Source organism: Enterococcus sp. AZ078 (assembly GCF_051714985.1).
Lineage (GTDB): Bacteria > Bacillota > Bacilli > Lactobacillales > Enterococcaceae > Enterococcus_B > Enterococcus_B hirae.
Genome location: NZ_JBIOSW010000001.1, coordinates 2,447,844 through 2,550,000 on the forward strand (window position 1 = coordinate 2,447,844; position 102,157 = coordinate 2,550,000).

93 protein-coding genes, 1 rRNA gene, 1 other RNA gene, 3 pseudogenes and 1 other annotated feature (1 of these 99 running past the window's edge) are annotated in these 102,157 nt (G+C 37.2%); of the genes and pseudogenes, 27 read left to right on the forward strand and 71 right to left on the reverse strand.

Translation table 11 applies throughout. The annotated features are described in order from the left end of the window. The 4 genes from IGJ18_RS11430 to IGJ18_RS11445 all read right to left on the reverse strand — a co-directional run. A protein-coding gene (locus IGJ18_RS11430) for a DUF1831 domain-containing protein (protein WP_010720816.1) crosses the window boundary here: on the reverse strand, positions 1-175 show its 5' portion. Its footprint begins 167 nt before the window's first position; the window shows 175 of its 342 coding nt (coding positions 1-175); it begins with the start codon at positions 173-175; its stop codon lies beyond the left edge, outside the window. A 75-nt stretch (positions 176-250) separates the two neighbouring features. After that, the gene (locus IGJ18_RS11435) at positions 251-1,381 is read right to left on the reverse strand and encodes a cysteine desulfurase family protein (protein ID WP_096708753.1); all 1,131 of its coding nucleotides are present in this window, start codon (positions 1,379-1,381) and stop codon (positions 251-253) included. 176 nt (positions 1,382-1,557) lie between these two features. After that, positions 1,558-2,532 carry a ribose-phosphate diphosphokinase gene (locus IGJ18_RS11440; protein ID WP_010720818.1) on the reverse strand — a complete coding sequence of 325 codons (975 nt, stop codon included), beginning with the start codon at positions 2,530-2,532 and terminating at the stop codon, positions 1,558-1,560. A gap of 81 nt (positions 2,533-2,613) precedes the next feature. Beyond that, the gene (locus IGJ18_RS11445) at positions 2,614-3,462 is read right to left on the reverse strand and encodes a hypothetical protein (protein WP_010720819.1); all 849 of its coding nucleotides are present in this window, start codon (positions 3,460-3,462) and stop codon (positions 2,614-2,616) included. 179 nt (positions 3,463-3,641) lie between these two features. On the opposite strand from IGJ18_RS11445, the gene IGJ18_RS11450 reads away from it, so the two are divergent. From IGJ18_RS11450 to IGJ18_RS11465, 4 genes are all read left to right on the forward strand, one after another. After that, positions 3,642-5,549, forward strand: coding sequence for a M13 family metallopeptidase (locus IGJ18_RS11450; protein WP_053766300.1), 1,908 nt, complete (start codon positions 3,642-3,644; stop codon positions 5,547-5,549). 841 nt (positions 5,550-6,390) lie between these two features. Next, positions 6,391-7,356, forward strand: coding sequence for a biotin synthase BioB (gene bioB, locus IGJ18_RS11455; RefSeq protein ID WP_034699881.1), 966 nt, complete (start codon positions 6,391-6,393; stop codon positions 7,354-7,356). After that, positions 7,346-8,023, forward strand: coding sequence for a dethiobiotin synthase (bioD, locus tag IGJ18_RS11460; protein WP_094940537.1), 678 nt, complete (start codon positions 7,346-7,348; stop codon positions 8,021-8,023). The genes bioB and bioD overlap by 11 nt, the downstream gene beginning before the upstream one ends. Further along, positions 8,010-8,594 (forward strand): biotin transporter BioY, encoded by a 585-nt coding sequence (locus IGJ18_RS11465; RefSeq protein WP_088775356.1) that lies wholly within the window; start codon positions 8,010-8,012, stop codon positions 8,592-8,594. Before bioD ends, IGJ18_RS11465 begins: the two co-directional genes overlap by 14 nt. Before the next feature lie 260 nt (positions 8,595-8,854). Here the strand turns inward: IGJ18_RS11465 and IGJ18_RS11470 are convergent, their stop codons facing one another. The 4 genes from IGJ18_RS11470 to IGJ18_RS11485 are packed head-to-tail and all read right to left on the reverse strand — an operon-like array spanning position 8,855 to position 10,984. Then, positions 8,855-9,403 (reverse strand): cysteine hydrolase family protein, encoded by a 549-nt coding sequence (locus IGJ18_RS11470; protein WP_081128460.1) that lies wholly within the window; start codon positions 9,401-9,403, stop codon positions 8,855-8,857. 11 nt (positions 9,404-9,414) lie between these two features. Continuing rightward, on the reverse strand, positions 9,415-10,107 hold the full coding sequence (locus tag IGJ18_RS11475) for a 5'-methylthioadenosine/adenosylhomocysteine nucleosidase (RefSeq protein WP_053766296.1): 693 nt from the start codon (positions 10,105-10,107) through the stop codon (positions 9,415-9,417). Between the two features lie 16 nt (positions 10,108-10,123). Next, positions 10,124-10,408, reverse strand: a complete 285-nt coding sequence (macP, locus tag IGJ18_RS11480) for a cell wall synthase accessory phosphoprotein MacP (protein ID WP_010720826.1) — start codon at positions 10,406-10,408, stop codon at positions 10,124-10,126. A 12-nt stretch (positions 10,409-10,420) separates the two neighbouring features. After that, positions 10,421-10,984, reverse strand: a complete 564-nt coding sequence (locus IGJ18_RS11485) for an NUDIX hydrolase (RefSeq protein ID WP_010720827.1) — start codon at positions 10,982-10,984, stop codon at positions 10,421-10,423. A 225-nt stretch (positions 10,985-11,209) separates the two neighbouring features. On the opposite strand from IGJ18_RS11485, the gene IGJ18_RS11490 reads away from it, so the two are divergent. Together IGJ18_RS11490 and IGJ18_RS11495 are read left to right on the forward strand one after the other, a co-directional pair. Next, complete coding sequence (locus IGJ18_RS11490; RefSeq protein WP_010737126.1) at positions 11,210-11,875, forward strand: 5-bromo-4-chloroindolyl phosphate hydrolysis family protein; 666 nt, start codon at positions 11,210-11,212, stop codon at positions 11,873-11,875. Positions 11,876-12,044: 169 nt separating this feature from the next. Further along, a complete protein-coding gene (locus IGJ18_RS11495) occupies positions 12,045-13,232 on the forward strand; it encodes a toxic anion resistance protein (RefSeq protein WP_010720829.1) in 1,188 nt (395 codons plus the stop codon). Positions 13,233-13,454: 222 nt separating this feature from the next. Here IGJ18_RS11495 and IGJ18_RS11500 read toward each other — a convergent pair whose 3' ends face one another. The 8 genes from IGJ18_RS11500 to IGJ18_RS11535 all read right to left on the reverse strand — a co-directional run bounded on the left by IGJ18_RS11500 (position 13,455) and on the right by IGJ18_RS11535 (position 21,463). Beyond that, entirely contained in the window at positions 13,455-14,834 is a 1,380-nt protein-coding gene (locus IGJ18_RS11500) for an APC family permease (protein WP_010720830.1), read from the reverse strand. Between the two features lie 36 nt (positions 14,835-14,870). Beyond that, positions 14,871-15,737, reverse strand: a complete 867-nt coding sequence (locus IGJ18_RS11505) for a GRP family sugar transporter (protein ID WP_010720831.1) — start codon at positions 15,735-15,737, stop codon at positions 14,871-14,873. An 88-nt stretch (positions 15,738-15,825) separates the two neighbouring features. Beyond that, positions 15,826-16,851, reverse strand: coding sequence for a two-component system sensor histidine kinase SapS (sapS, locus tag IGJ18_RS11510; RefSeq protein WP_010720832.1), 1,026 nt, complete (start codon positions 16,849-16,851; stop codon positions 15,826-15,828). A 17-nt stretch (positions 16,852-16,868) separates the two neighbouring features. Further along, a complete protein-coding gene (gene sapR / locus IGJ18_RS11515) occupies positions 16,869-17,543 on the reverse strand; it encodes a two-component system response regulator SapR (protein WP_010720833.1) in 675 nt (224 codons plus the stop codon). A 176-nt stretch (positions 17,544-17,719) separates the two neighbouring features. After that, a complete protein-coding gene (locus tag IGJ18_RS11520; protein WP_205216483.1) occupies positions 17,720-18,334 on the reverse strand; it encodes a DUF624 domain-containing protein in 615 nt (204 codons plus the stop codon). Next, positions 18,335-19,189: a carbohydrate ABC transporter permease gene (locus IGJ18_RS11525; RefSeq protein ID WP_053766292.1), complete on the reverse strand. Its 855-nt coding sequence runs from the start codon at positions 19,187-19,189 to the stop codon at positions 18,335-18,337. Further along, positions 19,186-20,097 carry a carbohydrate ABC transporter permease gene (locus IGJ18_RS11530; RefSeq protein WP_010737122.1) on the reverse strand — a complete coding sequence of 304 codons (912 nt, stop codon included), beginning with the start codon at positions 20,095-20,097 and terminating at the stop codon, positions 19,186-19,188. Before IGJ18_RS11530 ends, IGJ18_RS11525 begins: the two co-directional genes overlap by 4 nt. Positions 20,098-20,137: 40 nt before the next feature. Beyond that, on the reverse strand, positions 20,138-21,463 hold the full coding sequence (locus tag IGJ18_RS11535) for an ABC transporter substrate-binding protein (RefSeq protein WP_438843343.1): 1,326 nt from the start codon (positions 21,461-21,463) through the stop codon (positions 20,138-20,140). Positions 21,464-21,690: 227 nt separating this feature from the next. On the opposite strand from IGJ18_RS11535, the gene IGJ18_RS11540 reads away from it, so the two are divergent. Next, positions 21,691-22,521, forward strand: coding sequence for a manganese catalase family protein (locus tag IGJ18_RS11540; protein ID WP_010720838.1), 831 nt, complete (start codon positions 21,691-21,693; stop codon positions 22,519-22,521). A 282-nt stretch (positions 22,522-22,803) separates the two neighbouring features. On the opposite strand, the gene IGJ18_RS11545 is transcribed toward IGJ18_RS11540, so the two are convergent. The 5 genes from IGJ18_RS11545 to IGJ18_RS11565 all read right to left on the reverse strand — a co-directional run bounded on the left by IGJ18_RS11545 (position 22,804) and on the right by IGJ18_RS11565 (position 26,288). After that, positions 22,804-23,205 carry an organic hydroperoxide resistance protein gene (locus IGJ18_RS11545; protein WP_010720840.1) on the reverse strand — a complete coding sequence of 134 codons (402 nt, stop codon included), beginning with the start codon at positions 23,203-23,205 and terminating at the stop codon, positions 22,804-22,806. 153 nt (positions 23,206-23,358) lie between these two features. Next, complete coding sequence (locus IGJ18_RS11550) at positions 23,359-23,565, reverse strand: hypothetical protein (protein ID WP_010720841.1); 207 nt, start codon at positions 23,563-23,565, stop codon at positions 23,359-23,361. A 2-nt stretch (positions 23,566-23,567) separates the two neighbouring features. Beyond that, positions 23,568-25,103, reverse strand: a complete 1,536-nt coding sequence (locus tag IGJ18_RS11555) for a phosphomannomutase/phosphoglucomutase (RefSeq protein ID WP_178305710.1) — start codon at positions 25,101-25,103, stop codon at positions 23,568-23,570. A gap of 18 nt (positions 25,104-25,121) precedes the next feature. Beyond that, positions 25,122-25,577, reverse strand: a complete 456-nt coding sequence (locus IGJ18_RS11560; RefSeq protein WP_010737119.1) for an arginine repressor — start codon at positions 25,575-25,577, stop codon at positions 25,122-25,124. A 72-nt stretch (positions 25,578-25,649) separates the two neighbouring features. After that, a complete protein-coding gene (locus IGJ18_RS11565) occupies positions 25,650-26,288 on the reverse strand; it encodes a GyrI-like domain-containing protein (protein WP_096708744.1) in 639 nt (212 codons plus the stop codon). Positions 26,289-26,501: 213 nt separating this feature from the next. Between IGJ18_RS11565 and IGJ18_RS11570 the strand changes: the two genes are divergently transcribed. Together IGJ18_RS11570 and IGJ18_RS11575 are read left to right on the forward strand one after the other, a co-directional pair. Then, positions 26,502-27,875, forward strand: a complete 1,374-nt coding sequence (locus IGJ18_RS11570; protein WP_438843344.1) for an MFS transporter — start codon at positions 26,502-26,504, stop codon at positions 27,873-27,875. Positions 27,876-27,953: 78 nt separating this feature from the next. Beyond that, entirely contained in the window at positions 27,954-29,060 is a 1,107-nt protein-coding gene (locus IGJ18_RS11575; protein ID WP_438843345.1) for an NAD(P)/FAD-dependent oxidoreductase, read from the forward strand. 137 nt (positions 29,061-29,197) lie between these two features. Here IGJ18_RS11575 and IGJ18_RS11580 read toward each other — a convergent pair whose 3' ends face one another. From IGJ18_RS11580 to IGJ18_RS11605, 6 genes are all read right to left on the reverse strand, one after another. Next, positions 29,198-29,797 (reverse strand): LysM peptidoglycan-binding domain-containing protein, encoded by a 600-nt coding sequence (locus IGJ18_RS11580; protein WP_010737115.1) that lies wholly within the window; start codon positions 29,795-29,797, stop codon positions 29,198-29,200. Positions 29,798-30,500: 703 nt separating this feature from the next. Next, entirely contained in the window at positions 30,501-31,673 is a 1,173-nt protein-coding gene (gene queG / locus IGJ18_RS11585; RefSeq protein ID WP_438843346.1) for a tRNA epoxyqueuosine(34) reductase QueG, read from the reverse strand. 24 nt (positions 31,674-31,697) lie between these two features. Beyond that, the gene (locus tag IGJ18_RS11590) at positions 31,698-32,444 is read right to left on the reverse strand and encodes a hypothetical protein (RefSeq protein WP_010720849.1); all 747 of its coding nucleotides are present in this window, start codon (positions 32,442-32,444) and stop codon (positions 31,698-31,700) included. Between the two features lie 304 nt (positions 32,445-32,748). Next, positions 32,749-33,699 carry a metal ABC transporter substrate-binding protein gene (locus IGJ18_RS11595; RefSeq protein ID WP_053766285.1) on the reverse strand — a complete coding sequence of 317 codons (951 nt, stop codon included), beginning with the start codon at positions 33,697-33,699 and terminating at the stop codon, positions 32,749-32,751. 47 nt (positions 33,700-33,746) lie between these two features. Further along, a complete protein-coding gene (locus IGJ18_RS11600; RefSeq protein WP_438843347.1) occupies positions 33,747-34,598 on the reverse strand; it encodes an iron chelate uptake ABC transporter family permease subunit in 852 nt (283 codons plus the stop codon). After that, entirely contained in the window at positions 34,595-35,341 is a 747-nt protein-coding gene (locus IGJ18_RS11605; RefSeq protein WP_438843348.1) for a metal ABC transporter ATP-binding protein, read from the reverse strand. The genes IGJ18_RS11600 and IGJ18_RS11605 overlap by 4 nt, the downstream gene beginning before the upstream one ends. 245 nt (positions 35,342-35,586) lie before the next feature. Between IGJ18_RS11605 and IGJ18_RS11610 the strand changes: the two genes are divergently transcribed. After that, positions 35,587-36,960, forward strand: a complete 1,374-nt coding sequence (locus IGJ18_RS11610; protein WP_010737111.1) for an amino acid permease — start codon at positions 35,587-35,589, stop codon at positions 36,958-36,960. Positions 36,961-37,193: 233 nt separating this feature from the next. Here IGJ18_RS11610 and IGJ18_RS11615 read toward each other — a convergent pair whose 3' ends face one another. From IGJ18_RS11615 to IGJ18_RS11630, 4 genes are all read right to left on the reverse strand, one after another. Then, a complete protein-coding gene (locus IGJ18_RS11615; protein WP_081128444.1) occupies positions 37,194-38,093 on the reverse strand; it encodes a LysM peptidoglycan-binding domain-containing protein in 900 nt (299 codons plus the stop codon). Between the two features lie 113 nt (positions 38,094-38,206). Then, positions 38,207-38,377, reverse strand: coding sequence for a hypothetical protein (locus IGJ18_RS11620; RefSeq protein WP_164445097.1), 171 nt, complete (start codon positions 38,375-38,377; stop codon positions 38,207-38,209). A 1-nt stretch (position 38,378) separates the two neighbouring features. Beyond that, entirely contained in the window at positions 38,379-39,050 is a 672-nt protein-coding gene (locus IGJ18_RS11625) for an NAD(P)H-dependent oxidoreductase (protein WP_081128442.1), read from the reverse strand. Between the two features lie 77 nt (positions 39,051-39,127). Beyond that, positions 39,128-40,033, reverse strand: a complete 906-nt coding sequence (locus IGJ18_RS11630; RefSeq protein WP_034699918.1) for an AraC family transcriptional regulator — start codon at positions 40,031-40,033, stop codon at positions 39,128-39,130. Positions 40,034-40,227: 194 nt separating this feature from the next. On the opposite strand from IGJ18_RS11630, the gene IGJ18_RS11635 reads away from it, so the two are divergent. The 3 genes from IGJ18_RS11635 to IGJ18_RS11645 are packed head-to-tail and all read left to right on the forward strand — an operon-like array spanning position 40,228 to position 43,925. After that, positions 40,228-41,685: a glycoside-pentoside-hexuronide (GPH):cation symporter gene (locus IGJ18_RS11635; RefSeq protein ID WP_034699920.1), complete on the forward strand. Its 1,458-nt coding sequence runs from the start codon at positions 40,228-40,230 to the stop codon at positions 41,683-41,685. A gap of 15 nt (positions 41,686-41,700) precedes the next feature. Next, a complete protein-coding gene (locus tag IGJ18_RS11640) occupies positions 41,701-42,735 on the forward strand; it encodes an aldose epimerase family protein (RefSeq protein ID WP_096708738.1) in 1,035 nt (344 codons plus the stop codon). A gap of 2 nt (positions 42,736-42,737) precedes the next feature. Continuing rightward, positions 42,738-43,925, forward strand: a complete 1,188-nt coding sequence (locus IGJ18_RS11645; protein WP_096708737.1) for a galactokinase — start codon at positions 42,738-42,740, stop codon at positions 43,923-43,925. 222 nt (positions 43,926-44,147) lie between these two features. Here IGJ18_RS11645 and IGJ18_RS11650 read toward each other — a convergent pair whose 3' ends face one another. The 5 genes from IGJ18_RS11650 to spxA all read right to left on the reverse strand — a co-directional run bounded on the left by IGJ18_RS11650 (position 44,148) and on the right by spxA (position 49,626). Next, the gene (locus tag IGJ18_RS11650) at positions 44,148-44,615 is read right to left on the reverse strand and encodes a DUF4809 family protein (protein ID WP_034867740.1); all 468 of its coding nucleotides are present in this window, start codon (positions 44,613-44,615) and stop codon (positions 44,148-44,150) included. A gap of 542 nt (positions 44,616-45,157) precedes the next feature. After that, positions 45,158-46,972: an oligoendopeptidase F gene (gene pepF / locus IGJ18_RS11655; protein WP_034699929.1), complete on the reverse strand. Its 1,815-nt coding sequence runs from the start codon at positions 46,970-46,972 to the stop codon at positions 45,158-45,160. Positions 46,973-47,095: 123 nt separating this feature from the next. Then, a complete protein-coding gene (locus IGJ18_RS11660) occupies positions 47,096-48,091 on the reverse strand; it encodes a competence protein CoiA (protein ID WP_438843349.1) in 996 nt (331 codons plus the stop codon). Between the two features lie 100 nt (positions 48,092-48,191). Next, positions 48,192-48,839, reverse strand: coding sequence for an adaptor protein MecA (locus IGJ18_RS11665; protein ID WP_010720865.1), 648 nt, complete (start codon positions 48,837-48,839; stop codon positions 48,192-48,194). A gap of 388 nt (positions 48,840-49,227) precedes the next feature. Then, a complete protein-coding gene (gene spxA, locus IGJ18_RS11670) occupies positions 49,228-49,626 on the reverse strand; it encodes a transcriptional regulator SpxA (RefSeq protein WP_002296384.1) in 399 nt (132 codons plus the stop codon). Between the two features lie 778 nt (positions 49,627-50,404). Here spxA and IGJ18_RS11675 point away from each other — a divergent pair. Next, the gene (locus tag IGJ18_RS11675; protein ID WP_010720866.1) at positions 50,405-51,112 is read left to right on the forward strand and encodes an HAD family hydrolase; all 708 of its coding nucleotides are present in this window, start codon (positions 50,405-50,407) and stop codon (positions 51,110-51,112) included. Positions 51,113-51,232: 120 nt separating this feature from the next. On the opposite strand, the gene IGJ18_RS11680 is transcribed toward IGJ18_RS11675, so the two are convergent. The 4 genes from IGJ18_RS11680 to IGJ18_RS11695 all read right to left on the reverse strand — a co-directional run bounded on the left by IGJ18_RS11680 (position 51,233) and on the right by IGJ18_RS11695 (position 59,531). Beyond that, positions 51,233-54,427 (reverse strand): DEAD/DEAH box helicase, encoded by a 3,195-nt coding sequence (locus IGJ18_RS11680; RefSeq protein WP_438843350.1) that lies wholly within the window; start codon positions 54,425-54,427, stop codon positions 51,233-51,235. Positions 54,428-54,442: 15 nt separating this feature from the next. Continuing rightward, positions 54,443-57,577, reverse strand: coding sequence for an AAA family ATPase (locus tag IGJ18_RS11685; protein WP_438843351.1), 3,135 nt, complete (start codon positions 57,575-57,577; stop codon positions 54,443-54,445). Continuing rightward, entirely contained in the window at positions 57,577-58,704 is a 1,128-nt protein-coding gene (locus IGJ18_RS11690; protein WP_438843352.1) for an exonuclease SbcCD subunit D, read from the reverse strand. Before IGJ18_RS11690 ends, IGJ18_RS11685 begins: the two co-directional genes overlap by 1 nt. A gap of 200 nt (positions 58,705-58,904) precedes the next feature. After that, positions 58,905-59,531 (reverse strand): lysophospholipid acyltransferase family protein, encoded by a 627-nt coding sequence (locus IGJ18_RS11695; RefSeq protein ID WP_010720870.1) that lies wholly within the window; start codon positions 59,529-59,531, stop codon positions 58,905-58,907. 128 nt (positions 59,532-59,659) lie between these two features. Here IGJ18_RS11695 and IGJ18_RS11700 point away from each other — a divergent pair, with 128 nt between their 5' ends. The 5 genes and pseudogenes from IGJ18_RS11700 to IGJ18_RS11720 form a co-directional block, all read left to right on the forward strand. Beyond that, positions 59,660-60,394 carry a tRNA1(Val) (adenine(37)-N6)-methyltransferase gene (locus IGJ18_RS11700; protein WP_010720871.1) on the forward strand — a complete coding sequence of 245 codons (735 nt, stop codon included), beginning with the start codon at positions 59,660-59,662 and terminating at the stop codon, positions 60,392-60,394. After that, positions 60,384-60,665 (forward strand): GIY-YIG nuclease family protein, encoded by a 282-nt coding sequence (locus IGJ18_RS11705; RefSeq protein ID WP_438843462.1) that lies wholly within the window; start codon positions 60,384-60,386, stop codon positions 60,663-60,665. The genes IGJ18_RS11700 and IGJ18_RS11705 overlap by 11 nt, the downstream gene beginning before the upstream one ends. Before the next feature lie 603 nt (positions 60,666-61,268). Next, positions 61,269-61,658 carry a hypothetical protein gene (locus IGJ18_RS11710; RefSeq protein WP_096708731.1) on the forward strand — a complete coding sequence of 130 codons (390 nt, stop codon included), beginning with the start codon at positions 61,269-61,271 and terminating at the stop codon, positions 61,656-61,658. A 46-nt stretch (positions 61,659-61,704) separates the two neighbouring features. Further along, complete coding sequence (locus IGJ18_RS11715; protein ID WP_081128426.1) at positions 61,705-61,983, forward strand: hypothetical protein; 279 nt, start codon at positions 61,705-61,707, stop codon at positions 61,981-61,983. Positions 61,984-62,001: 18 nt separating this feature from the next. Then, positions 62,002-62,268, forward strand: a pseudogene (locus IGJ18_RS11720) (transposase); the annotation flags it as partial. Between the two features lie 113 nt (positions 62,269-62,381). Here IGJ18_RS11720 and IGJ18_RS11725 read toward each other — a convergent pair. The 13 genes and pseudogenes from IGJ18_RS11725 to IGJ18_RS11785 all read right to left on the reverse strand — a co-directional run bounded on the left by IGJ18_RS11725 (position 62,382) and on the right by IGJ18_RS11785 (position 79,138). Further along, positions 62,382-64,328: an acyltransferase family protein gene (locus tag IGJ18_RS11725; RefSeq protein ID WP_010720873.1), complete on the reverse strand. Its 1,947-nt coding sequence runs from the start codon at positions 64,326-64,328 to the stop codon at positions 62,382-62,384. Positions 64,329-64,770: 442 nt separating this feature from the next. Then, positions 64,771-65,646 carry a YitT family protein gene (locus IGJ18_RS11730; RefSeq protein ID WP_010720874.1) on the reverse strand — a complete coding sequence of 292 codons (876 nt, stop codon included), beginning with the start codon at positions 65,644-65,646 and terminating at the stop codon, positions 64,771-64,773. Between the two features lie 448 nt (positions 65,647-66,094). After that, complete coding sequence (gene aspS / locus IGJ18_RS11735; RefSeq protein ID WP_438843353.1) at positions 66,095-67,861, reverse strand: aspartate--tRNA ligase; 1,767 nt, start codon at positions 67,859-67,861, stop codon at positions 66,095-66,097. Positions 67,862-67,875: 14 nt separating this feature from the next. Further along, complete coding sequence (hisS, locus tag IGJ18_RS11740) at positions 67,876-69,168, reverse strand: histidine--tRNA ligase (RefSeq protein WP_010720876.1); 1,293 nt, start codon at positions 69,166-69,168, stop codon at positions 67,876-67,878. 55 nt (positions 69,169-69,223) lie between these two features. Continuing rightward, positions 69,224-69,433, reverse strand: a binding site (T-box leader). Positions 69,434-69,622: 189 nt separating this feature from the next. Then, positions 69,623-70,570, reverse strand: a complete 948-nt coding sequence (locus tag IGJ18_RS11745; protein WP_053766272.1) for an aldo/keto reductase — start codon at positions 70,568-70,570, stop codon at positions 69,623-69,625. A 549-nt stretch (positions 70,571-71,119) separates the two neighbouring features. Beyond that, on the reverse strand, positions 71,120-72,379 hold the full coding sequence (locus tag IGJ18_RS11750; protein ID WP_438843354.1) for a cytochrome P450: 1,260 nt from the start codon (positions 72,377-72,379) through the stop codon (positions 71,120-71,122). A gap of 307 nt (positions 72,380-72,686) precedes the next feature. Beyond that, positions 72,687-73,133: a D-aminoacyl-tRNA deacylase gene (gene dtd, locus IGJ18_RS11755; protein WP_034699948.1), complete on the reverse strand. Its 447-nt coding sequence runs from the start codon at positions 73,131-73,133 to the stop codon at positions 72,687-72,689. Positions 73,134-73,144: 11 nt separating this feature from the next. Next, complete coding sequence (locus IGJ18_RS11760; RefSeq protein WP_010720880.1) at positions 73,145-75,358, reverse strand: RelA/SpoT family protein; 2,214 nt, start codon at positions 75,356-75,358, stop codon at positions 73,145-73,147. Between the two features lie 206 nt (positions 75,359-75,564). After that, a complete protein-coding gene (locus IGJ18_RS11765) occupies positions 75,565-76,317 on the reverse strand; it encodes a 16S rRNA (uracil(1498)-N(3))-methyltransferase (RefSeq protein WP_438843355.1) in 753 nt (250 codons plus the stop codon). Further along, a complete protein-coding gene (prmA, locus tag IGJ18_RS11770) occupies positions 76,318-77,265 on the reverse strand; it encodes a 50S ribosomal protein L11 methyltransferase (RefSeq protein WP_010720882.1) in 948 nt (315 codons plus the stop codon). It lies immediately after the preceding gene. 12 nt (positions 77,266-77,277) lie between these two features. Next, a complete protein-coding gene (locus IGJ18_RS11775) occupies positions 77,278-77,766 on the reverse strand; it encodes a DUF3013 family protein (RefSeq protein WP_438843356.1) in 489 nt (162 codons plus the stop codon). After that, positions 77,708-78,404 (reverse strand): annotated as a pseudogene (locus IGJ18_RS11780) (DNA-3-methyladenine glycosylase). Before IGJ18_RS11780 ends, IGJ18_RS11775 begins: the two are co-directional and overlap by 59 nt. 224 nt (positions 78,405-78,628) lie before the next feature. Beyond that, on the reverse strand, positions 78,629-79,138 hold the full coding sequence (locus IGJ18_RS11785) for a DinB family protein (protein WP_010737081.1): 510 nt from the start codon (positions 79,136-79,138) through the stop codon (positions 78,629-78,631). A 265-nt stretch (positions 79,139-79,403) separates the two neighbouring features. On the opposite strand from IGJ18_RS11785, the gene IGJ18_RS11790 reads away from it, so the two are divergent. The 4 genes from IGJ18_RS11790 (at position 79,404) to IGJ18_RS11805 (ending at position 81,895) form a co-directional block, all read left to right on the forward strand. Further along, a complete protein-coding gene (locus tag IGJ18_RS11790) occupies positions 79,404-80,699 on the forward strand; it encodes a replication-associated recombination protein A (RefSeq protein WP_010720886.1) in 1,296 nt (431 codons plus the stop codon). Positions 80,700-80,760: 61 nt separating this feature from the next. Further along, positions 80,761-80,955, forward strand: a non-coding RNA gene (gene ssrS / locus IGJ18_RS11795) — 6S RNA. A 114-nt stretch (positions 80,956-81,069) separates the two neighbouring features. After that, positions 81,070-81,357 (forward strand): hypothetical protein, encoded by a 288-nt coding sequence (locus IGJ18_RS11800; protein ID WP_010720887.1) that lies wholly within the window; start codon positions 81,070-81,072, stop codon positions 81,355-81,357. Between the two features lie 70 nt (positions 81,358-81,427). Then, positions 81,428-81,895: a universal stress protein gene (locus IGJ18_RS11805; protein WP_010720888.1), complete on the forward strand. Its 468-nt coding sequence runs from the start codon at positions 81,428-81,430 to the stop codon at positions 81,893-81,895. A gap of 254 nt (positions 81,896-82,149) precedes the next feature. On the opposite strand, the gene IGJ18_RS11810 is transcribed toward IGJ18_RS11805, so the two are convergent. From IGJ18_RS11810 to comGA, 9 genes are all read right to left on the reverse strand, one after another. Further along, positions 82,150-83,334, reverse strand: coding sequence for an acetate/propionate family kinase (locus IGJ18_RS11810; protein ID WP_010737077.1), 1,185 nt, complete (start codon positions 83,332-83,334; stop codon positions 82,150-82,152). Positions 83,335-83,358: 24 nt separating this feature from the next. Further along, positions 83,359-84,366 (reverse strand): class I SAM-dependent methyltransferase, encoded by a 1,008-nt coding sequence (locus tag IGJ18_RS11815; protein WP_010720892.1) that lies wholly within the window; start codon positions 84,364-84,366, stop codon positions 83,359-83,361. A gap of 165 nt (positions 84,367-84,531) precedes the next feature. Then, positions 84,532-84,903 carry a competence type IV pilus minor pilin ComGG gene (comGG, locus tag IGJ18_RS11820; RefSeq protein ID WP_034700733.1) on the reverse strand — a complete coding sequence of 124 codons (372 nt, stop codon included), beginning with the start codon at positions 84,901-84,903 and terminating at the stop codon, positions 84,532-84,534. Beyond that, positions 84,872-85,306 (reverse strand): competence type IV pilus minor pilin ComGF, encoded by a 435-nt coding sequence (comGF, locus tag IGJ18_RS11825; RefSeq protein WP_034700735.1) that lies wholly within the window; start codon positions 85,304-85,306, stop codon positions 84,872-84,874. The genes comGG and comGF overlap by 32 nt, the downstream gene beginning before the upstream one ends. Further along, a complete protein-coding gene (locus tag IGJ18_RS11830) occupies positions 85,281-85,553 on the reverse strand; it encodes a hypothetical protein (protein WP_014834442.1) in 273 nt (90 codons plus the stop codon). Before IGJ18_RS11830 ends, comGF begins: the two co-directional genes overlap by 26 nt. Before the next feature lie 28 nt (positions 85,554-85,581). Beyond that, positions 85,582-86,046, reverse strand: coding sequence for a competence type IV pilus minor pilin ComGD (gene comGD, locus IGJ18_RS11835; RefSeq protein WP_411245124.1), 465 nt, complete (start codon positions 86,044-86,046; stop codon positions 85,582-85,584). Then, positions 86,021-86,317 carry a competence type IV pilus major pilin ComGC gene (gene comGC, locus IGJ18_RS11840; RefSeq protein ID WP_063627553.1) on the reverse strand — a complete coding sequence of 99 codons (297 nt, stop codon included), beginning with the start codon at positions 86,315-86,317 and terminating at the stop codon, positions 86,021-86,023. Before comGC ends, comGD begins: the two co-directional genes overlap by 26 nt. Next, the gene (gene comGB, locus IGJ18_RS11845; protein ID WP_010737072.1) at positions 86,314-87,363 is read right to left on the reverse strand and encodes a competence type IV pilus assembly protein ComGB; all 1,050 of its coding nucleotides are present in this window, start codon (positions 87,361-87,363) and stop codon (positions 86,314-86,316) included. Before comGB ends, comGC begins: the two co-directional genes overlap by 4 nt. Further along, on the reverse strand, positions 87,320-88,249 hold the full coding sequence (comGA, locus tag IGJ18_RS11850; protein WP_438843357.1) for a competence type IV pilus ATPase ComGA: 930 nt from the start codon (positions 88,247-88,249) through the stop codon (positions 87,320-87,322). The genes comGB and comGA overlap by 44 nt, the downstream gene beginning before the upstream one ends. Positions 88,250-88,376: 127 nt before the next feature. Here comGA and ade point away from each other — a divergent pair, with 127 nt between their 5' ends. Beyond that, on the forward strand, positions 88,377-90,110 hold the full coding sequence (gene ade / locus IGJ18_RS11855; protein WP_438843358.1) for an adenine deaminase: 1,734 nt from the start codon (positions 88,377-88,379) through the stop codon (positions 90,108-90,110). Between the two features lie 114 nt (positions 90,111-90,224). On the opposite strand, the gene trmB is transcribed toward ade, so the two are convergent. The 4 genes from trmB to IGJ18_RS11875 all read right to left on the reverse strand — a co-directional run bounded on the left by trmB (position 90,225) and on the right by IGJ18_RS11875 (position 93,920). Then, a complete protein-coding gene (gene trmB / locus IGJ18_RS11860) occupies positions 90,225-90,878 on the reverse strand; it encodes a tRNA (guanosine(46)-N7)-methyltransferase TrmB (RefSeq protein WP_010720901.1) in 654 nt (217 codons plus the stop codon). A gap of 138 nt (positions 90,879-91,016) precedes the next feature. Beyond that, positions 91,017-91,799 (reverse strand): phosphotransferase family protein, encoded by a 783-nt coding sequence (locus tag IGJ18_RS11865; protein WP_010720902.1) that lies wholly within the window; start codon positions 91,797-91,799, stop codon positions 91,017-91,019. 179 nt (positions 91,800-91,978) lie between these two features. Continuing rightward, positions 91,979-93,190: an ABC transporter permease gene (locus tag IGJ18_RS11870; protein ID WP_438843359.1), complete on the reverse strand. Its 1,212-nt coding sequence runs from the start codon at positions 93,188-93,190 to the stop codon at positions 91,979-91,981. Next, positions 93,183-93,920: an ABC transporter ATP-binding protein gene (locus IGJ18_RS11875; protein WP_438843360.1), complete on the reverse strand. Its 738-nt coding sequence runs from the start codon at positions 93,918-93,920 to the stop codon at positions 93,183-93,185. The genes IGJ18_RS11870 and IGJ18_RS11875 overlap by 8 nt, the downstream gene beginning before the upstream one ends. Positions 93,921-94,055: 135 nt before the next feature. Here IGJ18_RS11875 and IGJ18_RS11880 point away from each other — a divergent pair, with 135 nt between their 5' ends. The 3 genes from IGJ18_RS11880 (at position 94,056) to IGJ18_RS11890 (ending at position 96,008) form a co-directional block, all read left to right on the forward strand. Next, positions 94,056-94,490, forward strand: a complete 435-nt coding sequence (locus tag IGJ18_RS11880; protein WP_010720905.1) for an HIT family protein — start codon at positions 94,056-94,058, stop codon at positions 94,488-94,490. Continuing rightward, positions 94,483-94,821 (forward strand): YtxH domain-containing protein, encoded by a 339-nt coding sequence (locus IGJ18_RS11885; RefSeq protein WP_010720906.1) that lies wholly within the window; start codon positions 94,483-94,485, stop codon positions 94,819-94,821. The genes IGJ18_RS11880 and IGJ18_RS11885 overlap by 8 nt, the downstream gene beginning before the upstream one ends. Before the next feature lie 176 nt (positions 94,822-94,997). Next, positions 94,998-96,008, forward strand: a complete 1,011-nt coding sequence (locus tag IGJ18_RS11890) for a peptidylprolyl isomerase (protein WP_010737066.1) — start codon at positions 94,998-95,000, stop codon at positions 96,006-96,008. Between the two features lie 172 nt (positions 96,009-96,180). Here IGJ18_RS11890 and IGJ18_RS11895 read toward each other — a convergent pair whose 3' ends face one another. The 5 genes and pseudogenes from IGJ18_RS11895 to rrf form a co-directional block, all read right to left on the reverse strand. After that, a complete protein-coding gene (locus IGJ18_RS11895) occupies positions 96,181-96,396 on the reverse strand; it encodes a hypothetical protein (protein WP_010720908.1) in 216 nt (71 codons plus the stop codon). 151 nt (positions 96,397-96,547) lie between these two features. Beyond that, positions 96,548-97,492 carry a 3'-5' exoribonuclease YhaM family protein gene (locus IGJ18_RS11900; RefSeq protein ID WP_010720909.1) on the reverse strand — a complete coding sequence of 315 codons (945 nt, stop codon included), beginning with the start codon at positions 97,490-97,492 and terminating at the stop codon, positions 96,548-96,550. Next, positions 97,476-100,195, reverse strand: a pseudogene (locus IGJ18_RS11905) (AAA family ATPase). The gene IGJ18_RS11900 and the pseudogene IGJ18_RS11905 overlap by 17 nt, the downstream one beginning before the upstream one ends. Next, a complete protein-coding gene (locus IGJ18_RS11910; RefSeq protein ID WP_088745263.1) occupies positions 100,192-101,412 on the reverse strand; it encodes a metallophosphoesterase family protein in 1,221 nt (406 codons plus the stop codon). The pseudogene IGJ18_RS11905 and the gene IGJ18_RS11910 overlap by 4 nt, the downstream one beginning before the upstream one ends. Before the next feature lie 624 nt (positions 101,413-102,036). Next, a 5S ribosomal RNA gene (gene rrf, locus IGJ18_RS11915) occupies positions 102,037-102,152 on the reverse strand. Positions 102,153-102,157: the final 5 nt, after the last annotated feature.

Here is a 102,157-nt window from a genome sequence, read left to right on the forward strand (position 1 = left end):
TTAGTTTAAACCCTTCTTTGCTTTGTGGGGTTGCATCTAGCGGACGGATCAACTGATAGTTGCCGCCATTTGTTTCGGTAAATCCATTGTCTCTCAAAGTGTAACGTTTTGCATCTGGATGTAAACGATAACTTGTTTTTGCTCCTAAAACTGTGGCTGTTTTTTCAAATGCCATGATTTTCACCTCGGTAAATTGATTTCTACTTTTATTATAAAAGTTTCTTGCATCATTTACTAGGTTTTTTCCAACTTAGATTGATTGGATCAATACATCAAGAAAACGTTGGACTTCTTCTTTGGTATTGCCGTAACCAAAACTGATTCGTATGGATTCTTTAAGGATTGGTGTATCTTTCCCATACATTGCCTCCAGCACATGCGAAGGTTCGATATTACCAGCTGTACATGCTGACCCAGTAGATATCGCAATCCCATTAAGATCCAACTTCATCAAAAGTAAGTCATTCGCAACACCAGGTAATCGAAGGTTTAACACATGTGGTAATTTGTTGTTTAAATCACCATTGACTTGATAAGAAATTCCTTCTTTTTTCAAGGTATTCAAAATCAATTCTTGGAATCCAGCATATTTTTCACTTCGAGCTTCACGTTCTTCAGCGGTTAGAAGCTTGACCGCTTGCGCCATTCCCCAGATACCTGCGAGATTTTCAGTACCTGCTCGCCGCTTCTCTTCCTGTTCTCCACCTAAAAGTAGTGAAGGAATATTTATGCCATCTTTTTTATATAAAAATCCTACGCCTTTTGGTCCATTGATTTTATGGGCAGAGATGCTAAGTAAATCCACACCTAACTCCCTTGGATGAATCGTCTGATTCCCATAAGCTTGAACTGCATCGGTATGAAAATAAGCAGGATGTTCCCGCAACCGTTCGCCGATTTCTTTGATTGGCATCAAATTCCCGATTTCATTATTCCCAAACATGATCGAGACTAAAATCGTTTCATCACTTAATGCTTCATCAAAGTCAGTTAGTGAAATATTGCCTTTTTCATCTACTGGTAAATACGTGACTTCAAAGCCTTGTGTTTCCAGATATTTCATTGTATTCAAGACAGCAGGATGTTCGATAGCGGTAGTGATCAAATGATTCCCGTCTTTTTTTCGTGAAAAAGCCGTTTCAAGGATCGCTGTATTATCGCCTTCTGTCCCTCCACTATTAAAAATGATTTCATGATCATTGACTTTTAAACTATCAGCAATAAGTTGTCTTGCTGTTTCTAACTTTTCATGGGCAATTCGGCCGAAGCCATGGATACTCGAAGGATTCCCAAAGGTTTCTTGCATCATTGTGGTCATTTCTTGAATGACGTAGGGATGCATGGGCGTCGTCGCTGCATGATCCAAATAGATTTTTTCCAACTTCTTTCATCCCTTCCAAATAGAACTAGGCACATTCTAGCATAAAATAAGCAAGTTACCAAAGAAACAATCGCTAAACCAGGATAGTTTCCCAACTTTTAGAAAAAAATTCGTTCCACAATTCGTGCTACCACGATTGTCGAACGAATTTTATTTCATCACTTAACAAAAAATGATTAATCAAATACTTTTTCTTCTAGACGGAACAATGGACTCATTGGTGTATTTTCATGAATTCGTTTAACCGCTTCTCCCATCAGCTCTGAACAAGTAACAATCGTTAAATTGTTAGGATGACGTTCTTCTTGAGTAAATACAGAATCAGTGATGCAGATATCTTTAATCGGTGCATCATCTAAAATTTGTTTTGCAGGAACAGACAACAAGCCGTGTGAAGCACAAGCATAAACCTCTTTTGCTCCGTTTTCTTTCAAAACATTAGCAGCTCGAGCAAGCGTTGCACCAGTATTCAAGATGTCATCGACCATGATACATGTTTTTCCTTGGACATCACCAATCACATATCCACTATTTTCATCTGCATCATCGGCGTGATCCACGATCGCCAATGTACTATTCAAATATTCAGAAAGACTTCTTGCACGTTGGACACCACTATTTTTTGGTGAAACGACAACAATATCGTCACCTGTTAAACCAAGTTCTCGGTAATAGTGAGCAAACAATGGCATTGTGAATAAGTTATCTACAGGGATATCAAAGAATCCTTGGACTTGAACTGTATGCAAATCCAATGTCAGCACACGAGTTGCGCCAGCTTCTTGGATCAAATTAGCAATCAATTTAGCTGTGATCGGTTCATGTGGTTTTGCTGTACGGTCTTGTCTGGCATAACCGTAATAAGGTAACACAACATTGATTGTTTTTGCACTGGCACGTTTCATCGCATCGATCATGATCAATAATTCCATATAATAATCATTAACTGGCTGATTGGTTGATTGCACGATATAAACATGATCCCCACGAATACTTTCTTCGATATTGATCGAGATCTCTCCATCACTAAATTGTTTTACGACACTTTTTCCTAGCTCCGTTCCAAACACCTTGGCAATTTTTTCTGCCAGTGGTCGATTTCCATTCAAGCTAAAGATTTTCAATGTGTCATCCTGATACTTTTTACTCATGTTGTCCTCCCTATTGTTCTCTCTTCTTCGATAGTTTAACATATTTTTTCCAGTTTTTCTGGTAATTTCTGTAAATAATTTTTAAGGCAGCGAAACAGTTCCATTACACCAACTAGCAGGAATCAATTGATCCGTGTTGCCCCAGTTGTCATGAACTTTGTAAAAGCGTTCTCCAGAAGAGGATTGATAATATGCATATGCAGTGACCCAATGATTGCCATAGGTGCTCCCTAATACTTTCAACACCCCTAAGATCACAGGTTTTCCTTGGCGAATCCGTTTAGTCGCTCGCTGCCAAGAACCAAGCATCGTACTTCTAGCAGACACTCGATTTCCTGTATGTTTTAAAAACTTCGTGATACCATGACTGACTTGACCGGGAACCGTCGGAAGTCCTAGCGGCTGGATCGCTTGGCGTAATGCTTCACTTAGTTGCGCATGGTCTTTCGTTCCTTTTTCACGTAACGTTGGAGAGAAAAACAATTCGTTTTGAAAATCTTGGTAATAAGCAATAAGGACAGTTGCAGCATAGGTCCCACAAAGATAGCCAGACGGTGTCCGCCAATTTTTATAGTTTAAAAACCGTTGTTCAGGCAATCCCACCCAACAATCCAAAAGTTCTTGTCCGTTTTCCTTTGGCGCAATCAAAGCTTTTTCACGATTATCTGCAAGCCAACGAGAAATATTGGTGACTTCTGCTTCAGTCATCGGTACGAGTTGATAAGCTTTTCTTGCATCTGGGTAGGAGTGGCTCGCAGGACCGTATTCTATTGGTTGTTTGTTTTGATCTAGGATGACATAACTACCATCTTCAAAAATTAAAGCGTAACCCTTTTCTTCATCCTTCATCGCCAACTGTTCCACAGCGCTTAACCGTTTCTTGATACCATCTAGATTCCATTCGATTGATTGTTCAAATACAGTTTTCAAGAACGAATCACCTCCGTCTTTTTTATTATAAGTGAAATAAGGAGAAAAACAAATCAGATAGACTAGTTCTGCTGTGCCTACGGCAAGACCCCAACAAGTGCTTCTTTCCTCTTTCTATTTGTTTATTCGCTGTTTTTATATGATAATAGGAACATTAGATAAAAAGGAGCGATAACCGAATGAACAAAGAACTTATAAAGCAAGACTTTTTTGAAGCTGTGAATGAAGAATGGCTAAAAACAGCCAAGATCCCCGCTGATAAACCAGCCACTGGCGGTTTCCAGGACTTAGTTGACGGTATCGATGATCTTTTGATGACAGATATTGATCATATGCTGGCTGAACCTGATAAAGTCCAATCAGATATGATGCGTCACTTTCTTCATTTTTATCAATTAGCTAATGATTATGATCGAAGAAACCAGTTAGCTGCTAAACCGTTGCTTCCTTTAATTGAACGAATTGAAAAAATCGAATCTTTTGAAGACTTGAACCAACAATTTCCTACTTGGACATTGGATAGTTTACCTTTACCGTTTAGCTTAGATGTCGATGCGGATATGAAAAATGCACAAACAAACGCATTATTTGCCTATCCCCCTTCATTATTTCTACCTGACAAAACTTACTATACTGCAGAACATCCAAATGGTGCGCAACTATTAGGCGTTTTCTTTGATATGATGGTCCAACTCGTTGAATTAACCGGAAAAGAAAAAAGCCAAGCAGAGGCAATCGTTGAACAAGCCATCCAATTTGATCGATTGGTTGCGCCTCATGTTAAAAGTGCGGAAGAAAAAGCGGATTACAGCAAAATGTACAATCCCCGGTCATTTGACACCTTCATCCACTATACCGATAAACTGGATCTGGAAAAGTTGACAGTGGGATTGATTGGTACCACACCGGATAAAGTAATCGTGACGGATCCTGTTTATTTTGAACAGTTAGGCGAACTACTAACCACAGAACATTTTCAATTGATCAAAAGCTGGATGATCGTCCGAACGATTCGTTCGTTGAGTAGCTATCTATCAGAAGACTTTAGACAAATCAGCGGAATCTTCTCACGGACACTCTCAGGCACAGATGAAGCCATGCCACAGAAAAAAGCTGCCTATTACTTAGCTTCAGGTCAATTTGACCAAGTCGTTGGCGATTATTATGGCAAAAAATACTTTGGTGAAGCGGCCAAAAAAGATGTTGAGCATATGATCGAAAAAATGATCTCTGTCTATAAAGATCGTTTAGAAAAAAACAACTGGTTAAGCGATACTACTCGAAAAAAAGCGATCATCAAATTAGATAAACTAGGAGTTCAGGTCGGCTATCCAGACCAAATCCCTGCGTTATATACGAAGTACCACACAGTGACACAAGAAGAAGGCGGAACCTTGCTTTCCAACGCTTTAGCCTTCAGCAAAATCGAATTGAAAGAACGTTTTGGTCGCTGGAATCAACCTGTTGATCGGACGGAATGGGAAATGAGTGCTGATACAGTCAACGCCTATTACCACCCTTTCAGAAATGTCATTGTTTTTCCAGCTGCTATTTTACAAGCACCATTTTATAGTTTAGAACAATCAAGTTCAGCAAACTACGGTGGGATCGGTGCCGTCATCGCCCATGAAATCTCTCATGCCTTCGATAATAATGGTGCCTTATTCGATGAATATGGTAATTTAAATAACTGGTGGACGGAAGAAGATCTAGCGCACTTCCAAGAAAAAGCCCAAGCAATGATCGAAGAATTTGATGGCTTATCATTTGCTGATGGTACTGTTAATGGTAAGCTTACTGTTTCAGAAAATATCGCAGATGCGGGCGGTCTAAGTTGTGCTTTAGAAGCAGCAAAAACCGAAGCAGATCACTCACTAGCAGACTTTTTCGTCAGCTGGGCGACGATTTGGCGGACAAAAGCAAAAAAAGAATACCAACAATTGTTGTTACAAATCGACGTTCATGCCCCTGCTAAATTACGTGCCAATATCCAACCCCAAAACTTGATGGAATTTTATGAAACATTTGCGATCACTGAAAAAGACGCGATGTATCTTCCACCTGAAAAACGAGTGCATATCTGGTAATACAGTTAAAAAACGCTCCAATGGCAATAAGAAAATTTTTTGAAACAACCTCTCATATAAAAAAATTGACTTATTTCAAGGAGCGGTTGTTTGAACACTATTTTTCTCTTTACGAGGGACTGAGACAAAAGTTGTCTCAGTCTTTTCTAGTATCTCTAAAAACGGATAAACGGTGTTCAAGAAGCAACTCCTCAACAATAAGCCTGAATTTTTCAAAACATGAGGAGCTGTTTCAAAAAATTCTTTCTTATTGTCATCAGAGCTACCCGATGTTTTCACGACCTCTGATTCACGGTGTTCAAAGAGCTGATCTTCGGCGATAAGTCAAAAAATCTCAAAACATGGGAAGCTGTTTCGAGATTTCCATCCTTAATGCTCCTGCGATTACTCGTCGCAGTTTTTACTTGGTGAGCGCTCAGGTCAAAACACTCTTTTCACGACCTCTTGTTCACGGTGAGACAAAAGTAGCATCTTCGGAAAATTTGCCGAAATTTACCAAAAATTTGAGAAGCACCAAGTAGGTAACAATCAACATCAAAAACGAGTTTTTTTGTTTCTTGTCAATTTTCGGAAATTCCTTCTTATTTCTTGATGCTGAACACTTTTGTCTCAACCTCTCTTAATATTATCATTTACTTTTCTACCAAGCTCATTTTGACTACCCACAAACCAACTCCACTTAATAAAGAAAAATAAATCCTTCCATCTTCCTTCACTGTTCTCTACTGTTATCTACCCTTTCCGACCATAAATAGTCATAAAACTGCATCATTTCATTTACCTCTTTATTTTCGTTAACCTTTGTAATAAAATTAGTTAACGAAAGTAAAGAGGTGTTTTTATGGAAAATCTATTCGAACCTTGTGTTCCGCTAACAAAAACAACATGTCTGGAGATACTAAAAGACAAAACTAATTTATGGGGGTATTATGCACAAGCCCTTCAGCTCAAAACAAACAAGTCACAAAATATCATCCGTCTGAATACATTGCTGAATGCTAAGAGCGGCTTGTGTAGAGAAGATTGTGGTTATTGTGCGCAATCAAAAAAAAGTTCTGCAACGATTGAAACATATGGATTATTACCCAAAAAAGAAATCATTCGTAAAGCGTTGATTGCTAAAAAGAATCATTCCAGTGTGTTTTGTATTGCGTTAAGCGGAACACGCCCATCAAAAAAAGAAATCCACCTTTTAGGTGAGGCAATTCAAACGATCAAAAGCATAATGTCGATTGAGATTTGTTTATCCATTGGCTTAGTTACTGAGGAACAAATTGATTATTTAAAATCGTGTGGAGTAGATCGGTTGAATCATAATCTTAATACTAGTCGAGATAATTACCCAAACATCACAACAACCCATTCCTATGATGATCGGTTAGAAACATTAAACAAACTTCGTCAGCACAAAATGAATATTTGCTCTGGTTTTATTTGTGGCATGGGAGAAACAGATGAACAATTAGTCGATCTGGCTTTTGACTTAAAAGATCAAGAGCCTTATTCCGTTCCAGTCAATTTTTTACTTCCAATTGCTGGAACAATGTTTGAGGAACACAATGAATTAACCCCTATGAAATGTTTAAAAATCTTAACCATGCTGAGGTTACTATTCCCTACTACAGAACTTAGGGTAAGTGCCGGAAGAGAGTTTCATTTAGGAGAACTCCAACCATTTGCTTTATTGATCGTGGATTCTATTTTTTTAGGCAACTATTTGACAGAGAAAGGAGCACCTATTTCTGAAGATCAAAAAATGCTTGATCGTTTAGGTTTAGTTGTGGCTGGTGTCTGTGATGAAGAATAATTATATTATTTGCGGGATTCATACCGATTGTGGAAAATCAGTGATCAGTGTCTTACTCTATGAATATTTACGTGATCTGACAAATCAGGAACCGTTACTCGTGAAACCGATCCAAACAGGACCGTTTCCTGATACAGATTTTTATCAAGCCTGCCATATTGAGAAACAAAATATTGTTCATTTCTATTCAATGTCATTAGAAGCATCTCCACATATCGCTAGCAGAAAAGAACATCAATGGATTGATCTACTTGTCTTGAAGGAAAAAGCAAATGTTGTCTTGAAAAAAAATCGACCCACGATTTTTGAATTAGCAGGTGGTCTGCTTTCTCCCATTAATGACTCGCAAACCATGTTAGACATGATCAAACTTTTGCAATTACCGGTTATTCTCGTTGCGGATAATTATTTAGGTGCAATCAATCATACGTTGCTAACGACTAGTTTATTACAAAGCGAAAGCATTCCAATAGCAGGTCTGATTTTTAATTCAAGTAAAGCAAATAAAAAGAATGACCTAGAAGATTTAAGCCAATGGATCACAGATAAGACAGGAATCACACAAATTGGCAAATTACCCTATTTAGAGGATTTAACTCATTGGTTAAAATCGAGAACAAAAAAAAGAGAACTTAGTAAGGAGTGGCATTTAAATGTATACAAATAGGCGAGATATCACCATGATGGCGATGATGATGGCATTATTGATCATCACAGCAAAACTAGTGATTCCGTTACCACTATTCGATTATTTATCTTTACAAATTATAACGATTTATCTGATTTATCCTTTATTAGGAACAAAATACGGGCTCATTGTCACATTCAGTTATTTGATCCTAGGGCTCATTGGATTACCGATTTTCGCTAGTGGCGGAGGTATTTTTTATATTTTTAAACCTAGTTTTGGCTTTCTACTATCTTTTGCAACTTTCCCACTGATTCAAGCCGCCCTGTCAAAATTGTTCTGGCGTAAAAAATGGTTCCCATTAAAAAAAATCCTGATCATTAACTATTCAGGATTACTTTATCTCTATTTAATCGGTCTGTTGTATAAATGCTTGATTTTATTCTTTTACCTTAAAGAAACGAATGTTCTTTACAGTGTGCTAGCAGTTTCGACATTGATTGATTTAAGTTGCGATATCTTACTTGTGTTCGTAGCTAGTTTGCTTACCTATAAGTTATTGCCACTCATTCATAAGCACAAACTAGCAAACCAACTCTTTATCTCCTAATAAAAGCCGCTATTTCAGCGATTGGAAAAGAATCGAACCATCGACTTAAAATGGATACTGATTGATTGACTTAAAAAATCTTACAAAATTATGAAAGAAAATAAACCGAAGAAGAGGTTGAGACAACTTTGTCCCAGTCCCCCTTCGGTTTATTTTTCCGTATTGACTTACTCTATCGTACGACAGAATGTACAACAGAACGATCTGGTTACTTCATGAACCAGTGAGGCCCACAAATCATTAACAAGCTTATTATATATTTACTTGATCAACGTTGCCCCGAGGACTGTTTCAAAATGACGTAGTGCCCAGTCATGACCGACTGGATCAAAGCTAGCTACAGCATCTTCAAAAATAAACAGTTGATAGCCTAAATTATATGCATCAACAGCTGTGTGCAACACACAAATGTCCGTACATACGCCAGTCAAATAGAGTTCAGTGATCCCCCGCTCACGGAGCCGAATATCTAGATCTGTTCCACTAAAAGCAGAGTAATGCCGCTTATCAATCCAATAGACATTGGCTTGTTCTTGAGCTCTTTCGTAAACAGCTTGTAGCGAACCATAAAGGGCACGACCATTGGTGCCAATCACGTTATGCGGAGGAAATAGTTTATTTTCAGGATGGAAGTTATCCGATGGGTCATGCGCATCAATCGCAAACACCACAAAGTCTCCCTCTTCGATAAACTTTTTCGTGTGAGTCGTCACTGCTTGTTCAATCACTTGACCAGCTTTACCTGTCGTTAATTTCCCGTCATCTGCCACAAAATCATACGTGTAATCAATCGAGATCAATGCTTTCATTAATGGGCTCCTTATACAAGATGTTTGACAAATTCGATTACCATCTCAGCAGAACGTTTCCCTGCATCTTCAATAAACTCATCAAAGGTTTGTGTCGCTGCATGATCAGCAGTATCACTCATCGCACGAACGATCAAGAAAGGAATATTGAACTGACGAGCCGTTTGTCCAACAGCCGCTCCTTCCATTTCACAAGCCAACGCATCTGGAAAGTTTGTTAAAATCTCTTCTACTTTTTCGGAAGAATCAACAAACGTATCTCCAGTAACGATCAAGCCTTCTTTCACATTCAGATCTATCGCTTTGGCTGCTCTTGCCATCTCTGTGCGAAGATACGTACTTGCTTCATAATAAAGTGGCATCCCTGGTATTTGTCCTGGCTTATAGCCAAATCCGGTTGCATCTGCATCGAAATAAGCTACTTTATCTGAGATTACGATATCGCCTACTTGTAGCCCTTGTCCGATACCACCCGCTGAACCTGTATTGATGACCATATTTACACCATATTGTTGGATCAACAAACTAGTAGTGACTGATGCCAAAACTTTACCGATCCCTGAACGAACCACAATTACTTCATGTCTTCCTAAAGATCCTGAAATGAACAATGCTCCTGCTCGTTCCCATGACAAGGGTTCACTTAGCGTTTCTCTTAAAATTTTGATTTCTTCTTCCATTGCACCGATAATACCGATTTTCATAGCTTTTTCCTTCTTTCTAAATAAATGCGACCGCAAAAAATACGACACACAATAATAGAATAACAATAATCAAGGATTTCATCAAAAATGAATTCCACTTCGTCGTTTTTTCACGTTCACCGATTCTTGTTTTTGTGATAGGTTTGTTCCGTTTTTGTTCCTTTCGATAAAAACTAGCAATTTTCTTTTCTTCTTGCTGATAAGCAGCCTCTTCTTTTCTTTGCCGTTTTAATGACTCTTGGGCTTGCGCCTGCTGTCGTTTACGTAATTCACTTCTCGTAATCAGCGGTCCTTTGGCCATCAGCCGATCCCTCTACTTTCCTTTAATCAATAGCTCCCAATATTGGATCGCATACATGGTTTTCGCATCACAGATCAGTTGATCATCTATTGCTTGTTTAGCTTCTGCGAAAGTCAGTGCATATAATTCAAGCACCTCATCTTCATCTTGAGCCAACGGATTCTCTACTTTCTGTAAATCAATCGCATGATAAATATGCATGATCTCATTTGCAAATCCTGGTGAAAGATACATAGATGAAACATGTTTGAGCTTTCCTGCCCGATACCCAGTCTCTTCTTCCAGTTCTCTTGCAGCGGTACGTTCCGGTGTTTGGCTTTCTTCTGGATCGATTTTCCCAGCAGGGATCTCCAAAATCACTTTTTCTAATGGTTTCCGAAACTGTTTCACTAATAATAAACGATCCTGATCATCAAATGCGATAATCCCTACACCACCCGGATGAAACACTAATTCACGTTTGGCAAGTTTTCCATCTGGCAGGCGGACGTCATCTACTGCAACATCGATGATTGCTCCGTGATAGATTTCTTTTCGTTCGATCGTTTTTTCTTCAAATTGCTCATATTCAAGCATCTTTCTCCCACTTTCTTTGTAATAATACCCGCTTTTCGTTTACTTTTCAATTTTTCTAGAGTTTTCTTTTAGTTTACCATAACTAAACCTTAGAAATTCTCTAAATCTACAAAATCCTCCTTTAGTCCCATACTCTTTCTTAGGTTGAGTGTGCTAAAATAAGGGTGGAAATGAGAACAACGCTTCATTACTTAAAATGGATGGAATATATATGGAGGGCTTATTATGCGAAAATTAAATTGGCGATGGATCTTAGGTCTATTGTTGGTGTTTCTTTTGATTCGTCAAGGTCACTTTTCTTTAGTAACAGTCATTTTGATTATCGGCGCAGCTTTAGTGATTTGGGGAATCTTTGGCTCTGGCAAGAAAAAATCAGCAAAAAATGAAATGCCCGATTTATCTGATGAACTTGAATCACATTATACAAAAAGCGGGATGACACCTAGTGAGATTACTTTCTTTAGACAGACAATGAATCAAACGAAAGTCGAAATTGAACAATTGCAACAAAACATGCAACAAACAGCCAAACTAAAAGCTGTCGATCTTCGTCACGATACAGTGAAGGCGGCCAAAGCACTCTTCAAAGCATTGGTGAAAGAGCCCAACCGATTACACGAAGCAAGTCAATTTCTTTATACTCACTTACCAAACTTAGTCGATTTGACCAATAAATATATTGAGATCAATGACCATGAAATCAAAAACAAACAGACTTATGAAAAGCTCGAAGAAAGTTCACAAATCATTGATCAACTAGCACATCTGATTGCTCAAGACTATCAACAATTTGTCTCTGAAGATTTAGATGATCTAGATGTAGAAATATCAGTTGCGAAACAAAGCTTAAAACGAGAGAATCTATCTGATGATAACAATCAATCTCAATGATCGGTTAATAGAATCATAAAGGAGTGTTTTGTTTCTTAGACACTCCTTTTGCTTATCCTTTCTTTTGTTTATCCTTTATAATAGATGAATAAGATGAACAACTGTTTTTTTACAAAAATGATAACATTGAACCTATCGCATCACATTGAACCACGAGGAGGAGTTTTAAATGGATAATAAACCTAAAGAGGTAACACCTGTAAATGACACGTTAGATGATCTGTTAAATAATCCGTTCTCTACCCCAACAGATAAATTAACCCAAACACAACAGTCAGAAATCAATGCTTTGCAAGAACAACAAACCGCTGCACGCTTGATTGATAAACTACCTGCTGAACGACAAGAGCAAGCCAAAGAGCTAGCAGCTAAAATCGATGTTTCAGATGCACAGTCGGTGATCAGCTACGGTTCTGCTGCTCAAACGAAGTTAAGTGAATTTTCACAATCCATGTTAAATCATGTACAGGCACAAGATATTGGTCCTGTCGGAGATTCATTGACTGAATTGATGTATCGTCTGCAAGAAGCAAATCCTGATGAATTACGAGCTGGCGAAGGCAATATTTTTCAACGGATGTTTGGCAAAGTAAAACAATCGATCTATGAAGTGACTGCAAAATATCAAAAGATCGGTGCCCAAATCGATAAAATCTCTGTTAAGCTAGAAAAAGAAAAAGACGGGCTTTTAAAAGATAATTTGATGCTCGAACAACTCTATCAAAAAAACAAAGATTATTTTGATGCACTGAATATTTATATCGCAGCTGGCGAATTGAAGATGGAAGAACTTCAAACAACGATCATTCCTAAAGCAATGAAAAAAGCCGAAGAAACAGGCGATCAAATGGATGTTCAAATCGCAAATGATTATACTCAATTTCTAGATCGTTTAGACAAACGAACACATGATTTACGTTTGGCAAGACAGATCACTATCCAGCAAGCACCACAGATCCGTTTAATCCAAAATACTAACCAAGCGTTAGCAGAAAAAATCCAAGCATCAATCGCAACAGCGATCCCTCTATGGAAAAACCAAGTAGTGATCGCCTTGACGTTACTTCGCCAAAAAGATGCGGTAACCGCCCAACGTCAAGTTTCTGAAACAACCAATGACCTATTGAAGAAAAATTCAGAAATGTTGAAAATCTCTGCTATTGAAACAGCAAAAGAAAATGAACGTGGGATCGTTGATATTGAAACCTTACAAACAACTCAAAATGATTTGATCGAAACAATCCAAGAAACATTACGCATCCAAAAAGAAGGGAAAGAAAAACGTCGTCATGCAGAAGTCGAACTTGGTCATATGGAAGACGACTTGAAACAAAAATTACTCGATTTAACACAATAAGACTATTTTGCATGGATCATTCAAAAAAGGCTCTATACTTTTTGATGTTGGTGAAATTCGCCAACATCTTTTTTATGCTTTAAAAGGATAGAAAAGACACCCCGAAATCCTTCAAAATGAATTTGGCTAACCAATTCATCGAAGGACTCAAGATGTCTTACACTCGTCTTATCAAATTACGCTATAGGTTCTAAACCTAGGTCGTTTAGAAAGAACGAATCATCAATTTTGTTGATTCATTTTACTATGTTGGTACCCATAACCAAAGTAAATCACTAATCCAATCGCCATCACGATACCAAAGACGATCCATGTGACTGGTTGTAAACGAAGCATCAATACCAAGCATGTACCGATAGATATGATCGGTAATATCGGTACAAATGGCACTTTAAATTCACCGGCTTTTGGTTTACCAAACATTTTTCTTAGTTTAAGTAATCCTAAGCTGACTAACATCAAATAGGTCAACGCCATGATGTTTGTTAGTTCAGCGAGAATATTCAATGGGAAGAAACCAGCGAAAAATAAAGCCGCTACCCCAGCTACAAAAGTCGCCTTTCTAGGCGTCCGATGCTTTTCATCGATCTCTGTCATAAATTTAGGTAAAAGACCGTCTTTACTTACAGCAAACAATAACCGAGCTAGCGAATACATCATAGAAATCGTTACGGTCAAGAGCGTCAAAATGGCACCGACTGCAATCACAGCTCCGATTGTTCCATGACCAACGTAACGCATCGCAAAGGCAACTGGGTCACTGACCCCTAATTCAGTAAACGGAACAATCCCCGTTAAAATCAAGGTAACTACGATGTATAAAGCTGTGGCAATCAAGATCGAACCAATGATCCCTCGAGGAACGTCTTTTTGTGGCTCTTTCACTTCTTCGGCTGCCATTGCAACTGAATCAAATCCCAAGAAAGCGAAGAAGACTAGAGCTGCTCCATCTAAAACGCCTGAAAAACCAAATGGTGTAAATGGTTGCCAGTTTTCAGGTTTTACAAAGAAAATCCCTACAACGATAAATAATGCAATAATACCGAATTTCACAAAAACCATGATATTATTCAATCTTAATGCTTTTTTGGCTTCTAAAGAAACGATGTATGTCACAAATATGACAACGAACACTGCGATCAAATCGACATAGGTGCCATTGTCAGGATTATAACCACTGGTCAAGGCTTGTGGTAAATGGACTCCAAATCCTTCCAAGAACCCTTGAACATAACCAGACCAGCCGGAAGCAACCGACGAAACTGCTAATAGAAATTCGCCAATCAACAACCAACCTGTTAACCAGGCGGCAAATTCACCAAAAACAACATAAAGATACGCATACGGGCCACCAATGACTGGCACACGTGAGGCAAACTCAGCAAAGCTTAACCCCGATAAAATGACAACGATTGCAGCTAAAACGAATGAAAGTGACAGTGCTGGACCCGCATTTTGATTGGCCGCAACCCCTGTCACTACAAATATTCCTGTGCCGATAATTGCGCCAATTCCAAGCATAATTAAATCGGACGTTTTCAGATCTTTCTTCATCCCACTTGTGTGGTTGAGATTGATTTCTTTCTTACGAAACAAATCCATGGCAGTACCTCCCTATTTTAGGTTGGAAAACGGCCATTAAGCCGTTTTCATATACCCTAAAATGATACCACCTAAAATGACTAAAAGGCAACCGACAATAACGTAAACAAGTTCTTTTTTCGTTTTCTTTTCTCCCAAAATGAAAATACCACCTAAAGTTGAGATGATAATCCCCATCTGTGATAATGAAAATCCAACAGCTAAACCAAGTGATTTAACAGTTAAGAGCATGCACACGTTCCCAATTCCCCATAGCAAACCACAAATCATGTTCTTCCAAACAAATTGATCCACTTTAACTTTACGAAAGGCAAAGAAACTTGCACCTAAGATCATTCCGATACTTTGAGGTAAGATGATTGACATCGCATCCAAGTTAGCCCAGTTCACAATGATCGTATAAACACCATAACCAATCGTTGAATAGATCAATGCTCTAAACCCTTTACCAAAATCAAGCATTTTATTGTCAGTATCAACTTTTCCTTCATCATCTTGGCGAGCTGTTAAATAGGCACCGCTAACAAGAAGTGCTAAAGCTAGGATACCGTATACATAATCTTTCGTTTGTGTCCATTCATGAAAGAAAACGGCTCCCGCAATCGTATTCAAAATTAATTGAAAACCAGTCGATAAAGGCAAACCAACAGAAACGCCCATAAATTTCATTCCATGGAACTGTCCGTTTTGACCAACACTCCAAGCTAACCCAGAGAGGAATCCAATCAAGAAAATCCATGGTGTGATTGTTGGGCTAACGATGAAAAAGACAACTAATGAAAAGATAAATGCACCAATCGTCATCCCTAATGTCTGTTGATTGGCATCGCCACCAATTTTCCCGCTTACTAAACCAATACTTCCCCATGCTACCATAGGGATTAATGCTATTAAAATTTCCATAACTAATCTCCTTTTATTTCACATGATATGAAACTTATCAGCGAAAACGTTCACAACACAAGAAGTTTTTTTCGATTCTAACTATTTTCTAACGTTTCTCATTATAGAAATTTAAGATTGGGAAAAACAGGGTCATCGTTGTTCCCTCTCCTACAATTGATTCAGCAAGTAGTTGGATCCCAAGTTTTTCAGCTAAGGATTTAGCCAAATAAAGCCCTAAACCAGTAGAATGTGTTTTACTCAATCGTCCATTAGAACCTGTGAATCCTTTGTCAAAAATCCGCGACAAGTCTTCTTTAGGAATACCGATGCCCGAGTCTTTGATGGCTAAAGAGATCCCTTGTTGGTTCTTTTCGATCGAAATGATGATTTCTCGATGGTCAGGTGTATATTTAATCGCATTGCTCAAAATTTGTTTGAATATAAAAGCTACCCACTTGGCATCTGTTAAAACTCTTTGATCTTCTCCAATAATCTCATACCGAAGATTTTTTTGAATAAAGTAATTTGCCTGACTGCGAATCACTGGCTGAATGATGCTTTTTAATTCATACTCTTGGATTAAATAATCTCTCGAAAAACTATCCAACCGTGCATAATAAAGAACTTGTTCTACATATTCATCGATTTTGGCTAGTTCGTTTTCTAGTAGGGTATATTTTTGATCATCAATATCAAATTCAATCGAACGCACCAAGAGTTCAGAGGCTGCTAAAGGCACCTTGATTTCATGGACCCACGAATCAATGTAATCTTTTTGATCCTGTTGGTTACTAATCGCCTCTTGCATGACTTCTTGGTGCTCACGGATCAATTGATTGATATAATCTTCGACTAATTTTTCTTCTTCTGTATGACCGCCACTCAAATAACTTTGTAGCGGAGATATTTGTTTGAGATCGGCAAGTTTTTCCCACCAATGACGTTTGCTTAAATAACGGACAAGTAAATAAAAAAACAAAAATACGGCTTGAATAAGCGCCAGATAGCCAACCATCGTCCAGTCGACTAAAATATTAGGTGCTAACCACATGACAAAAATCGTTAGCAAGACAAAAAAGAGCCAGCCTAAGAGCAACGACCATTGATCCTTTAAGTATTTAAAGAAATTCATTATTTATTTTCATCCTTTCAGGGAACAATATAGCCCTGCCCGACTTTTGTTTCGATATATCCTTTGATCCCTGCTTGTTCGATTTTCCGACGTAAACGATTGATATTGACTGTCAATGTATTGTCATCAACAAACCGCTCATCATCCCATAATGCTCTCAATAACTTTTCTCTGCTAAGGATTTTCCCATGTTGCTTCATCAAGATAAATAGTAATCGATATTCGTTCTTACTTAAATCGATGATTTCACCGTTGATTTCCATACTCCCATTATCAACATTCAACGTGATCCCATTATGACTCATGACTTCACTCGACAGTTCCCCATAATTGTATGAACGTCGCAATAAAGCATTGATTTTGGCAATCAGCACATCAATTTGAAAAGGCTTGGTGACAAAATCATCTGCGCCCATATTCATCGCCATGATCATATCCATATTGGTATTTCGACTGGAGATGAAAATAATCGGCACTTTGGAGACTTCTCGAATTTTTTGACACCAGTAGTAGCCATCAAAGACCGGAAGATTGATATCTAATAAAACAAGTTGAGGTTCTTCTTTTTCAAAGTCTGCAAATACTTGATTAAAATCAGAGGTACCGAACGTTTCAAACTGCCACTTTTCCAGTTCTTCCATGATGAGTTGGCGGATGATTTCTTCATCTTCTACAACCATAATTTTTGCCATCTTGTTGTCCTCCTACTTCTTTCTTGCTATAACCATAACAAAGAAGGCCGAACGTGACAAGTAACCATATTTCCAACTATTTCTCTCTCCATACGACTTACATCTGAAACGATGGGTTTATTCCTCAATATTTAGTCAGGTAGTTGATTCTTTCATCGCAAATTTTTTGACTATTCTTAAACTTTTGAAGGGCTCTTTATTTCTTTCCGTCCAAAAAACAAAAAAGTTTGTAAATAAAGCAAGGAACTTCCTCCGACTAAAACCACATAAATAGGTCCCAGGAAGAATAAAAAAAGCAGTAGTAGCAGGGTTCCCCCTAAATGTAAGAGAGCGTTTTTCCATTGATAAAAAAATAAAATAAAAGCAGTAAAAAGAGGGACTTCGTTTGCTCTCTCTAGTTGGAGCAACATACGGTAGCTAACCATCACGATACTTAAAAAAAGGATACTTAACGAAGCATACATCAATATCAATCCCCATGCTCCGCCCCAGTAAAGAAAAATACGACTATCAATTAGTAAAAGCAATAAATAGAAACTGACTATGAGGTCTTGCTTACAATAGGTCAAAAAATTATGACGAAGTTCTTGCCAAAACAACGTATGGATCTTTTTCTCTTCGTTTTTGTGGTAGTGATAAATGGTAGACATAACCGTACGACTAGCACTGCCAATCGTCAACAGCGGTAAGCTAGTTAATAGCCATAAGGATTGCAAAATAAGCAATGACGGAATCCATTCAATGACTGTCAAAAAATGCTGATTGATTTTTTCACTATGAATTTTATTCATTTAGCCTTTTGACCCTCCTGTCAAATCCATTCCTTCAATAAAGTAACGTTGCGCAAAAAAGAACATCAAAATCGTTGGGATCAAAACAAGTGTGGCTCCTGCCATCAAATAATTCCATTGAGTCGTCGCCTGATTTTGGAAAACTTGCAACCCAATCTGTAAAGTATACTTCTCTTGATCTTGGATGTATAATAACGGCCCTAAAAAATCGTTCCAAGCCGCATTGAATGAATTGATCGCAATCGTGATTAACGCTGGTTTAGTCAGCGGCAGCATCAGACGGCTCCAAATATAGAAATGATTTGCTCCATCGATTTCTGCCGCTTCAATTAATTCATCATTGATGGATAAATAAAATTGACGCATCAAAAATATATTAAATGCATTGCCGAAAAATGATGGAACGATCAATGGTAAATAAGTTCCTACCCAGCCTATTTTTGAGAATAGAACATATTGGGGGATCATGGTCACAAAACCTGGAATCATCATCGTAGAAAGGACTAAAGCAAACATTAGCTTTTTTCCTGGAAAATCTAATTTCGCAAACCCATAGGCAATGAAGGAATTCGAGAGAACATTGCCAAATACCACTAAGACTGTGATCAATAAAGTATTCCTTGCATAACGCCAGAAGGGGAAAGCAGTAATGGTATCCAGATAGTTTTGCCAAACAATTTTTTCTGGAAAAAAGGTTGGAGGATAACGTACGATCTCTTCCATTGGTTTTAAAGAAGTAAATACCATCCACAATAATGGTGTGATCAATACGATCCCGATAGCAGTCATGAGGAGATAACTAACGATTTTTTTGGTTTGACGATTAACACTTGTTCTTTTGAAATATTCCATCATTTGCCATCACCTCCAGAGTAATAGACCCATCTAGGTGCCAGTTTCAAATTAATAAAAGTCAACACTAACACTATTAAAAATAGGATCATTGACATCGCCATTGCGTACCCCATGTCGAATGCGACAAAAGCTTTATTCCACATATGAAGATTATAAAATAGTAAAGAGTTAGCTGGTCCTCCTGTCCCATTTTTAGTCATCACATAAGCCTCTTGGAAAATTTGAAAAGAGCCGATCGTTGAAGTAATCACATCGTAAAAGATAATTGGTGTGATCAACGGCAACGTGATATTTTTAAATTTTCCCCATACGCCAGCACCATCGATCGCTGCTGATTCGTATAAAGAGCGTGGAACGTTTTGCAAAGTCGCTAAATAAAGCAGCATTGCTCCGCCAGAACTCCAGATCTTCATTAAAATCAAAGCTGGCTTTGTCCAGTTAGGATCAAACAACCAGGCTGGTCCAGAAATATTGAACCAACCTAGAAACGTATTGATCAACCCGGCAGAAGGTGAGAGCAGCTGCATCCATAAAATATAAACAGCAACACCAGATAGGACTGCGGGTAAATAAAACATCGTTCGGAAAATACTAATTCCTCTGATCTTTTGATTTAAAATCGTTGCTAGAAATACGCTAAACATTGTGGTTAAAGGAACATTGAATAGGACGAAATACACTGTATTGTATAATGATTTCCAAAAAAGATCATCGTGTAGAAACATCCGTCTAAAATTAGCTAATCCAATGAAATTCATTTTAGAAGTCAAATTATAATCAGTGAAACTTCCGATAACAGAAAAAAGCATGGGCCCTAACATAAAGACGACAAAGCCAATAATAAAAGGCGAGATAAATAAATAGGCCCATCTTGCCTCTTTTTTCTTTCGGATCGATAAACGCTTCATTTTCTTGCCTCCTTTTTTCTTTCAATTAGTCAACAGGTGATTAGTTATTTTGTTTTACTAAATTCTCCACCGCTTTTTGAGCATCAGCTAAACCTTCTTTTGGTGTTTTTGTTCCTAAAAGAATTTGATCGATTTGCTCATTCACTAGTGTCGTATAATCTGGTGCCGCTAATGGAACAGGTGTAATGACCGTATTTTTGAAATTCTCATCAGCCATTTGATAGATCATTCGTCCCTTGTCACTTAGCTGTTCATTCTTCACTAAGTTCTCATTGGCTGTTTTACTTGCCATGATATCAAAACTCTTTTCGCCAAATTTTTCTTGAACTTCTGGTGAAGAAAGATACTTGATAAAGTCATAAGAAGCTTCTGGATCTTTCGCCCCATAAGGTACTTCGAGTACAAAGCCGCCGCCCCATGACCAATGACCAGAACCTTTTTCTTTTTCTGGAAGCGGAATGACACCAAAATCAAAATCTTCTGGAGCATTTTCCATCAAGCTCGAATAATAATTGATATTTTGGGCACGCATTGCGACTAAACCTGAGATGAATGGATCAGAAACACCTGAGCCAAATTCTGCCTCTAATTTATTGATCGTATCTTTCCCATAATAGTCTTGCCAATCTTGGATCCACTCTAATGCTTCGACTTTATTCTTCGTATCGATTTTGATTTTGTCGTCTTGATCAAACCAGCTTGTCCCATTATCTGCATTTAATGCCCAGACATCTGCCCCTAAATTCCATAAAGGATAAAATCCAATTCGTGTGAATTCTTTTTTATCTTTTTTATCCAATTGATGGGCAGTTTTTTCTAATTCATCCCATGTAGTTGGTAAATCTTTTTCAGCGATTCCTGCTTCTTTAAATAATTTTTTATTATAAAAAATAACTTGAGTATCTGTGTTGAACGGAATCGCATAGGGATCACCTTTGTACTCCACTGTATCCCACAATTGTGGATAAAAATCTTTTGAGGTCTCTTCATCTACATATTTAGATAAGTTTGTGGCCTGTTGCGCTTCAGCTCTTTGAGCAACTGAATTGATATCTTGAACAATCACGTCTGGTGCATTCCCCGCTGTAATCGCTGACAATGATTTGGTCCAAATATCCCCCCACGGTTGGTATTTATAATTTACTTGGATCTTATCTTGTGATTGATTGTAATCGTCAATGATCTCTTCGATCACTTCTTTACGTGCTCCTGATCCCCAAAATGACCAGAAATCAATAGTTTTCTTCCCGTTACTTGTTTTTTCAGATGAACTAGCTGCGTTTGACTTTGCACTACTTGAACCACAGCCTCCCAACAAAAATAATGCTGTACTTGCCAGCACCCCAGTAACTAACAACTTTTTCATTTTATCCCTCCGTTTTTTAATAAAAAGGTTATCTTTTGTCATTTGCAACCGATAACATTTTAATATAACGATATCATTTTAATCAGAAAATAACAATTCATTAGGCGCGTCTACTCATATATCAGATTAAATCTACCACTATATTTTTTCTAAGCATTTCCTTTGTGTTTTCTCATTTTAAAGCGCAGAATGTAAATGTATTAATAAAAGATTAGGAGGAATTTTTGATGTTCAGACACCAAAAGGAACTACAGTTTGAAGCAAAACCAGATCGTCCGAATCCGTTAATCGCAAAATATTTACAAGAGCTTATCGGTGGACAATACGGAGAAATGAGTGTGGCAATGCAATACTTGTTTCAAGGTTGGAGCTGCCGAGGAGAAGAAAAATATAAAGACATGTTAATGGATATCGCAACAGAAGAACTTGGACATGTCGAAATGTTAGCAACGATGGTCGCACGATTATTAGAAGATGCGCCAGTTGAAGACCAAGAAGAAGCAATGAAAAAAGATCCTACGATCGGCGCAATCATCTCTGGTATGAATCCTCAGCATGCAATTGTCGCTGGCTTAGGACCACGCCCTGCTGATAGTGTTGGCAACCCTTGGAGTGGCGGTTATATCGTTGCAAGTGGAAACTTGTTAGCTGATTTCCGTGCCAATCTAAATGCTGAATCTCAGGGACGGTTACAAGTCGCTCGTATCTATGAAATGATCGATGACCGTGGCGTCAAAGACTTATTAGCAGTCTTGCTTGCAAGAGATAGTTATCATCAAAACTTATGGGCAAGTGCCGTGAAAGAATTAGAAGAAAATGAAGGCTCCATTCTTGTACCAAGTACGTTCAATCGTGAAAACGAACGAAAAGATATCGCCTATGACTTTTATAATTTCTCAGAAGGTGATGAAAGCAGTAAAGGCTCTTGGGCAAGTGGCGAAGCCTTAGATGGTGAAGGCGAATACCAATGGTTAGCAGAACCAAAAATTGAAGGTGATAAACCAAAATTACAACGGGTTACACCAAAAATGTATGGAACACCGCCAAGTAAAAAATAAAGCATGCAAAAGTGGTTATGTCCAACATCCTTTGGGTCCTTACCACTCAACAGAATAAAAATAAGAATGATCGACCTGCAAGCCTTTGCTATCCTACTAAAGACAGTAGAAATGCTTGCTGGTCGATCATTTTTTAGCTTCTATTGGCATTTATAAGCCAAGAATAGTTTGAGACTCGTCACCATCATTTTTAGGACCGATAGAAAATTCTACCGGTCCTGTTTTTTATAAAAAAAGTAGTTATCTAAAGGTACTTACTTCTTCCTTAGATAGAAAAATCGTTTAAACTGTCACTACCTCAACATCAATATTTCCTCTTGTCGCTTTTGAATAAGGGCAGTAATCATGGGCATCTTCCGCTAATTGCTTGGCTTGTTCCTCGCTCACATCGTCAACATGTACTTCTAAGACCACACCGATTTTATAACCACCCTCATCAAGTGTGTAAAGTGAAACCCGTGCTTTAACTGTGGAGTCTACGGACAAATTAGCTTCTTTGATCATATGTTGCAGTGCACCATTGAAACATGAGGCATAGCCCGCAGCAAATAGTTGTTCCGGATTTGTTCCTTCAGCATGGATGCCTGGAGGAGTGATCTTCATTTGCATCGAACCATTTGGTGCTGCTACTTCGCCTTCTCGTCCACCATGATTGATCATCGCTGTTTCGTATAATTTTTTCATTGTACTGCTCCTTTCGATATGACACTTCGTCTATTACCAGTGTAAGCATATCTAGCAATTTGTTCAAAAATTCTGCTCCTAGATTCATACTGCAACGATTGAGGACTTCTTGATTAACATGAGCATTTTAGTTTATTTTCTCATGAAAGTTACTTATTCAAAAACAAGGATGCCATCTTCAATGATTTTTCCAAAAAAGAGAAAAATACCACTCGTAAATAATAAAGTCATGTTTGTTCCCAAATAAATAGCTAATTTCTCTACACAATTTTTGATATGATTGATTCTAAGATAAAGAAAAACTAAAAAATTAACACCATAAACTAATACAGTCAAAAAAATTACTATGTTCGCAACCATTTTTACTTTTCATTTCCCTTCGCTTCCTTAGTATCCACTATCAGTGGTTCAACATTTGAGTATTTCTTTAAATGTTCCGCAAGTAGCTGTAAAACGTGTTGATTTTTTCCAACTTCATCATTTTCGATCTGGAGCACCAGTAATGGCTCATGCAAACTTGCTCGTAATAAAAACCAGCCATTCCCATATGGTTCTTTTAGATCGTAACGAATTCCTTCTTCATTTTCCGGATGAAATACCAGCCCCTCTTCGTTCAATTCGTTCACTAGCCCTTGAATAATTGTTGCCCCTTGTTTTTTCGGATCCTCTCCACTAAGCCTTAACCTAATTTCTTGTACTTCTTGTGGCTGTTTTAAGTCGTGGATAATCTCTTCCAACGTTTGTTCTGTTTGTTTCAGTTCTGGCAAAAGCATCAAAATTTTTGCAATGACATAGGCACCATCATCTAAAAAATAATTTTCCTTGAATGCTGCATGCCCACTTGTTTCAATCGCTAATGGAACATTGATTCCTTCTTTATTGCATGCAATTGCACGATTGATGACATTACGATAACCTGAAATGTAACGATCTTGTTTGCCACCTTTTTCTTCAATAAACGTTTCTAGGTGATTAGACGTTGGTGAATTAGTTACGATCGTCGCTCCAGGGTATTCTTTTAACACGATCGTACTTAATAAGGCGATCAAATTGTTACGATTGATCACTTGACCACTTGCACTGACTACTGCCGAACGGTCAACATCCGTATCAAAGATCACTCCTAAATCGGCTTGACTTTCTAAAACAGCTTGCTTGATACTTGCCATGGCTTCAGCATTATCTGGATTCGGGATATGGTTCGGAAAATGACCATCGGGCTCTAAAAATTGCGAACCTGTCGTATCTGCCCCTAATCGTTGTAGTACTTTTTCAGCAAAAAAACCACCGGAGCCATTTCCTGCATCTACGATGATCCGCCAGCCAGCTAACGGTTTTGTGTCAGACATTCCTTTCTTTCTAATACCATTTTTGATTTTTTGAACTAAGTCTTCTGCATAAGGTGTTAACAGATCAGCTTTTTGGACTGTCCCCTTATGATTGGTTTTATTTGGTGTTGTTTCTGATAAAATAAATGCGATATCTTCTTTTTCTGCGCCGCCATTAGCTGTAAAAAACTTCATGCCGTTAAAGTAAAACGGCAAATGACTAGCTGTTAGCATCACACTTGCATCACACTGGAATTGAGAAAACTGAGTAGCCATAAACATCGCCGGTGTCGTAGCTAACTCAAAATCAAGAACATTTATGCCTTGTTCGATTAATCCGTCAATCAGCGCTTTTTCTAACGTTGGACCACTGATTCGACTATCCCGCCCCACTCCTACCGTTAATTTACCTTCTTGATATTTGCGTGGATGATCCCTTTTTAACCAATTAACCAAGCCACAACTTATTTTTTGGATTTCAGCTGGTGTCAAATTAGCTGAATGTGTTTCCGTCGTCATGGCAATCCCTCGAATATCAGATCCGTTTTGTAGCGCTTTCAACAAAGACATAAATCATTCTCCCTTCTTTTATTCCCTCATTCTTTCTAATTTTTCTGCAAAATCTTGTGCTTCTTCTTCCGAACGGCAAATCACAATGAATGTATCCACTCCAGCAATCGTTGCAACAACTTCTGGATAAGCGACTTCATCTAACCAATTGGTTACGACATCCGCCCCATCTTTTTCTGTTAGCACCACGATCATAAATTGAACAACTTGTATTTTCAAAACTTCTCTTTTAACAGCTGCTTGTAGTCGTTCTTCATGTAACGTTTCAGCAGGCTGACTGAACAGATTGTAACGAACTTGCTTATTTTCATCCGTAGACTTCACTAACTTCAGCTCACGGATATCACGCGAAATAGTTGCTTGAGTGGCTGTCACCCCTGCGTCTTGAAGACAAAGCAATAGTTCTTCTTGTGTGCTGATTGGTTTTTCTGTGATGATCTGACGAATCAATGCTTGTCGTTGGATTTTTTTCATAGCGGACACCTCTTGTCTTTGATTATAGCAAAAAAATAATCGTTTTTCTGCCTTTTTTGGTATTTTTTACTTTTATTTTTTTAGTTGATTTTTTGGCGCAATCTTGACACGTAAAATCGTTCTCAGTTTTTCTGGGTTGGCTCTGCGCGGATCACCTAAATAAATTTCTTTATGTTCTTTAGCTATCCGTTGATACCCCTGCTCTTCGATAAACGTTGCTAATTTTTCAAAGGTTTGTGGCTCATCCTCATACGGTCCCACATGAAGCATCTGAGCGACTAATCCTTCATCCATGCTACTAAATACTACTTGGTCGAACAAATCATTGGGAATTTTGTCCGCTACACGTAGTAGAGCCTCATGTGCAACTTCTTTCGTCACAAATTCAGGTTGTTTGATCATGATCTGATAAGCAAAATGACTCTTCTTCATTACTTTTTCTTGCAAATAAGCTTCTTGTAATCCCCAATGTCCTTCTAATGGATAAACAGTGTAGGGAAGATAGTTAGGAATCTGCCAATTTTTCTTTGGGGCCATTCGGATCGCATAACTAACAGCATATAAAGCTGCCACTCGTCGCTGAAAATCGTCTTCATTTGGATCCCCTACTCCTTTTATGCTAAAAAAATTCTGTGGAGATAACGTTAAGATCTGTGGCTTTTTTTTACTACTATAACCTGGTTCCGTTTTTTTCCAATCAATCGTAGCCATTTTTTCCTCCTGCGATGATTTATTCTCTACTATCATAACTCTTTTCAAAAGACTTGGCTAACCTGGTTGACACTTTTTTTACCTCTATGCTAGAATAAGCGATGGAAATAAATCGTACAGATAACACGTATATTACGTGTCGAGAGAGAGGCGGTTTCTATTTTTATAATAGAAATCACTCTCTTTTTTTACGAAATTTTTTGAGGTGAGGATATGACAAAACAAAAACAATTACTCTTAGTACCTGCAGTCATCGCAACCGGCATGATGTCTTTTGCGGGAGTGTTGATCGAAACAGCAATGAACGTCACATTTCCAACGTTGATCAACCAGTTTCAATTAACGACTGCACAAGTTCAATGGGTGACAACGATTTACCTGCTGATGATCTCGATCATCGTGCCATTATCAACTTATTTAACACGAAATTTCAGCCTTAGAAGTCTCTTTTTACTTTCGAACCTGCTTTTTTTAGCAGGAATCATTGTTGACTTCTTTTCTCCGACTTTCTTCATTTTATTACTTGGTCGGCTTTTACAAGGGGCAGCTACCGGGATTGCTTTACCACTAATGTTCCATATTATTTTGACCTTTGCGCCTATGAACCGCCGCGGAGCGATGATGGGGGTGGGAACACTGACCACAGCAATTGCTCCGGCTATCGGGCCAACATACGGGGGAATCTTAACTTCAAATTTCACTTGGAATCATATCTTTCTTTTCTTGATTCCTATTTTGATTCTTTCTCTTGGCATCGGCTTGGTTGCTATTCCTTCAATGCCCGTTCAAAAAAGTGGACGTTTGGATGTGTTGAGTGTATTTAGTTTGTGTTTATTATTTAGCGGTAGCTTAACGTTTTTGAGTATGCTAGGACAACCGCTTAGTTGGTTTGCGTTACTAATAGCGATTATTGGTGGGATCCTTTTTTACCAACGAACAAAAAAAGCCGATTATCCATTGATCCAACTAACCATTTTTTCTAATAAAACATTTCGCTTGTTCTTATTTAGCTTTTTAATCTACCAGTTCTTATTGCTAGGCGTTTCTTTTGTCTTACCAAATTTTGTTCAGATTGTTCAAGGAAACAGTCCTTTCATCGCTGGAATCGCCATGCTGCCAGGAGCTACGATTGGCGCTGTATTATCGCCGTTTTCTGGAAAACTGCTTGATCAACACGGTCCCAAAAAACCGATTTTTGCCGGATTACTCCTTGCTCTTGTTGGTTGGTCCGCACTAGTCTTTCTTCTAGGACATGTTTCATTGCTATTGTTGATTACTTGCCACGTGATCTATATGATAGGGATTGGTTTGTCTTATAGCAATATGATGACCACTGGGATGAATGCTTTAACGGATGACTATCAAAGTGATGGCAATGCTGTTTTTAATACCTTACAACAATTTTCTGGTGCCATTGCTACTTCATTAGTGGCAATCATTATCAACCTTATTCAAGCGCATGCTGATTTGAGCTATAAAGTCGCCACGACATTCGGTTCACAAGTTGCTTTAGGTGTATTACTTCTTCTATTAGTTATCAGCTTTATCTTATTTATTCGTTATAGTTTAACTACAAAACATTCATGATTGATTGAAACGGCAGTCGTTTGCAACTGCCGTTTTTTTGTGCAAAAATACAATTTGTAAGTAAAGGAGGAATCAAACATGGAAAAAATCGCCATTATCGGTGGTGGAATCATCGGTATGACATTAGCCAATTATGTTGATACTACAAAATACAGCATCACCTTATTTGACCATGGAATCGGTCAGGCAACCAAAGCAAGTGCGGGAATCATTTCTCCATGGTTATCCAAAAGAAGAAATAAAACATGGTATCGTTTAGCCAAAGACGGTGCGGCATTTTTCCCAAAATTAGTGCAAGATTTCGCACTTGATCCGACCATTTATGCTCGTTCCGGTACACTCTTGCTTCGACCAAAAGAACAATTAGCAGAATTACTTGATCTTGCAGAAGAACGAAAAAAAGAGGCACCTGAGATCGGAGAAATCCATTTATTAAAAGCGGATCAAACAGCTGATTTACTTCCTTTATTAAAACCGACCCCCTCTTTATTCATCACTGGTGGTGGCCGTTTAGACGGAAAAGCTTACCTTCATTATTTAACGGCACGCTTGAAAAGGGCTGGTGTAACAGTAATAAACGATAAGATTCGCCTACAAAAAAGGAATGATGATTGGCTGATCCTCGGAGAGTTTGGTGAAGAACCGTTTGACCGTGTCATTTTGACTCCTGGACCTTCCTTGAAGCCTTTATTGGAACCATTAGGCTATCAGGTCGATCTTCGTCCTCAAAAAGGGCAGTTGATCGCTTTTACTACTCATCAGCTCCAAAGCCAAAAATGGCCTGTTGCCATGCTAGATGGAGAAGCAGACCTCATTCCCTTCAATGACGGAAAAATCTTATTGGGCGCTACACATGAAAATGAACAAGGATGGGATCTGACTCCTACTAATGAAGCATTTTTACAGTTGACTGAACAGACAAAAGCTTTTTTTGTACAACCAGAAAAATTACTTTCACAGCCTTATCAGTTACAAGTAGGAACGAGGGCATATACGTCTGATTTTGCTCCGTTTTTTGGTCCTTTATTCGATGAACCAAATCTGATCGTCGCAAGTGGACTCGGTTCTTCTGGTTTGACGACTGGTCCTTATATCGGTTATCTCTTAGCTGAATTTATAAACACTGGTACGTGGCATGGAACGGACTATCAAAAAGATCTCCATAACTACATCAAGAAAACCTAAGATGAACAAAGAGATAACTATTTCATTCATCTTTATTTTTCGTCATTACTGTCTCATCCCTAAACAGCAAAAAAAACCAAGAAATCGAATGACACGATTTCTTGGTTTTGTCTTTTTATTAGTATTCAATAATCGACTTAGTACCAGCCGTTTGCTAACCAGAATGCTTGAGCAGCATCCCATGAGCCATAACGTGATGATACATATTGATCAGCTACGCGTTCTTGGTTTGCAGCAGAGTAGTCACCATTTAAGTATGATGCATCTAATTGGTAACGTCCGATGTAACGGCCGTTAGTTGCTGTGTAAGAACCGCCTGATTCTTTATTCGCAATCCATTCTTTTGCAGAACTTGAATTGCTTGGAGCTGTTGCTGTTTGAGCAGCTGGAGCAGCAGGTGTTACTTCAACTGTTTTAACTGGAGCAACATATGTATGTTCTTCCGTTACTGTTTCAGTTGTTTTTGGTGCTTCGACTGTTTTTGCTGAAGCATCACTTGAAGTCGGGATCGTTAATTCTTCGCCAACGTAGATGCGGTTGATGTCTTTGATACCATTTTTTTCAGCGATTGCATCGATCAATGAGTTATCTCCAACAAATTTTTGTGAGATTTTTGATAGTGAATCACCTGATTTAATTGTATAGACTTCGTCAGCATGAGCAGTTGTTCCTACAAACATTGCAGTTGCACCAGCAGCAAAAGTTGTTCCTAAAACGATCTTCTTAATTGAATTCATGTTTATCTCCTTTTTTTTCCATGTATTTATCAACGTCATTAACTTTATCATCTAGAAATATTTCATAGGTAAAAGAAATATGACATTTAATGACAAAATATCCTAATTTTTAACATTTGTAACATAACTCTGGACAAAAAAGTACGACTAAAGTCCTAGAACCCTTATCTCATAAGAAAGAAACCGTTTTTTAACATTTTCTTATAAAGTTTAGAAAATCTTATATTTTGTAATATTTCTAGTATTTTTTTTAACTTTTTTGATTTTTTTGTTTAATTTATCCTTTTTTTTAGTAATTATGTGTCAAAACGACAAAAAATTGAGTAATTATTACAACCTTTACTAAAAAATTTTAGGATAAGTTTTTTAATATTTTTGAAATTTCTGGTATTTCTAGATTTTTTGCTAAAAAAACCGATAGTATTCTATTTTTTGAACTGCTTCAATTACAAACGAGTCGAACATTCAGTGGATTATACTACTCTAAGTATTGAAATTTTCTAATACAGATTCTTTTTATTATTTAGTTATGATCCATTATTTTACTTCAATCAATAAAAAGACTAGAACAAACTAACTGTCCTAGTCTCTTTGTCGTACTACGCTTGTTTTAGCATAATACTCTATTTTTTTCTTATTATAGAAGTGAAAGGAATCTTGTACATAAAATTTTCTCTTATTCGCTCGGAGCTGACCGCTTCTTTCATGTCCTCTTTTTTCGCTTCGTTTTCTTGGCTAACATTTCTTGCGCTTCTATAATTTCTGTGATCACTTCTTGGTCTTCTTCGCGTTGTTTCATTTGCTCTAAAGTTTCCAACCATTTTTCTGGTTCTTTTCTTCCTAAACGTCCAATCGACCAAGCAGCGGTTGCTCGAATAACTGGTCGAACATCACTTAAGCAGCTTTCGATCTCAGGTAACGCCAAAGTATCCCCCAGGTTTGCTAAAGCAATCAAGGCGTTTCTTTGCAATGGTTTTTTTCCTCGCCAAGAACCAGCTAAATGCCCAAATTGTTGTTTAAACTCTTTATTTGATAAAGAAAGCATTGGTTTTAATTTCGGATAGACTTCTTCTACTTTTGGTTCCATTTCTTCATGGAAATGGAAATCTTTCCCTTGATTATAAGGACAGACTAACTGACAGATATCGCACCCGTAAATGACATTTCGCATTTTTTTCCGATACTCATTTGGCATTAGCCCTTTGGTTTGGGTCTGATAAGATAAACATCTTTGTGCATTCATCCTGCCATCGCCTAACAAAGCTTTTGTCGGACAAGCTGTCACACAACGAGTACAATCACCACAGCCAAAAACACCTGGTTCATCAGGTTCAAATACGATATTGGTGACAATTTCTCCAAGATACACGAATGAACCGTATTCTTCTGTGATCAGCAACCCATTTCGACCAATAAATCCTAGTCCTGCTCTTTGTGCAACAGCCACATCTACTAATTCTCCAGTATCCACTTGTGGGGCAAACCGCCAAGCTTCTTCTTGTTGCCAGACACTTGCTCTGCTTTGGATAAAAGTAATCAATTGATTGAGACGGTCACGTAAAATATCATGGTAATCGATTCCCCAAGATGCCCGCGCAAATTGTCCTCTTTTTTCATCTTTTGGGACCTCTTCATGGATCTTGGTTGGATAAGCTAAAGCAATAGCGATAATCGATTGTGGGCGATCAAAAGTTTTTTCTAAATATAAACGTTCTTCAATCACTGGATGTTCAAATCCCGAAGTATGTCCAGCGGCTTTTTGTTCTTCTAAAGACTCTTTTAAATAATCAAAGGGTTCTGCCGTCGTAAATCCGATTTTATCAATACCTAAACGTTTGCTTTCTTCAATGATTTCTTCTTTTAAGGTTTTTGTCATCTTTTCCACCTATTCAAATAATTGCTAGCGACTATAAATTCCGTAATAAAGCCGATCTCTTTTTAGCTGGACAAATTGGATCTGTTGATCTGCGATCTTTCGTTCTTCCATCCATCTTTTTCTAGTAGCAAAGATTTCCCAATAGTTGAGAGACAACCATTTTCTTTGGTTATCTAGCGCTTGAAAAAAGTTGAGCGATACTGGCTTAGTATGCAACAATTCATGCAATCGAACCTGTTCTACTGCGGAAAAAGTGGATAAATCTCTGGAATATAATGTTTCTTCGTAGAGATTCTTTTGCTGCGAGTAGGTAAATGTTTGTGGAATATCTCCTGGGCGGGCAATCAAAACCAAACGATTATAGAATGTATTCATTAGTTTACTATTTGCAATAAACGAACTTTTATAATAAGCCGATTGAATTTTTTCAATGACCCCTTCTGTCCCCATTGTGGAAAATAATGCTGGCCATGCCTTGATATTGATTTCATTATTTTGTTTCACTAATACTCCTGGAATAAATCCAACAGAAGAAATCGAGACAAAATAACCAATTCCAGTCTGTTCATCTAATGGCTGAAATTCATCAAAAAGCCATTTCCCCGGATAACGTTCTTCTACATCCGATTCACTTGGACTTGCTATGAATAATTTAGCCATTTCTGTTTCAAGAAATTGAAGGTCTTGATCTTTATCAGAGCTATCCTGTTGTTCGATCACTTTAAGGATTTCTTCTTTGATTAGTTGTTTATCTTTACGCGTAAAATTCATAGCTTTACCTTCCTTTCTTATCTTTAACTATAACGGAAAACAACAAAAAAAGGTATCCGAAACTAACAAAAAGCAGACGTTTTTTTTATTTTTTTACTTGCAAAATAAGTGAGCTTTCGCTTGATCTCCGTTCCACATAAATCAGGGTAAATGAATCCTCCTGCTTCTTGTTTTTTTAATCTTGATTTTTAGCATAAATAAGCCGAAGAAATCAAAATCTAATGAACTGATTTTGATCTCTTCGGCTGGCTATTTAGCACGCATTCTTTTCTAGTTTTTTTGAATGAAAGTTATTTTGTACCATTTATTTTTCTTGAGTCAACCCATCATGGATCGTTCGGATATTCCAGTCCATCATCTTATAATAAGAATCTCCTGGTTTGCCTTCCTTATCGATAGAGTCTGTATATAATCGATCATAGATAGCTACTCCCGTTTCTTTCGCCACACGTTCCATGCTTCTAGGATCAACACTTGTTTCGACAAACAAAGCGGGTACTGCAGAGTCTCTTACTTGATTGATGATTCGTTTCATTTGTTCAGGAGTTCCCTGACTTTCTGTATTGATTTCCCAAATATAACTTGCTGGGATCCCATAAGCTTTTGAAAAATATTTGAAGGCTCCTTCACTCGTTACTAATAATCTTTTATCTTCAGGAATTGTTTGAAAGTTTGTTTTAGCTTTTTCATCCAATTCGCTCAACTTTTCAATATATTTTTTTGCGTTTTCTTCATAGACTGCTTTATTTTCAGCATCTTTTTCTGAAAAGATACGGGTAATTTCTTCTACATATTTCATCCCATTCGATAAATCTAACCAGGCATGAGGGTCAGCTTTACTCTTGGAAGTCCCACCTGATAAATAAATGGGTGTTACTTTTTTACTCACTGCAAAATAATCTTTCTCTTCTTTTTTATGTGTGGTTTCCATTAAATTCGTAAACCAGCCATTACCAGTTTCTAGATTTAGCCCATTATATAAAATCACATCGGCATCACTCGCTTTTTTGATGTCTTCTGGTAACACTTCATATTCATGAGGATCTGTTCCTACAGGCACGATACTATGAACAGCTACATGTTCCTTTCCTACTTCTTTTGCCATATCCGCTAAGATAGAGTTGGTTGCTACAACATTCAATGTTTCTTTAGTCGTTTCTTTATTAGCTTCCTGCTTTTCTTGACTGCCACAGCCCACTAACAAAAAGAAACTTGCGAACATTACCAAAAAAATCCGATAGTTATTGGTTTTCATCTCATTACTCCTTTTTTCAAATGATTTGTTTTACATGATCATTCTTTTTACTCGCTTTTTATGACTCGTTTATGAGCAAAAAAGATTCCCTTAGAAGGTGAAAAGCAAAATGCCAACAGAAAGAATAGCGCGCAAGCTAAAACGATGGTTGCACCGGAAGGCCAGTTATAGCTATAACTAAAAAATACCCCCAAGATTGCACTTAATACACCAACTGTTGATGAGATAGCAATCATTTTCACTAAACTATTCGTTAATAGATAAGCTGTAGCAGCTGGTGTGATCAACATCGCAATCACTAAGATCGTCCCTACTGTCTGTAAACTAACCACTGCGACTAACGTCAGGAAAAACATGAGCAAATAGTGGATCAAGGTAATATTTAGCCCATAAGTTTTAGCCATCATCGGATCAAAAGAAGTAATTTTGAGTTCTTTATAGAAAATGAACACAAACAATAACACAATACCGCTAACGATCGCCGTCATCTGCAGGTCGCTTTCTCTCACCGCTAACACATTTCCAAATAATATATGGTACAGATCCGTAGCACTTTGGGCAAAAGAAATCAAAATGACTCCTAATGCAAAGAATGAACTAAAGACGATACCGATTGCTGTATCATTTTTTAATCGACTTCGTTGGGTGACAAAACCAATGAGCCCTGCCGTCAGCATGCCGAAAACCGTTGCACCTAAAATATAACTAAAGCCAAACATGTAGGAAATTGCTACTCCTGGTAAGACCGCATGTGAAATAGCATCTCCCATCAACGACATCCCTCGTAAGATGATAAAAGATCCGATCACCCCGGAAGCCAAACCAACGAGCATTGATGTGAACAATGCATATTGTAAAAACTGGTAGTTCATCATTCCTTCAATAAACGATTGGATCATTTTTCTTTTTCTCCTTTCACTAATTGCCCGATCACTTCACCATAAGCAATCTTCAGATTTTCTGAAGTAAATGTCGTTGCAACAGGTCCGGCAGCGATCAATTGCTGATTCAATAAAATCACTTCATCAAAATATTCTGTTACTTTGTGCAAGTCGTGATGAACAATGATGATCGTTTTATCTGCTGCTTGTAATTCTTTCAATATTGAAAAAATTTTTTTCTCACTTACGGCATCAATCCCTACAAATGGCTCATCAAGAAAAATCCATTCTGCTTGTTGCGCCAATGCGCGGGCAATAAAAACACGTTGTAACTGTCCACCCGACAATTCGCTTATTTGTCGCTTCCCATACGAAGCCATACCGACTTTTTCTAATGCTTGCTGTGCTCGTTCTTTTTCTTTTTTTCCCGGACGTTGTCCCAACCTTAATGATGGATAAGTCCCCAATAAGACCACACCTAACACATCAATTGGAAAAGAGAGATCCAATTCATTTCGTTGTTCAACATAAGCGATTTTTTTACGTGCTTCTTTTAGCAATGAACCGCCAAAAGAAATTTCTCCAGATACTTTGGGAATCAAAGCCAGTATAGCTTTCATAAAAGTTGATTTTCCCGCACCATTTGGACCGATGATCCCAGTGATTTTTTTGGGTTGGATCATTACATCAACTTCGTTTAACGCTAACTTTCCTTGATAAGCAACGGTTAATTGCTGGATATTAATGATCGCTTCTGACACATTCCCCACTCCTTTTAGGGTTACCTAACTTTTTATTTAACTATAGTTTAACTAAAGACGAAAGCATTTTCAAGTATCCCGCATGATTTTTTTTACAAGAAAGGCTCGCAATTTGTGAGAACTTTCTGTAAAATCACATCAAGAGTTTTAAAAGCAAATTGTCTTTATTGATCATTTATTTGTTATTAATGTCTATCATTTATTCGTATTTGCTTGTTTTACTCAAAAATGAAAGGAGTTTTAGTATGGAAGAAGAAAAATTAACTCGAAGCCTTAGTGCCCGTCACATTCAGATGATTGCACTAGGAGGAACGATCGGCGTAGGATTGTTTATGGGTGCTTCCTCAACCATTCGTTGGACAGGTCCCTCAGTAATGGTTGCCTATGCTGTCGCAGGTCTCTTTCTTTATTTGATCATGCGAGCACTTGGCGAAATGCTTTATGTCGATCCTTCAACGGGTTCTTTTGCGAATTATGCTAGTAATTATCTTCATCCTGTCGCTGGTTATTTAACTGCTTGGAGTAACATCTTTCAGTTTATTGTTGTCGGGATCAGTGAAGTCATTGCAGTCGGTGAATATATGAATTATTGGTGGCCTCATCTGCCAACAATCATTCCTGGGATTGTCGTCATTCTCTTTTTGATGCTTGCCAACTTAGCTTCTGTTAAAGCTTTTGGTGAACTAGAATTTTGGTTTTCAATGATTAAAGTCGGCACGATCGTTTTGATGATTCTGGTAGGGCTAGGTGTCATCTTATTTGGCTTAGGAAATCAAGGCCAAGCAGTCGGGATCTCTAATCTTTGGAAAAACGGCGGTTTCTTTACCGGCGGAGTAAAAGGTTTCTTTTTTGCGCTATCCATTGTTGTTGCATCTTATCAAGGAATCGAGCTGATCGGAATGGCCGCTGGAGAAGCTGCAAATCCGAAAAAAACGATCGTTGAAGCTGTTCAATCAACTATTGGACGAATCTTGATTTTTTACATTGGTGCTATTTTTATTATCGTTAGTATCTATCCATGGAATCAATTAGGCACAATAGGTTCCCCATTTGTTCAAACATTTTCTAAAATCGGGATCACATTTGCTGCCGGATTGATCAATTTCGTCGTCTTGACGGCTGCCTTATCTGGGTGTAATTCTGGTATTTTCAGTGCCAGTCGAATGATCTACACCTTAGCAATCAATGGAAAAATGTCGAGGAAATTTTTAAAACTAACCCGTCATGGCGTACCTTTTTATCCAGTCGTAGCGATTTCTAGCGGGATATTGATTGGCCTAGTTTTAAATTACCTGTTACCTTTGTTTGTGAATCATGCAGAAAATATTTTCGTTTTTGTCTATAGTTCCAGTATTTTACCGGGGATGGTTCCTTGGGTAGTTATCTTACTTAGTGAGATCCAATTTAAAAAACAACACCCAGAAGAAATGAGAGATCATCCATTTAAAATGCCATTATCACCTTATACCAATTATCTTACTTTATTATTTTTAGCCATTGTCTTGATTTTTATGTTTATCAATCAAGAAACAAGAATTCCATTGATTATTGGTCTCGTGTTTTTGTGCTACATGACGATTCATTATTTTCTACGTGAACGAAGACTGAAAAGTCGCTAATCTTCATCAAAAAAGCAGGGCTTCCCATCAAATGGGACCCTGCTTTTTTTATGGTCTAAAATAAAAAAATTTCTACGATTATTTATGTATCACTATCTTACTATTATCTATATCTTTTATTCAGTTCACGATGAACTTAAACAAACCATTTCAATTCAAAAAAATAAGCTAGTGTCCAATCAATTAATTGGTCGCTAGCTTATTTTTGCTGATCAAGGCATCTTGTCAGTGGCTTAATTCAATTTCAATACTTCTCCAGGACTGAAGAAATAGCTGTCCATCGTCATCCCATTCAATGATAAAAGCTTATCAACTGGTATCCCTGTACGTTCCGCAATCTGGTTGGGACCTTCTCCTTGTTGAACGACAGTAGTAGCAGCTTGTTCATTTGAAGTAGCGCTTGCTGTCTGTCCTTCGGTTCCTTGGGTAGCTTGGGTAGCTTGACTGGAAGATTGTGTCGTTGAGTCAGTCGTCTGAGAAACACTAGTTTCCGTTTCACTAGTTGTTTGACTGCTTGACGTTTCTGCTTGTACCGAAGCACTTGTTCGGAGATAGATATCAGAAATTTTAGCTACTTGTTCCGTATAATCGGCTGAAAGTTGGTTGATCCAATTTGCAAGATCTACGCCTTCTTTGGTTGGTGCTGCTTGATACGTAGCTTGTAATTTGCTGATCCCTTCATCGGAAATAGCTTGTAGCGCTCGAGCCTTTTGATTAGCAATCGCAGACAACCCCATCACACCGTTTTGATTGTTCTGAATCTCAGCTTGGTATTCTTCGATCAAACGAGGCGTTTGTTCTTCCAATTTCTTTGTATAATCTGTCATAATCGTTTGTAACTGATCCGTCAGTGTGCCTGTTTTCGATTCTTGAGTCGAACTTGCAGTTTCTTTATTTTTTGGTTTCGTTGTGGAAGAAGCTTTTTTTGTGGTAGTTTCGCTTGTTTTTGCGACCGAGCTTTCTGCACTCGAACTATTCTTTCCATGAAAATAAAGAGCTGTAACAGCACCTATAAGGACTAAACAAACGGCAACAGCCGAACCAATTTTGATCAATCGGCGTTGCGTTTCTTTTTTCTGTTGTTGTCTACGAGCCATTCGGACATTGACTCTTTGCTCGTTTTCTTCGTTCATTACTTTCACCACCCATTAGTATATAAAATAGCGTTATCAATCCTACTTTAATCCCATTGTAGCAAATAATCATCATTCTGAACATTTTAAACTGTGTTATTTATAAACAAAACTCACCATTTTTGATGATTCCAGGATTCTCCATCGATTTCTCCTTGTAATTGGACTTTTCGTTCTGAAATTTCCAGTAAAAGTTTTTTTGTTTCATGCAACAAAGCTTTTGTTTCATAATCTACCGATGTACTTAATTCTTCCAATTGTCGTACAAACCATTCTTCCGCCATTTTATTGCTCCTTTAATTCTTGTAAGATAAATGTGAGGTCTTCAATCTCTTCTTTTTCATTCTCTAAATAGTCGATTAAGAATGCTTGCTTGGTCTGATCTAGTTGTTGTAAAGAATGATTGCTGCTTAGTCGCTCAATAAACCAGTTTATTCGCTGGATCAAGGTCGGTTTGCCTACTAATGTCAGGTATTGTTGATACACCACTAAACGCTCCCAACGCTTTTCTTCTGTTTGATACATGAATTGCGCCATCACAAATGGAGGTAAAAAAGTCATTTCAAACTTGTGGGCAATCCGCTGATACGGTCTTAATAATTCAGAAATGGTATATTCTTCTTTCCCGCCTGCTTGATATTCTTTTTCAGAAACGCCAGTTGTCACGACAACCCCTAATTCTTTGCCTCTAAGAATTTCGTCAGCATGTTCCAATACAGTGTCCTCCCATAGTTTTAAATGAGCTGGCGCACTATACCAATACAAAGGGAATTGGAAGATGATCCGGTCATGTGTTTTTAATAACTCAAGTTCTGTATCACGATCAATCGTCCAATCTGGGTAATGTTTTTCCAAATGATGCCAAGTAACCGTTAAATTTTCAGTTGCTTCTTTAAAAAATTGTTGGTTCAATGATGTCTCAATCGTAGGATGACTAACGATAATCAAAGTTCTCATTTCTTGACTCCTCTTCATTCTTGCTATTTCCTAGTTTAGCACAGAACACAAAATGTCATTAGTCTCCTGCCTTATGGTTAGGTAGACCAGGAAACAATCTCTTGTTCTTCTAATTCTTTCTTCAAAGCACCTAATGAAAGGTTTTTGGACGCTTCATTTTTCATCCGTTTCCGATAATTTGTTGCTGTTTCTCCAGTTGTCTTTTTGAACATTCGGCTAAATACAACTAAACTATTAAAACCAACTTGATAAGCGATACTCTCTACTGAATCATCAGTCAACGATAATAAAAATGCTGCTCGGTTGATTCGCACGCCAATCAAATATTCTTTGATACTCGTTCCTAATTGATTTTTAAAGACTCTTGATAGATGACTCCGGTTGACTGACAGTTGTCGAGCAATTTCCTCTACTGTTAAATTTTCTGGATAGTGTTCTTCAATATACTTCACTGTCTCGATTGCTAGTGGCGAAGAAACCTTTTGATTTCCCAAACCGATTTTCCCGCCATCTTTTAGTAATACGGATAAAAAGCGATAAGTCAAAGCCGTCAATTCTAATTCATCTGCTAAACCGTCTTGTGAATAATGAAGACAGTCCAAAATAATATCTATATATGCCGAAATACCTGCAGAAACCATTGTATACTGATCTTCTTTGAATAAGGAACGTTCAATGATCTCTTTCGCTAATGGCCCACCAAAAGACAACCAACAGTAGACCCAAGGCTCTTCACCATCTGCTAAATAAAAAGTAGAATCCCCTGGCCGGATCAAAAACAGATCACCTTTTTGCAATTGATATTGCTGTTCTTTCACATGGTAAGTTCCTTTACCTTCCATCACGACATGTAACACATAATCTTGTCTGATTGCTGGACCGAAAGAATGATATGGCAAAGTTTTTGAAAATCCACAAAAGTCAAAATAACACCCTTTAGCTAATTCTTGACGTTCTTTTTTTAAAAATATTGCTTGCTCCATCGCTCTCACTCCTTTGTTTTTACTTTACTCTTCTTGTTCTACAACGTGCAACAAAAAGTTAAATATTAGTCACAAAAATATATTCATCAGGAAGCGTTTTCTTGATAAAGTCAATAGTAGAAAAAGAACTTTATTTATTTATTGTAACCGGTTAACTTTTTATTGTATATTTAACAAAGAAGGGATTAGATACTATGAAGAACAAAATGATACAACGGGTTTCTTATGCTTTAGGCGCATTCGGTCATGATACTTTTTATGTTACTCTCAGCACTTATTTTATGGTTTTTGTAACAAGCGAGATGTTTGCAGGTACAGATAAAGCAACTACTGCTCGAATGATCGCTACGGTGACCAGTTTAGTCGTTGGTATTCGTTTAATTGAAATCGTTTTCGATCCATTGATTGGCGGGATTATTGATAATACTCGAACAAAATATGGAAAATTTAAACCATGGCTGGTCATTGGTGGTTTAGTTAGTTCATTCCTTTTGATTTTTCTTTTTACTAATTTCTTTGGCCTTGCTACTCACAATACAACTTTGTTTATCATCCTTTTTACCATTGTTTTTGTATTATTAGATAGTTTTTATTCATTTAAAGATATTGCTTTTTGGTCAATGATTCCAGCTTTAAGTACTGAAACCAAAGAAAGAGAAAAATTCGCGACTTTTGCTCGATTCGGTTCTTCCTTAGGAGCAAACGGGACCACTTTGGTCGTCGTACCAATCGTCACATTTTTCACTTATTTAGTTACTGCTCATCATGTTGAAGGCGCTTCAGGTTGGTTCTGGTTCGGTGTGATTACCGCTGTGATCTCTGGAGGAACTGCAATTATTACAGCTTTAGGAACAAAAGAAGTCGACACGGCGATTCGTCAACAAAATGAAAAAGCAAGTATCAAAGATGTCTTCAAAGCAATTGCCCAAAATGACCAATTAATGTGGTTAGCACTTTCTTATATTGCTTATGCTATTGCCAATGTAGCAACAACTGCCGTTTTATTCTACTTTTTCAAATATGTCTTAGGTCAACCAACTCAATTCTGGATTGTCGGTTTAGTAGCAGCTTTACTTGGACTAGTCGCTGTGCCTTTATTCCCTGCTTTGACACGATTGATTTCTAGACGCTATGTCTATATCGGCGGTATTGCGATGATGATCAGTTCTTACTTCTTCTTCTCTATCGCAGGCACTAGCTTACCGATCGTGATCGTTGGACTTGTTTTATTTTACTTCCCACAACAGTTGATCTTTTTATCTGCCTTGATGACAATCACTGATTCTGTGGAATATGGACAATGGAAAAATGGGATTCGTAACGAAGCTGTGACTTTATCGATTCGCCCACTGCTCGATAAAATTGCAGGTGCTTTATCTAATGGGATCGTTGGGTTTGTCGCAATCGCAGCTGGTATGACTGGAAATGCTTCTGCTGCTGATATTACCAATCATGGAATCATGACTTTTAAAGCGTATGCATTTTATGTTCCTGCAGCATTGATGTTCTTTTCTGCCATCATTTTTGCTTGGAAGATCACTTTGACAGAGAAAAAACATGCGCAAATCGTCAAAGAACTAGAAAATAAATTAGCTTCACATGAAGAACTCGCATCTGAATTAGAAGATGACTTTATCATTCCACAACATTAAGAAAGGAATTATATTATGACGATTACAGAAAAAGACTTTGGTCAGGGGTACCATTTGATCACATTATCCAATACTCACGGACTTAAATTAGCCGTCACTGACTTAGGTGCACGGATCGTTCAGCTAACTGCTAATGATCGGGAATTAATTTTAGGGTTTGACTCCGCACAAGAATATTTGACAAAAGATGCTTATATCGGAGCAACGATCGGACGAACAGCAGGTAGGATTGAAAAAGGCCAATTTTCTTTGAATGATCAAACCTATCAATTGAGTGTCGATCCTCAGACAGGGCATTCACTTCATGGAGGTACACCAGGATTTGAACAGAAAAAATGGACGTATCAACTAAGTGAAACAGACAAAGAAAGCTCAGTCACATTTACTACTACCAGTCCCGACGGAGAACATGGTTTTCCTGGAAATCTATCCGTAGAAGTTTGTTATACTTTGACAGAAGACAACATTTGGCGTGTTAGAACGCAAGCAATCAGTGATCAGGATACGCTTTTCAATCCGACCAACCACGTGTATTTCAATTTAAGTGGCGATGTAGAGGAATCAATTGATCAACATACACTTTGGCTAGACAGTGAGTCTTTCGCTCCATTACGACCTGATAGTATACCAACTGGCGAAAAAGCGAGTGTTGCTCAAACACCTTTTGATTTTCAAACACCTCAAAAATTAGCCACCGTCTTTACTAGTCAATTTGAACAAAAACAACTTGTTGATGGGATCGATCATCCTTTCTTTTTAAATAACCCAGGTATGAATCATGTATCGGCTTATTTATTAAGTCCCGATGAACAAATCAAAGTAAGCATCATGACCGATTCACCTAGTGTTGTGATCTTCACTGCTAACTTTGGGCAAGATACCCCAGAAATGCATGGAAAGAAACTAGCCAACCACGGTGGTATCACGTTTGAGACTCAAATCGCTCCCGGAGCAGAACAGTATCCAGCTTTTGGAAATATTCATTTAGCAGCACACACACCATTTGAAACAACTACAGAATTTAAAATCGACACAAGAGAGGATATCTAACTATGGAAATCAAACGCAGTTTAAATACAAAATTCGCAGAAATCTTTGGACCTAAAAAAACCACACAATATTTTTCTCCAGGCAGAATCAACTTGATTGGTGAACATACAGATTATAATGGTGGTCATGTTTTCCCTGCCTCCATCACTTATGGCACACAAGGAGTTGCCGCACCTCGTGAGGATAATAAAGTATTGGTCTACTCAACAAACTTTGAAGACGACGGTGTCATCAGCTTTACTTTAGACCAACTTGATTACGACAAACAAGCAGGATGGGCAAACTATGTCAAAGGTATGATCGTTAAACTAAACGAAGCAGGCTACCCAATTGGACATGGTTTTGAACTCTTAGTTGAAGGGACGATCCCGAACGGTGCAGGACTTTCAAGTAGCGCTTCCTTAGAATTGTTAGTCGGTGTTGCCTTAGAAGACTTATTCCATTTATCCATTGATCGACTTGAATTAGTTCAAATTGGTAAAAAAGTAGAAAATGAATTTATCGGTGTCAACTCGGGGATCATGGACCAATTTGCGATTGGCTTTGGCGAATTAGACAAAGCTATTCTACTTGATACAAATACGTTAAAATATGAAATGGTTCCAGTAAAATTAGATGGCTATGCAGTAGTAATCATGAATACAAATAAACGTCGTGAATTAGCTGATTCTAAATATAATGAACGACGTAGTGAATGTGAAGAAGCACTAAAACGTCTCCAACAAAAATTAGCTATTCAAGCATTAGGTGATTTAGACGAAGAAACATTTGAAGCAAACATTGATTTGATTGGTGATGACACATTGATTCGTCGTGCTCGTCATGCAGTTACTGAAAACCAACGAACATTAGAAGCTAAAGCTGAACTGGTACAAGGAAACTTGGCTGCTTTTGGTCAATTATTAAATGCTTCACACGATTCGTTGAGACATGATTATGAAGTAACTGGTATCGAGCTTGATACATTAGTCGATGCAGCTCAAAAACAAGAAGGTGTCCTAGGCGCCCGTATGACAGGAGCTGGCTTCGGTGGCTGTGCGATCGCATTAGTCAAAGAAGAAAATATCCCTAACTTTAAAAACAAGGTCTATGATGAATACTTAGACGTCGTTGGCTACGCCCCAGAATTTTATGTGGCACACATCGGCAATGGTACTACAAAGATTATGGAAGAAAGTGTTTCAGCTTAATCCAATGAAAGAAATGTAAGGTAGTTCAACGTTACGTTTCAAAAGAATAAAGCAAAATTATGATCGTCACTTTTCAAAAAAAACAAATAATCATGAAATGCTACCTGAAAATAAGTGTCAAAATAAAGACTGACCGCCAAAAGTTCATTTAAACAACTTTTGGCGGTCGGTCTTTTTGCAGCTAATTTTCTCACCATATCCATTTCAATAAAACATCTACTATTATTGAAATAAATACGCATGATCCGTTTGATCTTCGATTCGTTTTTGCCATTCAGGATCATGTTTTGGTACAGTGGCTATTTCTTTAAATTTGTATGGTCCTAATTCAAAAAACTGTTGAAGGATCTGACTCACTTGCTCAAATAAAGCTGGACGCTCCATCCTATTTTTGACGGTCAGTTGCTGATCAGCTGTACAAAAAGTCACATTTCCTAATTCTTCAGAAACATTGATCGTCTTGCCCGCTCTACTCAACTGGCGAACTTCTCCTAACATTTCATAGATGTCCTCACCTTCATATCCTTCTAGTAGTGCTAGACTGTCAACTAACGAACTCACAGTCAAATCAGCAATGATTGCTGTTTTCGTTCCTAATTGCAACGAATAGATCGCAGCATCTACGATACCACAGGCATTACAACCACCTTCTGTTAACTCACTTTTTCTAGTGATTTGTACTTCCATCATTTCTGGCTCACCTTCTTCCTATTATAGCTCTGTTTTTTATTCTTCGCGTTCTTTGCTCTTCTTTTCTTCATTTCCAAGCGAGCAGCTTCTCGCAGACAACGTACATGACAATTGACATAAGTTAACACTACTTCATCTGACTCTTGTTCAAATCCCCAAAAAGACATATTCATCCTTCCATTTCTTTTTTGAATGTGTATGGTACAAAAATATTGTGCAACTTCTCTGACAATAAGAAAAATTTTGGCTTATTTCATAGAGTTGACACTTGAATACCATCTATGTATTTTTAGAAGTATTGATAGGCATCTCCAACATCTATCAGACAAATTATTTTCTATAGCATAAGAAAAAATAAAATTTACGTCAATATGAACAAGCAACTATAAAAAAATAAAATGCTCTTATTTATTTTAATTATGAGGTAAATAACTAAAACCCACAGAAATCCACATAGGACTTTTGTGGGTTTCAGCTATTTAGATCAGATAAAAGAAACAGAAGCTATCTGTTGATAATCAACGCATTCTTGTCTCGAACACTTATGACAATTTTTCAACTAGTTCCTCTAATTCATTTAATCGTTGTTCAAACTTAGTCATAGCTGATTCGATATAATCAGCTTTTGTCATGTCGACGCCTGCTTTTTTCATGACTTCAACTGGGTAATCACTATTTCCTGATTTCAAATAAGTAAGGTATTTTTCTAGAGCATCTGGCTCTTGACCCCAAATTTTCTGCGCCAAAGCAGAGGCAGCTGAAAAGCCTGTTGCATATTGATAAACATAATAATTATAGTAGAAATGTGGGATACGAGACCATTCATATTTGATTTCCGGATCTTTTTCTACCGCTGATCCATAATATTTGGCATTCAATTCCCCATAACTGTCGCTTAGATATTCACTAGTCAAAGGTACACCTTTGGCATCTTCTTCATGCATGAAATGCTCAAATTCTGCAAATTGTGTTTGTCTGAAAATCGTTCCTTTGAATCCATCAAGATAATGATTCAAGACATATGCACGAACACGTGGATCTTGTTCAGTTTCAAGCAAGTATTCTGTCAAAATATTTTCATTAGTTGTTGAAGCAATCTCTGCTAAGAAAATAGAATAATCACCGTAAACAAACGGTTGATTTGAACGAGTAAAGTAACTATGCACACTATGTCCCATTTCATGTACGAGCGTAAATAATTGATCCAACGTATCATGCCAGTTCATTAAAATATAAGGATTGGTATCATAGCTTCCTGAAGAATAAGCACCACTTCGTTTCCCTTTATTTTCGACCACATCGATCCAACGGTCAGCAAAAGCTTTTTCTACCACTGACAGATATTCTTCCCCCATTGGTGCCAAAGCTTCCAAAGCTTTCTGTTTCGCTTCTTCGTAAGTGAACTTGATAGGAGCTTCTCCTAATACTGGTGTATATAGATCATACATATGCAGTTTTTCTACATTTAAAAGACGTTTGCGTAATTCCATATAGCGATGCAATAGCGGAAGATTTTTATTGACTACTTCAATCAATGTATCATAAACACTTTCTGGGATATGATTATTGCTCAAAGAAGCTTCTCTAGCAGAATGATAATGGCGAATTTTTGCTTTGTAATTGTGCCCTTTGATATGGGTACTCAATGTTGAAGCAAACGTATTTTTAAATTGATCATAGACACGATAAAGCCCTTTGAATGCAGCTTCTCTAACTGTACGATCTGTGCTTTCCATCAATTGACCATAGACACCATGAGAAAGCTGGATTTTTTTCCCATCTTCTCCCACGATCGTAGGAAACTCTAGATCGGCATTGTTTAAAACAGCAAAAGTATCACTGGAAGCGCCAAAAATTTCTCCTGCTCCAGCTAGTAATGATTCTTGTTCTGCAGATAATATATGCGCACGATTATCCACCATTTGTTTTACGTAATGACGATACAGTTCTAACTTCGGCTCTTGCTCAAAATACTGCCAAATCTGCTCATCCGAAAGTTGAAGGACTTCTGGTTCATACCAAGAGACTGCTTCACTTACTTTAGAAAATAAACTTCCTGCTCTCGCATATAACGCTTGATAAGTCGTATTTGCTGTATCTTGGTCATTTTTTAAATGAGCATAGACATAAATGAGTTCCACTTTTCGGTAAACATCTAAAACAAATTCAAGCGCATTCAGAAATTCTGTCGCACCCTTTGCTAATGTTCCTTTATATTGATCGGAATTTTTTAATTCTTCTGTTAATTCTTGGTATTTTTCATCAAATTCTTGATCGCTAGAAAAGATTTTGGTGAGATCCCAAGTTAGTTCTTCAGGCAATTCTTCTCGTTTTGGTAATTGGGTCGTTTCACTCATTTAATACACTCCTTTATTGTTTTCACTCTTTTTTTCTAATTCATATTGAAAATAGAAAAATGAATAAGCCTACTAAAATCAGCTACTCTTAATTAGTGTATCATAATTTATTTCTGTTTGACATCAAGAATATCTCCTCACACTCCTGGTAAAGTAATCGGAAAATCTTTTTCTTATCAACCATTGGATAAAGCCAAGTTGTTTTATTTGGTTCAATTTTTTGGAGCCAATTGAGATACTTCCATTGTTTGTTTCTGCCTGCTTGTTCACTGATGATTTCTTCAAATAAAAGACGATAAAAGAAGACTTTTTCTTGAAAATAAAAAAAAATCGACTTTCTGCGTACATCCATGGAGATAAATAAAGTAAATGTTTTTTTCTAAGATAGAATTGTTTTTGTAAATGAACGTATTTAGACTGACGATAGTATAATTTTTTTTGTAACCATTTTTGACAGCCAACATTAGTAAGAACTTTTTGCCGATTTTGATTCTCCATCTGTTTTTCTAATAGACTTACAGGAGATTCACTAAAGAAAGGCCAGCTGATTGTTTCATAGGTTACTATTCCAGAAAATAATTCTGCCAAATGATAAAACAAATATAATCTTTTTTCCAGCCAATCGATTTTCCATAAATGAGTACCCATGGTGTCATTGTACATACAAAAGTACTTTTCTCTCGTTTTTAAACGATCATTTTTGAAAAAAGCAGAGCCTAAGATCCACCAAACACGATAGTTTTTGCTTAGATATCCTTTTGTTCGTTCTTTCATCCGTTCATAAGCGAGAACTGAACACTGAATTTCTATGGCTAGATCCCCGCAAAGGATATCTGGTCTTTGTCGAAGGGCTGGTAAATAGGCTTCTAAGACAGGCGGATGAGTAACAAATTGTCTACACCACTCAAAAAAATATTTTTTGAGTTGGAGATGCTCCGTTGTTTCTTTCTCACTAAAACCAAAACAATCCTGTAAATTTTTGTGAGAAAAATGTGCTGTTTTTTGCTGCCCAGTTTTTAATATCACTGGTTCCTTACAAGCTGGGCAGAAAAGACATTGCCGTTTCGTACATGTTGTAGCCAGATATCTTTTTCCATGTTTATCGATTGCAACCATCATAAATTAGCTGCCCCCCTTCTAAAAGAAAATACGTCAAAAAAAGAACCTGATCATTTTCATTGATCAGATTCTTCAAATTGTTTCTTTGCTTATTTGCTGCTTACGCAAAATAAAATTTTGTACGTTCCAAAGCATTTCGTTCCATAAGTAATTGCGCATATTCGTTCAATGTTTCAATGGTCCGATCGCTTCTTTCTGCAAACTCTAAAATTCGAGCTACTTCATTAGCGACATCTGTTTGGTTTAAATCTTCCATCCAAAAATGTACGGCTAAATAGTAGATACCATCTAGTAAATACAAATCTGTCCAGGCTGATTCCAACTCGACATCATTGGCTAGTTGAATCATTTGTTCAAAGTCTTCAAAAGCAAAAATCGCTTGGTGTTCTGTTTCATCGGAAATGCGTTCAGTCGTTTCTTCTTCATTATTTAAGATTTGTTGCTGGATAAATTCAGTTACATCATCAGAATCTAAAGAGTCTTCGTCTTCTTGGAGCATTTCTTCATTCGGTAAGTTTTTACTAATAAAAAGTTCTAACCCGTCTCCTTTAGGAAGCACTTGAAATGTAACAGCTTCGCTACTGCGGAACTCATCTTCAATATCAACTTCTTCTAAAATACTGTAGAAAAAATTTTCGATCTCTCTATGGTTACCAAGCAAGTCTAAAAATGAGACGCCTCGCTCTTCTAAATCTTCATGACCGATCATTACTCGGATCGTATTTTCATTAATATGTTCCATTTCCATCTGGCTACACCTCACTTTGCCACAACTATCAATATAACTTCATTGTAGCGAAATAAGCTTAAATGTAAAGAAAAAAAATTACCATTTAAAATCAAAATAAGTTTTTAATTTAACCTTGACATCATTTTTTTCACTTAGCTAAACGTAAAAAAGAGCTTAGGACAAAAAGCCACTCCTAATGCGAGAACGAATAAACGGCATTCAAAAAGTAATCCTTAACAATAAATCGAATTTTTGACACCAAGTATTTTGGTCTTCTCAAATCTTGCTATCAGCTAAAGAATAAAATTCATTTACATGTTACATCTAGTTATATGTACTTTCTATTCCGGTAAAAAAAAACTTAGAAAAACTACAAAAATAGTTTTTCTAAGTTAACGTTTATTTTCTATAATCCAGCCATTAATTGTGCTTGACGCAATTCCAATTGACGTACATCACGTGGTAAGAAACGACGGATTTCATCTTCATTGAAACCAACTTGTAGGCGTTTGTCATCGATCATAATCGGACGACGCAACAATCCAGGGTTATTTTGAACGAGTTCTAACAGTTCTTGCAATGGTAAATCATCAAGATCCATGTTTAGTTTTTGGAAAACTTTTGAACGTGTTGAAATAATTTCTTCTGTGCCATCTTCAGTCATTTGTAAGATTGCCTTTAATTCTGAACTATTTAATGGTTCAGAAAAGATATTTCGTTCAACAAATGGAATTTGATGTTCTTGTAACCACGCACGGGCCTTTCTACAGGAAGTACAACTTGGGGAAGTATATAGTGTTAACAACGTGCACCACTCCTTTTCATGACTAATGTCACTTTTTTGTAACAGAAGATCATTATAATCTTCCATCTGTTTCTATTATACATAATCAACTTTTAAATAGCTAGCTTTTTTCATAATATTTTATCAAAAAAATGAAAGTTATCTAAGATTTATATTCCGTAAAACCAACACTTTACGTTTAGTTAGCAATTAAAAAATGAGAGTTTTCAAATTTAATTCAAATATAACCAACCATTGAAACAGGCTTTAAAGTTGTACTATTATTTTATTACTCACCCCACAAAAAAACGGTTTCTTTGAAAAAATTATGTTTTTTATTTCTGTCTTCTTTATTTTGTTTGCTATTACAACAGTCCTTTTAATTGAACCTAACCCTTATTTTGTCCGCTAATTAAGCACCCTTTTATATTACAATGGTTATAAAATGAAAATCACTACAAAACGCCTTATCGTCATCATTAAGTGTTATTTTATATTTTAATCATTTTCGTTTTTCTGTATTAAAAAAAACATTCTTTATCGAGTAAAATAGGATTATTCTATTAAAATTAGTCAGAATTTCGTTTCATTGAGGATTAATTTATTCATCAGATAATCAAATGATATTCAATTTTACTATTTTAGTGAAAAAAACTGAAACTTAAAAAGCTTATTCTGTCAAGAAAAGCGAAATATAGTAATAAAAACCTTTATTTAACAACGTTTTAACAGGTATTTTTCTGATACAATAGTCGAGGATTTATGAAAAAAATGATGAAAACCGAAAGGCGTGTAGAATTTGATTAAGTCAGTTGTTTTTGACGTTGATGATACGATGTACGATCAACAACAGCCATTTAGAAATGCGGTAAAAAAAGTAGTGCCGCTTGTTTCAGATATAGATATGGGACCATTATATCTCCGGTTCCGTCATCACAGTGATGAAAATTTCCCTAAAGTGATGGCAGGAAAATGGACCTTGGAGTATATGCGTGCACATCGAATCAGCCAATCACTAAAAGACTTAGATTATCCACATATTACTGAAGAAGAAGGTCTTTATTTCCAACAAGTTTATGAAGAAGAATTAGATAATATCTGTCTTCATGAGGAAGTAAAGAAAACATTGGACTTCTTGACTGAAATGAATATCCCTCTCGGAATCATTACCAATGGTCCCACCGATCATCAAACCAAAAAATTGAATCAACTTCAATTAGCAAACTGGATTCCTTCACAGCATATGATCGTTTCGCAAGCAACAGGATTTCAGAAACCAGAAAAAGAGATTTTTCAACTTGCTGAAGAACGTTTCAATCTAACTGCAGAAGAAACTCTATATGTAGGCGATAACTACGACAATGACGTATTAGGTGCTAAAAGAGCTGGTTGGCAAGCGCTTTGGTTTAACCATCGTGAACGAAAAGTTGATGGTCCATTGAACTGTGATATCGAAATCACCTCATTTGATCAATTATTAGAAACGATGAAAGTAATTTTCAGCTAAAGCATCCATGCACAGCTCCTAGCAAAACAAATAACTAAAAAACTCTCGAAACATAATCTTGTTTCGAGAGTTTTTTATTATTGAGTCTTAAGATTTAATTATTTTTTGTTTCAAAAATTTTTAGTCTTCCAGGTCTCCGACACTCAGAATCATCCGGATATCACCTTCCGTTAATTTGGTTAATTGGTCTTCATTTCCTTGGATGACTTTTTGGAATAACTCTCTTTTTTCTTGTTGTAACGAATCCATCCGCTCTTCAATCGTTCCTTCTGCAATCATGCGCCAAACTTCGACCACATTTTTTTGTCCGATACGGTGCGCACGTCCTGCCGCTTGTTCTTCAATGGCTGGATTCCACCATAAATCATACAGAATTACCGTGTCTGCTCCCGTTAAGTTGAGTCCGGTTCCGCCAGCTTTCAATGAAATCAAAAAGACATCTCGTTCTCCTTCATTGAATGCATCTACCATCGTTAAACGATCTTGCGGTTTGGTGCTTCCTCTTAAGTAAAAAGTAGAAATTCCTAATTCTGCTAGTTCTTCTTGTAAGATGGTCAACATACCTGTAAATTGAGAAAACAACAGAACCCGCCGATTGTTTTCTTTGGCTGCGACCAGTAGATCTTTGACTTGTTCTAGCTTTCCTGAGCCACCTTCATAATCCTCCAAGAATAATCTTGGATCACAGCAAATTTGGCGTAATCGTGTCAAACCAGCTAGAATACCGATGCGATTCTTTTTAAAAGCTTCTGAGTCCATAGTAGAAATCTCTTCTCGCATCTGACGTAAATAAGCCAAGTACACGGTTTTTTGCTCTTCTGTCAATGCAGAATAAAGATTCATCTCGGTTTTTTCTGGTAGATCGCTTAACACGGTTTGCTTATCCCTTCGTAACACAAACGGACGAATCATTCGGGCAATTTCTTCAGGTGCCAGCTCTCTAAAGCGGGTCTTATTCGGGAAAAATCCTGGCATAATCGTCGCAAAGAGCGACCATAGTTCTTCCAGATTATTCTCAATTGGCGTCCCGCTTAAGGCAAAACGTTGCGGTACACTTAATTCTCGTAGCGCTTGAGCTGTTTTAGTACTACTATTTTTAACCATCTGAGCCTCATCAAGGATCAAATAATTAATCGCATGTTTTTGATAATCTGCTAAATCTTGTCTTAAACTAGCATAAGAAGTGACTCTGATATCTGCCTTACGAGCTAATAGTTCTTCTCGTTCCTTTTTATTCCCGTTGATTACTTGGATGCTCAAAGAAGGAGCAAATTTTTTCACTTCTGCTTGCCAGTTATAGATCAAACTAGCAGGAGCGACGATCAAAGCAGAGAGTTCGCCTTTTTCTTCTTTTTCTGAAAGCAAATAGGCAATTGTCTGAAGGGTTTTTCCTAGACCCATTTCATCTGCTAAAATTCCGCCAAACTGGTAATTTCCCAGCATTTTCAACCATCGAAATCCTTGTTTTTGGTAATCACGCAATTCAGCTTGTAGACCTGCTGGCAAGGATACTTGATATTGTTCAGGTTGTATTAGATCTTGGATCATTTTTTGATAGGAGTCACCAAAAGTTGCTGAACTTCCTGCTAACTTATCTTGAATGATCAATCCTTGGTTTTTAGGCACATGGATCGTTCCAGATTCTGAACGGATCGATTCACGGAATTGTTGCAAGATTTGACTTGTTTGCTGAAACTCTTCGGAATCAAAGGACAATACTTGCCCATTTTCTAACGTATAGAAAGCATCATTTCGCAACAAACTTTGTAAGACCTGATTGATTTCTTGTTCCTCAATCCCAGTCACATCAAAACGAATATCTAACCATGAACTGGTTTCTTCCACTTCGATCTTCGGTTGATGTCGATGTGCATCTAAATACAATTCCCGAAGTTTTTTCCCAAGACGGACCTCACCAAACTGACGAAAAACGGCTAACTCCGTACGGAAAAAAGTATACAACTCTTCTCCTGTTGGCAATAAACGTTCATAGCCTGTATCATTTCGTTGGTAGCGATACATTTTGAACAAGTCTAATACACGTTGTTCTTGGGCTTTGTCTCTTAACACTTCAGAAGCATTTTCAGCAATAACTTCATGTTTTTTATCTGTTGAAAAAACGACTTCATCATACACAAAATCAACACGAGCCTGGATCTTGCCTTTCGATTTTCTAAAGAAGAAAATAAATTCCACTGGCACATCAGCAACTTCTGCTTTCACTTCATCCGCTATGCTCACTTGACCAATTTCAGATAGCAATGGAATGATTTCTTTGAATAATGAGGATAGTTCTTGCTTAAGAAACAATACTTCTGGTTTCTCAAATCTTCTCATAAGCTGTTTCCAAGTTAAATAGACTGCTTGTTGACGTTTTGTTAATGAATAAAAAGTTCCTTGGATCATTCCCCATTGATAATGAGTAAAGAACAACTCAAAGTCATTCAGTGCGCTTAATTGATAGGCCTCTTCTTTTTTTGTTACCTCAAATTCTAAGGAAGGCTCATTATCAGAAAATCGAACCCCTTGATAATTCACTTCTCCGATCTTCATTTGGAGTTTTGTCGTTTGGTTCATTTGTTCTAACAATGTTTTTGCTTGTTCGATCGGTAATAACAAATAACGTTTATCTAATTTCCCTTTAACTTGTAGGCCGTTTGCACCTAAAAGAAGTTGCGTTTGGGCACACTCAGCTAACGTTTTTAAGATTACTTGATCTTCTCCTTGAAAAGCTCGTTGATCTAGATGGAACTGGTATTGTTTATTCACAGTGTAACGTTCATTTTCCATATAGGAATGTAAAAAATCAAAAATGTTTTTAACGATATACGTTTTCTTTGGCTGATCTAAATAGCCAATCCGCAAATAAACGGCTAAAATAGCTAATTCCGGATGATAATGATTGGTCTCAATCGTTTCTACTTGATATTCCACAATCAATGGTTGCGTCCGTGGTGAATTTTTTTTGACAGTTAGTCTTGAAAAACCTTTCGTTAAAATTTCACCTTCGCTACTTTTTTTGACTGGTTCTAACGCAGGTTGATCTGCCTTGATTATTCGTGAAAGATTCTTAGAGCGCAAGTACAGTTCGACTGCCACTGTATGCTTACAATAATGATGTTCTTCCCAATAAGGGCATTGGCAGAAATCGACTTCTTTGGCTGTCCCATCTAAATCGACCATATACAATTCACTGCCTAAGACTTCCGCATGCCAAACTTTTTCTTCTTGGTCAGGGACAACCGATAATACCCGTCCTTCTTGCAGATATTGACGTCCTCTTGCAATGACTTTTTCTGGAATGCTCCATTTCATCAGTTAATCCCCCTCTTATCCAAGATGATAGCGTACTTTACTTTGTCCGCTACCTTCTGTTTCGATTCTGATTTGTTGTACTACTCGTTCTTTTAATTCTCTCACATGGCTGATGATCCCGATCATACGACCTTCACTTTCAATTGTTTCTAATGCTTCAATCGCCATTTCAAGTGCTTCTTCATCTAACGATCCAAATCCTTCATCAATGAATAACGCTTCGATCAACACACCACCGGCTTGTGTCTGGATCACTTCAGCTAAAGCCAACGCTAAGGATAAAGCTGCAATAAAACTTTCGCCACCAGATAGCGTATGAGCCCCACGTGTCAGACCTGCTTCATCATCATAGATATTGATCTCCAACCCAGTTTTCCCACGGTAACTTCCCACTTCATCTGCAAGCTCAAATTGGTAACGATTTTTCGTCAGACGTTGCAATCGCACATTTGCCACTTGTAGTACTTCTTGTAAATACACTTGTAGTACGTATCTTTCCAAACTGGTTTTTCTAGGGTTTTCCCCATTCATCGTTTGCGATAATTGTTGTAGTTGGATCAATTCATCTAATTGTTCTTGACTCGCTTGATAAATCGAAGAAAATTCTTCGATGATTTGCTGATTCTGCTGTTCTTGCTCTTGCAAGTGATAACAATGTTCCTGTTGTGTTTGAACCGTAGCTTTTAGCTCATCTAGTTGTTGCTCCAATTGTTCTAAATCAGGAAGTGTTTCAGCTAAAGCAACATGGTTCAACTGGCTTAAGCGGTCTTCAACGATTAATCGTTCTTTCTCATATGTGTTGACCAGTTGACTCTTCTCTTGGTATTCAACTGTTTGTTTAGCAAATGCCAATACCTCATCTGCTTCTTTAAAGTAAGCTTGCTCTTTTATTTTTGCTGAAATTTGCTCTTGGATACGCTGAATTTTATTTTCAATTTTTGCCTGTTGCTCATGAATATTAGCCATTTGCGCTTTTAACAAACTGATTTCTTGAGAAAAACGAAGTTCTTTTGTTTTTTCTTCTGCTAACCATTGGGCTTTCATCGCAACATTTTCTTCTAATTGGTTGACATCCTCAATCAAAGTCTGAGTATTTTGTCCTTCTAACTGTTTCGTCAAGGTAACAAGCTCCCCTTGTACTTGTTGGAGCTCTTCTTTGTTTTGGCTGATTTGTTCGGTGATCTTCTTTCGCTGATCTTCGATAAGACTTAAACGTTCAGTTAGTGTTTGAGTAGCGATTTTTGCCTGTGTGATGGCCTCTGCACGCGAATCCAAATCATGCTGGATTTTTTCTAAGGATACAAGAGGATCATCTGCTATGGCAAATTTAAACGATTGCTGGATCAAATGTTGTAATCGTTCTTTGCTTTTTTGGATCTCTACTTGTTTTTCTTCTCCAAAGTTTTTTAAGTCAGCTATTTTTTGTTCTATTTGTGCTTTTTCTGCTTCACTACGCCCTATTTCTTGATTGATTTGTTCAAGATTTGTTTCTGCCTCGGCTAAATTTGCTTCCAGTTGGACAAATTCTTCTTGATTAGGCAATACATGCTCATTTTGTTGTTTAGGATGCTCCGTTGACCCACAAACTGGACAAGGTTGCCCTGGTAATAATAGCAATTGCAACTTCGCAATTTGTTGGCTTGCCCATTGACTCTTTAAAAGATCAACTTGATTATTTTGTTTGCTTAACATTACTTGTTGAGCTTGGAGTTTTGTGATCAGTTCGGACAACTTGGTTTGATTCATCTTTAACTGTTCTGTATTCTGGTGATTTTCTGTAAGGATAGTTTGGTACTTTTCTTGCTCATGCCGAAGTTGTTCGTAACACAATTGATCACTGTGCAAGCGATCTTGGTCAAGCAGCAGTTCTGCTAGTCTTTGTTCTTCTTCTTTTAACTGGACTTGTTCTTGAAGAATTTTTTGTTCTTTTTCTTCTGCTTTTTTCTTAGCCTTTTGTAACTCTTCACTTTCATTTTGCTTTTTTTGCCATTCTTCCGCAATTGGGATCAATGACTTCATGACTTGTAATCGATTCGCTGCATGTTCCATTTCTTGTTGGGCATTTTTTCGTTCAGGTTCATCTTTACGCCACTGTGCATACGCTTGTTCTTGTTGCACGAATGTTTCAGAACAAGTCTGTTCTTTATCAATCAGTTCTGCTTGTTCTTTCTGGTATTCTTGACTTCGTGTCAACGTATCGACCAGTCGTTCAGCAAATTCATAATGAGTGATCCATTGTTTTATTTCATTGATTTCACTTTCTTGCTGGATCAATTCTGCATATTTTTGCTCTAATTTTTGCTTTTCTTCCTGACGTGTTTGCAATGTTTGCGAATGATAATAGGTATCTTCTAATTGCTTTTGTTGTTCTTGTAAATGAACCAGTTTATTTTTTTCTTGGAGAAGTCTTTCTTGTAATGTTGTTTGCTCTGCCTGCCAATAAGTGAATAACGCATCAAAACTTAAGGTTTCAGGAACCGTTCCTGTGTCCAAAGGGATAAACCGTTTTTGCAGCAAACTCAATTCTTGCTCAAGATGATCTAATTTTTTTTGATGTTCTTTGGCTTTTTCTTTCAATTGTTCATTAAGTTGTTGGAAAAATTGCGTACCAAACAAATTACGTAAGACAATTTCTTTCTCACTACTTGATGAAATTAAAAAATTACGAAATTCTCCTTGAGGTAGTAAAACGATCTGAGAAAACTGTTTCGCATCCAGATTCATTAATTCTTTGATTAATTGATCCACTTCACTACGTTTCGTGTATTGGCGCATTTCTTTGCCCGCTTCATCAAAGATCGTCAAAGAAACTTTTGCTGCTTGCTTTCGATTGCCTTCACCTTTACGTTTGGCCAAGAGTTGTTCTGGCTTACGTTCAATCTCATAATTCAGCCGCTGATGCTCAAATGAAAAAAAGACACACGTTTCTTCTTCAGGCGTAGCAAAAAGAGACCGCATTTCTTTACCAGTCCTGATTCTGCCAGAAGTTTCACCAAACAATGCATAAGTCATTCCATCAAAAAGAGTCGTTTTTCCTGCACCTGTTTTTCCAGTAATCAAAAATAGTGGTGCTTCGGTCAATTTCGCAAAATCAATTGTCTCGTCAATAAAAGGACCAAAATTTTTTAGTCGTAATTTCTTGGGTTTCATTACTGATCATTCCTGTCCGTGAGTTCTTGTAGCGTTTCTTTTAACCAGATTTCCTGCTTGTTCGTCAACTGTTCCTTGGTCATTTCTTTGAAAAAGCCTTGTGCGATCTTATGTGGATCCTTTGTCATCATCTTTTTTTGTTTTCCCTGTTTCAGTTCTACTCGACCGTTTGAACGTTCCACACCAAGTATCCGTGGATAGATTTTTCTTAATTGATTCATCATGTTAGGGATAATTGTTCGATCTTCCAAATAAATTTGGAGATAATTTTCACGATTGATCGTCTGATAAAAATCTGGATTCAACAGCTCTTTAAAACTTGCTGTTATTTCTTCAATATCATATAACGGGGTCAGTTCTCGAAAATTCAAAGAGACGTTCTCTTCTAAATCTACGATCCAGACACCTTTTTTTTGATTGATTTCTGACAATGAAAATTTTAAAGGCGACCCACTGTAACGGGCATTTTTTTGATTCAATGCTGCTTGATTGTGGAGGTGTCCTAATGCGACATAATCAAATGGTTCAAGTAAATCTCCTGGAACAGCATCTAATCCGCCTACTTCAATTTTGGTTTCTGAATCTGATTTCATACTCCCGGTCACAAAAAAGTGACTCACTAATACTTGTTTTTTCGTTGAGTCAAACTGCGTTTTCATTTTCTCAATGACTTTTTCCATTGCTTGTTGAATGGTGCGTATCTGCTCATCTTCAAAATATATCCTCGCTGAGATTGGTTCAAAATAAGGCAAAAGGAAAAATTGCGTATCCTTGAATATGATTGGTTGAAAGGCTTCTGTCAATCTAGTTTGTAAATAATAATCGGACTGACTGAACCAAGGTGTTCCTGTCGAAAGTCGAATACCGCTATCATGATTTCCGGATATCGCAAAAATCGAAAATCCTTCCCGTAGATTCCATTCGACCATCAATTGATTGAACACTTCAATGGCATCCACAGACGGAACACTTCGATCATAAAGATCTCCCGCAATCACGATTGCATCAACATTTTCTTCTTTTGCAATTGCTAAGATCTGGGTTAAAACATGCTCTTGTTCCTTGATTCGATCGTATCCTTGTAGTTTTTTTCCAATATGCCAATCAGCTGTATGTAAAAAACGCATCTCATCACCTCAAAAAATGTCCTTCTAATTATTATAACACTTCCCCTCATTACATGATACCTAGGATCATTACGGACTAAAACAAATAGGCAATGAAAAAAAGTTGCTGATTCCGTATAAACATAGATAATCCCATGCTTAGAAAGAACCGCAACTTTTATCATTACCTTGCGCTTTGATTTTTATTGAAAAAGAATCATTTACTTTTTATTTTTGATTTCATATTTAAAGTCAGGATTGACTTCTTTGTCTAATTGATCGAAAGCGGCTTGTGTTCTACGTTCGATTTCTGCCATTCCTTCTTTGTCTGTTTTTTTGATATCAGACAAATCGATCGGTTCACCAAAACGTACAACCACCCGTTTTCGCTTGAATAAGTCACCCAAAGTTAATGGTCCTTGGTAGACAGCAGGAACGATTTTTGCTTTTGACATTTTAGAAATCAATGCCATTCCGCCTTTTAATTCCGTTGCATGTCTTGTTCCACTTGGGAACATAATCAAACCTAAATGAGTAGATTTTAAAATTTTAACTGGCGTTTTGATGACACTAGGTCCTGGATTTTCTCTTTTTACTGGAAACGCATGGGCATGTGTCAAAATAAAGCGTAATACTGGATTTTTGAATAATTCTTCTTTTGCCATAAAGCTAAATTCTTTAGGCGAAGCTGCTACAGCAAGATATAAAGGATCCCACCAAGTTCGATGTGGCGCTACCAAAATATAATTCTCATCTTGTGGTAAAACTTCTTTATTTTCATATCGGGCATTGCCGTTGATCACTGCTAAGATCACTCGGACTAGCCCTCTCATAAATCGATAGAACATAGTCTCTTCCTTTCTAGGTGTATGGTCATAGTATGCCTAAATTTAGGAAACTTTACAAGGTACCTTGGTTCTTTTTTATAAAAATAGTATAATACAATCAATTAGTTTTTTCATTTTGGAGGGAACCCATGCTTCACGAAGATGAACGGATCGATCAATTATATGCAAATGATATTAAAATCATTCAAAGTCCTCACGTTTTTTCTTTTTCACTAGATGCTGTTTTGCTTGCTCATTTTGCACGTGTACCGAAAAAAGGACAAATCGTTGACCTCTGTGCAGGGAATGGTGCAGTCGGTCTTTTTTTGAGCAAACGAACGAATGCGTTGATTGATGGAATCGAAATTCAACCACGTTTAGCGGATATGGCAAGACGTAGTATCCAATTAAACGAGCTAACACACCAAATGACCATCCATACGCTTGATTTAAAAGAAAGTTTATCCGTTGTTCGTCATAATTCATGTGATTTAGTCGTCTGTAATCCCCCTTATTTTAAGGGATTACCAACCAATAAAAAAAATCCGAATGAGCATTTAGCGATTGCTCGACATGAAATCCATACTACCCTTGAAGATGTGATCCAAATTTCTAGTAAATTATTAAAAACCAATGGACGCTTTGCAATGGTCCATCGCCCAGACCGCTTTTTAGAAATTATTCAGTTACTAGAAAAACACCGTATCGCCCCTAAAAAAATTCAATTCGTTTATCCAAAAATGGGGAAAGAGGCAAATATTTTGTTGATCGAAGGAATCAAAGAAGGCAAATTAGATGGCTTTAAAGTTGCTTCACCGTTGATCACATACATGCCTGATGGTAGCTATACAAATGAAATCCGAGAAATTCTTTATGGCCAGTGAGCATTATTTTTATGTCTTAGCTTGTAAAGATGGCACGTTTTACGGTGGCTATACGACGAATCTTTCAAGAAGATTAGCAGAACACAATCATGGAACAGGAGCTAAATATACCCGATTACAAAAAAGGCGCCCCGTCAAAATGATCCATGCTGAGGTGTTTGCAACTAGGAGTGACGCAACAAAAGCCGAAGCAGCCTTTAAAAAACTCACGCGCTCTCAAAAAGAACGGTATTTAAAGACACAGCCCTCTCATATGTTGCCAGAACAATAATTTGGGTCAATATTACTGGGGCTTAATCGACCTTTTAAGGGAATGTACGAGAACGAAGCAAAAACACAAAAATTAGTTTTTTGGCTGTTGATTGTTACCTACTTCAAACAATTGAAAAGACATCTTGAGATCCTTTCAGATGAGTTCAGCACTTATTGATAGAGGAAAATCAGCTCTATAATTTATGGGACTGATGATGTATCGAGGTTGCTTACGAAAGCTTCCAGAAGAATCCCCACATAAAGACAGTCAAACGTGTAGCTTACGGACTTAAATCATTTGAGAACATGAATATTAGAATCTTTTTGAGCAATCAATTAATTAACGTGAAATAACAAAAAATCCGGGTCAGAATGAGGTTTATTCTGATCCGTATTTGAATTTATACCACTCATCGGTTCTTATTGACAAAGAATTAAAATAATGTTGAGGCGTTTTATGGATTTGATGATTTTTACATAAAGTTACAACCAAAAATCAAAAATTATTAGCAGTTATGAGTTTAAAACGATACTTTGTGAAAATATCGGCAGCATTTAAAGGTAACGTGATAAATTGAAATAGGAAGTATGGTGTCAAATTAATTTAAGGAGGTGAAGAATAATGAAAAAAGTGATACTAAAAGGCTTAATTTTAACTACATACATGGTAATGACGTGTTCAATGATTATTATAGGTGAAGTTGCTTTTGCCAGTGAAAACACTATGGCTGGTACTGAAGAAGTTATAGCCGAACCCACTAATAATATACAGTATGACATGTCAGGATTAATGATACATAGTAGCGCCAGCACGCTTAATTTTTCTGAGTATGTTTATATGCAAAACAAACCACATGGATCAAGTCGTTGGATTCCAAGCTTGACAAAAATTTGGCAAGTTAAATATAAAGACGGAAAAAAATACCAAGGCTATGTGAAGTGGACGGGTAAGTATAAAAACGGCACGCATATTGGTGCATATTATCAATACACTGGCGTATTAACTTTATAGGAAAGATAAAGTTATGATTCTTGTATAAACGAAAGGTGACAGTATATTGAAATTAAAAACGATTCGTTCTATTAGAATAGTCAAAGTAATACAGTTCTTACTTAGTTTTTCTTCTGTCTACTTACTAATAAAAGGATCTAAGTATGTATTTTTAATACCATTATTATTTGGTTTTCTCTTGGAACTAATACTTCCAAAAGAATATGGTGGTGGACTAGTTAAAAATAAAAAGAATGTATTTATAAATTCAGAAAAAATTTGGATTGAACCACTGATTGAAATTATACTTTTGATTTTATTTATTATTTTTTCAACTATTAATTGACCTAGGAAGAAGAAGATGTTTCATCTCAAAGATTCTATCTTATTCTTCTCCTTATTAAAAAAACTTCCAGAAGCGCTGGATGATCGCTTTCGAGCGAAACTTCAAAACCTTCTTTCTTATGAAGAAGGAATTACCAATGCACTGATTTACCCTTACTCTAATGGAAAAATAGAAGCAAAGAATCCCCACATAAAGACAGTCAAACGTGTAGCTTACGGACTTAAATCATTTGAGAACATGAATATTAGAATCTTTTTGAGCAATCAATTAATTAACGTGAAATAACAAAAAATCCGGGTCAGAATGAGGTTTATTCTGACCCGGATTTAATTTTATACCACTCATCAGTCCTTATTGACAAAGAGCCGGAAAATCAAGATGTCTTATCTCTTATTCAACTATTCCGTACTACCATTTCCATTAGCAGAACTAGCTACACTACCACTATTAGTATTCGTATCATTTTGGGTTGATTCACTTGAAACAGTTTTCTTCGTTTTATCTTTCCCTAATAAAGTTTCGCTTACTAAATGGATATAGTGTTTCATTCCTTCTGGATTTGGATGTACTTGGTCATCATAAAACCAATCATTGTGGCTATTACTATAATCATACCAGTCGATCAATGTAAGATTATCGTATTTTTTAGCCATTTGTGCTAACAAGGCATTCACATCGTTTTGCCAACGTTTTGTAGGAACGCGGACATTTACCCAGTAAACTTTACGATCTCCTAAGGCACTCATGATGCTATCAAATTGCGATTCAGAAAAGGCACCATTTGTTCCTAAGCCAATCAAAACCGTATCTTTCAATAAGTTTTGTTTTTTCAGTTCTTCAATATATGGCTCACTCGCATATAATTGTCGACCAACGTCTCCATCAACAACAACTTTAGGATATAACTCCTTCAAATCAGTCGCTGCATCTAACATGACTGAGTCCCCAAATGCTGTCAATTCTAATTTCTGCGCTTTCTTTCCTTGTTTAGCTGTTAGCCCATATTTATCAAGAACTGCTTGATCAACGGTGTTGGAATTATTATCTTCATTTTTCTGGCTTTCCTCCGCCAATCTTTTACTTTCAGCAATTTGTGCTTGTAATTTTTTTTGATCCGCAGTCACTGAATTCTTAGGTGCTGTAACAAAACCAACAAGAGCGATCAACACCATCAATGTTCCCGGAATGACCCAAGGTTTTTGCTTGCTGATAATCGGCTTAGTGAACCAGCCTTTGACTACTTGAATCGTTTGTCCATAATCGAATCGTGCCAAAGGACGTTCAATGTAGCGATAAGAAAGTTCGCTAATGATCAGGATCAATGAAATCTCGATCAATGTATGAAGCAAAACATGATCCGCAATATTCGCAACTTTTGCTTCATAAAAAATCATGACTGGAAATTGATACAGATAGATGCCGTAACTTCGTTTACCGATCCAAGAAAACACGGGATTGGTTAACCATTTGTTCACACTTGCGCCTGGATGCGCTGTTACCGCAACTAAAACGACACAGAAGAGACTAACTAACAGCATGCCCCCATAATAGACAAAACTATAATGATCATCTAACAAGAAAAAGAAGAGGATCAATGCGATCAGTGAAATCAATCCGGCTAGATTCAACACCCGTTTTGCTTGCTTTGGAATATTTTTTTTCAATCGGGTACTTGGCCAGACAAAAGCCAAAGCACTTCCTAACCAAATTGAAAACAATCGCGTATCTGTTCCATAATATACTCGAGTTGGATCGCCGCCTGGCGTAAACAGGATCATCATGAGGATCGCAGAAATAAGTGATCCTCCTAAGACTGTATAAACGATCCACTTCTTTTTACGTACAAAAACCATTAACAAAACAAAAAGAATGGGCCAAACTAAGTAGTTTTGACCTTCCACCGCCAATGACCAAATATGGGTAAACGGTGATTCATTGGCAAATCGATCAAAATAAGACAAACCATTTTTTATTTGCCACCAGTTGTTGACATACAATAAACTACTAACGACTGTTCCTCGTAAGTTATTCAATAACCCTCGTTGAAATAACGTAATATAAGCAGATGCAGTGATTAGTAAAAACACTAATCCTGGATATAACCTTTTCATTCGTCGGACATAAAACTGCCAAATATTGATTTTGCCATTTTGTTCCCATTCTTGCCGTAATAAATCAGTGATCAAATAGCCTGATACAACAAAAAATATCGGGACGCCCAAATAACCACCCTTCAAACTTGTAGGGAGCAAATGGTACAAAATCACTCCTACTACTGCCAAAGAACGAATACCGTCAAAACCAGTAATGTAGCGACTATTTTTTAACCTTTTTTGTTTTTCCATTCAATATTCCAACTTTTCATAAACTTTTTTCATTTGTAATATACGTGTATTGTACAAAAATAGCAAGAAAAATTCATATGATTTTCGCTATCATTTCTATCTTCCCATAAAACTTTGAAAAAAAGAATAACTTTTTCCGCAACTTTAATAAAAATTCAACTATGAACAACGTATAACTAAAAATAACCTTGAAGTCTCAGTAAGATTACATCTAACTGAAAGAATCACTTTACTAAGATCGTTACGACAAATTTAGCAAAATGAAGGGTGAAAATCTCAAAACAGGATAAACTGTTTGAAGATTCTCACCCTCCAGATACAAATCAAGTTACACAATGCCCAACTTTATCAAACGATTTGTAGAATAAAGTTGTTTCCAGCCACACTGATCGATTCATTTATTTGGATATGTCACTTTTTCTGTCAATAAGTTGCACTTGCACTAAACGCCCTCTTCATAAAACCGACCAAGAATTTGGACATTTTCGGCGATACTGACAAACGCTTGTGGATCAGAAGCTTTCATCGCTTCTCTTAACAAAGGCAACTCATAGCGTGTAACGATCGTCATCAACACCGTTTGTTTATCGTGCTTGTAAGCTCCTTCTGCCTCATTGATGATCGTGATTCCACGACGCATACAGTTTTGGATTTCATTGACTACTCGTTCGGGATGCTTCGTTACTATCATCACTTGCATTTTCTTTTGTTTCGTATACATCACGTCGGTTACTTTCCCACTGACAAAGATCGAAAGTGCGCTATAAAACATGTATTGCCAGCCAAAAAGGATACCAGCTACGAAAACAATCAATGCATTGAAGTAAATCGAAATTGAACCAATCGATTTTCCTGTCTTTTTACGAATAGTGATACTGACGATATCCAAACCACCTGAGGATAAGCCATTTCTTAAGGCTAACCCGATCCCTAACCCCATCACAGCTCCCCCAAAAATCGCGCAGATGATTGGATCAGTTGAAAGAACCGTTAGAGGAAGGATATGGATACAAAGTGACGTCAATGTCACGGTGATAAATGTAAAAATCGTAAACTTCTTACCGATCTTCACCCAAGCAAGAACAAATAAAGGAATATTCAATAAGTATAAAGTCGTTGAGACGGGTACTTCGAATCCAATCAACGATTTAGATAAAGTAGTCAGTATTTGTGCCAAGCCAGTGATTCCGCTTGAATAAATATGTCCTGGTTGATAAAAAAAGTTTAGTGCTACTGATGCAATCAATGCATAAACGATAGATACCGAAAGCTTGGTCGTATAATCATGATGCGCCCAATTTTCGAAAGTTTTTTTCATTGCTTTGTATTTCCGGTTACGATCTCGTAATTTTCAGATGAATTCGTATGAAGAGACAATCATTGGCTGGAAGTCAATTTCTCTCTTTTCCCGGAATTTCCTTTCTTAATTTTAATTTGGATAGTGAGTAAAGATACGTAGTATATAATGAAAGAACGAACGATTACGTTCAGTGACTACTCTATAATGATCCATCATTACACTAACCAAAAAGAAGGATTCATTCTTCGCCTATCGCATCACTAAACGTAGCATCCATTGAAAATATGGGTTAAAACTCAACTGACATTATACGCTATGGCTTAATTATAAATCGTTTTGGAATTAAATCAAGACAACATAAACAAGTACGAGAGTCTTTTTACACCTAGTCCAGACTCCCGTACTTATTATTTATAAAACGATCAATGGAATTGAGTTACTAGTCTTTTGTTCAATACGAATAAACTTAGTCCATGCTGGTTACATCAATATTCAAGTCAAATAATTGGGCATCTGATACCGTACTTGGTGCATCACTCATGACATCTGCTGCTCTACCATTTTTAGGGAAAGCAATAACTTCACGAATGTTTTCTTCACCAGCAAGTAACATCACAAAACGGTCCAAGCCAAGAGCAATACCGCCATGTGGTGGGAACCCATAATCCAATGCAGTTAATAGGAAACCAAATTGTTCCTCCATTTGTTCCTTCGTAAAGCCTAAAGTTTCTAAGACTTTTTCTTGGATTTCACGAGTATGGATCCGGATTGAGCCACCGCCTAGCTCATAGCCATTCAATACGATATCATATGCTTCTGCATAGACACTAGCTGGATCTGTACTTAAACGTTCAAGATCTTCTTCTTTTGGCATCGTAAATGGATGATGAGCAGATACGTAGCGTCCTTCTTCTGCAGAATATTCAAATTGTGGCCATTCTGTGATCCATAAGAAATTGAATTTTGTTTCATCAATTAAGCCTAATTCTTTTCCTAAGCGTGTACGGATTGCCCCTAGTGTTGCAGCTACGATTTCTTTTGTATCCGCACCAAATAATAAAATGTCTCCAACTTCAGCGTTTGTCGCTTGAACGATTGCTTCTGTTGCATCTCCCATAAATTTAGCGATTGGACCTTTCAAGCCGTCCTCTTCTACTTTTAGCCAAGCTAATCCCTTCGCACCAAATTGGCTAGCGTATTGCCCAAGATTATCTAAATCTTTACGAGAGTAGTTGCTTGAAGCATTTTTAGCATTTAAAACTTTGACGACGCCACCTTTTTCAAGAGCCATTTGGAAGACTTTGAAATCAACATCTTTGACGATTTCACTTAAGTCGATCAACTCCATCTCAAAACGTGTATCTGGTTTATCACTACCGTAGCGATTCATTGCTTCGTCATACGTCATGCGAGGAAACGGTAAAGTAACGTCGCTTCCACGAACATCTTTCATCACTTTCGCAATCAAGCCTTCGGTATAATCTTGGATTTCTTCTGCCGTCAAGAATGTCGTTTCAATATCTACTTGAGTAAATTCTGGCTGACGATCACCACGAAGATCTTCGTCACGGAAACAACGAACGATTTGGTAGTAACGATCAAATCCTGCATTCATCAATAATTGTTTAAACAACTGCGGTGATTGAGGTAACGCATAGAAGTGCCCTGGGTAAACACGCGAAGGAACAAGATAGTCACGAGCCCCTTCTGGCGTTGATTTTCCTAAATAAGGTGTTTCGATATCCATGAAATCATTATCATCTAAATAATGACGGATTGCTTTCGTTGTTTCATTTCTCATTTTGATATTTTTCGTCATTTTTGGTCGACGCAAATCTAAATAACGATATTTCATACGGATCTCGTCTCCGACTGTTTGATCGTCTTCAATCAAAAACGGTGGTGTTTTTGCTTTGTTCAAGATAACAATTTCGTTTGCGAATACTTCATATTCACCAGTGACCATTTTAGGGTTGATGGCTAGCTCCTCACGTTTACGAACCACACCAGTGATTTCAATCACGTATTCACTCCGACATTTATCCGCGATTTCCCATGCTTCTTTATTGACTTCAGGATTGAAAACGATTTGGACGATTCCTTCTCGGTCACGTAAATCAATAAAGATTACTCCCCCTAGGTCTCTTCGCTTTTGTACCCACCCTTTTAATGTAACAGTTTGATCTAGTTCTTTTGCTGAAATCAAACCGCAATAAGTTGTTCTTTGTGCCATTTTTCTTTTTCCTCCTACTCGAATAAAGTCATTTCATCATAGACTTCATCAAAATGTTCATAAACTTCTGTTAAACTAAAGCTTTTTTCTTTTCTATTAGCCATTGATTTGACTGTGACCGTTTGGTTTTCCAGCTCATCTCCGCCAATAACTAACACTAACTTAGCATTCGCTTTATCAGCCGTTTTGAATTGTGCTTTTGCTTTACGATCCATAAAATCACGATCAGCTGAAAACCCAAAATTGCGGATCGTTTGCACCAGTTTCAATGCTTCGATATTCGTTTCTTCACCTAAAGCCACGACATAAGCATCTAATTCATTAAATGCCGGAATCACGACTTCTTCTGCTTCCATTGTTAACAGCAAGCGTTCAATCCCCATCGCAAAACCAAAACCGGGTGTTTGAGGTCCGCCTAGTTCTTCAACCAGATTATCGTAACGTCCACCTGCACAAATCGTCGCTTGTGCGCCCATCTTTGGTGCATCACTCATAATCTCAAAGATTGTATGTGTATAGTAATCCAACCCTCGAACCATCGTGCTATCGATTTCGTAAGGTATATTAAGTGCATCCAACATAGCAACGACCATATCAAAATGTTTTTGCGCTGTTTCGCTTAAGAAATCTAAAATCGATGGTGCATCAGCAACAAACTTTTGATCTCGTTTGTCTTTACTATCTAACACCCGCAACGGATTCTCATGCAAACGACGTTGTGAATCTTCACTCAACTCTTTTTCAAATGGTGAAAGATAGTCGATCAATGCTTGACGATATGCTTGACGCGTTTCTTTATCTCCTAGCGAGTTGATCACTAATCGAATTTGAGTGATTCCTAATTGTTTGAAGAAATCAAGGGCCATAACCATGCTTTCCACGTCAGTTGCTGGATTGTCAGAACCAAAAGCTTCTACTCCGATTTGATGGAATTGACGTAAACGACCTTTTTGAGGGCGTTCATAACGAAACATTGGTCCCATATAAAATGTTTTATAAGGTTTTGCATATTCTGGTCCAAATAATTTATGTTCCACAAAAGAACGAACGATCGGTGCTGTTCCTTCTGGACGTAAAGTGATGTGGCGTTCCCCTTTGTCATAGAAATCATACATTTCTTTTGACACGATATCCGTTGTATCCCCTACACTTCGAGAAATGACTTCGTAGTGTTCAAAAATAGGCGTGCGGATTTCATTGTATTGATAATCTCTAAACAATAAACGCGCTGTTTCTTCCACGAACTGCCATTTTTCTGACTCACCAGGTAAAATATCATTTGTTCCTTTTGGTCTTTGGAAACTCATTTTTTTCTCCCCTTTACTTTTCTATGTAAAAAAAAATCCACCCTTATTCATTACGAACAAGGGTGAATGACTAATTCATACACGGTACCACCTATTTTTGAAAGATTGCTCTTTCCTCTAACGATTAACGCTCGTACACGGGACGGCTTTTCACTCGTCCATCTCCAGAGTGTCTTTTAGAACCTAAAACTTTAGATCATTTTCAGCCTTGATGATCCTCTCTTGTAAAGCTTCAGAAACTTACTCGCTCTTTCATTGATATTTTCAATATTACCTATAACCTACTAAAAACAAGGCGTAAAGTCAAGAAAAATCTGTAAATCAACTGAGAATTAATAAGGTGCTAACCGACTAGCTGAATGAAACATCTCTTTAATTACTAGCCTCCTTCATTCCAGCACATGCTCATTTTTTCAGAGCTAACTTCTTCTGTCACGACCTTCTCTGTATTTTTCTAAAAATCTTTAAAGAGTTGATCAATGGTATGGTAATCAGTGGAAGATAAATGAACATCTAATGCACGAGCATTATCTCTAACTTGTTCCGGTTTTTTCGCTCCAGGTATCACGACAGAAATCCGTGGATTTTTCATATACCAAGCTAAAACGAGTTGAGCAATACTAGCTTGATTGTTTTTCGCAATCGGTGCAAGTTGTTCGACAGCCTGAATGATTTTTTCAAACCTCTCTCCTTGAAAATCCGGATTCTTCTTACGAGGGTCATCTGGCGCCATACTTTTAAGACTATTTAAATGATATTTTCCCGTTAACAAGCCGGAAGCAAGTGGAAAATAAGGGACAAAACTAATGTTATGTTGTTCAAGATAAGGCCAACGTTCTTTTTCAGCTTCACGATGGATCAAACTAAATTTATCTTCAACAACATCAACATAGCCATCTTGATTTGCTTCTTTCAGTTGAGTCATTGAAAAATTAGAGACTCCGATTGCACGGATCTTCCCTGCTTCTTTTAGTTTGTGCAACGCAGCGACTGCTTCATTTTTTGGCGTTTCTTTATCTGGAAAATGGATATAAAAAATATCAATATAATCAGTTTGTAAACGTCGGAGTGCTTCTTCTACAGAACGGGTCAAAAATTCTGGTGAATTATTGAATACCCCTTTTTGCCCAGGAACATGGGCAGCTTTAGTGGCAATGATCACCCGTGAACGATCAAATTCATTTTCTTGCAAGACTTCACCGATCAGTTCTTCTGAACGTCCATTTCCATAAGCATAAGCAGTATCAATTAAATTGATGCCGTTTTGCAAAGCGGTTCGTACAACTTCTTTCCCAGTTTCATCTTTTAAGTTAGCAAAAAGATTATGACCACCGATCGCATTCGCTCCTAAGCCAAGTTGTTCAGCGTAAACTTGTGAATGTCCAATTCTTATTTCTGCCATTCGCAATTCCTCCTTTTTTCTTTAGTCTAAAACAAAAAGAAAAAAAGCTAAACTAAAAGAACTTTTGAAGTAAGAGGTTGTGAAAGCAACGGGAAGCTCCGATGACAATAAGAAAGGATTTTTTAAAACAGCTTCTCATGTTTTGAAAAATTCAGGCTTATTTCAAGGAGCTGTTGCTTGAACACCGTTTAAAACAAGAGGTTGTGAAAGAAGCGATCAGCTCCGAGCGAATAAGAGAGGATTTTTTAAAATAGCTTCTCATATTTTAGAAAATCATCGCTTATTGCTGAGGAGTTGCTTCTTGAACACCGTGAATTAGAGGTTGTGAGAGCATCGGGAAGCTCCGATGACAATAAGAAAGAATTTTTTAAAACAGCTTCTCATGTTTTGAAAAATTCAGGCTTATCTCAAGGAGCTGATGCTTGAACACCGTTTACTTGCTTTAGAATAAAAAATAAAGCCCCCAAAAAGTTAGTTTTTTTAGTCTAACTTTTTTTGGGGGGCACTACAGAATGAGATTTATATTTCAGACTTTTTATTTTCTACGCACTATTCTTTATATAAGAGTACACGACTATTAGGATAAGTTGGAAATTGATTACTAGGGATCGTCCAATCTTGTTCAGGTACTGAAAATTCATAATGATTGACTAATTGGTCAGAAAAGACCCGTAAACTGTGTAAAGTGATCCATTCTCCTGCACAGCGATGCATTTGTCGAAAGTCTCCTCCACCTTGAGCAATCATCTCATATTCCTCTTCGTAAGAAAGATCTTTTGCTTTCCCTAAATAACGTTTGATTATGAATGAATCTGGCACATCGATTGTACGCTCATCATGATTCGTCCCGTATAGATCCAAAATAACCCAACTATCTTTAGGAATAAGATAGCCGTCAACTGACACATCTTTTAAAGCAATTGCTGGCAACATTGGGAAAAATGGATAGTAACGGCGCATTTCCTGAATAAACGGATCTTGAAGTTCTGTAAAGTCATTTTTCAACTGCTGTTTTAAGTCTGGTCGACTGAATAAAGCATGTCCCATCAAAGCTGCCCAGACTGTCAATGCTACAGTTGGTCGAATAATATTGAGCAATTCCACCGCAGCCACTTCGATTGGCAACAAATTACCATCAAGATCAGTTGCTTGGGCAAAAGCATATAAAGCGACATCTTCTTTACTTGGAACAGGGTTTGCTCGTGCATCCTCAATCAACCTTTGAGCCCATTGTTCAGATTTTTTACGATTTTCAACCCCTTTGATATGATCGATTGGCGACGTAAATGTCCCACTGATCATAGAAATTTGGTAATCAGCGAACTGATTGATTTCTTCATCGGTCAATTCTGCTAAGTTGATTCCTGACCATTCACAAATCGAAGTAAATAGTACTTGTTTACTTAAATCAAATAATTCAAATTGTCCATGTTGTTCGTTTAACGCTTGAGACAAATTTTTTTCTAAAATTTGATGGTACGTATCCATTCTTTCCGGTGTCATCAAATCCATAAAAATCGATTTGCGATGATGGTGTTGGGCACCGTCTAGTGTTTGAACACCATCTTTCCCAAACAACGTTTTTAATACTAATTTAGGCATTGCTCCTTTTCGTTTGAAATTCCTTGGATCATAAAAAATTTGAGCGGCTTCTTTTCCATAGATCACAATCGCTTCTTTATTGAAGATTTTTGCTTTCACTACTGGCGCATTTGCCTCTTTACGTAATTCCTCTAACAAGTGATAACCTTGCTCATATCGTTTTTTAATCTCGGTTATCTTTATATCGACTACTGGTACCTCTTTCATCTTTTATCTCCTCCAATAGAACACTTCATCTATTATTAGCTTATCTTTTTTTTAGATAGCTGACAAAAAAAGTGTTCTAAAACCAAAAAGACCAAATGGACTCGATTTTAGAACTATTTCTCCTCTAAAATCACTCTTTTTTCCTTAAAAAATAGGTTCCCCCATCTGTATGACACTTTTCGAGTAGGCACACAAAAAACCGAACACTCAAAGATTCATCGCTTGTGCGAATCTCTGAGGATCGGTTAAAGAAATTGACGAGTCCTGCTCATCTTATTTCAATCAATTATGAATATACTAGCATCTCTTATTTATTTTGAGAATCAATAATGATAGTAACCGGACCGTCATTGATCAAAGATACTGCCATGTCAGCTCCAAATTGGCCGGTTGCTACGGTAATCCCTCTATTTCTAATCCCTTCATTAAAAGCCTCGTATAGTGGAATAGCTGTTTCGGGACGAGCTGCTGAGATGAAACTTGGACGATTTCCTTTTTTAGTATCTGCAAACAGCGTAAATTGGGACACACTCAAAATTTGTCCTTCGACATCTTCTACACTACGGTTCATTTTTCCTTGTTCATCTTCAAAAATACGCATTTGTGCAATTTTTTTTACTAAATAATCAACATCATCTTGCGTATCTTTTTCATGAATACCTAGTAAAATAACCAGCCCTTGATCGATCTTCCCAACTTCTTGTTGATCGATCGTCACTGAAGCTTTACTTACTCGCTGGACAACAGCTCTCACGTGTTTTCCTCCTAACCATTGGTTCGTCGCACGCTATACACATCTGGTACAGCTTTGATTTTATCCACGATGCTCTTTAGGTGAGCAAGATTTTGGATCCCTACTGTTAAATGGATCGTTGCCATTTTGTCTTTGTTGGTTCTCGCTTCCACGCTGTTTAAGTTTTTAGTCATGGTATTTACCGTTTGTAAGACATCATTTAACATGCCGGAACGATTATAACCATAAATTTCCAGATCAGCATCATATTCTTTTCTGGTATTCGAGGTATCTTCCCATTCAACTTCGATCAGGCGTTCGGCCACATTCGGCTTGTCTACTTGGACATTCGGACAGTCTCTTCGGTGAATTGAGATTCCTCTTCCTTTAGTGATATAACCCACGATATCATCTCCAGGGATCGGGTTACAGCAACGACTGATCCGAATCAACAAGTTATCGACACCTTGAATCACGACACCACCTTCATGGCGAACCTTCATTTTTTCCGGTTCTTTTTTCGGTTGGTTCATGATTTCTTCAGCTTCTTGTTTTTGTTGCTCGATCTTTTGTTCTTTTCTTTCTTTTTCAGTCAAACGGTTCGCCATCGTCAATGCACTGACTTCACCATAACCCACAGCTGCATACATATCATCTTCCGTTTGATAATTCAGCTTTTCTAAAGCATCTTGCAGCTTACTTTTTGCTAAAATTTCTTTTGGTGCAAAGCCTAGATCGATAATACATTTTGTGATTGCTTCATGTCCTTTGATGATATTTTCTTCTCTGTCTTGGGCTTTGAAGAAACGTTTGATTTTATTACGAGCTTTACTCGTAGCAACTAATTTCAACCAATCTCGACTTGGACCAAACGAATTAGGTGAAGTCAAAATCTCAATAATGTCTCCATTTTTCAACTTATAATCTAATTGAACCATTTTGCCGTTGATTTTGGCACCCGTTGTTTTATTTCCAATGTCAGTATGGATACTATAAGCAAAATCTAAAGGTCCAGAACCTTTTGGCAGTTCTGTCACGTCCCCTTTAGGAGTGAAAACATAGACCTTATCACTAAAGATATCTCCTTTGACACCTTCCATAAATTCTGAAGCATCATAACTTTCATCTTGCAGTTCAATGATTTCGTGGAACCAGCTTAATTGTTTCGTGATACCATCTGGTTCGACCTTATCATTTTTACCTTCTTTGTATGCCCAATGTGCAGCCACCCCGAACTCGGCGATTTCGTGCATTTCTTGAGTTCGTATCTGGATCTCTACCGGATTTCCAGCTGGTCCAATGACTGTTGTATGCAAGGATTGATACATATTTGCTTTAGGCATAGCAATATAATCTTTAAACCGCCCTGGCATTGGTTTCCATTTGGTATGGATTGCTCCTAAAACAGCATAACAATCCTTGATAGAGTCAACGATTACCCGTATTGCAAGTAAATCATAGATTTCATTGAATTGTTTCTTTTGGTCTTTCATTTTCCGATAAATGGAATAAATGTGTTTAGGACGTCCATAGATTTCTGCATAGATATCTAGTTCTTCTGTTGCTAGACGAATATCTTCGACTGTGGCGTTGACATATTTTTCTCGTTCTTCTCGTTTCGTTTGCATCAAATGCACGATTCGATAATATTGTTTAGGATTGAGATAGCGAAGTGCGGTATCTTCTAATTCCCATTTGATTCGACTGATCCCCAAGCGATGAGCTAATGGTGCATAAATTTCTAAAGTTTCTTGGGCGATTCGACGTTGTTTATCTTCACGAAGATGTTTTAGCGTACGCATGTTATGTAGTCGATCAGCTAATTTCACCATAATTACACGTAAATCTTGCGCCATAGCTAATAACATCTTTCGATGATTTTCTGCTAATTGTTCTTCATGTGATTTGTATTTGATTTTCCCTAGTTTCGTTACACCGTCAACTAACATTGCAACGTCTGGACCAAATTCTTCTTTCAAATCATCCAAAGTAACGTCGGTGTCTTCTACAACATCATGCAAAAAACCAGTTGCAACAGTATGGGGGTCCATTCTTAAATCAGCTAAGATCCCAGCAACTTGGATAGGATGGATAATGTATGGTTCGCCTGATTTACGAAACTGGCCATCGTGAGCAGCCGTTGCATAATCGCAAGCTTTTTGAACAAATGCTACATGATCAGGTCCCATGTATTGGCTAACCAATTTAATCACTCCAGGACCTGTCAATAATTCTTCTTTTGGCATGGAACATCCCCCTTTCAAAGGTTACGAACAACAGCTGTTGCTCCGAATAATATTAAAAACCATTCTTCTTTTTTATAACATAACTAGAAACAAACTCATGCACACCATTCATTTGATGTCATCCGTTGTTTACAATAAAATAATTGTTTTTATTATACAGATTGTTCGGAATTTTTTCAATTTTTCCTGATTTTATTCAGTTATTATCAGTGAGTGAGCTCCCACTGATAACTTGCCGCACTTAAAAGATAAAGAGGTGCCGTCTCCGTACGTAAAATCCGTGGCCCTAATCCACATAAGATTCCACCTTTTGCAACAAAGGCTTCAACTTCTTCAGGAGCAAGACCTCCTTCAGGACCAAAAATGGCTAAAATCCGACTACCATCAGTGAGTTCTTGGAATACCTTAGCTAAATTGGCTAGTTCTCCTTGTTTTGCTGACTCTTCATAAGCAATCAACAACACATCATAAGCAGATAGTCGATCAAAAAGAGCTTGCTGACTTTCCAATAATTCCACTTGGGGCGCAATCTGTCTATGAGATTGTTCAGCTGCTTCTTGAGCAATTTTGTTCAAACGTTCTTGACGTTTGTTTCTTTTTTTCGCATCCCATTTTACAATAGATGTTTTAGCTGGAAAGCCAATAAATTCATGCGCACCTAATTCTGTTCCTTTTTGAACGATCCAGTCTAGTTTATCCCCTTTTGGATAACCACTGGCAATCGTGATGTTATTGGGTAATTCCTTTTGGCTTTTTTCTTTTTCAAGCTCGCTCAAATAAACGGTATCTTCACTGATTTCTGTGATCTCCGCACGAATCGATACTTGATCGTTGAATGCTAAATAGACTTGATCTTTTGGCGCCATGCGCATGACCCGTACGATATGATGAAATGTCTCTCCCGAAAGTTCGAAACGTGTATTTGGTTGATACGCCTCTTCTAAAAAGTAACGTTGCATTTATTCCACCTCAGGCTTTTTCAAGATAATTGCATACCAATCTTTTTGTTGGAAAATTTGATCAACGACAAAACCCTGTTCTTTCATGGCGTCAATGACCATTTGTTTTTTTTCTTCAATGATACCAGATACGATCAGGCGCCCCGTTTGTTTTAATAAGCGCCAAGCATCAGGGATCATCAACAAAATAATATCTGCTAAGATGTTCGCCACGATAACATCACTTTCGATTGTGATGCCGTTCAATAAATCATTAGCAGCTACGTGAACATCTTTGGCTACTTCATTCATATCCATATTTTCTTTCGCTGCACGAACAGCCACTTCATCCAGATCATAGGCATAAACATCTTTGGCTCCTAAATATTTTGCTGCGATACTTAAGACGCCAGAACCAGTTCCTACATCTAAAAGTGTTTCTCCGCCACGCAATACCGTTTCTAATGCTTGCAATGTTAAAGAGGTAGTTGGATGTGTCCCTGTTCCAAATGCCATTCCAGGATCTAATGTAATGATCTTTTCTAATGGATCACTTGTTTGATACGCTTCCCAACTAGGCACGATCGTTAACATTCTGGTGATCCGTACTGGGTGATAATACTTTTTCCAAGCAGTTGCCCAGTTGCTTTCTTCCACTTCACTAACGGTGATGATATTTTTACCGATCGCCAAGCCAAATTCTGGGAGTTGGGCTACACGGTCTTTGATAAAAGGCAAAATTTCTGGTAAAAAAATCGTTTCAGGGAAATAAGCCATCACCAGTGCGCCTTCTGTTAATGAAGTAAAATCTTCTTTATTCAAGATTTCCCCATATTGATCAGACTTGAAATTTTCAACGTCTAAAGCATCTTCAATCGCAACACCGCTTGCTCCTGCTTCCATTAGTATATTAGCCACAGCTTCCACTGCTTCACTGGCGGTTTCAACTTTTACTTCATTCCATTTCATGACATTCACTCCTTAATAACTTGGATAAGGCAAATAGACGTCCGTCTCATTTTGCTGTTTTTCTTCGACTAGTTTTGCTAACTGTTGATTGTCCCAATTCAACTCAAACACTGCCGTTTCATCATCTGCATCAAGAAAATCTAAGAGATCACTTTGCCCTTGCGCTAATACTTCGTTCAAATACTCAATCAATGCATCAATGACCGATTTGGCTATCCCTTTCTTCCCTTCATAAGGAATAACCGCTAAATAATCTTTTTCATCAAAATGGGATTTTTGTGGATTGAACAATAAAATACCATCTTCAAATTCAATGATTTCTTCTTCGGAAACTACACCTTGGGCATCATCGATTTCCAAATGCGCTTTATTTTCTGCAAATAGTCGGACAATGATTTCAATCGTATGTTTTTTCGTATCCCAGTCTAATGCCACATCATAATCAGTGATCGTTTTTTCGATTGTTTTGTCTAAGTAATCTAGTAAGTTTGTTTTTTTCATTTTCTCTTCCTCCAACCCCAGTCTTCCTCCACTAGGTTCTTTCTTTGTAATGATAGATATGGATTTCCAGCCACCACAAAACGTAATGGTTTGTCCGTCCATTCTCCTTTGTTAGGAATACCGATCCTTGGCAAAGCCATGATTTTCTTAGGTATTTTTGTTTTTTCAAAAACAAAATGCAACGGACTGTCTAAAATCGATTGTCCATAAAGTTCTTGTGGTAATCCTAATGCCGCTACCAATTTTCCGGGACCGTTACTAATATCAGGACCAGTCTTCCCGCCTCTGTTAATGCTCATTTGAGCCACACCAGTTGCAGGCTCGATCGCACGGATCATTACCCCTTGTGGAATCCCTTCAGGTTGCGTAATAATATTTAAAATACGGTGGGTGTGCATCGTGTAAAGATAAATCGTTCCTGGCTTTTCATACATCGCTGCCACTCGTGGGGTTCTGCGCATCCCAAAACTATGAGCCGCTTCATCTTCTGGACCAAGATATGCCTCTGCATCAACGATGTAACCACCAACGGTACCAGTTGGCGTAACATATTCTAAATACATCCCTAAAAGATCTCTGGCAACTTCGGGTGTTGTTTTATTCAATAAAAGTTCATCTAATTGCTCTTTATTTGTCATTTTATTCACCACCCTTATCATACACAATATTGAAAGCATAAGCTATGGAAACCAAGAAAAACCTACAGCAATAGACAGGCAGATAAGAATAGCCGAAAAATCCCAAAAATAGGAAGAACTATCTTCGGATTCTCCGGCTTATTTTTCAGAACTAGACACTTCTGTCACAGCCTTTTATAGGATTTTGCATAGACCGTTCAAACCAGAACAAGGTTTAGCATTCATTATTTACCTATCACCAGTCGGCGAGTATAGATTCCCTGACCAGAATGCATCACTGCATCATCAATGATCGACACGAGACGATCTTCACGTGTGACAGGAGGTGTCCAGTTGGAATCAATGACTTCATCAAGTGTTCCTTCATCGACTTGTTCCAAGTACTCAATCGTCAATGAAACACTATTAGCTAAATAATCTGTAAGTAGTTTTTTGTCTGTTACGACGACTTTTTTTGCTTCCGCAGGTGTGTGTTGCCAATCTTGCGTATCATCAGGCAGATCTAATGCAAATTTTCCAGACCAGTCTTGACTAAACCACAGTGGTTCACTATTTTTCAAATCGGATATTTGAAGGTCTAATTCTCGAGCAGTATGCCAGATCAGCCAAGTTACTGATTTGATCAAAGGTGCCGGCATCGTATTTGCTTCTGCTACATCTAGCTGATCTAACGTTTCTTCAAACCGTTCTTGTGCTCGTAACAATGTTTCACTCAATAATCGTGTCGCTTTCATTTTTCTCCTCCTCCAAGCCATCTATGTCTTCACTCCCTTTATTTTACCTCAAATCAGAATAAACGAGGAAACTGGTGCTTTATTTTAAAAGTCCCCCAGTCCTTTCAATAAGGATCCTCTCTGTTAAACTTAGCTTGAATATGAGTAAACTCGTTTCCTTTCACTTTTACGGTTTACGGCTTTCTAAATTAGCGTTACCATAAAGTGGATTGTCTTAATGTATGGTATAATTAACGAACGAAAAATAAAAAAAGGAGGCCGTTTTATGCAGCAACCTTTAGCTTATCGGATGCGTCCACGAACGATCGATGAAGTCGTAGGACAAGAACATTTAGTTGGTGAAGGAAAAATTATTCGGCGAATGGTTGATGCCAAAATGCTGTCTTCCATGATTTTATATGGTCCACCAGGAACTGGTAAAACCAGTATTGCTAGTGCGATTGCTGGCTCAACCAAATTTGCCTTTCGAATGCTCAATGCAGCAACTGATTCCAAGAAAGACTTACAAGTAGTTGCCGAAGAAGCCAAAATGAGTGGCACTGTCATTCTCTTACTTGATGAAATCCATCGTCTTGATAAAACGAAACAAGATTTTTTGCTCCCTCATCTGGAAAATGGACGGATCATCATGATTGGCGCAACAACTGAAAACCCCTATATCACGATTAATCCTGCTATTCGCAGTCGAACACAGATTTTTGAAGTAAAACCCTTAAACGAATTAGATATCCAGCAAGCGGTTCGATCAGCTCTAAGTGATAAAGAGCGTGGGCTTGGTAATCTAGCTATTGAATTAGACGAAAACGCTTTGCTTCATCTATCACGGGCAACGAACGGCGATCTTCGAAGCACACTCAACGGCTTGGAATTAGCGGCTCGTTCGACCGAGCCAAATGAACAGGGCATCATTCACTTGACGCTAACGATCGTTGAAGAATGTATCCAACGAAAAGCCCTCACTCATGATAAAGACGGAGATGCTCATTATGATGTGATTTCAGCTTTTCAAAAATCGATCCGAGGAAGCGATGTTGATGCAGCACTTCATTATTTAGCCCGTTTGGTTGAAGCTGGTGACCTGGCAAGTATCTGTCGGCGCTTGATGGTGATTGGTTATGAAGATATTGGTCTAGGAAACCCTGCTGCCGCAGCTAGAACTGTCAATGCTGTCTTAGCTGCTGAACGTCTAGGACTTCCCGAAGCAAGGATTCCTTTAGCAGATGCCGTAGTTGATCTTTGTCTCTCTCCTAAATCAAATTCTGCTTATGCCGCTTTAGATGAAGCGATTGCTGATATCCGCTCAGGCAACGCTGGCGAAGTGCCCGATCATTTACGAGACAGTCATTACCAAGGAGCCAAGGCATTGAATCGTGGGATTGGTTATCAATACCCTCACAATTTTGATCAAGCCTGGGTGAACCAACAATATTTACCCGACAAATTAAAACAAGCGTCTTATTATCATCCGAAGACTACAGGGAAATATGAACAAGCCCTTGGGCAACAATATCAGCGAATCAAAGAATGGAAAAAATCAGGAGGCAATAAGCCAACGACATAGACTTGATTTTCCATGAGCGCTCTCATTGCTCTTTTTATTTCCATATGCTACTATAGAGGTGGGAAATCTGTGATGTTCGAATTGTCCTCTTTGTGTGTTGACCGAACATTTTTATTGATATCTTGGGACCCGTCTTGTGTCACTGCTGGTAACATGCCTTATCATTTGGTAGTTCGAGGCTACGACCGTGGGACCCACCTGCTTGAATTCGCGGGATCAATACTACAGGACGAACAACGGCATTAACGGAGATTACCATTTTTTGAAGATTAAGGGGCTATGCCAATTACTTGGTACAGCTCCTTTTTTTTCGAGTAGATCCCTTGAAAAACATTATTTGACCAATCTTTAGACTTTTGGAGGAATTTCTATGATTCAACTTTTAATGGGCATTGCCGCATTATTATTATTATTTGTTAGCTATTATTTATTAAAAAAACAACCCATCTTTTTCGTATTAATAGAAGAAACAGAAAAAAATCGTGGCTATTTACAATTCTATGGTGCCATTTACGCTTTCCTAGGGGTGTTAGGTATTTTTGTCGCCTTCTTCAATCAACGATTTATTGCTTTGGCTTACCTGCTCTTGGTCATTATTGTTGCTTCTGTCTTCAGTTTTACTTTCGCTCGGAAAATGGTCAAACCAAACAGTAAATAATTCTCTTTTTGTTCAACTTGTTTTACAATAGAATTATAAATGATTGATTTATCTGAAGGAGTGAATGCTTATGTTACAACAGTACAAAAAAATTATGGTTGCCGTAGATGGCTCTGATGAAGCTGAATTAGCTTTTAAAAAAGCCGTAAACGTTGCTATCAGAAATAATGGAGAACTTTTATTAGCACACGTGATTGATACTCGTTCTTTCCAAACCGTTTCATCATTTGATGGCATGTTGGCAGAGCAAGCAACTGAAATGGCGAAGCAAACGCTAGCTGATTATGAAGCAAATGCTAAAAAAGCGGGATTGAACAATGTTACTACCGTGATTGAATACGGCTCGCCGAAACAAATCATCGCTAAAGAAATTCCTGAGGATAACCATGTAGATTTAATCATGTTAGGTGCAACAGGATTGAATGCTGTTGAACGTCTATTTATTGGTTCTGTTTCAGAATATGTGATTCGTAACGCCACTTGTGATGTTCTAGTGGTACGTACTGATTTAGAGAATAAATTACCTGAAAAAGAATGATTAATTACTAAACAAGCGGTTGTGACAAAAGTATGTCACAACCGCTTTTATTTATTTTTACATATGATAAAAGAGGATTTTTTAGAATAACTCCTCATATTTTAGAAAATCATCGCTTATTATTGAGGAGTTGCTTCTTGAACGCCGTTTAATCATTTTTAGAGATACTAGAAGAGCCTGAGACAAGTTGTTTTGTCCCAGGCTCTCTTTGAGGTCCTTAAGTAAGGTTGATTGCTGTCCAGCAAACAAATAGTTTATTTACGTAAACGTTCCACGTCACGAGCGATCATCAATTCTTCATCAGTTGGAATGACAAGTACTTTGACTTTTGAATCTTTTGTGGAGATATCTAATTCTTCCCCACGTTTTTTATTCATTTCAGGATCAATTTCACAACCAAACCATGTCATCCCTTTAATGATTTCACTACGGACGTGCCCATCATTTTCACCAATTCCAGCAGTGAAAACAATTGCGTCAACGCCGTTCATCGTTGTCACATATCCACCAATATATTTACGGATACGGTCTACAAAGATGTCATATGCCAAATGGATATGCTCTTGTTCATAGTTTTTCTCAAGGTCACGCATGTCACTTGATAAACCTGTTAGACCTAACAAACCTGATTTTTTGTTTAAAATGTTGACCATTTCATCAATATCAATCTCTAATTTTTCCATTAGATAAGGTAAAACAGCTGGATCGATGTCCCCTGAGCGTGTTCCCATTGTTACACCTGCCAGTGGTGTGAATCCCATCGAAGTATCAACTGATTTTCCACCATCTACTGCCGTAATTGAAACACCATTCCCTAAGTGACAAGTGATCAATTTCAACTCTTCGATTGGTTTCTCTAACATCTTAGCCGCACGTTCTGCTACATAGCGATGACTTGTACCATGGAAGCCATATTTTCTTACTTTGAAATCTTCATAGTAAGAAACAGGTAAGCTATACAAATAACTGCTTTTTGGCATTGTTGCGTGGAATGACGTGTCAAACACAGCCACACTTTGGATATCAGGTAAGATTTTTTTAAATGCTTTGATACCCATTAAGTTAGCAGGGTTATGCAATGGTGCAAACTCTGCCAATTCTTCAATGCGATCCATCACAGCTTCATCCACGATTACAGAATCAGCATAAGTTTCTCCACCATGAACGACACGATGTCCTACCCCAGTGATTTCATCGTAAGAACTTAAGATTTGTAATGCAATCAGTTGATCTAACAACATTTTTACTGCTACTTCATGGTCATCGATGTCCATGATTTTCTCAAATTTTTGATCTTCACCATATTTGATCGTAAAAATTGAATCTTCTAAACCGATTCTTTCGACAATTCCTTTAGCAATTACGGTTTCTTCTGGCATTTGATATAGCTGCCATTTTAAACTTGAACTTCCAGCGTTGATAGCAATTGTTTTAGACATATAATTCTCCTTCTTAGTGCGTGATTAAAGAGAAGACGATTTCCATGTTTCAAATTCTTTAAAAAATTCAGTCACCTTCTCTGGTTTCTTTAGTGAATCAAGTTTTACAAGTAATACTTCTTGTGCTTGTTTTGCCTTTGTTCCTTTTTTCTGCAAGATCAAAATACTTTTTTGTGATTGCTTATTACGGAATAATTCATCTGGTAATTGGATCATTCCTTGAAGATATCCTTCTTCTTTAAACCATCTTTTGACTTCTTCACTTTGTTCTGTTTCTAAGAAGTTACTTGGCATCAAAAACAGACCGAATCCATCTGGTTTGACATACTTCATTGCCTGTTCTAATAGCAGATGATGGGCATAACTATGCCCTTGTGTGGTGCTTGTTAAAAACTCTTTTGCTTTTTGATCATTCGGATAATAACCAATCGGTAAATCGCTGATAGCTACATCCACTGGATCAATCAGTAATTCTTGTAAGCCATCTTGGTGAAAATATTGAACATTCGCCTGAGTCAGATCACTTGTTGAAGCAGCAACCGCTAATAACGTATCGTCAATATCTACACCCATCCCTTCCGCTTGGTATCCCGCACTTGATAGGTTTAAAAGAACTGTTAATAACAAGTTGCCCATTCCTGCTGCAATGTCCAAAATCTTGATTGGCTCTTCTTTATTTGTGAATAGCTGTTCAATTAAAAAGACAAATAAAAAACCAATACTATCTGGAGTAAGTTGATGGTTCGCTTGAAGATGTTCTGTCTGACTCCCCTTTAGTAACAGTAGTTGTGACAGACGGCGCCACTCTTCTGGTTCAAAGGAAAGTTGACTGAGTTCTTTATACAAAGCAGAAATCTGTTGCTTGATTTCTTCAGACGGTACTCCATCTACCACTCGTACTTGATAGTTGTCGATTAAGTTTTCAGCATTTTCGACATAGGCTTCTAAAAAGGAAGTTCCCAATGCATTTTGTAAAAGCTGAATCGCTTTTAGGTTTTGTTCAAACCCCTGTTCCATTTTTTCTGGTAACATGGTGCACCTCATTTCTAGATATATTATAACAATTATTTTACCTGTTTAATTTTAACGAACTATGAGCAAAATTTCAATCGTTTTCACACTTTTTTGTTTGTGAAATAAAAAACATAAACGTTATGTAAACAGCGGTAACACAGAAAAGAGTGCGTTTTCATGGATTCACTCACTTTCTGTGTTACTTTCTGTATCACTGTTAAGCATTTCCATGAACTGAAAATGCTGAGATTCGATCTGAATTTCGATCGTTAGCTGATTCGCTTTTCTTTTGTAATGAGCCTTTCCTAAATTATATTGATACATTCCCTGTTCTTTCAACTCGTTACTTTCAGATAAAACCATTTGTTTGATTATTTTTGCTACATAATAATTTTTGGTGCGTTGATTCAAATCTACTGTCGAGCGATAAGTTTGTACAATGATCGACAATAAGGAACTACAAACTAAAAACAATAGTAAGGTTGAGAATAAGATATTACTACTGAACCCCTTGTTATGCTTTTTATGATAGTGGCTTGGTCCAAATTCCCTCATACTTCTCTCCGTTTATAAATTCGATTAAAAATGTGATAGCTGCAGTAGAATCTCTCACTTCCCAATGCTTGACTTGTGTTAACACAGGTTGGTGTCCCCCTGATACTTCTCGTTTACGTATCAAAGCATGATATTGCTCAAATAAATAGGTTTTCTTTTCCATCTCATAATAAATACGGTTATCTTTAATGACGACATTTTTTCCTTTTTTTATTTCTTCTTCAAACTGAGCTAAAAAAATCAGCCACTCTTTTTGATCCTTTCGTTGTAAATATTGTTCCACTTTCGTTGTTTGCGTGATTAAAAGACTGATTGAAAGTAAAACAGCACTTAAAATGGCAAGCGAAATCAAACATTCAATCAGTGTAAAGGCAGCTTTATTCTGGTATTTTGGTAATCTCAATCACTTTGTCTCCTTGTGTGAGCTTCACTTTTTCGATCTTTTTCTTTTTAGCGGTTATGGTTGTCTGACTATCTGGTCCATTTAACGTTCGGTTCGGTATTTGTTCATACATTCGGTAGGTTTTTACATCTTCATATAGTCTGCGAAGTAATAAGATTTCCTGATTATTTTGCTTTTCTGCAGTTAATAAATACAAATTCCCGTGACTGACAAGAAAGATACACGATAAGGTAATGGATAAAGCCATTACTGTTTCTAATAGAATAAAAGCATGTCTATTCGTTTTTTTTAATATATCGGCCACTCCCTAGCTGAAATTGATAAACGATTGTTTGTCTTTTATTTGTCCAATAGAACCGATAGGCTTGCAATGAACTTTCGTTGCCGGTTCCCGCAGCGAATATGAGCTTTTCCATCTGTTGGACAGTAATTTCATCTGGCACCTCTAAAGTTGACCAACCGAGATTTGGATTGGGTACGTCAAAAACAATTTGATTCTTTGATTGATCGTAAAAGATTCTTGTAGCTTGTTGGCTGACAATGGCTATTTTCTGCGTGGCATATATCCTACTTTCAAATTGTGCAAAAAATTGCTCTATTGTCATCTGCTTTTGCCAAGCTGAGCCCGAAAGTGAAGGGAATAGAAATAATCCTAAAGTGATCGTCAAAACAAATAAGGTTTCAATCAAAGTATAACCAGTAAAGCAAATTGGTTTATTTTTGGTTATAGGCATCTGCATGTTCTTGCTTTATATATCCCTCCTTTAAGAGTTCTGCGATCGTTGGGACTTTCCCATTATTTTGCAAAGAGTACAATTCTTTTTGAGCATCGACCAATTGCATCACTGCTTGTTTGCCTTCTCGATTGACATGATCTCGATAGCGGGAAATATTAGGGATGAACAAGAGAACTAATGCGCTGATCACTAATAAGACGATCAGCATTTCGATCAACGTAAAACTTTCAACATTCCTTAATTGTTTTCGTCTGAAATTGACTAGATATTTCATAATAAAACCTCCTCAATGTTGCCATAAACCGGCAGTAAAATTGCTGCATAAATCAATAGAATCAAGCTGGCAATTCCTAGAAAAAGGACTGGCTGTATCCATGAAAGTCCACGGTTCACCTTTTGGAAAAAATGCTGTCTTGCTAATTTACTGTAAAACAAAAGTTCTTTACCTAAGTTTCCTTTTGCTTCCCCTTGTAAAACGATTTGACTAAATTCAGCCGTTAAAAATGAATAAGTCTCAAACTGCTGTGCTAAAGAAATTCCTGATTCTAACCCTTTTGTCAGACGAAATGCTAATAGTTGGATCAAACTCCCTTGTTTTGTTTCTTTCAAACAAAAAATAATTTGGCGCAATTCTAATCCCTCGTAGAATAATTTTCCAAATTCTAAAGCGATATAAGAAGACTGGTAGAGGGAAAAAAGCGAACCAATCAATGGTTTGTTGCTGAACCATTCCCCTCGTTGAATCATATCCATTTTTAGGAGCCTGATCTTGATAAACAGACATAATAAACCAACAGATAGTAAAACAAGAAGAACATACCAATGAAAGGACTGCAAGAATCGGATTCCCCAATGCGTATCCATGACCATTTCCGAAGTTAATAACTGTGGCAAAATAAATTGGCGTAATGCAACTAAGATCCCTAATAAAAACAAACACAGTAAACACGGGTAACTGATCATCTTTTTTAATTCTTTTCGAAATTCTGCTACGAGACGAAATTGTTCTGCCATCCCATTCAATGTTTGGATCAAGTTCCCATGCGCACTGGCTAACTCGATTTGCACAAGCTTGTCTTGAGTAAAACCCAATGCTTGTAGAACCTCATAAAAAGAATGTCCTTCTTGCAATAAACGGTGTCCTTGCTGTAAATAAATATGGGGGACAGGTGTGATCTTCAACAATATTTCCGTTGCTTCTTGAATACTAAATCCATGGTCAAGTAACTCCCCCATCAGTCGAATATACTTTGCTTGATGGTTCAGTGACATTTTCTTAGAAGGCAAACGATCGCCAGCGACTATTTTTTGCTTCTTCATAGCTTTGGTCCCACCCTTTCCTCTCAAAATCATTGTAGGTAAAGTTGTAACCCCATAAAGCCGCTGCTGCTTGTGTTTGGTCTAAAAGGATTTCTTGGTAGATTACGCCAGATAAACATTCAAAAAACTCATCGCTTCTGCCAACTAATTCAAGAATTCTCGCTTCTGTTCCATCTAAATGGCGGGCATGAACCGTCGCAAATACACGGTGACCTGTCAACGCTGCTCGAATTGCTACATTCGCTGTCTTGCTATCTCTGATTTCTCCAATGATCAATAAATCTGGACGATGACGTAACGCAAGCTTCAGCAATTCCTCATACGTTTGTTCGATTTTGTCGTTTACTTGTAATTGTAAAAAGGCTGTTTCTTCAATTTCTACTGGGTCCTCTATTGTAATTACTTGTACCTCTTTGTCTTGTGCCAAATAGTACATCAAAGAAGTTTTTCCTGATCCAACTGGTCCGCTGAACAAATAGAGCCCACGCTTTTTACTCCGCTCATTGATCACCTTTAAATCCTCAGGACAAAAACAGCGGAACTGTTTTTCAGACAAATCATAAAGTAATCGAATCACCAAACTTTCTCTTTGTAAGTAATCACCTACAGAAGACAGTCTCAGTCTGACCTCTTTTTCTTTTAAGACGTAAGTCATTGCACCTAATTGCGCTTTTCTTCTCTCACCGATATCCATCTCTCCTAAATATTTAAAGCGTGAGATTAATTGTTGTCCAATATCTGATGCAATACTTTTTTGGAATGTTCGTTTTTTACTATAGCGGTAATAAATATTGAAATCAGTTTGATCAGGCATTATATAGATATCTTGAACACGTTTTTTATAACTTTCATTAATGAGATCATCTGATATCTCCTTTATATCCATCTTATCCCCTCCATAAAAAACATACGTCTTTTTTCTAATACTATTTTATTTTTGTATCATTAAATGCTAAAAGATGGGCAAAATCCGAATTTATGTTATACTATTAAAAATTTATTTTGGAGGGAACATGGTGGAATCATTACGAACAAAGCATATTTTAGTCGCTGGGAAAAAAGAACCAGCTGATCTGGTAATCAAACATGCACAAATCGTCAACGTTTTTACAAAAGAAATCCTAACCGGTGATGTTGCGATTTGTGACGGTAAAATCGTGGGGATCGGTCAATACAAAGGCAAAGAAATCTATGATGCAAAAAATCAATACCTCGTACCAGGACTTATTGATGGGCATGTGCATATCGAAAGTTCACTTTTATCTCCAAGCGAGTTTGCAAAAATTTCTTTATTACATGGCGTCACCTCGGTAATTACTGATCCTCATGAAATAGGAAACGTAGCAGGAAGTATTGGGCTTGATTTTATGATTGAAGATGCCCAATCCGTACCAATGAATATTTTTATCATGCTGCCATCCTGCGTTCCTGTAACACCTTTTGAAACAAGCGGCGCAGTGCTAGACGCCCAATCATTCATTCCTTTTCTTGATCGTCCTGAAGTGTTGGGACTTGCTGAAGTGATGAACTACCAAGCTGTTGCAAATAACGAAAAAACCATCATTGATAAATTACAATTGATGCATGAGAAAAATATGAAAATCGATGGTCATGCAGCTGGTATTCAAGGAGATGAGCTAAACGTCTATTTGACAGCTGGTATAAAAACCGACCATGAAGCGACTAACGCACAAGAAGCAAAAGAACGTCTAGCTTTAGGGATGTATTTAATGATTCGAGAAGGGACAGTTGCAAAAGACCTCGAAGCACTCCTTCCCGTTGTAACACCAGAAAATTCACGACGTTGTTTATTTGTCACGGATGATAAACTGATCGATGATCTGGTTGCAGAAGGCTCTATCGATCACATCATACGCCAAGCAATCCATTTAGGAATGGAACCATTACAAGCTATTCAAATGGCCACACTAAACGCGGCCGAATGTTTTGGCTTAAGTCAGCTAGGCGCCATCGCACCTGGCTATCAAGCTGATTTCTTTTTAACCAATGATTTAACGACTCTTCCAATCAATACTGTCTTTTCTAATGGAAAAATCGTAGTAGAGGATGCACAATTGAATCTGGAACAATTTCCGAGACAAAAAAATACTTATGCTCAAAAATTACCAAAAATGGATGTGAAACCATTAACGGTCGATTCTTTTGCTTTACCACTTTGTACTGAAAAAGCCCACATGATCGAAGTCATTCCTAATAGTTTATTGACCAATGATTGTCTCGTAGAAGTAGACACAAAAAACGGTGTCTTTGTTCCTTCAATTGCCAACGACCAACTAAAAATTGCTGTGATCGAACGTCACCATCGAACAGGAAATGTTGGTGTTGGGATCGTTAAGGGATTTCAACTAAAGAAAGGAGCTCTTGCAACAACTGTTGCGCATGATTCCCATAACATCGTCGTGGTGGGAACGAATGACGAAGATATGTTAATAGCAGCAAACCAATTAATCAAAAAAGGTGGCGGAATGATCGCTGTTGCAGATGGTCAAGAGTTGGCTTGTTTACCCTTACCAATCGGTGGCTTAATGTCTCAAGAACCTTTTTTAGCTGTGAATGAGCAGTTAGTTTCCTTAACTAAAGAAGCACATGCGTTAGGTGCCAGTCAATCATTCGATCCATTTTTAACACTTTCATTTTTAACATTATCTGTCATCCCCGAATTAAAGATCACAGATAAAGGCTTATTTTCATTTTCTAAATTTAACTTGATTGAACCTTCTATATAAAATAAATACGAAAATATTTTGTCCTACAATTTTTCCTTGCTCGAACAGCTGCATCTACAAAAAAAAAGCAACCGAAACAAAAATGTTTCGGTTGCTTTTGATTAAATGAAGTCATTATTTCTTCGTTTTATCTGGAAATTGAGCTTCAACACGATAGATTCTTTGACCTCTTGAAGAAAATTTTTCTTCGTATTCAGTCATGATATTTCCTTCATATTTACTTTGATGTAAATCTAACCATACTTGTTTGATGATCATGCCGTATTGAGAAAAACTAGCTAATGAATATTCAAATAGTCCTTGGTTATCTGTTTTAAAATGGATTTCTCCTTTAGGGCGTAGAATTTGTTCATCCACCGCTAAAAATGTATGATACGTTAACCGGCGTTTTTCATGTCTTTTTTTAGGCCACGGATCAGAAAAGTTCAAATAGATTTGATCAATCTCACTATCTGCAAAATATTCCGTCAACGCTGAACCATCAACATGCAATAGTTTTAAATTTGGTAATGGTTGTTCAATTAATTTATCTAAAGCAATTGATACAACGCTGACTTGCATTTCTACCCCGATATAATTGATTTCAGGATGAGCCTTAGCCATTCCTGTGATAAACTGACCTTTTCCCATACCAATTTCAATATGGATCGGCTGCTCATTACCAAATAGTTCGTTCCACTTACCTCTCCACTTGGTTGGTTCACTTATTACTAGATCTGGATGCGCTGCTAGCATTTCAGCAGCACCTGGACGATTACGTACACGCATGAAAACTCCATTCCTTTCTTTCCTAAAAAAATAAAGATCAGACAAGTGATGTTCTACTCTTCTGATCTTAACTCTGAATAAATAATCGACAATAAATGCTTTATTCGTACACCGTACTCATTCTTTTTGACTCTTTGCTCAACCACTAAAAATTCTTTTCAACTGTAAGATCTCTTCATTCATTCGTCGATGATCTTCACGCTGACAATATCGGGTAATCTCTTGTAAAAGATTCATCGCAGCATACCAATGTAATTTTTCTAATATCTCATCCGTTGGGCGAATCCCATAAGTAACGAGCCATTGATTCCAATTAGATAATGGAACATAATTCCCTAAAATCGTGGCAATATCCACCGCTGGATCAGCAAACATAATTGAATCCCAATCAACTAGATACAAATAATTTTTGCACACTAACCAGTTCCGATGATTGACATCTCCGTGTACAACTGCAAAGTTCTCTTTATCCATCTGTGGAATTTGTTGACGCAAAAACTGGTGAACGATTTGTAAAAATCGATTCTTTCTGAGTGTCTCAGGTAACTCCAGTTCATATTGTTGCAACATTTTTTCTGGTGTCATCACTCTACCACCGATCCGAGTCAACATCGTTTTAAGTGAAGCAGAATGATGCAAATGATACAAGACATCAATAACATCATTTCGCTGGCCGATCTCGGTCGGAGTTAATAAACGTCCTTCTAGCCATTCCTGTGCTGTTAAGGTATCGCCATTTCCTGTCCGTTTCGTCCATACCAGTTTTGGTGTAATTCCTTCTCGGGATAGTGCAGCAAGCATTGGAGTCGTATTGCGTTTAATAAAGACCTTATCTTCATCGCGCATGCCTATGTATGTTTTTCCCGTATCACCTTTGATTGGGCGTAAACGCCATTCTTGGTCTAACTGAAACTCCATCATGCATTCTCCCGTCCTCTAAACTCTATGATTTGCAGTACTTATTATTCTAGTCGCCTAAGCCCCGAACGTCAAGCACATATACGTTCTTTTTTCCTGTATTCCTCTCTAAAAAACCATCTTTTATCAAAAAAACGAGAGAAAAAGCAAATCTGCCTTATTCTCTCGTTTTTTCACCTCTTTTATTCGTTCATTTTCTTTATCCGAGTCGGTGTATAGATTTTAATAAACAAGCCGATGACAATCAAATAACTGATAATCGGTATGAGTTTGTCTAGACCATTTAATACGATCGCACCAATCAATCCAAAAAGACTAGCGGCAATCAGCAAAAGATTTAACAATAACTTTTGCAGCGCAACTTCTTTTTGCTTTTCCGTGATTGGATAAAGTTGGACAAGTGTCATGTAACGAAATTGATTGTATAAAGGAATCACTTGGAATCCGATCAAATAGATAAAAAGCGCCCCAATAGCAGTTATAAAATAAACATCTTCAATACCTGCAATCAAGATACTTCCAATCAACACTAAGCGTAAGAAAAGGCCACTGAAATCAGAACCTCTAATAAATCTTCTGACATAAAGATAATAATAAGTATTATCTTTCGTTTTCTTCGTATGTTGAAGCAACGGGTCTAAATACCTTCTTCTTTTGACTTTAGAAGTGATTTCCGGCACGTCAGTGAAAAGATTGATGAATTGATAGATTTGATGTAAACGTTGCTCTTCTTTTTGTATCATTTTTTCCCAATCCAACCGATACGTCATATTTTTCCATAAAAACCAAAAGTAAATATTTAATTGAATCAACATAGCTAACAATCCAAGCCAGAGCCATCCATAGACCGTAAGCAACAAGATCAGCAATGTCGAAAGATACCAAGAAGCTTTCCATACCATCAATTTTTTCTCTTCAATTCGGAAAAGCTCCACTCGTTTGATTTGTAGTTGACTACTCTTCAATCCCCAGAGAATCAGTAAATAAACGAAATAAAAAGAAAAAGGCCGCCCGGTTGTCACAACCACGAGGGGCATTGAAAAGCCACAAGCTAGTCCTAAGAACAGAAAAGGAAATAGACTGGAATAAAGAAAAGCTCGTTGGAGATACTGATGCATCTCCTTTTCTTTCGGTAGTAGAAAAACCAGATCGGCCGCTTGCGTGAAAGTGGCAAATTTACCAAAAAACAAACAAATAAACCAAAAGATCGTAAGGATAATCCCACCCATTTGAAAAGGAGTCGTTAACGTTTTTAACCAGTTTGAATAGTAAAAGCCGACTCCGCCAAATAGAAATAAGCAAACCAATACAAAATGATCATTTAGTACATAACGCAAATACTTCATCATTTTTTTCTGGTGTTTTGCTAATCGCAATTGAAAGAAATTATTCATGATCCTGCTCCTTTGTCAAGGAGATATAAATTTCATCCAGTGAAGAATCAGGTAGTCGGAATTCCTCCTGTAAGTCTTTTAAGGTTCCATCTGCACGTATTTCTCCATTGTGCAGAACTACAAAACGATCACAATATTTTTCTGCCGTAGCTAAAATATGCGTAGACATCAAGATCCCTGAACCTTCATTTTTCATTTCTACCATTAGTTCTAGAAGAGCATTGATTGCTAATGGATCTAATCCTAAAAAAGGCTCATCAATAATGTACAAAGAAGGCTCGATCAAGAAAGCACACAAGATCATTACCTTTTGTTTCATCCCTTTTGAAAAATTGGCTGGCAACCATTCCAAACGATTCTCTAAACGAAACGTATGTAACAATTTCTCAGCTCGTTGCATCGCTATATCGATTGGAATATCATAGGCCATCGCAGTCACTTCGATATGTTCTCTTAAAGTTAGTTCTTCATATAAAGAAGGCGTTTCAGGTATAAAACCGATTTGTTTTCGGTATTCTTCAGTATTTTTTTTCAAACTCAGATCATTAATCGTGATAGATCCTTTTTTTTGTTCTAAGAGGCCAATGATATGTTTGATCGTTGTACTTTTTCCAGCGCCATTTAAACCGATCAATCCCACCATTTCGCCAGGCTGTACACAAAAACTAATATCTTTTAAAACAGGTAGATGTCCATAGCCACCTGTTACATGTTCCACAATTAGACTCATAATTTTTCCTCCGTCGTTCGATTGTTTTTATTATACCATGAAGAAAACGAAGTCAATTTATTTTTTTTCATACAAATCTTTGAACATATGGTAAAGTTAACATAAATAATATGTTTGATGGAAAGGATGTTTCCTATGGAAAACTGTATCTTTTGTAAAATTATTAAGCAAGAAATCCCTAGTTATAAAATCTACGAAGACGAAAAAGTCTATGCATTTTTAGATATATCCCAAGCGACAAAAGGACACACACTAGTTATTCCAAAACAACACGTTTCTGATATTTTTGAATATGACGAAGTACTAGCAGCTGATGTCTTTTCACGTATCCCTAAAATCGCTCGTTCAATTGAAGAAGCTTTTCCTGAGATGCAAGGACTAAATATCTTGAATAATAACCGTGAATTGGCTTATCAATCTGTATTTCATTCACATGTCCATTTGGTCCCTCGCTATAGTAAAGAAGATGATTTTTCGATCCACTTTGGTAACCATCAGTCAGAATATAGTGCGGAAGAATTGCAACAAATTCAACATACCATTGTAAAGCAGGTGAAGAACATTGATTAAAAACTTTTTAAAAGGAATCGTTTTTGGAACGACCGTTGGAGCTATATCTGGATTGTTATTTGCTCCTAGAAGCGGGAACGAAACCAGAAAAAAATTGATTGCTGAACTAGACGAAGCAACGGAATTAACAAATGATTTAAATAACAGTCTTAATAATTTCAAACAAGCATTAGTTGACACAAAAGAAACAGCTAATACTTTGATCCCCGCTTTTCAAGAATCAATGAAAAAAGATATTGAAAATTTTAAATTTCAAGCAGAACCAAGAATTGCACAAATCCAAGAACAAGTTGAAAAATTAACAAATGATTTGCCACAAGACATGCAATAATGCAGAATTTTATAACACTTTTGATTTTAATTTTATTGTTTTTTTAATTTTTAGTTAGGAATGTGATCAAAATTTGAATTTTATTTGAAACTATCACGAGAACGTTTTTATTAATAAATAGATATGGTATAGTTATTATTGTAAGAATAATAATAAATCACAGGAGAGCAATTTTAATGAAAAAGAAAAAAATAATTTTAGCTGCAACTAGTGCGCTAGCTGTATTAGCATTAGCTGCTTGTTCAGGTAGTACAAATAAAGACATCGCCACAATGAAAGGCGGAACTATCACGGTTGAAGATTTTTATAATGAAGCAAAACATACGCAAAACAACCAACAATTAGTTCAAAATATGATTATTTACAAAGCCTTTGAAAATAAATATGGCGATAAAGTAACGGATAAAGATGTCAATGCTGAATACAAAAAGAATGAAGAAACTTACGGTGACACCTTTAAATCACAATTAGAAGCAGCTGGTTATACAGAAGACTCATATAAACAAGCACTTAGAAGCAGTTTAGTATTAAAAGCTGGTATAAGTGCTAACGTCAAAGTGACAGAAAAAGATTTAAAAGAAGCTTGGAAAACTTTCCATCCAGAAGTTGAAGCACAAATCATTAAAGTAAGCAGTGAAGATGAAGCAAAAGAAGTGAAAAAATCAGCAGATGATGGAACTGATTTTGCGAAACTGGCAAAAGAAAAATCAACCGATGAAGCAACTAAAAAAGATGGCGGAAAAATCAAATTTGACTCTCAAACGACAGATGTTCCAACTGAAGTGAAAGAAGCAGCCTTCAAATTAAAAGATGGTCAAGTATCTGACGTTATCTCAGCGACAAATACAACTTCATACTCAACAGATTATTATGTTGTAAAAATGGTCAAAAACCAAAATAAAGGCGATGACATGAATAAATACAAGAAACAATTAGAATCAATCGCCCGAGATACAAAAGAAAGTGATCAAGACCTACAAAAAGAAATTATCGCTAAAGTATTAAAAGAAGAAAATGTAAAAGTCACAGATGATGCCTTTAAAAATGTATTAACGCCATTTACTATGGAAACAGCTAATACCAATACATCTGAGTCTAAAACAAAATCAACAAAATCTTCTGAATCTAAAACAACTGAATCAACAAAAACTTCTGAATCATCAACAACTGAATCATCAAGCAAATAAGATGAAAAAAACAGACCTATCCAGGTCTGTTTTTTTTGACGCTATAATTTCTAAGAAGGATCGTGATTTCCACCTTATTTTTATAAAAGATAAGCATATATTAAAACACCAAAGTAAATGATTGACTTTGATGTTTTTTCGCTACCTATTCACTTTGACAAAGAGCTGTTTTTTAGTAACTGATTCTGGTCATCAGTGTAACGATCGTTGCAAACATAGCAAAAATACAAATAAAGACGCCCGTAGTCGTTAAAGTAATCAAAGCAATCTTGGATTTGTTTCTCAATTTATAAGCCATATACAACAAACATACTGAGAAGAAAATTCCCAATACCCAGAAAAATAGCGGATCTCTTTGAACGCCAAGAGATTGGATATAATGATTCATTAACTATTTTCCCCCTATTAGTAAAACGGTTTCTCATCTGACTACAATCTTACACTATTGTAGATTTTTATCAATAACAAAATAAATTTTCCAATAATAAAGACACGTAGGCTCACAAGTAGTTCGTGTTAGGCTACGTGCCTTTAGTTATCTATAGTTCTTTGGGAACATAGAAACTACGGTTTTCCATTCCAAAAATCCGTTCAGTGTATTTTCCAGGTTCTGTTTGACGAATCGACGTCAACATCATTTGCATTGAAGCATCGAGATTATCGATCTGATGTAAGATTTCTGCTTCCATGATACGTGGTCGAACCGGCGATCCGTATTCTAATAAGCCGTGATGTGCTAAGACCATATGTCTTAATACCAAAACATCTTCATCTGCTTCATTTATTTTCAATGCGATACATGCTCTCGTGATTTCTTCATCTACTAGTACCAAATGCCCCACTAGATTACCCGCTAAAGTATATTCCGTACTCATCGGTCCAGATAATTCAATCACTTTTCCGAGATCGTGTAAAATGATTCCTGCGTATAACAACGATCGATTCAATTCTGGATATTCATCAGCAATCGTTTTACCTAAATGCAACATAGTCAATGTGTGGTAAGCTAATCCACTCGCAAAAGCATGATGATTCCGTTTTGCTGCGGGAAATTCAAAAAATTGCTTTTGATATTTATTTAGTAAATGACGGACAATCCGATTCCAATGAGCATTTGTTATATCAAATAATAATTGATTGATTTCTTCTTCCATTTCTTCTTTTTTCAAAGGAGCCCTTTCCATATAAAAACTAGGATCACTTGGCTCTTCAAGTTTAGTCAATCGCATATGCAAAATCTTTACTTGTGGGTTTCCTTGATAGATTTCCCGCTTCCCACTTAAGAAAACAACTGTCCCAGCAGTAAACTTGTTGATCTCTTCTTCAGAAGCATCCCAATATTTGCCATCAATCGTTCCAGACGTATCTTGAAAAGTAAATGCAATAAATTTTTTTCCGTTTTTCGCAACTCTGACATCAGCATTTTTAATTAAAACAAACAATTCAAATTGTTCATCGACAACTAATTCACGAATTTTTTTCATTCTTTATACATCCTTTAATATATTCACAGATTGTTGAAGCTCCTGATAATAGCTTACCATTTCTTGGTCAGAAGAAAAACAAATAACTTGATAATTTTGGCCGAAATCAGCTAACAATTTGGCTAATTGATATTTTCTTTGATGGTCATAATGCAACCAACCGTCATCTATGATGATTGGACAAATCGAACGTTTTGATTCTAACGATAGGTAGGCAAAGCGCATGGCCATAATCAGTTGATCTTTCGTTCCTGTAGATAATTCATAAATGGGAAAATCAGTTACACCGTCTGTTAGTGTCAAAGTATCATTTCTCAATAAAATCTCTTGGTAATGATTTTGTGTTAAGACTCCTAAATAGTGACCAGCAGCTTTTAACAATTGTGGTAATTGACGTTCACTCATTTCTGTAGACAGATCCCCTAAAAAAGTCCCAGCGACCATTAGACCGCCCCAATGTTCCATCAGTTGTTGCAGTTGTGCTCTCAATAAACTTTCTTCTTGGTACATCTCATCCAACGTACCATCTTTTTGTAATTCCTCGATTTGGATCTTTAACCGCTGACGTTGTTCGATCAATTGTTTTTCTTCAAACTGATACTGCCGTTGTTTCTCTTGATTATGATACAGTTCAGTACTTAATTGCTCCCGTGTCCGTTTTTTTGGAAAAAGTGGCGCGAGAATCTCATCCAACTCTTTTAGTCGTTGAAGTTGTGTTTTTGTTTGTTGCGCTTTTTGCAAATAAGCAGCTACTTCGGATGGATAAGCAAGTCCGACCTGTTCCATCTGTCCGCTATAGTGTTCGATCAAACTTTTTTGTTTCTTTTTCAATTGGTTGATTTCTTGTTTCAATAGTGTATTTTGTTGATAACTTCTAGCGAATTTCAATTGCTCCATTTCTTGGATGAAGTTCGTTAAAAGCACCATTTTTTCAGCGATTCCTTTATCTTGTAACGGTAACCATTCCTTAATCAATTCAAACTGACGATCAAGCTGTACCAACTTTTGTTGAATCTCATTTGCTCGTTCTTGTTTCTTGATCAAGCGGCTATACAAGTCTTGATAATCGGATACTTCATGCCCATATTCCTTCATCGCTTCTAAGGTATTCATCGTTCCTAAGTGATGGACCTTTGTAAAATCGAAAGCTTTTTGTTGGATTTTTTGTTGTTCAATCACTAGCTTGTTTTTACTTTGATTAATCTCTTCGATTTGGGCTAACGTATTGTCTAATTGTCCCAGTTTTTCTTGCCACTTACCTTTGATTTCTGATAAATCACTTTTCTGACCATTCAGTGATTTCCTTTCATAAAATGAATACCCCAATGTACCTAAGGCTAATAAAAAGACTCCTAGTTTCCAAGGCATTGGTAGGAAGATCCCCACCACAAAAAAGAATCCGCCGATAATAGCAAACGGTGTTTTGTTCTTTGAACGAACTTCTGAAGGTGCCGACTGTAATAATTCTGGATGTGTGGCTTCTAATTGGTTGATCTCCGCTTCAATCGTCCGCTGCTGCTCTAAGACGATTTCTGATCTGATTGATAATTGATTGACTTGTTCTTTCAACAAACGATTTTCAGAAAATAGTTGTTGCCACTCTTCAGTATGCAAAAATTCTTGTGGGTCTTGTGTCCGTTGCCATTGCCAGCTTTGTTCTAAAATTTTTAATTCTGAATCAATTTCTCGTTCTTCCACTTGGAGTCTTTGCCACTCATTCAGCCAATGTTCGATTTGTGTTTGCTGTTGTTGCAATTCTTTTAGTACTTGCTCTTGTTCCAAATAGAAATAATATCGTGCCAACTGTTGATCCATTCCGCTATGTTTTTCTAAAGTAGCTTCGAGCTCATCTAGGCGTTCCGTCATCTGCTGGTAGCGTTTAGTGAATTCCTCTAAGTCTAAAAGCAACTGTTCTTCAGGAACTTGTGGTAAGGTATTGGCTTTAAGTGTTTGCCACTCTTCGTATAAAGAATAATTCAGATCTTGCTGCTTGATCTGAGAAATTTTTTCGTTTATCTCTTGGAGTTTTTTTTGTAGCTCTCTTTGATCTTGACTGTAGGCTTGTTCTTGTCGAACGAGTTCACCGAAAAAAGATTCCTGCTCTTGTTTTTGATGGACTCTTTCTTGAAGGTTCTTCCACTCATTCAATTTCTGATTGATAAGCAGTTTCTGCCCTTTTTTCTTAAAAAGCTGTTGGGCTTGCTGATAATATTCTTGTCTTTTTTGAAAAACATACGAACTACCCGTAATCCCTAATGAGATCAGTGCATCATGTAATTCTTTTTCTCGTAGATGATCTAGTTCAGTTAACTGTTCTTGTTGAAAAGTAAAAACCTGCTGAAATAAATCCTTTGTTAGTGGAGAAAGTAATTTCTCTAATAATTCATCACTTCCCTGTTGCTCATTAAAAAGGACTTTGGATTTCCCACGATTTTGCTGTTTGTAACGTTCAACTAGTATTTCTCCATGAACTGGATGTTCTAACCAAATTTTCCCACCATAGGCAGCCCCATCTTTCGGCGTATAGTCTTTTTTCTTCTTTCCTTTTGAAGGGAAGCCAAATAATACAGCCTGAATAAATTGGTAAATCGTTGACTTGCCTGCTTCATTTTCACCGTAGATCAATTGATTTCCAGAAATAAAATCAAATGTTTTTTGTCTCCACTTACCAAATGCAGCTATTTCGATTCGAAGGATTCTCATATACTTTCCTCCTCAAACACAAAATCTTGCTCCAGTATTGCCTTGGCTTTAGTCAAGGTACCTTCCTGATATTCAGGTAAATCATTCATCAAGCGAACCGCATCAGGATGACTGTACATCTCACCTAAAATCTGATGGAAATCTTCACTTACCCGATAAGTTTCAAAGAGTTGGTCAACTAATGTCTGTGAGACCTTCAACGATACTCGATTCATTCTTTCATCTTCCTTAATAGATATACGCCAAATAAGTAAATTTGTAGATAGGTTGGCTATTTTTTCCATTAAATACTCAAGTAATTCGCCAGAATAGATTCGATCAATCACTTCTTGGTTCAAGTGATGATACTCTGTTACCTTTAAATCTAACAACGTCAGTTTTGGATTTCCCATAGTTAACTGCTCTTGGATCACTTGTAACACGTCTTGCGTAGTCCGAGCTGTTTTTAAAGAAACGGTCTTACTCTCCCAGTATACTTCTGCGACCTCTAGCGGAATCGTCTGGCATTCACTGGAGGTCAATTCAACCAATAAAACATTTCTAGCTGTCTGCTCTTTTTGGGTATGGCCTTGAGGTGCCCCTGGATAATTCATTGTTTCTTTTTCGTTTAAAGACATTGGCACATGGATATGTCCTAATGCCCAATAATCATAGCCTTTTTCCTGCATTTTAGACGGCTGAAAAGGTGCATAGTTTCCCCGCTGATTGCTCCCTATTTCGCCATGATACAGACCGATATGATAATCCACTGAGTGTCGTAAAGGAAATTCAGCAACTTTATCTCCCTGTATCCATTGGTGTAAATAACTAAACCCGCTGATGGCGACCTTTTCCCCTTTTTTAGATAAAAATGTCTTTGTTTCTACCTCTTCCGAAGTAAATAAATGGACATTTTCGGGAAAAGTAAACCAGTAGCGCTCTGATTGATAATAATCATGATTTCCAAATGTCAAATAGACAGCAATCTCTTTTTCATTCAATCGTTCGATTTGATCAAAAAAATGTTTTTGGATTTTTAATGAAGGACGATTTTGATGGAAGGTATCTCCCGCAAGTAAAACAAAATCAACTTCATTTATTATAGCCTTGTCTACAATATTTGCTAAAACTTTTAAATTAACCTCTAATAATTTTTCCTGTACCGATTTATCTAAATTTACTAGTCCTTCAAAAGAGCGATCGATATGTAAATCAGCTGCATGGATGAATTTAACCATCGAGTGTCCTCCTTTTTACTCAAGATGAATTTATGCCTTATCCGGCTTTATTTGAATAATTTTTATAAAATAGGTACTGCTTTATAAAATTATATGCCCTTTTATCATACCATTTTCATTGCTTTTTTTCATCAAAAACCGAAAATTTGTTCGCATTCACTCGAATAGATTACTCCGACCAATTCTCCCCTTGCTTTATGCCTAACTTTTTTGTATTTTATGGTAAAAGTAGAAGCATGAGGATTATTTACTCCTTTTTCTCTAAAAGGATAGAAAAAGAAAATGGGGAATTAACACACTGTCTTTTGATATGTAGCGTAACTTGTATTTCCAGCTGTCTATCTTTAATCTGTTTGCAAATTTCAGTGCAATTTTTTTACTTGGCAGCCTCACTTCGTCAATCAACCTGTTAACTATACTTAATTTTGTCACCTTTTATCTTTTACTAAAAACCAGCTAAATAGGAGGAATACCTCGCTTTTCCATCTTCATTGTTTTAATATACCTTTGTTTGTAAAAAAGCTAGGAACAATCCCAAATACGATTATTCCTAACTTTTTATTTTCTCTTAATTTATGCAAATAAAAAAGCAGATGAACTAAATTCATCTGCTTTTCACCATTTGCGTGGCGACGTCCTACTCTCACAAGGGGCAACCCCTCACTACAATCGGCGCTAAGAAGCTTAACTTCTGTGTTCGGCATGGTTACAGGTGTATCCTTCTCGCTATCGCCACCACACTGTG

Excerpts from the sequence above, each read along its gene's own strand:
- IGJ18_RS11440 (WP_010720818.1), bottom strand. The coding sequence starts at position 2,532 with ATGAGTAAAAAGTATCAGGATGACACATTGAAAATCTTTAGCTTGAAT.
- IGJ18_RS11450 (WP_053766300.1), top strand. The coding sequence starts at position 3,642 with ATGAACAAAGAACTTATAAAGCAAGACTTTTTTGAAGCTGTGAATGAA.
- bioB (WP_034699881.1), top strand. The coding sequence starts at position 6,391 with ATGGAAAATCTATTCGAACCTTGTGTTCCGCTAACAAAAACAACATGT.
- bioD (WP_094940537.1), top strand. The coding sequence starts at position 7,346 with ATGAAGAATAATTATATTATTTGCGGGATTCATACCGATTGTGGAAAA.
- IGJ18_RS11465 (WP_088775356.1), top strand. The coding sequence starts at position 8,010 with ATGTATACAAATAGGCGAGATATCACCATGATGGCGATGATGATGGCA.
- IGJ18_RS11470 (WP_081128460.1), bottom strand. The coding sequence starts at position 9,403 with ATGAAAGCATTGATCTCGATTGATTACACGTATGATTTTGTGGCAGAT.
- IGJ18_RS11475 (WP_053766296.1), bottom strand. The coding sequence starts at position 10,107 with ATGAAAATCGGTATTATCGGTGCAATGGAAGAAGAAATCAAAATTTTA.
- macP (WP_010720826.1), bottom strand. The coding sequence starts at position 10,408 with ATGGCCAAAGGACCGCTGATTACGAGAAGTGAATTACGTAAACGACAG.
- IGJ18_RS11485 (WP_010720827.1), bottom strand. The coding sequence starts at position 10,984 with ATGCTTGAATATGAGCAATTTGAAGAAAAAACGATCGAACGAAAAGAA.
- IGJ18_RS11490 (WP_010737126.1), top strand. The coding sequence starts at position 11,210 with ATGCGAAAATTAAATTGGCGATGGATCTTAGGTCTATTGTTGGTGTTT.
- IGJ18_RS11495 (WP_010720829.1), top strand. The coding sequence starts at position 12,045 with ATGGATAATAAACCTAAAGAGGTAACACCTGTAAATGACACGTTAGAT.
- IGJ18_RS11500 (WP_010720830.1), bottom strand. The coding sequence starts at position 14,834 with ATGGATTTGTTTCGTAAGAAAGAAATCAATCTCAACCACACAAGTGGG.
- IGJ18_RS11505 (WP_010720831.1), bottom strand. The coding sequence starts at position 15,737 with ATGGAAATTTTAATAGCATTAATCCCTATGGTAGCATGGGGAAGTATT.
- sapS (WP_010720832.1), bottom strand. The coding sequence starts at position 16,851 with ATGAATTTCTTTAAATACTTAAAGGATCAATGGTCGTTGCTCTTAGGC.
- sapR (WP_010720833.1), bottom strand. The coding sequence starts at position 17,543 with ATGGCAAAAATTATGGTTGTAGAAGATGAAGAAATCATCCGCCAACTC.
- IGJ18_RS11520 (WP_205216483.1), bottom strand. The coding sequence starts at position 18,334 with ATGAATAAAATTCATAGTGAAAAAATCAATCAGCATTTTTTGACAGTC.
- IGJ18_RS11525 (WP_053766292.1), bottom strand. The coding sequence starts at position 19,189 with ATGATGGAATATTTCAAAAGAACAAGTGTTAATCGTCAAACCAAAAAA.
- IGJ18_RS11530 (WP_010737122.1), bottom strand. The coding sequence starts at position 20,097 with ATGAAGCGTTTATCGATCCGAAAGAAAAAAGAGGCAAGATGGGCCTAT.
- IGJ18_RS11535 (WP_438843343.1), bottom strand. The coding sequence starts at position 21,463 with ATGAAAAAGTTGTTAGTTACTGGGGTGCTGGCAAGTACAGCATTATTT.
- IGJ18_RS11540 (WP_010720838.1), top strand. The coding sequence starts at position 21,691 with ATGTTCAGACACCAAAAGGAACTACAGTTTGAAGCAAAACCAGATCGT.
- IGJ18_RS11545 (WP_010720840.1), bottom strand. The coding sequence starts at position 23,205 with ATGAAAAAATTATACGAAACAGCGATGATCAATCATGGTGGACGAGAA.
- IGJ18_RS11550 (WP_010720841.1), bottom strand. The coding sequence starts at position 23,565 with ATGGTTGCGAACATAGTAATTTTTTTGACTGTATTAGTTTATGGTGTT.
- IGJ18_RS11555 (WP_178305710.1), bottom strand. The coding sequence starts at position 25,103 with ATGTCTTTGTTGAAAGCGCTACAAAACGGATCTGATATTCGAGGGATT.
- IGJ18_RS11560 (WP_010737119.1), bottom strand. The coding sequence starts at position 25,577 with ATGAAAAAAATCCAACGACAAGCATTGATTCGTCAGATCATCACAGAA.
- IGJ18_RS11565 (WP_096708744.1), bottom strand. The coding sequence starts at position 26,288 with ATGGCTACGATTGATTGGAAAAAAACGGAACCAGGTTATAGTAGTAAA.
- IGJ18_RS11570 (WP_438843344.1), top strand. The coding sequence starts at position 26,502 with ATGACAAAACAAAAACAATTACTCTTAGTACCTGCAGTCATCGCAACC.
- IGJ18_RS11575 (WP_438843345.1), top strand. The coding sequence starts at position 27,954 with ATGGAAAAAATCGCCATTATCGGTGGTGGAATCATCGGTATGACATTA.
- IGJ18_RS11580 (WP_010737115.1), bottom strand. The coding sequence starts at position 29,797 with ATGAATTCAATTAAGAAGATCGTTTTAGGAACAACTTTTGCTGCTGGT.
- queG (WP_438843346.1), bottom strand. The coding sequence starts at position 31,673 with ATGACAAAAACCTTAAAAGAAGAAATCATTGAAGAAAGCAAACGTTTA.
- IGJ18_RS11590 (WP_010720849.1), bottom strand. The coding sequence starts at position 32,444 with ATGAATTTTACGCGTAAAGATAAACAACTAATCAAAGAAGAAATCCTT.
- IGJ18_RS11595 (WP_053766285.1), bottom strand. The coding sequence starts at position 33,699 with ATGAAAACCAATAACTATCGGATTTTTTTGGTAATGTTCGCAAGTTTC.
- IGJ18_RS11600 (WP_438843347.1), bottom strand. The coding sequence starts at position 34,598 with ATGATCCAATCGTTTATTGAAGGAATGATGAACTACCAGTTTTTACAA.
- IGJ18_RS11610 (WP_010737111.1), top strand. The coding sequence starts at position 35,587 with ATGGAAGAAGAAAAATTAACTCGAAGCCTTAGTGCCCGTCACATTCAG.
- IGJ18_RS11615 (WP_081128444.1), bottom strand. The coding sequence starts at position 38,093 with ATGAACGAAGAAAACGAGCAAAGAGTCAATGTCCGAATGGCTCGTAGA.
- IGJ18_RS11620 (WP_164445097.1), bottom strand. The coding sequence starts at position 38,377 with ATGGCGGAAGAATGGTTTGTACGACAATTGGAAGAATTAAGTACATCG.
- IGJ18_RS11625 (WP_081128442.1), bottom strand. The coding sequence starts at position 39,050 with ATGAGAACTTTGATTATCGTTAGTCATCCTACGATTGAGACATCATTG.
- IGJ18_RS11630 (WP_034699918.1), bottom strand. The coding sequence starts at position 40,033 with ATGGAGCAAGCAATATTTTTAAAAAAAGAACGTCAAGAATTAGCTAAA.
- IGJ18_RS11635 (WP_034699920.1), top strand. The coding sequence starts at position 40,228 with ATGAAGAACAAAATGATACAACGGGTTTCTTATGCTTTAGGCGCATTC.
- IGJ18_RS11640 (WP_096708738.1), top strand. The coding sequence starts at position 41,701 with ATGACGATTACAGAAAAAGACTTTGGTCAGGGGTACCATTTGATCACA.
- IGJ18_RS11645 (WP_096708737.1), top strand. The coding sequence starts at position 42,738 with ATGGAAATCAAACGCAGTTTAAATACAAAATTCGCAGAAATCTTTGGA.
- IGJ18_RS11650 (WP_034867740.1), bottom strand. The coding sequence starts at position 44,615 with ATGATGGAAGTACAAATCACTAGAAAAAGTGAGTTAACAGAAGGTGGT.
- pepF (WP_034699929.1), bottom strand. The coding sequence starts at position 46,972 with ATGAGTGAAACGACCCAATTACCAAAACGAGAAGAATTGCCTGAAGAA.
- IGJ18_RS11660 (WP_438843349.1), bottom strand. The coding sequence starts at position 48,091 with ATGATGGTTGCAATCGATAAACATGGAAAAAGATATCTGGCTACAACA.
- IGJ18_RS11665 (WP_010720865.1), bottom strand. The coding sequence starts at position 48,839 with ATGGAAATGGAACATATTAATGAAAATACGATCCGAGTAATGATCGGT.
- IGJ18_RS11680 (WP_438843350.1), bottom strand. The coding sequence starts at position 54,427 with ATGAAATGGAGCATTCCAGAAAAAGTCATTGCAAGAGGACGTCAATAT.
- IGJ18_RS11685 (WP_438843351.1), bottom strand. The coding sequence starts at position 57,577 with ATGAAACCCAAGAAATTACGACTAAAAAATTTTGGTCCTTTTATTGAC.
- IGJ18_RS11690 (WP_438843352.1), bottom strand. The coding sequence starts at position 58,704 with ATGCGTTTTTTACATACAGCTGATTGGCATATTGGAAAAAAACTACAA.
- IGJ18_RS11695 (WP_010720870.1), bottom strand. The coding sequence starts at position 59,531 with ATGTTCTATCGATTTATGAGAGGGCTAGTCCGAGTGATCTTAGCAGTG.
- IGJ18_RS11700 (WP_010720871.1), top strand. The coding sequence starts at position 59,660 with ATGCTTCACGAAGATGAACGGATCGATCAATTATATGCAAATGATATT.
- IGJ18_RS11705 (WP_438843462.1), top strand. The coding sequence starts at position 60,384 with ATGGCCAGTGAGCATTATTTTTATGTCTTAGCTTGTAAAGATGGCACG.
- IGJ18_RS11710 (WP_096708731.1), top strand. The coding sequence starts at position 61,269 with ATGAAAAAAGTGATACTAAAAGGCTTAATTTTAACTACATACATGGTA.
- IGJ18_RS11725 (WP_010720873.1), bottom strand. The coding sequence starts at position 64,328 with ATGGAAAAACAAAAAAGGTTAAAAAATAGTCGCTACATTACTGGTTTT.
- IGJ18_RS11730 (WP_010720874.1), bottom strand. The coding sequence starts at position 65,646 with ATGAAAAAAACTTTCGAAAATTGGGCGCATCATGATTATACGACCAAG.
- aspS (WP_438843353.1), bottom strand. The coding sequence starts at position 67,861 with ATGGCACAAAGAACAACTTATTGCGGTTTGATTTCAGCAAAAGAACTA.
- hisS (WP_010720876.1), bottom strand. The coding sequence starts at position 69,168 with ATGAGTTTCCAAAGACCAAAAGGAACAAATGATATTTTACCTGGTGAG.
- IGJ18_RS11745 (WP_053766272.1), bottom strand. The coding sequence starts at position 70,570 with ATGGCAGAAATAAGAATTGGACATTCACAAGTTTACGCTGAACAACTT.
- IGJ18_RS11750 (WP_438843354.1), bottom strand. The coding sequence starts at position 72,379 with ATGAAAGAGGTACCAGTAGTCGATATAAAGATAACCGAGATTAAAAAA.
- IGJ18_RS11760 (WP_010720880.1), bottom strand. The coding sequence starts at position 75,358 with ATGCCAAAAGAAGAATTATTGACAGGTCCTGGAGTGATTAAATTGGTT.
- IGJ18_RS11765 (WP_438843355.1), bottom strand. The coding sequence starts at position 76,317 with ATGCAACGTTACTTTTTAGAAGAGGCGTATCAACCAAATACACGTTTC.
- prmA (WP_010720882.1), bottom strand. The coding sequence starts at position 77,265 with ATGAAATGGAATGAAGTAAAAGTTGAAACCGCCAGTGAAGCAGTGGAA.
- IGJ18_RS11775 (WP_438843356.1), bottom strand. The coding sequence starts at position 77,766 with ATGAAAAAAACAAACTTACTAGATTACTTAGACAAAACAATCGAAAAA.
- IGJ18_RS11785 (WP_010737081.1), bottom strand. The coding sequence starts at position 79,138 with ATGAAAGCGACACGATTATTGAGTGAAACATTGTTACGAGCACAAGAA.
- IGJ18_RS11790 (WP_010720886.1), top strand. The coding sequence starts at position 79,404 with ATGCAGCAACCTTTAGCTTATCGGATGCGTCCACGAACGATCGATGAA.
- IGJ18_RS11800 (WP_010720887.1), top strand. The coding sequence starts at position 81,070 with ATGATTCAACTTTTAATGGGCATTGCCGCATTATTATTATTATTTGTT.
- IGJ18_RS11805 (WP_010720888.1), top strand. The coding sequence starts at position 81,428 with ATGTTACAACAGTACAAAAAAATTATGGTTGCCGTAGATGGCTCTGAT.
- IGJ18_RS11810 (WP_010737077.1), bottom strand. The coding sequence starts at position 83,334 with ATGTCTAAAACAATTGCTATCAACGCTGGAAGTTCAAGTTTAAAATGG.
- IGJ18_RS11815 (WP_010720892.1), bottom strand. The coding sequence starts at position 84,366 with ATGTTACCAGAAAAAATGGAACAGGGGTTTGAACAAAACCTAAAAGCG.
- comGG (WP_034700733.1), bottom strand. The coding sequence starts at position 84,903 with ATGAGGGAATTTGGACCAAGCCACTATCATAAAAAGCATAACAAGGGG.
- IGJ18_RS11830 (WP_014834442.1), bottom strand. The coding sequence starts at position 85,553 with ATGGCTTTATCCATTACCTTATCGTGTATCTTTCTTGTCAGTCACGGG.
- comGD (WP_411245124.1), bottom strand. The coding sequence starts at position 86,046 with ATGCAGATGCCTATAACCAAAAATAAACCAATTTGCTTTACTGGTTAT.
- comGC (WP_063627553.1), bottom strand. The coding sequence starts at position 86,317 with ATGAAATATCTAGTCAATTTCAGACGAAAACAATTAAGGAATGTTGAA.
- comGB (WP_010737072.1), bottom strand. The coding sequence starts at position 87,363 with ATGAAGAAGCAAAAAATAGTCGCTGGCGATCGTTTGCCTTCTAAGAAA.
- comGA (WP_438843357.1), bottom strand. The coding sequence starts at position 88,249 with ATGGATATAAAGGAGATATCAGATGATCTCATTAATGAAAGTTATAAA.
- ade (WP_438843358.1), top strand. The coding sequence starts at position 88,377 with ATGGTGGAATCATTACGAACAAAGCATATTTTAGTCGCTGGGAAAAAA.
- trmB (WP_010720901.1), bottom strand. The coding sequence starts at position 90,878 with ATGCGTGTACGTAATCGTCCAGGTGCTGCTGAAATGCTAGCAGCGCAT.
- IGJ18_RS11865 (WP_010720902.1), bottom strand. The coding sequence starts at position 91,799 with ATGATGGAGTTTCAGTTAGACCAAGAATGGCGTTTACGCCCAATCAAA.
- IGJ18_RS11870 (WP_438843359.1), bottom strand. The coding sequence starts at position 93,190 with ATGAATAATTTCTTTCAATTGCGATTAGCAAAACACCAGAAAAAAATG.
- IGJ18_RS11875 (WP_438843360.1), bottom strand. The coding sequence starts at position 93,920 with ATGAGTCTAATTGTGGAACATGTAACAGGTGGCTATGGACATCTACCT.
- IGJ18_RS11880 (WP_010720905.1), top strand. The coding sequence starts at position 94,056 with ATGGAAAACTGTATCTTTTGTAAAATTATTAAGCAAGAAATCCCTAGT.
- IGJ18_RS11890 (WP_010737066.1), top strand. The coding sequence starts at position 94,998 with ATGAAAAAGAAAAAAATAATTTTAGCTGCAACTAGTGCGCTAGCTGTA.
- IGJ18_RS11895 (WP_010720908.1), bottom strand. The coding sequence starts at position 96,396 with ATGAATCATTATATCCAATCTCTTGGCGTTCAAAGAGATCCGCTATTT.
- IGJ18_RS11900 (WP_010720909.1), bottom strand. The coding sequence starts at position 97,492 with ATGAAAAAAATTCGTGAATTAGTTGTCGATGAACAATTTGAATTGTTT.
- IGJ18_RS11910 (WP_088745263.1), bottom strand. The coding sequence starts at position 101,412 with ATGGTTAAATTCATCCATGCAGCTGATTTACATATCGATCGCTCTTTT.